Raw genomic sequence first — 115,343 nt, forward strand, 5'->3', positions numbered from 1 at the left:
CACGCTGGCCGACACGGTCGGTTTTGTACGCCACCTGCCCCACCACCTGGTGGAGGCGTTCCGCTCCACCATGGAGGAGGTCGGCGAGTCCGACCTGATCCTGCACGTGGTGGACGGTTCGCACCCGTTCCCGGAGGAGCAGCTGGCCGCCGTGCGCGAGGTGATCAGGGACGTCGGGGCCAACGGCGTACCCGAGATCGTCGTGATCAACAAGGCCGACGCGGCCGACCCGCTCACCCTGCAGCGGCTGCTGCGCGTCGAGAAGCGGTCCCTGGCCGTCTCGGCCCGCACCGGCCAGGGCATCGAGAAGCTGCTCGCTCTCATCGACAACGAGCTGCCGCGTCCGTCGGTCGAGATCGAGGCGCTGGTGCCGTACACGCACGGCAAGCTGGTCGCCCGTGCCCACGACGAGGGTGAGGTGATCTCCGAGGAGCACACCCCGGAGGGCACCCTGCTCAAGGTGCGGGTGCACGAGGAACTGGCGGCGGAACTCGCACCGCACGTTCCGGCGCCGGCGCTCTGAGCCTGATCGGAGCGTGCGACTCGTGTGACGCGAGAAGGCCCGCCCCCTGTCACCTTCCGTTCGAGTGGTCGTCGCGACACCCCACTCCAGGGGGATGCGGTGGACTTCGAGATCCGGGAGATCCGGACCGCTCAGGGGCGGAAGAAGCCACTGCGTGAGCGGGGGACACACTTTCCTGCTCACGCAGCAGGGGCTGAGCAACAACCAGGCGTGTCGGATCGTCGGATCAACGCCCAGACGGCCGCCGGTGGCGTAAACGGCCGCCGCCCGACCGCAAGCCAGAAGGCGGCACCTCCGGTTCGGCCGGCGGTGCCGTCTTCTGGCACGTCCAGGCACCTGCGCGCACAGGCCGCGTCCGGCGCAAGCCCCGCCGCCAGGCCCAGCGGCGTCAGCACGCTCCGCCACCGATAGTCATGATCAGCGAGGGTCCTGCCGAGGCAGCTGACCGAGCAGTGCTCGGCCACTGAGAGGGCGACCTGATCATCGGCAAGGACGGGGCCGGGGTCTCCGCGATCGACACGCTCGTCGAACGCGCCATCGGCTACGTGATGCTTCTGCACCTGCCCAACGGCCGGGCAGCGAACTGGTCCGCGCGCCCTGGTCGAGACGGCTGGACTGCGAAGCTCCAGCCGAGCCTCTGTCCAGGCTTCTTGCGGCGTGAGGCGAGCGGAGAAAACCCGCTCGCCGAGCCACTGCCGTCAAGGTTGGATACAGCCCATGGACCTCGATCTGAGCCTCGGAGATGACCTGCACGCGCACCTCCTGTCCGTGACGACGCAGCGCTGCTGGGCGAAGCCACCCATCGGGAGACGGCACGATCCTTCGTCCTTCCAGCGGTCGACGTCGATCCCGTGATCCTTGAGCCTGCGCGCGAGGTCCGCCGGGATCCCGACCTTGCCGCCGCCGTCCGCGGCGGCCCGGGAGGAGGTGGCGTCGGGCTTGTCGCTCGCCGGGTCGGCCGAGCCGCCACAAGCGGTCGCGGTGAGCGTCAGGGCGGCAACGACCCGGCTGCGGCGAGAACGGCGCGCCGTCCGCGCCTCGTTGCGGGCGTACGTGTGGAACACATGGTGCGATGACCCCCGATGGTGCGTGTGCACGTGGCGCGTGTGTCTGTGGTGCGTCTGCGCAGGGTGCCGACGCCGGTTCCTGACGCATGCATGCCATGGGCGTGCGGGCACCCGCCGGCCCCGCGCCGCCCCACTACGCCGCGGAGTTGAGGGCGTACCGGGGGTGGGGCGGTGAAGGTTCCGAGGGGTGCGCCGGGTGCGCCACCTCACCGACGCCGCTGTTCAGCCGGCCGTCACCGACCGGCGAACTTCTTGCTGACCGAGTCGTACACGCCCTTGGCCACATCGCCCAGACGAGGCCCGGCCAGCCAGCCCGACGTCACCGGGCCGATCGAGGTGTTCGACACCAGCGCCGGGTTGCCGTCCGCACTTGTCGCCACCCAGCCACCGCCGGACGATCCACCGGTCATGGTGCAGCCGATGCGGTACATCGTGGGATCCGACGCGGTGACCGACAGCCGTCCGGGCCGGTCCTGGCACCGGTACAGCTTCTGCCCGTCGTAGGGCCGAGCGGCCGGGTAGCCGATCGCCGTGACGCTCTTCACCCGCGGTACCGCGGGCGCCTTGAAGTCGACCGGCAGTGCGGAACCGACGATCTCCTCCAGCGACTTGCCGCCGCTGCCCTTCTCCGGCGTCACATGGATGACCGCGAAGTCGTACGGCGCGCCGTCGCCGCCCGTCGAACCCCCCTGTTCGATCCACTGGTCCGAGGTCTGCGCCCAGTCGCCCCACCAGACACCGTAGGGAGCGACGTCCTCGCGGGTGGCGTTCTCCAGCTCCTCCATCGGCTTGCCGTCGTCGTTGTACGACGGCACGAACGCGATGTTGCGGTACCAGCCGCCCTTCTTGCCCGCGTGCACACAATGGCCCGCAGTCCACACCAGGTTGGACTTGCCCGGGTGCGCCGGGTCCTTCACCACCGTCGCCGAGCAGACGGCCGAGCCCGCGGGGGAGTCGAAGAACACCTTCCCGGCCGTGGCGTCGTTGGCGTGGTATGACGGCGGCACGGCCTGCGCCTCGACCGGCTCCGGCGTCGGGTCGGTCACGCCCCGGTCACCGGAGAGGTCGCCCGCGTCGACACCCTGGTCGGGCTCCTCGGCCTCCCGCATGCGGTCCGGGTTCCAGAGGCCCTCGATGATCGGGTTGATGTATTCGTTGGCCTCGCGCAGCCAGTCGTCCCGGTCCCAGTTCTTCCAGGCGCCGTTCTTCCACTGGTCGATGTCGATCCCGTGCTCGCGGAGCCGGTCCCTGAGGTCGGCCGGGATCCTGAACTTGCCGTCGTCGGAGGCCGTGGCGGACGCGGAGGCCTCACCGTCCGCAGTGGCGTCGCCGGAATCGCAGGCCGTGGCGGTGAGCGCGAGCACCGAGGCGAGGGCCACGGCGGCCAGTACGGGGGAGTTCCTGCGGCGCGCCCTCCCCTTTCGACCGATGGCGGACCGCGGCCGTGTGGATCGCATGATCTGACTCCCCCTGATGTGGAACGAACGTGGACGAACCGGTGCGTGGGCCCCGACTCCCGCTGACACTCGGGACGTTCGGGCCGGCTCACGGTGTCCGGGAACGGCACCACACACTATGCGGTGGCTGTGGGGGCGCTCCGACGGATCCGCAACAGTTCCGTTACGGAAAGGATCTTGAGGCAACCCGTAACCCGGTGAGTGATCCGCGGTTGGTAGCGGTGGGGAGCCTGCTGTCTGTGCGCGGTCTCCTGTGCCCGTGCCCAGTGGAAGGTCAGGGAAGTCGTGGCGGAATCCACCCAGGGGAGTTGTGCGTCAGAGGAGGCCGTTGTGGGGCGTACGCAGGTGACACACCCGGGTGGGGCCGGTGACGCCGTGGCCGCCGCGCTCCCCGCGGCACGTGCGACGTACGAGGGAGTCCCGCGCCGCCAGGCCGCACGCGAATCCGCCGCCCGGACCTACGCCCGTGCCCTGCCGATCGTGCCGGTCCGGGCCCGAGGGCTGACCATCGAGGGCGCGGACGGCCGCCGCTATCTGGACTGCCTCTCCGGTGCCGGCACACTCGCCCTCGGACACAACCACCCGGTCGTTCTGGAGGCCATCCGCAAGGTCCTCGACTCCGGCGCACCCCTGAGCGCTGTCGATGTGGCGACACCCGTCAAAGACGCCTTCCTCGCCGAACTGTTCCGCACCCTGCCGCCGGGACTCGCCGACCGGGCGCGCGTACAGTTCTGCGGACCGGCCGACAGCGAAGCCGTCGAGACCGCCTTGGCGTTGGTCCGCGCGGCGACCGGGCGAAGCGGTCTCCTGGCCTTCACGGGCGCCGGTCGGGGAAGGACCATCGGGGCTATCGAGGCCGCGTCCGTGCACCCCCGTGACGCGTGGGCCACCGGCCTGCCCTATCCGCAGGACTACCGATGCCCCTTCGGTATCGGAGGAGAGCACGGTGCCGAGCTCGCCGCCCGTTGGACCGAATCCCTCCTCGGCGCCCCCGGGACCGCTGTGCCGTTGCCCGGCGGGATGATCGTCGAGCCCGTCGAGTACGAGGGCGGAGTGATCCCCGCACCGGACTCCTGGCTGCGGCGCATGCGACAGATCACCGCCGACCGGTCCCTCCCTCTGATCGCCGACGAGATCCAGACGGGGGTGGGCCGGACCGGCGCCTTCTGGGCGGTGGAGCACAGCGGCGTGACCCCCGACGTGATGGTCCTCTCCAAAGCCATCGGCGGCAGCCTGCCGCTGTCCGTCGTCGTCTACCGCGACGACCTCCACACCGGGGAACCGGGCACTCCTGTGGACGCCTACCAGGGCAATCAACTCGCCATGGCCGCCGGCACGGCGACCCTCGCCCATGTCCGCCAGAACGCCCTCGCCGGACGGGCGGCGACCCTGGGGGCGCGCATGCTGGGACAACTCCAGGACCTCGTGACCGAGTTCCCGTGCGTGGGGGACGTGCGGGGGAGGGGCCTGATGATCGGGCTTGAGCTGGTGGATCCGGAGCGGCAGCCCGAGGGGCCGTGCGCGGACGCGGGCGCAGAGGCAGGCGCGGGGGCGTCGGTGATGCCGGGCAGCGGGCCCCTGGCCCTTCCCGCGGCTCCCGGATTCGCCACCGCGGTCCAGCAGGAGTGCCTGCGGCGCGGCCTCATCGTGGGACTCGGGGGCCGTCACGCGAGCGTCGTGCAACTGCTGCCTCCCCTGACCATCACCGATGAACAAGCGGCCGCTGTAGTGGACCGTCTGGCCGACGCGGTCCGTGCGGTCGCCCGCTGTCGCGGGGATGGCACGGCAGCCGCACCGTGAACACGGTGAGCCTCTCCGGCGTGACAACCCAGGACCGCCGGGACCTCCCCCGCCAACGCTCCTCTACGCCCAGACCAGGCCGCCCGCCCACCGGCGTCGGCTGCCTGTGAGGCACCCGGGTGCCTGGGCGTCACAAGCCCGCACCTCACCTCCTTCGCACCCCCGGCCGCCGGGTGAGGCCCCTCGGCTCGCATCTCCCAACCGCTTCATCCGACCCCCACGAGGACCTGCCTTGAACGCCACCCCCGACCCCGACGACCACGCGCCGACGCCGGGACAAGGCTCCCCCGGCACCCGGACCCCGGGGTCGCCACCGCACCCGGGTCTCCCTCGTCAGCGGCCGGTTGCGCGACCGGCCGGGGGGCTGCGTACAGGCCAGGGCAACGACCCTCTGGAACACGCCGATCCGCACACCGTCGCCCAGGCCGCCGGCGTGGAGAACCTGCTCCGCTGCTGGACGCGTGAGACCGACCAGCCCGCCCCGGTAGACGGCGTCCTCCACATCCCCCTTCCCGCCAGCGGCACCGCCCTCCTCGCCCCGGTCCGCTACTGGTCTCCGACGGGCTGGCACCGCTTCGGCCCTGCCCGTCTCGCGGGTGCTCCCGCGCACGCCTCACCGGCCGACGCCGTCACGATCGCTGCGCTGCTCGCCAGGGAGACCTCCGCAGGCGGCTCCCCCACCAGCCGCACCCCCGGCCCCGGCCCCGGACGCACGGACACTCCCAGCTCGCCCGACGCCGACGGCTGTCACGGCGCGGAACTCGTAGCGGATGTCGCCGACTCGCTTCGACGTGTCGCCCGCTTCGTCACCGACCGTCGGGAATGCTCGGCCGACAGCCTCGACCTCTTCCTCTCCGCGGAACAGGCACTCGCCCTCGGGCACCCCCTGCACCCCGCCCCGAAGAGCCGCGAGGGCCTCTCCGACGCTGAAGCACTGCGGTACTCGCCCGAGTCACGCGGGTCCTTCCCGCTGCACTGGATGGCTGTCGCACCCTCCGTCCTCGCCACCGACTCCTCCTGGACCGAACGCGGCCGCCCTGTCGACGCACCCCGGCTCACCGCCCGCCTGGCCGGGACCGGACCGGCACTGCCGGACGGGTATGCCCTGTTGCCCCTGCACCCCTGGCAGGCCCACGAGATCCGGCACCGCCCGGAGGCCGCTGCCCTGCTCGACAGCGGACTGCTCCATGACCTCGGGGCCCATGGCGCTCCCTGGCACCCCACCTCCTCCGTACGCACCGTCTACCGCGCCCATGCCCCGGCGATGCTCAAGCTCTCGCTGGGCCTGCGCATCACCAACTCCCGCCGAGAGAACCTCCGTAAGGAGCTCCACCGCGGCGTCGAGGTCCACCGCCTGCTCCGCGGCGGCCTCGCCCGGCAGTGGCGGACCGCGCACCCGGACTTCGACATCGTCAGGGACCCGGCGTGGCTCGCCGTCGACACCGAGGGCGGCGACCCGGTGCCCGGACTGGACGTGGTGATCCGCCACAACCCGTTCAGCCCTTCGGACGATGTCTCCTGCGTCGCCGGACTCGTCTCGCCGCACCCACGCTCCCCGGCGCCGCTGCAGGGCGCACCGGGGCGCCCAGCTCGGCACGGTTCGACCCCGCGGTCCCGGCTGGCCGAAGTGGTCACGTCTCTCTCCCGCCGCACCGGCCGACCCCGCGGCGCCGTCGCCGCCGAGTGGTTCCTGCGGTACCTCGAGCACGTCGTGCGCCCCGTCCTGTGGCTGGACGGCGAGGCCGGCATCGCCCTGGAAGCGCACCAGCAGAACACCCTGCTCCTGCTGGACGAGGACGGCTGGCCCACAGGCGGCCGTTACCGAGACAACCAGGGGTACTACTTCCGCGAGTCCCGGCGTGCGGACCTCGGTGCCCGGCTGCCCGGCATCGGGGAGCGGAGCGATACGTTCGTCGGCGACGAGGTCACCGACGAGCGACTCGTGTACTACCTGGCGGTCAACAACGTGCTCGGCCTGATCGGAGCGTTCGGCTCCCAGGGGCTGGCCGATGAGCGGCTGCTGCTCGCCGCCTTCCGGCGCTTCCTCCAGAACGTGGCCTCCGGTCCGGCCCGGTTGCGCACCTCGCTGCCCGGGCGGCTGCTCGACTCACCCGTCCTGCGCTGCAAGGCCAACCTGCTGACCCGGCTGCACGGCCTCGACGAACTCGTCGGCCCGGTCGACACCCAGTCCGTCTATGTCACCATCGCCAACCCCCTGCACTGCTGATTCCTCTGATCGTCCCCTGCGCCCACGACTGACCTCCTTCATCCCTGAGGACATGCCCCCTCTGTTCCGAGAGGAGCGTTCGGTGCCTCCTGCCGACCCGATCACCGAGAGCGGATTCGCCGTCCCTCGCACGGCCGACGTAACCCCCGGCGCCGGTGCCGAGTCATATGCTGCCTCCGACGCCAGGCCGAGCGCCGCATACGAGGCTGAGTCAGGTGCCTGGACCGGTGCCGCTGCGGAGTCCGGCGCATACGCCCGAATCGGCACAGGAACGTGCCCAGGTGGCCTCGCCGCTGCCGACGGCGTCGGTCGCGTCGACTCCCGCGGCGGAACCCACGCGGATCCCAGTGAGCCCGAGGCGGATGGGCACGGCGAGGACACCGTGGATCTGAGGCTCGCCGACGAGCTCATCGCTCTCGCCGTGAAAGACCCGCTCGACGGCCACACGGCTCCGAGGCGGGACCAAGGCACGACGCAGCGGGTTCCTCGGTCGGAGTCTGGTGGCGCGGTCGGCGCCGGGGGCCTCGGTCGGAGCCCGGCCGTTCCGTCGGTGCCCGCAGTCTCCACCGCCGCGACCCGTGACCCGTGCCGACCCTCCTTCGTCCCGCGGCACGAGGATCTCCTCGACCATGTCGCCGACTGGGGCCCGGTCGACACACCAGCGGGCGTGTTCCACCTCGTCCCCGCACGCCTCGAACGGGACCTCCCGCTCATCAGCCGCTGGATGAACGACCCCGCCACCGCAGCGTTCTGGGAGCTGTCCGGACCGCGGTCCGTGACCGAGGGCCATCTGTGCGCCCAGCTCGCCGGTGACGGGCGCAGCGTGCCGTGCATCGGTGTGCTGGACGGAGCCCCGATGAGCTATTGGGAGATCTACCGGGCGGATCTGGACCCGCTGGCCCATCACTACCCCGCCCGGCCTCACGACACGGGAGTCCACCTCCTGGTCGGCCCGATCGCCGACCGCGGACGCGGTCTCGGTGGTCTGCTGCTGCGGACCGTGGCCGATCTCGTTCTCGCGCGGCGGCCCTCCTGCGCACGCGTCATCGCCGAACCCGACATTCGCAACACCCCCTCCATCGCCGCCTTCCTGACCGCCGGCTTCCGGTTCTCCGCCGAGATCGACCTGCCTGCCAAGCGGGTCGGTCTCATGGTGCGAGACCGGTCTCTTCGGCATGTGTCATAGCGCTCTGTGATTGCGCCGCTACTGATCGAACGCGGCCCGTGCCTCCGCAGTTCCCACCCGCGACCCCAATGTTCCGGCAGCTCCGTCTCGGCCTCGCTCAGGCAGCAGCAGCCCGGCCCCACCCCCCGAGGAGCCCAGCTCTTGATCCCGTCCCCCGCCCCCGCCTTGCTCGCCCGTTTGTCAGTGCAAGGTCGTAGGGTGGTCGGGCTATGACGAAGCCCTCACTCCCCGAACTCCTGCACGCTGCCGTCACTGCCGTCGGCGGTACGGAGCGCCCCGGTCAGGTGGCCATGGCCGAAGCCGTCGAGGAGGCGATCGACGACGGCTCCCACCTGCTGGTCCAGGCCGGTACTGGTACCGGCAAGTCGCTGGGTTACCTGGTGCCCGCGCTCGCGCACGGGGAGCGCGTGGTCGTCGCGACCGCCACCCTGGCCCTGCAGCGCCAGCTGGTGGAGCGTGACCTGCCGAGAACGGTCGAGTCGCTGCACCCGCTGCTGCGCCGCCGCCCCGAGTTCGCGATGCTGAAGGGCCGGTCGAACTACCTCTGTCTGCACCGGCTGCACGAGGGTGTCCCGCAGGACGAGGAAGAGGGTCTGTTCGACCAGTTCGAGGCCGCCGCACCCACCAGCAAGCTGGGTCAGGACCTGCTGCGGGTGCGCGACTGGGCCGACGAGACCGAGACCGGCGACCGTGACGACCTCACGCCCGGAATCTCGGACCGTGCCTGGGCCCAGGTGTCGGTGTCGTCGAGGGAATGTCTGGGCGCATCGAAGTGCGCGTACGGCGCGGAGTGTTTCGCCGAGATGGCCCGCGAGCGGGCGAAGCTCGCCGAGGTCGTGGTCACCAACCACGCGTTGCTCGCGATCGATGCCATCGAGGGCGCCCCGGTTCTCCCGCAGCACGAGGTGCTGATCGTCGACGAGGCGCACGAATTGGTCTCCCGGGTCACCGGAGTCGCCACGGGCGAACTCACCCCCGGCCAGGTCAACCGCGCGGTGCGCCGAGCCGCGAAACTCGTCAACGAGAAGGCCGCGGACCAGCTCCAGACCGCCGCCGAGGGTTTCGAGCGATTGATGGAGCTGGCGCTGCCGGGCCGCCTCGAAGAGATCCCGGATGATCTCGGGTACGCCCTCATGGCGCTGCGTGACGCGTGCCGTACCGTCATCTCCGCGATCGGAACGACCCGCGACAAGTCCGTTCAGGACGAGGACGCCGTCCGCAAGCAGGCCCTCGCCTCCGTGGAGAACGTGCACGACGTGGCGGAGCGGATCACGAACGGCTCCGAGTGGGACGTGGTCTGGTACGAGCGCCACGACCGCTTCGGTGCCTCCCTGCGCGTCGCCCCCATGTCCGTCTCCGGGCTGTTGCGGGAGAAGCTCTTCGCGGACCGTTCCGTGGTCCTGACGTCCGCGACACTGAAGCTGGGTGGCGACTTCAACGGAGTGGGCGCCTCCCTGGGGCTTGCCCCCGAGGGCACCGAGGGTGACGACGTACCGAAGTGGAAGGGCATCGACGTCGGCTCCCCCTTCGATTACCGCAAGCAGGGCATTCTCTATGTCGCCAAGCATCTGGCCCGCCCGGCGCGGGACGGCGACCGCGCCGACATGCTGGACGAGCTCACAGAACTGATCCAGGCGGCGGGCGGCCGCACCCTCGGCCTGTTCTCGTCGATGCGGGGCGCCCAACTGGCCGCCGAGGAGCTGCGTTCCCGGATCCCCGAGTTCCCGATCCTCCTCCAGGGCGAGGAGACGCTGGGCGAGCTCATCAAGAACTTCTCCGCCGATCCGAAGACCTGTCTCTTCGGCACCCTGTCGCTCTGGCAGGGCGTGGATGTCCCGGGGCCCAGCTGCCAGCTGGTCGTCATGGACAAGATCCCGTTCCCGCGCCCGGACGACCCGCTGATGAGCGCCAGGCAGAAGGCCGTCGAGGATGCGGGCGGCAATGGCTTCATGGCGGTCGCCGCCACGCACGCCGCGCTCCTCATGGCCCAGGGCGCCGGCCGCCTCGTGAGGGCGTCGGGTGACCGCGGTGTGGTCGCCGTACTGGACCAGCGTCTCGCGACGGCCCGGTACGGCAGCTATCTGAAGGCATCACTGCCCGACTTCTGGTTCACCACGGACCGCAACCAGGTGCGCAAGTCGCTGGCGGCGATCGACGCGGTCGCCAGGCAGGCGGACGACGTCTGAGGCGCGCGGCTGCCAGGCAGGCGGAAGGCGGATGAAGGTGCGGGGGAGGCTTGCGGAGCAGGAGCCAGACGCCGCCTTGCCTGCGCCGCCCTTTCGGTTGACGCGTCCGGCACTCGCCTCCAGACAGCGCAGGGCCCCGGAACCGGCGCAGGGGTTCCGGGGCCCGGTCTGAGGGCGGCCTCGCGGGCCGCCGGACGCGGCGCGCGCTGTCAGACGCGCCGCAGGACGGCCACCACCTTGCCGAGGATGGTCGCGTCGTCGCCGGGGATGGGCTCATAGGCCGCGTTGTGCGGCAGGAGCCAGACGTGCCCGTCCTCGCGCTTGAAGCGCTTGACGGTGGCTTCGCCGTCGAGCATCGCGGCCACGATGTCGCCGTTCTCGGCGACCGGCTGGCGGCGCACCGTGACCCAGTCGCCGTCGCAGATGGCGGCCTCGATCATCGAGTCACCGACGACCTTCAGGACGAACAGCTCGCCGTCGCCCACGAGCTGGCGGGGGAGGGGGAAGACGTCCTCGACGGACTCCTCGGCGAGGATCGGGCCGCCGGCGGCGATCCGGCCGACCAGCGGCACGTACGACGCGGCCGGCTTGCCCGCGGTGTCCGTGGGCTGCACCGACGCCGCCTGGTCGGACCCGCGCACCTCGTAGGCGCGAGGGCGGTGCGGGTCACGGCGCAGGAAGCCCTTGCGCTCCAAGGCCATCAGCTGATGTGCGACGGAGGAGGTGCTGGAGAGGCCGACGGCCTGACCGATCTCCCGCATCGACGGCGGGTAGCCGCGTCGCTGCACGGAGTCCCTGATGACCTCGATCACGCGGCGCTGGCGATCGGTGAGTCCCGAGCTGTCCGCCCGGATGCCGGGAGGTCGGCCCGGCAGGGCGCGCTTGTGCCCCTCAGGGTTCGTGGCTTCGTTCATCGCATGCACCGGCTCCAGTCGGCCCTGGGAGCGGTCCTGGGCAGTAATGGCGGCACTGTCTGCGGTGGTGGTCACGTCGGCCCCTCTCGATGGTCTCCCTGCTGGACAACGGTAGTTGCTTTCGAAAGGTTGCGCCAAACACACGTTCGAGTGAAAAATCGCGAATCATCGGACGCGATCGTGTGTCCGGGTGTATTGGCGGCCGCGCCACCTGGCGGGCAAAAGGGCCCATTGCTGTACTCTTCACCGCCGGGGTGATCGCTCGTGGACTGGTGCCCCAGTCTGCCATCCGCCATTCCCCCGGCCTGGGATCAGCCCCCATCTGTGCGGGAGTCCCACGTCCCCTCCTCGCGGCGACCACGGTATCTCCGCATGTGCCGCGGCGATACGGCCGTGCCGAAACGGACACGGCGGTATCCGGCTGGGGAGCCGCTCGCGGCGGTGTCTGTGCGGGTGTGCGGGTCCCGTGCGGCGCGGCCTGCCGTGTGCCACCTGTCCCTCCGTGCGCGACACGCGCTAACGGGCCTGGATGTATGAGCCAATCCCCACATCTAGTGGTTGGATTGCATCAGCAGCCCAGAAGTTGTGGTCCCCCGGGTCTTGAGGCCCATGGTCATCGCCTATGCTGGGGGCTGCTTCGTGGGGCGCAAGAGGTCCGGCGAGGCTATTGAGTCCGCTGTGAGGAGGGTTGGGAGTTCATGCACTGCCCCTTCTGCAGGCACCCCGACAGCCGTGTCGTCGACAGCCGTACGACCGACGACGGCACGTCGATCCGCAGGCGCCGCCAGTGCCCCGACTGCTCCCGTCGTTTCACGACCGTGGAGACGTGCTCGCTCATGGTGGTGAAGCGGTCCGGCGTCACCGAGCCCTTCAGCCGTACGAAGATCATCAATGGGGTGCGCAAGGCGTGCCAGGGACGGCCCGTCACCGAGGACGCGCTGGCTCAGCTCGGCCAGCGGGTCGAGGAGGCGGTGCGGGCCACCGGAAGCGCCGAGCTGACCACCCACGACGTGGGGCTGGCCATACTCGGCCCGTTGCAGGAGCTCGATCTCGTCGCCTACCTGCGGTTCGCCTCGGTCTATCGGGCCTTCGACTCGCTCGACGACTTCGAGGCGGCCATCGAGGAGCTCAGGGCCCAGACGGGGCAATCCGACGCGGATGGCGGAGGCCGTGAGGACGCGGCTGCGCGGAGCCGGGAAGACGAACGCGGGCGCGCAGGGGCGGACCACGTCCCCGAGCCTGCGGGCGCCGCCGACTGACAGGCGGGCCGGATCCGGAAGGCAGCTCCGGGGCCGGCCGGACGGCGGCGATGTGAAGACCCGTTGCGGGCGACGTGAGTGGGTGCCCGCAACACCAGACAGAACACCGTGCCACGGGAACAACGGGGCACTTCAGGGCGTTTTCGCCCGTATCAGGGAGGCGGCATGACAGAGACGGCGAGCGGTCCGGCACGGAGTTCCCGCGCCAAGAGCGCCAAGGCGAGCAAGGGCCTGCGTATCGAGCGCATCCACACCACGCCTGGGGTTCACCCCTATGACGAGGTGGCCTGGGAGCGCCGTGACGTCGTCATGACCAACTGGCGCGACGGCTCGGTCAATTTCGAGCAGCGTGGCGTCGAGTTCCCCGACTTCTGGTCGGTGAACGCGGTCAACATCGTCACCAGCAAGTACTTCCGCGGTGCCGTCGGCACCCCGCAGCGCGAGGTGAGCCTCAAGCAGCTCATCGACCGCATCGTGAAGACGTACCGGAAGGCCGGTGAGGACTACAAGTACTTCGCCTCGCCCGCCGACGCCGAGATCTTCGAGCACGAGCTCGCGTACGCCCTCCTGCACCAGATCTTCAGCTTCAACAGCCCCGTCTGGTTCAACGTCGGCACGCCCCAGCCGCAGCAGGTCTCCGCCTGCTTCATCCTGTCCGTCGACGACTCCATGGAGTCGATCCTCGACTGGTACAAGGAAGAGGGCATGATCTTCAAGGGCGGCTCCGGCGCAGGCCTGAACCTCTCCCGGATCCGCTCCTCCAAGGAACTGCTCTCCTCCGGCGGCAACGCCTCCGGCCCGGTCTCCTTCATGCGCGGTGCCGACGCCTCCGCAGGAACGATCAAGTCCGGTGGCGCCACCCGCCGCGCCGCCAAGATGGTCATCCTCGACGTCGACCACCCCGACATCGAGGACTTCATCGAGACCAAGGTGAAGGAAGAGGAGAAGATCCGCGCCCTGCGTGACGCGGGCTTCGACATGGACCTGGGCGGCGACGACATCACGTCCGTCCAGTACCAGAACGCCAACAACTCGGTCCGTGTGAACGACACGTTCATGAAGGCCGTCGAGCAGGGTGGCACGTTCGGCCTGACGTCCCGCATGACCGGTGAGGTCATCGAAGAGGTCGACGCCAAGTCGCTGTTCCGCAAGATGGCCGAGGCCGCCTGGGCGTGTGCCGATCCCGGCATCCAGTACGACGACACCATCAACCACTGGCACACCTGCCCGGAGTCCGGCCGTATCAACGGCTCGAACCCCTGCAGCGAGTACATGCACCTGGACAACACGTCCTGCAACCTCGCCTCGCTGAACCTGATGAAGTTCCTGAAGGACGATGGCAAGGGCAACCAGTCCTTCGAGGTCGAGCGCTTCGCCAAGGTCGTCGAGCTCGTCATCACCGCGATGGACATCTCCATCTGCTTCGCGGACTTCCCGACCCAGAAGATCGGCGAGAACACGCGCGCGTTCCGCCAGCTCGGCATCGGTTACGCCAACCTCGGCGCCCTGCTGATGGCGACCGGCCATGCGTACGACTCCGACGGCGGCCGTGCGCTCGCCGGCGCCATCACCTCCCTGATGACCGGCACGTCGTACCGGCGCTCCGCCGAACTCGCCGCGGTCGTCGGCCCGTACGACGGCTACGCCCGCAATGCGCAGCCCCACCTGCGGGTCATGAGGCAGCACTCCGACGCCAACACCGAGGCGGTCCGCATGGACGACCTCGACACGCCGATCTGGGCCGCCGCCACGGAGGCCTGGCAGGACGTGCTGCGCCTCGGCGAGAAGAACGGTTTCCGTAACTCGCAGGCGTCTGTCATCGCCCCGACCGGAACCATCGGTCTGGCGATGTCCTGCGACACCACCGGCCTGGAGCCCGACCTCGCCCTGGTCAAGTTCAAGAAGCTGGTCGGCGGCGGCTCGATGCAGATCGTCAACGGCACCGTCCCGCAGGCCCTGCGCCGCCTGGGCTACCAGGAGGAGCAGATCGAGGCGATCGTCGCCCACATCGCCGAGCACGGCAATGTCATCGACGCCCCCGGCCTCAAGCACGAGCACTACGAGGTGTTCGACTGCGCCATGGGCGAGCGTTCCATCTCCGCGATGGGCCACGTCCGCATGATGGCCGCGATCCAGCCGTGGATTTCGGGCGCCCTGTCCAAGACGGTCAACCTGCCGGAGTCGGCGACCGTCGAGGACGTCGAGGAGGTCTACTTCGAGGCCTGGAAGATGGGCGTCAAGGCGCTCGCCATCTACCGCGACAACTGCAAGGTCGGCCAGCCCCTCTCCGCGAAGACCAAGGAGAAGGAGAAGGCCGAGGTCACGGAGAAGGCCGAGGCCACCATCCGTGAGACGGTCGAGAAGGTCGTCGAGTACCGCCCCGTCCGCAAGCGCCTCCCGAAGGGACGTCCCGGCATCACCACGTCCTTCACCGTCGGCGGCGCCGAGGGCTACATGACCGCCAACTCCTACCCGGACGACGGTCTCGGCGAGGTCTTCCTGAAGATGTCCAAGCAGGGCTCGACCCTCGCGGGCATGATGGACGCCTTCTCCATCGCGGTCTCCGTCGGCCTCCAGTACGGCGTGCCGCTGGAGACGTACGTCTCGAAGTTCACCAACATGCGCTTCGAGCCGGCCGGTATGACGGACGACCCGGACGTGCGGATGGCGCAGTCGATCGTCGACTACATCTTCCGCCGCCTGGCGCTGGACTTTCTGCCCTTCGAGACGCGCTCCGCGCTCGGCATCCACTCCGCCGAGGAGCGTCAGCGTCACCTCGAGACCGGTTCCTACGAGCCGTCCGAGGACGAGGTCGACGTCGAGGGCCTGGCGCAGTCGGCGCCGCGCGCCCAGGAACTGAAGGCCGTCGCCACCCCGAAGGCCGAAGTCGAGGCCGCCAAGCCGGCCCCGCAGCAGGCCCACACCAGCGCCGAGCTGGTCGAGATGCAGCTCGGCATTCAGGCCGACGCCCCGCTGTGCTTCTCCTGCGGTACGAAGATGCAGCGCGCCGGTTCCTGCTACATCTGCGAGGGTTGCGGCTCGACCAGCGGTTGCAGCTGACCCCGAGCGCCTGAGCCGATGACGGAGGGGCACCGCCCGCGGGCGGTGCCCCTCTCGTCGTACCTGCCTCGCCGGTGGCTGGTCAGGGGTGCTGTGCGGCGCCCATCATCCTGGTGAAGTCCACGGGGTCGCCCTCGAAACCGCGAAGGCCGGGGCGCATGACCCAGGGGCCGGATCCGTCTCGCACGAACTCCGCGACCACCGCGGCCGTGGCCCCGAGGACACCGCCGAAGTCGTCCTCCGCCAGCACGGTGTACCCCTCACGGATACGCAGCCCGGGATTGCGCACGCTGACGAAGGTGCGCTCCGCCGGGCCCTGCTGTATGACGACACCGACCACCACGCGCGCGTACCGGAGGTCGAGCCGGTCGAGTTCCAGGGTCATGACTTCGTCGTAGCCGAAGCCCTGGCCGTCCTTGCTGTCCCGGTTGAGCGTGATCGTGCCGTCGGGGGAGCGACTGTCGAAGTGCACCACGTACGCGGGGTCGCCGTGCGGACCGTCCGCCGCATAGGTCGCCGCGATGAGGTCCAGGTCGGTGGACGGCTGCCCCGCCGGGCTGGGATCCCACCGCACCGCGATCTCGACCTTGCGAAGACCCTTGTTGAGCCCGTCCACCCAAGTCCCCTTCCCCGTACCGAGCCGTCCGTCGGCCTCAACTGCCGGGCCGTCATGACTGTTTGTCCATCCTGCCACGCGCAGGGGTGCGCGCGTGGGGGAGCGGTCCAGGCGAGAGTGACCGACGCCACGCTCCAGGGCCTTACCATGGCGCGGTGCTGGTCAAGTGGATTCGCTGCACCGTGGTGGACCGCCGCGGTTTCGAGCGGGGGCAGCGAAAGTGGGCGGGGCTTCTGGGGGAGCCGGGGTTTCGCGGGCAGGGGGGTGGCTGGAGCCGGAGGCGGCCGGAGGTGGCGCACGTCTTCGCCTTCTGGGAGAGCCGCGCCTTCTACGACTCCTTCATGGCGCGGTCTCACGACCGGCTCGCGTCGGCCCAGGCGGGCACGTTCAAGGATGCGCAGGTAAGACTCTTCGACTACCGCTTCGACGTGAAGACCGGCTTCGAGCCGCGCTTCACGGACGCCGACCTGCTGCGCGTGGCGCTGTGCCGCATCCACGAGGAGCGGGCAGAGCACTTCGTGCTGATGCAGGAGAAGATCTGGAACCCGGCGATGGCCGGTTCGCCCGGTATGGTGCGCGGACTGTTCGGCGAGGCACCCGGGAACGAGTTCCTGGTGCTGTCGATGTGGCGGTCGGCCGCCGAACACGGAAAGTACCGCACCGAACGCGTGGAACGGCTCGCCCTGAGAGCCCAGACGGAGGCGGACGTGGCGGCGATCACCGGGGACGTGGTGGACATGGAACCGAGCTGGACGGTCTGATTCCGCGCGGTGGCAGCGTGCCCACCGGACGCCCTGGATCCGGAGGGCATAACTCCGGGTGGCTGCGGGGAGAGTGGTTTCGATCGGACGGACGTGCGACGCGTGTGACCTGTGGTGCAGGAATCGTGTGACCTACGCCGTATGGGCGCGGTGGGAGTCCTCGACAGGGCCTCGCCCGATCTAGGGTCTTGGCATGGCACGACCACGGCGCATCGTCCTTGTCCGGCACGGCGAGTCAACGGGCAATGTTGATGACTCCGTCTACGAGCGGGAACCCGACCACGCCCTGGCGCTGACCGAGCGCGGCCGGCGGCAGGCGGAGGCGACCGGCGAGCACCTGCGCGAGCTGTTCGGCGACGAGCGGGTCAGCGTGTACGTATCCCCGTACCGCCGCACGCACGAGACCCTGCGCGCGTTCCACCTCGACCCCGGACTCATACGGGTGCGCGAGGAGCCCAGACTGCGCGAGCAGGACTGGGGCAACTGGCAGGACCGGGACGAGGTCCGCCTCCAGAAGGCCTACCGGGACGCCTACGGCCACTTCTTCTACCGCTTCGTCCAGGGCGAGTCCGGTGCAGACGTCTACGACCGGGTCGGCGGCTTCCTGGAAAGCCTGTTCCGCAGCTTCGAGGACCCCGACCACCCACCGAACGTCCTCATCGTCACCCACGGACTGGCCATGCGGCTGTTCTGCATGCGGTGGTTCCACTGGACGGTCGCGGAGTTCGAGTCGCTGTCGAACCCGGGGAACGGCGAGGTGCGGATGCTCGTTCTGGGGGACGACGGCAAGTACACGCTTGACCGGCCTTTCGACCGCTGGCGAGATCCCGAGCCGTACGGGATCACCGGATAGAGTGGCAGGGCGATGACCGCTGACTCCTCCCCCGACGTGCGCCTGGAGCGCGCCCTGGTCTCCCTGCGCGGACTGTCCGTCGGGGACGCCCTGGGCGCCCAGTACTTCGTGCCGGTGAACTATCCGCTGCTGAAGCGCCGCGAGGTGCCCTCCGGGCCGTGGCAGTGGACGGACGACACGGAGATGGCCGGCTCGGTCGTCGCCGTCCTGGCCGTCCACCACCGCATCGACCAGGACGCCCTGGCCCACTCCTTCGCCGAGCACCACGACTTCGACCGGGGGTACGGCCCCGCGGTCAATCGCATGCTGCGGCTCGTCCGGGAGGGCAGCGACTGGCGGGAACTCGCCGCCGCGCTCTTCAACGGCCAGGGCTCCTGGGGCAACGGCGCGGCGATGCGGATCGCCCCGCTGGGCGCCTGGTACGCGGACGACCCCGAGCAGGCCACGCACCAGGCGGAGATCTCGGCCTACACCACCCACCAGCACCGCGAGGCCGTCGTCGGGGCCATGGCCGTCGCCGCGGCCGCCGCGTTCGCCGCCGCGCCCGAGGGACCGCCCGGGGCCGAATCCCTCTTCGACGGGGTCATCGACCTGGTGCCGAAGAGTGCCGTGGGTGCGGGGTTGCGCCGTGCCCGTGACATGCTCGACTACGGCGACCCGGGCACGGTCGCGGCGGTACTGGGGTGCGGACGGCGTACGACCGCCCACGACACCGTGCCCTTCGCCCTGTGGTCGGCAGCCAGAAGCCTCGGCGACTACGAGCAGGCGTTCTGGACGACCGCCCAGGTCGGCGGGGACGTCGACACCACCTGCGCCATCGTCGGCGGCGTGATCGCGTCGGGGAAGGCTGGGGCACCGCCCGCCGAGTGGATCGAGCGGACGGAACCCCTCCCGGACTGGGTGCCCGCCTCCGTCTGACGGCCGGCACGTGCGCCCCGCTGGAAACTCTCCGTACACCTCGGGAACTCTCCGTGACCGGCCGCTCGTTGTCCCGACATCCGCTGTGCGAGCCGCCAGGCCCCGCAGAGGCCGGAGGCCCGTGTCGGTGTGCTGAGGGGAGTGGTCATGGAGGTTCTGCCGGCTGTTCTTGTCCGCTGGTGGGGCGCTGTCGCACCGTGCGGGGGCCGCATGCGGACGGCCGGAGCGGTGCCCGAGTCGTCCGTCTCCGGTGCGCGCCCCGTCCGGCGTCCGTCCGCCGCGAACCGGCCCGGCGACCCTGGACGGGCCGCTGGGGCCGCTGCCACACCCGCCGCCGAGCCGGTTCGCGGTGCTCTTGTGTCAGCCGAGCCCCGGTCCGGCCGAGCCGGAGAGTGCTTCCAGATCGCTCTTGCGGACTCGGATCACCCACCAGGCCGTGGCCAGGGCGAGCACGGCCATCGCGGCAGCCGGGATGAACGCCGTCGAGATGCCCTGGGCCAGCACCTCGTGCCCCCAGGGCGCGGGCAGTTGCTGCGTCTTGGCGAACTCCGCCTTCTGCGCTGCGGACCCCTCGGCCATGAACCGCGGAAGCTGCTTCTCCGCCTCGTCCTTGGTCGCCGTGCCGAAGACGGTCGTCAGGATGGACAGACCCAGCGCTCCACCCACCTGCTGTGTCGTATTGAGCAACCCGGACGCCGCGCCCGCCTCGTGCGGGGCGACCCCCGAGACGGCGGTGAGGGTCAGCGTCACGAAGTTCAGCCCCATGCCGAAGCCGAACACCAGCATCGGGCCGAGGATCCCTCCGACGTACGAACTGTCGGAGCTGATGAGCGCCTGCCAGGCCAGCCCGATCATCGCGAGCGCGGAGCCCACGAGCATGAAGGGCTTGGGGCCCAGCACCGGCAGGAACCGCTGCGACAGGCCCGCGCCGAGTGCGATCACGACCGTGACCGGAAGGAAGGCGAGTCCCGCTTCGATCGGGCTGTAGCCGAGCACGTTCTGCACGAACAGGACGATGTAGAAGAACATGCCGAACATCGCCGCGGCCAGGCTCAGCATGATCACATACGTGCCCGAGCGATTGCGGTCGGTGAACATCCGCAGCGGGGTGATCGGCTCCTTGGCCCGGGACTCGATGAGCCCGAACGCCAGCAGCAGCACCACCGCGGCGACGAAGGACCCGATGGTGAGGCTGTCCCGCCACCCCTCGTCCGCCGCGCGGATGAAGCCGTAGACCAGGGACGCCATGCCCGCGGTCGAGGTCACCGCACCCGCGATGTCGAAGCGGCCGGTGTGCCGTTCGGACTCGCTGATGTACAGCGGAGTGAGCACGGCTATCAGTACGCCGATCGGCACGTTCACGAAGAGCACCCAGCGCCAGTCGAGCCACTCCGTGAGCATGCCGCCCGCGAGCAGGCCGATGGCACCACCGCCCGCGGAGACCGCGGCGAAGACGCCGAAGGCCCGGTTGCGTTCCGGGCCTTCGGGGAACGTGGTGGTGATGAGCGCCAGCGAGGTGGGCGAGGCGATCGCACCTCCCACGCCCTGCAGAACCCGGGCGGCCAGCAACTGCCATGGCTCCTGGGCGAGCCCGCCGAGCAGCGAGGCGAAGGTGAACAGCAGGATGCCGGTCATGAAGACCCGGCGCCGTCCGAGGATGTCACCGGCGCGGCCGCCGAGGAGCAGCAGGCCGCCGAAGGTGAGTGTGTAGGAGCTGACGACCCAGGTGAGGTCGGTGGTGCTGAACGCGAGCGCGTCTTGAATGTGTGGGAGCGCGATGTTCACAATCGTCGCGTCGAGCACCACCATGAGCTGACAGGCCGCGATGACGGTGAGCGCGATGCCGGGGCGTCCCTCCCGGCGTGCCGCGCCTGGCTTCCGATCTTGGAGCAATGGAGAGGTTGTCACGATGAGTCCCCCACGAGTGTGTTAGTGAACGCTGGCGTTCACTGCCGCGTCAACGGTAGTGAGTCCGCGACAGGGAACGCAAGCGTTCACTTACGGCGCCGTCGTTCGGCACGTCCCCCTGTGTGGCCGTCCGGCGCGCCCCATCCCCGCAATGCCCGCTTGCTCTGCTCGTTGGAGAGTCAGATGGTTACCCCCAGCTGGGCGGATGCTCCCGCTCAGACGGCCGCCCGCCGCCGTGGCGCGGTACTCGAACGCGCGATCCTCGAGGCCGCGCTCGAGCAACTCAGTACGGTCGGCTGGAGCGGCCTGACGATGGAGGGTGTCGCCGCCGGTGCCCAGACCGGCAAGGCGGCGGTCTACCGGCGCTGGCCGTCCAAGGAGGATCTGGTCGCTGACGCCCTGCGTGCCGGGCTGCCGCGGTTCGACGCGGTCCCGGACGAAGGAGGAGTGCGGGAGGACCTGTTGGCGCTGTGTCTGCGGGCGCGTGACGCCATGTTCTCGCGCCCGGGTTTGGCGCTGCGCTCGGTGATTCACGAATGCGACACGGCGCAGGCCGAACGCTTCCACGGTGTGATCTTCGAGGGAGTCGTGGAGCCCACCATGAAGATGCTCCGGGAGGTCGTCGAGCGCGGGATCAAGCGAGGCGAGGTGCGTCCCGAGGCTGCGAACGGCTATGTCTTCGACGCCGTACCGGCGATGATGATGTACCGCTCCAAGATGTGCGGCTGTGAATGGGAGGATCATGAAGTTGAGGAAATGATCGACCAGTTGATGGTTCCGCTGTTGCGGGCCGACGGCGCCTGACGCTCGGGCCGGGGGTGTCGGGCAATGCGTCGGGCGGGCGCTCGGCGGGGGCCTGCGAGGGTCGCGACGCCGCCGGGGCGGACCGGGGTGTCGCGGGCGGTTCCGGGCGGCGTAATCTAGGGACGCCATGCCGTACGAACCGCCTACTCACACCGTCGAGCGCTCCCTTCGAGCCACGACCGGAGCGAAGATCGTTGCAGGTGTCGACGAGGTGGGGCGTGGCGCTTGGGCCGGCCCCGTCACCGTCTGCGCGGCGATCACCGGACTGCGCCGGCCACCCGAGGGGCTCACGGACTCGAAGCTGCTCACCGTCAAGCGACGCACCGCCCTCGCCGAGGAACTGCGGACCTGGGTGACGTCGTTCGCCTTGGGGCATGCCTCCCCGGAGGAGATAGACGCTCTGGGGATGACGGCCGCGCTGCGGCTTGCGGCGGGGCGGGCGCTGGACGCCCTCCCGGTCCGTCCCGACGCGGTGATCCTCGACGGCAAGCACGACTACCTCGGTGCCCCCTGGCGGGTCCGTACGGTGATCAAGGGTGATCAGTCCTGCGTGGCGGTGGCCGCGGCCTCGGTGATCGCCAAGGTGCAGCGCGACAAAATGATGGCCGAACTGGGTATCGACCATGCAGACTTCGGTTTTGCGGACAACGCCGGGTATCCATCCCCCGTGCACAAGGCCGCACTGGCGGAGCGGGGCCCCACCCCCTACCACCGGTTGTCGTGGGCGTATCTTGATGCGCTGCCCCAGTGGCGGCACCTCAAGAAGGTCCGCAGCTGGGTGGACGGAAGCGTTCCGGAAATCGAGGGTCAGCTCGGCTTCGATTTCTGACGGTTTCGTTCGCACGCATGCGCCACCCGCTATCGCGGGCCGTACTAACGTTTGATAAATATCAACTCATGCCTCTCATTCCCGAGGAGCCTCAGATTCACGAGAGCGCCCAGGGTCCCCGCGCTACTCCGGCCAGTGGCCGCACCGCGCCGACCCCCCGTCCTGTACCCGGTCCCCGCCCCGCGGCTTCGTCGCGTCCCGGTCGTCCCGGCCCTCTCCGGCCGGCGCCGCCGGTGCAACGTACGCCGCGCGAGGTGGCCACCAAGCCCGCTCCGTCGGGTCCCGCACCCGGTGCCGCCGCTCCGGTCACCCCGCAGATCCAGCTGATCCCGGCCTCCATGGAAGGCGCGCTCGACGCCGCCGAGGAGGCCGTGGACCTGCTGCTGGACTCCGGTCGTGCACCCGGCGACATCCTGGTGATCACGACCGGGGAGCAGCACCCGTGGGCCACCCACGAGCTGTCCTTCGGTGAAACCTCCTACTGGGCCCAGCACGACGCCGGTGACGACGTCTTCTACACGGACGCCGGAATCGCGGCCCGCGCCGCGTCACGACCGGTGGTCGTGGTGGCCGTCAACGGCGGCCCCGAGGCCGCAGCAGTGAGCGCGCTGTCCCTGGCCCACTCCCGGGCAGGCGCCCTGCTGATCGTCTGCGGCGACCCGCAGCGGATCAACTCGGTGCTCGGCGCGGGCGTCTGAGCCGTGCCGTAGCACCCGGCAGGGTGCCAGGGCGCTCACTTCAGGAGCCGCTGGCGCGGTTTCGTACGGCGGGTGCGTCACGCTGCCCGGAGGACGCGAAGCCCAGGTTGCGCGAAGGCTTCCCCGGCTTCGCCGACACTTCCGTGGCGATGGCGGACTGCCGTGCCTGCGGCCCGGCCGCGGCCGGGCGGGGTGCTCTTCCCGGGCTGTCCGCCCGGGAGCCTGGTGGGCCGGGGCGGGGTCCGGGGCCTGTGCGGAACGGGTGTGTCCGGGACTCAGCGCGCCGCCGCTTCGGCGGAACGGGTGTGCCCGGGACTCAGCTCAGCGTGCCGCCGCTGCGCGGCGCAGCACCTCGGAGGCGCCGCCGGTGCGGGGTATGGGTGGCGGCGTCTCCGACGTGGCGAACGGCTCAGGTGCCGAGGCCGAGTGAGGGCGGCGTCCGCCGCGTCCCTCCCCGAGGACCTGCCAGCCGTCACGGGTCAGCGTGATGTACGCCCCGCAGCGCAGCCCGTGCAGGGTACACGCGTCGCGCAGCCCCCACATCCACGCGCCGTCCTCCTCCGTCCAACGCGCGTCGCCCTCACGGCAGTAGAGCAGTACCGCGGTGCGGACCGGCGTGCGGCGGCGCAGATCGTGCGGTATGACCCGGCGTAGCTGTGCGAGCAGCGCATTGCGGAACATCCAGCCGTCGGCCGGGGCCGAACGGCGCATGAACGAGGCGCTCGCGCACAGCCGCTCGTCCGGGTCGAGCACGGCCACGACAGCAGTCGCCGGCTGCGGGTGGTGCCGGGCGTGCAGTCCACTGACGATCTCGCGGGGGTTGCGCAGGAGTGGGATCCCGGCGGCGGCCCATTCCGCGGGTTCGAGCAAGCGGTTGGCGGAAGCGGCGGATGTCGACGCCGCTACCGAGGCCGGAGCGAATCCGAAGGTCACGGTCCTCCCTTCGGCTACGCGCCCACACTGCGGGCGGGGTCGGGTTCCTGGGAGCGCGCACCGCAGCGAAGCCCTGCCAAAGCGGCGGACGAGCCGTGCGGGAGCGGACTTCAATTCTTCCTGTCGAACTTGAATGCGGCAACGAGCAATTGAGGCAGCCGACCGTTATCAGATGATGCGCGGCTAATATCCCCACCGTCTGTGTCGCCGGACCACCCATGGGGCGTTCGAGCACGACACGTTCGTACGTCATGAGGGCCCGCGGCGTCCAGAGGTGTGCGCCGGTGCAGTCACCCGATGCCGGATGAGCCGTCAGCCCTGCACGGCCAGTACCAGCGGCAACACCCCCTGCGCACCGGAGCGTCGGAGCATGCGGGCCGCGACCGCCAGGGTCCAGCCGGTCTCCGTGTAGTCGTCCAGCAGGAGGACCGGACCCTGTGTTTCGACGAGGGCGGACGCGAGGGCCGGCGGCACCGTCAGGGCGCCGTCGAGCGCCTTCAGCCGCTGGGCGCTGTTGCTCCGGGCCCCCGGGTGGGCGTCGCCGGTGTATTCGACGGCGCCCAGCAGCGGCAGCCGGCCGATCTCCGCGACGCGCGCCGCCAGGGAGTTGATCAGCCGCGGTCGCGTGCGTGAGGCGACCGTGACGACACCGACCGGACGCGGCTGGGCCTCCGGCGCTCCCGGAGCCCACCCGCCGGGGCCTTTCGCCCAGTCGGCCAGCACCTCCACCACGGCCTTCGCCACGTCGTCGGGCACGGGCCCGTCGGGGGCCTGGGGCGACAGCATGGGCCGCAGCCGATTGCCCCAGCCGATGTCCGAAAGACGCCCCAACGCCCGTCCGGGCGCGGCCTGTTCACCGGCCGGGATGCGCCCCTTGAGGTCCACTCCGATCGCCGGCAGGCCGGTGGGCCACATCCGCCGGGGCTCCACCTCGGCACCCGCCCGGCCCAGGTCCACGCGCGCGGCGTCGAGCGCCTCCTCGGACGTGTCGGCGGCGAAACGCGGACCGGCGCAGTTGTCGCAGCGACCGCACGGCTTGGCGGCCTCATCGTCCAGCTGGCGCTGCAGGAACTCCATACGGCAGTCGGTCGTCGACGCGTACGCGCGCATGGCCTGCTGCTCGGCCTCACGCTGACGTGCCACCCACGCGTACCGCTCGGCGTCGTACGACCACGGCTGTCCGGTCGCGATCCAGCCGCCCTTGACCCGCTTCACCGCCCCGTCCACGTCGAGAACCTTGAGCATGGTCTCGAGACGGGAGCGGCGCAGCTCCACCAGAGGTTCCAGAGCAGGCAGCGACAGCGGCTTCTCCGCGTGCGCGAGGACGTCGAGCGTGCGGCGCACCAGGTCTTCGGACGGGAAGGCGAGCGACGCGAAGTACTTCCAGATCGCCTCGTCCTCCTTGCCCGGGAGCAGGAGCACCTCGGCGTGTTCCACACCGCGCCCCGCGCGGCCCACCTGCTGGTAGTAGGCGATGGGGGAGGAGGGCGACCCCAGGTGCACCACGAAGCCCAGGTCGGGCTTGTCGAAGCCCATGCCGAGGGCGGAGGTGGCCACCAGTGCCTTCACCTTGTTGGCGAGCAGGTCCTCCTCGGCCTGCTGGCGATCGGCGTTCTCCGTCTTGCCCGTGTACGACGCGACCGTGTGCCCGCGCTGCCGGAGGAAAGCGGTGACCTCCTCGGCGGCGGCCACGGTGAGGGTGTAGATGATTCCGGACCCCGGCAGGTCGTCGAGGTGCTCGGCGAGCCAGGCCATCCGGTGGGCGGCGTCCGGCAGCCGCAGGACGCTCAGGCTCAGGCTGTCCCGGTCCAGCGGGCCCCGCAGCACAAGCGCGTCCGAGCCGCCGCCGGTGCCGAGCTGTTCCGCGACGTCGGCCGTCACGCGAGCGTTGGCCGTGGCGGTGGTCGCGAGCACCGGCACACCGGGCGGGAGCTCGGCGAGCATCGTCCGCAGACGGCGGTAGTCCGGCCGGAAGTCGTGGCCCCAGTCGGAGATGCAGTGCGCTTCGTCCACCACCAGGAGCCCGGTGGCGGCCGCGAGGCGGGGAAGCACCTGGTCCCGGAAGTCCGGGTTGTTGAGCCGTTCGGGACTCACCAGCAGGACGTCCACCTCGCCCGCGGCGATCTCGTGCTGGACGGTGTCCCACTCCTCGGTGTTGGAGGAGTTGATGGTCCGGGCCCGGATGCCGGCCCGGCCCGCCGCCTCGACCTGGTTCCGCATGAGCGCGAGCAGCGGGGACACGATCACGGTCGGACCGCTGCCCCGCGCCCGCAGCAGCGAGGTCGCCACGAAGTACACCGCGGACTTTCCCCAGCCCGTGCGCTGGACCACGAGGGCGCGTCGTCTGTCGGCGACCAGCGCCTCGATCGCCCGCCACTGGTCCTCGCGCAGGCGGGCCTCCCCCGAGAGATCCCCGACGAGACGGGTGAGGACCGCGTCAGCAGCCGCCCGCAGTTCCGCGTTGCTCGTGTGCTCCATGCGTCCCATACAACAGGACGGCACCGACATCCGGAGCGGCGTACCGAGAGCCGGGGATACACCGGCCTGGGTGACGTGTCCCTGATCGAACTTATCCACAGGGTCAAGCGGAGGTTTGGGTTCCGCGAGATCGTCCTCGTATGACGAACCACAGCGAAACGACCGGATCCCCTGACAACGGTGACATCACCGGGCCTGAGGCGCGAAGCGGGTGCCAGCCCGGTGCGCAGGAGAACACGGGAAGCGACGCGGCCGGGCCGCACACCCCCGGGCCCGCCTACGACAGTCACGGCGGCGAGCACCAGGTCACCCTGCGCACCCCGGCCGAACTCGCCGACGCCCTGCCGTATCTCCTCGGGTACCGCCCCGAGGACAGCATCGTCCTGGTCGCTCTGCACGACAGGGACGGACGAGGGCGGTTCGGAGGCCGGGCCCGGCTGGGTATCCCCGCGAACGCGGACGACTGGCAGTCCGCAGCACGGCAACTGTCCCACGGCCTCGTGAGGGGCAGCGAGCGCCGCGGGGCCCGCCCGGAGTCGATGGTCGCCTTCCTGTGCCAGGAACCGGAGAAGGGCGAGACCGGCCGCCAGGTGATGGAGCGCCTGAGGCCGTTGGCCCAGAGGCTGCGTGTCGAGTGTGGCTCCCTGGACGTGGTGGTGGTCGAGGCCCTGTGCATCTCGGAGGGCCGCTATTGGTCGTACTGCTGCGACAACGCGGCATGCTGCTCTCCCGAGGGAGCACTCATGGGTCTGCCCGGCACCTCCGTGCTGGCCGCAGCGGCCACCTACGCCGGTATCCAGGTACGCGGCACGCTGCGTGAGCTCCGGGCCAGGTTGCTTCCCTGGGAGAGCGCCGCGGCCCTGGAGCAGGAGGCCGCCCTGGACACCGCCAGCATGTCGCTGGTCCCGAAGATCCTCGACGACGTGGGCCGCGCCGCCGTGGCCGACGAAACGCTGGACCTGGCCGGCAGGATTCTGGACCGCTTCGCCGACGCACAGTCTGTCTCCGGAACGCTCCTGGCGGACCTGCGTGACGACGAACTGCTCGGACATGACGAGGCCGCCCGGCTGATCCTCGGTCTCCAGGACCGCGCGACCCGCGACCGCGCGGCCGAGTGGATGGAGGGCGACGAAGCCGCACGCGCCCTTCGCCTCTGGCGGACGCTTGCCCGCCGCTGCGTCGGGTCCTACGGCGAACACGCCGCGGCGCCGCTCACTCTGGCCGGCTGGGTCGCCTGGTCCACCGGCGATGAGCTGGAGGCCCGGGAAGCCCTCGCCATGGCCCTGGGCGCCGATCCCGACTACCTCTTCGCCCGTCTCCTGCACCAGGCCTGCAACGAGGGTCTCGACCCGGAGTCCATCCGCAGTTGTCTGCGGGCGGAGCGCAAGGGCCGTGGGCACGCGGTGGCCGAGCTCTCGAATGCCCCGGCGGACGCTGACGTCCCCGCCGGGTGCGGCACTGCCGCGGCGCCGGACCTCGGGCCTCCGGCCGACCAGCGCCCAGGGGCAGCGATGACGACCGAGTCCGAGCCGAGGGACAAGCCCGCACGGGCAGCGGGCCCGACCGGGCTCGACCCCAGCCCGACCGGGTTCGATCCGTGCGACGGACTCCCGCCGGGTGCGGTGACGACTGCGTCCGAGCCGAGCGGCGAGCGCGCATCGGCAACCGTGCCGTCACGGCGTCGCCGCTGCTTCCGTTCCACCGGCGCGAGCGGCACGGCGGGCGCGAGCGGTACGACGGGCACGGCGGGCACGAGCGGCACGGCGGGCACGGCTGGCGCGAGCGGCACGGCGGGCACGGCTGGCGCGACCGGCATCGCCAACACCCGCGGCACCAGCGGCGTCGCGATCCGCCGCACCGGCGCAAAGGACCGTGACCTGGCCGCACGGACTTCCCGTCGGCGCACACCGGCGGATCTCAGGCATCCTGCCGGTGACGCGGAAACCGGTGCGCGCCCGGGCCGTCCGGCTCCGGCGAATGCGGCCCGGCCAAACAGCGTCCGCCCGGGCGGCACACGAGCGCGTGTGCCGAAGAAGGCGGCCGTGTCCCGCGAGGGCACGGACCAGGAGGGCACGCGGCCCGGACACGGCACGGGCGGCGAGGAATGAGCCTCCGGCGGGCGGCGTCGAGGCGCAGGGGGCCCGGTCGGGCGTGACTCGGAGGGCGCTCACGCCGTTCACCTGAGTGGTGGAACGGCTGGACAGGCTGCGACGCCGCCCCGCCCTGCCCCGTCGGAGGCCTCCGGCACAGGCACCGGCACCGGCGCCCGAACACGAAGAGGCGCACAGAGCGCAGAGGGAGCCTTCCCATGCACCAGCCGACTCCGCCCTCCGCCGCCGACCGCCGCCCCCAGGGCGGGTCTGCGCCGCCCCAAGGATCGAGTCTCGGCCCGCCCGGCACCGGAGCCCGACCGACGGGCGAGGCCGCCCCTCCGCGACCAGCGGCACGGGGTGACGGTTCCGGGCCCGGATTCCCAGCCAGCACCCCGAACCCGTCCATGCCCCCCGGCCCCGACTCGGGCCCGGCGTCGCCATCGGGCCCGGGACGATCATCTCCCCGATGGGTGGGACAGAGCCGTCGCCCCGGTGCGGGTCCCGGGTACGGCCCGACCTCAGCACCCTTCGCTCAGGGGCGGGCTCCGTCCCCGACGGGGCGTACGACTGCGCCCCCTCCCCGTGGCGCCACGGCCTCCGGGCTGCGGTGGTCCGCCGGCCTGCCACCCGCCCACACCGTGATGATCGGTGTCGCCCTCCCCGGCCTTGCCATCTCCACCGAGGAAGGCCAGATGACCGGCCGTGGACTGGAGGGCTTCTACCGTGCCGGCCGGCGCGTGCTCTCGCGGTGCGAGATCCGCGTGGCCGGACGAGAGCCCCTCGCGGTGCAGGCCCGGATGGCCTCCGCCGACCGCGCCAGGTTCGTGGGCACGCTGCGTACGTCCCCGCAGGCCGGCCCGGATCCGGACGTGATCGTGGAGCGCAACCGCTTCGCGGACGGCACGGAGCGGATCACCCTGCACAGCGCGGTTCCCCGCCCGCTCCGGCTGCCGGTGGAGATCGTCCTGGGCACTGACCTGGCCGACCTCGGGGCGATCGCCTCCGGCAACGCTGGGCCCGAACTGCAGGCCAGTGTCCACGGCTCCGGACTGCGCTGGTCCTGCGCGACCGGCAACGCGTCCGTCACGGCAGAACCGCCTCCCCTGGACGCCCTGGCCGCGGCCGGGCTGCTGCGATGGGAGCTGGACCTGCCGCCCGGCGGAAACAGCACCGTGGAGCTGAGAGTGCGGCCGGACGGCGCGGGGCCTCTGCGAGCCGTGGGCCGGACGGCGACCAGCCCCCTCGCCGCGGCCTGCGCGGAGGGCGACGACCCCAGAGTCCCGGCCCTCCTGCGGACGAGCATCGAGGACCTCCAGGCACTTCTCCTGCGTGACTCCGCGAATCCTGCCGACACCCACCTCGCGGCCGGGGCACCCTGGCGCTGCGGTCTCGCCCCTGCCGACGCGCTCGTCGCCGCCCGCATGGTGCTGCCGCTGGGCACCGGCCTCGCCGCTGGAACGCTGCGGATCCTCGCCCGGACCCAACTCACCGGCCCCGGGGCACAGGCCGGAATGATCCCCGGTCCCAGAAGGGACGCCGGGCCGCACCTTCCGCCGCAGTGCACCGGTACGGAGGCCACCCTGCTCTTCCCCGCCCTGCTCGCCGAGGCCCGCCGTTGGGGCCTGCCCGAGCAGGAGACGGACGCGCTGCTGCCCGCCGCCGAGCGCTGTCTGGCCTGGCTGCGGAACGCCGTGGGCGACGGCACCTACCTGCGCGACCCCAGCCCGGGCGGACTCGTCCGCTGCGAGACACAGGCTCACGCCCACCGCGCCGCCCTGCTCGGCGCCGACCTGCTGGACGCTTGCGGCCGGACAGGGGGAGCGGCACTCCGACAGTGGGCGCAGACCCTACGGACCGCGTTCCGCGAGGATTTCTGGCTCGAGGACCGGGGAGGCGGCCGACCCGCGGCAGCCCGAGCCCAGGACGGCAGTCCGGTGCCTCACCTGGGTGCGGCCGCCGTGCACCTCCTCGACACGGGCCTGCTGGGCGGGGGTGAATCAGCTCCGGGTTTGCTCGACAAGGTCCGCACCGAGAACCTCGCCCGGCTGCTCGGCAGCCCGGTCATGGACTCGGGGTGGGGTTTGCGCGGACTGGGCGCGAAGGAGCCGGGCTTCAATCCGTTCGGCCACCGGGCGGGAGCCGTCCGGATCCAGGAGACAGCGCTCGCCGTGGCGGGACTGGCCGTCGCCGGCTACGAGAAGGAGGCCTGCTCGCTGCTGCGCGGCGTACTAGCGGCCGCCGAGAGCTTCACCCACCGGCTGCCCGAGATGTACGCGGGGGAGCAGCGCGCTGAGGGGAGCGCTCCACTGCCGCATCCGGCGGCCTGCCGCCCCGCGGCGACAGCGGCGGCGGGTGGAGTCCTGCTGCTGACCACCCTCGTCGGCATCCGCCCCGACGCCCCGGCAGGGACGGTCACGCTGCGCCCCGTGCGCGGAGCACCCCTCGGCGAGGTCGGCTTCACCGGACTGCGCGTGGCGGGCGCCCCGTTCTCCGTGCGGGTCAGCCGCCTGGGGCTCGCCATGGTCGAGGAGGCGGCCGACGGACTGCAACTGGGCGTATGACCTTTGACGACGTGCCGCTTCAGGACCAAGGGAAGGACAGCGGAGCTCATACGCGACCGAAGTGGATCAGTAAGCGATGTGAGCGGTGAAGGGAGTGTTTATCGTCAGGCAGACGACTATGATCGCCGCATGCCCTACGACCCGTCAGCGTTTCCGCCCTTCGCCGTCACCGTGGACCTGGTCGTGCTGACCGTGCGCCGCCACGCCCTGTGCGCGCTGGCGGTACGCAGGGGCGAACCGCCCTTCCAGGGACGCTGGGCGCTGCCCGGCGGCTTCGTGCGGGCCGACGAGGACCTGGCTCAGGCCGCGGCACGCGAGCTGGCCGAGGAGACCGGACTGCGCGTCCATGACCCGTCCGCCCCGGCCCAGGACAACGGCGCACACCTGGAGCAGTTGGCCACCTACGGCGACCCCGAGCGGGACCCCAGGATGCGGGTCGTCAGCGTCGCCCATCTCGCCCTCGCCCCCGACCTGCCGGCACCCAGGGCCGGCGGAGACGCCAGCAACGCGCGCTGGGCTCCGGTCGAGGAGTTGTTGCGGCAGGGTGGTTACGGGCGTGACGCCGAGCCGGTCGCGCCGCTCGCCTTCGACCACGCGCAGATTCTCGCGGACGGGGTCGAGCGCGCCCGCTCCAAGATCGAGTACTCGTCGCTGGCCACCGCCTTCTGCCCGCCCGAGTTCACGGTGGGGGAACTGCGCCGGGTCTATGAGGCGGTGTGGGGCGTCGCACTGGACCCGCGCAACTTCCACCGCAAGGTGACGGGTACACCCGGCTTCCTCGTTCCCACAGGCGGGACGACCACGCGCCAGGGCGGACGCCCGGCCCAGCTCTTCCGCGCGGGAGGGGCGACGCTGCTCAACCCTCCGATGCTGCGCCCCGAGGTCTGACCGGCGGCCCGGGTGCGGGCCTGGCCGGGCCCGGAACTCGAGCCGGTCACCGTCCGGCACCGGCGCCCGGGGCCCGACCCGGTCACAGCCACCGGCACCGGGCCAGGAATCCCGACCCGGTCACAGCCCGGCACCGGGCCAGCAATCCCGACCCGGTCACAGCCCGGCAAGAGGTGACCGTCCCGCCCCGGGGAGACCTCCGGGTACCCGGAATATCGGGCATATCGCGCTATCTTCCTGTGGGTGATCCAGGCCTTCGGACTGACCAGCAATCCCCGTAAAAAGCTACCGCCCGCAGCCGACGACGTCTCCTTCGAGGCGCGGGCGGGTCGCATCACCGCGCTGCTCGGAGCACCGGGCGCCGGCAAGACGACGGTCCTCAGACTCATGCTCGAGCTCCAACAGGGTCGCGGCATCACCCACTTCCGGGGCCGCCCGCTGCACCGCATCGCCCATCCCTCGCGCGAGGTCGGTGTGCTGCTGGGCGATGTGCCCGGACACCCCGCCCGCACGGTCCGCGGTCATCTGCGCATGCTGTGCGCCGCCGCGGGGGTTCCGGCCCGGCGCGCCGACGAAGTCCTCGAGGCGGTCGGGCTCGTGAGCCTGCGCGACGAGCGCCTCGGCGCCCTCTCCCTGGGCATGGACCGTCGCCTCGGACTGGCCTGCGTCCTCCTGGCCGACCCGCACACCCTCGTCCTCGACGACCCGGCCGACGGGCTCTGCGTGCGCGAGAGCGCGTGGCTGCACGGCATGCTGCGCGCCCACGCCGCTCAGGGTGGCACGGTCCTGTTCACCACGGCCGACCCCAAGGGGGCCGCGCGGACCGCCGACCGCGTCGTCACCCTGGAACAGGGCAGACTCGTGGCCGACCAGGAGGTCGCGGAGTTCTCACGCACCCGCCTGCGCCCCCGTGTCGCCGTACGCAGCCCGCACGCGGCCCGTCTGGCCGCTCTCCTGGCCAAACAGGCGCGCACCGCGCAGCGCTCCGTCGAAGTCGTCCACGAGGGCGGCAATCGCCTGTCCGTGTACGGCGGTACCTGCGCGGACATCGGCGAGGTCGCCTTCCGCCACGGCATCGTGGTCCACCAACTCGCCGATGAGATCGGGGACATGGGTCCCGGTGCGGGCCTCGATCGGGCGAGCGTGCCGGGTGACCGAACTCTTGCCGAGCCGGGGCACGCAACTGACACGCGACGGACGGTCTTCGCGCTCCGGCCCGGAGAAGAGGTGCTGTCTCCCGACCCGTCGAGGCCGGCCGAAACGGACCCCGCGGCAGCGGACACGACCGAACCGCGCCCCACGCTTGAACCGCGGTCCCTCGCAGACCTGCCGGAGCCGGGCATGGACGGGACGCCGCCCTCCTCGGGACCGCCGCCGGCCGCCGCCGAGCTCTTGGACGCCTCCCCGGGCAACCGCATGACCAAGGTTCCCCCGGCGGATACGGCACCCTCCCCGCCGCGGGCACCTCACGTCACCGGCGCCCGCACGCCTCGCGCACTCGACGCACTGCCCCCGCTGCCGCCCCCCATCTCCGTCCGCCCCGCCCCCAGCCCCCTTCGCCCCCTCCGGTACGAGATCCGCCGTGCCGCCGGGATCGGCACCGGGTTCCTGACCGGGGCCGTCGTGCTCGTCGTGTCCGCGGTGACCGCCGTGGTGCTCGCGCGCATCGGACACACCCCGCAGCCGCGCCTCCTGGCCGCGTGGCCGCGCGAGCTGCCCCTGCCGCCCGCGGCGCTGGGTGCGGGACTGCTCGGCGCGCTGGCCTTCGGCGACGAGTTCCGCCACCCCGCCCTGGCCGCGGATCGCGGCACCGTGCCCCGCCGGCTGGGGCTGCTGGCCGCCAAACTGCTCGTCTCCTCGGCCACCGCGCTGATGCTGGCCGCCCTCACCGTCGGCTGCGACGCCGAAGTGCTCTATCTCGTCTACGGACGGGAGCTCGCCCAGGTCCCCGCGGACTGGTTGCCGCTGAGTGCGAGTTGGATCGGGCTCGTGGTCGGCTGCGCCTGGGCCGGCGTACTGGCCGCGGGTGTCTTCCGGTCCACCACCGCCGGGCTCGCCGCCGTGGCGGCCGTTCCCCTCCTCGTCGTGCCCGTCGTGCACAGGCTCGTGGAGGGACCGTCCGTGCGAACCGCGGCCGGACTCCCCGTGCGGCTGCGCGAGGCCTTCCTGCCGCGATGGCCCTTCGGGGGAGAGCGCTACCTGGACGCCGCTCTGACGGTGATCTCCCAACCCGTCGGCGGTGCGCTGACGTTGTCGCTGACCGCGCTGCTCTGCGCGTATCTCCTCACCACGTTGCGCGGCAGGTTCCGGTGACGACTGTCCGTAACCCTTAGTCCGGCCATGCGCACAACTCCCCGCAGACCGCCCATTTCTTTCCGATAAGGCGTCAATTGCGACGGGGTGAGCGATCACCCTTTCGTGTGCTTTTCACCAAAGACCTCAAGGGAGTTGGAGACGACGCCGACAAAGGATGCGTGAGTACCCTTGCGCACACCATGATGACCGCCGCCCGCTCCGCTGACTCCGGCCTCTCGAGCCCGGGCGAACTCGACCGCTACCCGTACGCCGAGGCGCCCGCCGTCGACCGCGTCGGGATCCCTGCCTGGGAGGGCGCGGACCCCGAGCTGGGCCGTGTGGGCCGACGTGCCGCGGGCAGCCGCGGGCGCGGGCTGCACGGCCAACTCGTCCAGCAGCTGGGTCAGATGATCGTCTCCGGCGACCTGGGCGCCGACCGCCCGCTGGTGCCGGAGGAGATCGGCCAGCGTTTCGAGGTCTCCCGCACCGTCGTCCGCGAGTCGCTCCGCGTCCTGGAGGCCAAGGGGTTGGTGAGCGCCCGCCCGAACGTCGGCACGCGTGTGCGCCCCGTCAGTGACTGGAACCTCCTCGACCCGGACATCATCGAGTGGCGGGCCTTCGGACCGCAGCGCGACGACCAGCGGCGCGAGCTGAGCGAGCTGCGGTGGACGATCGAGCCGCTCGCCGCCCGCCTCGCCGCCGGGCACGGGCGCGAGGATGTCCAGCAGCGTCTGGCGGACATGGTGGAGATCATGGGACACGCCATGGCCCAGGGCGATGCGCTCACCTTCTCCCGCGCCGATTCCGAGTTCCACTCGCTCCTCATCCAGGTCGCGGGCAACCGCATGCTGGAGCATCTCTCCGGGATCGTGTCCGCGGCCCTTCAGGTCTCGGGCAACCCGGTCACGGGCTGTGACCGGCCGAACGAGGCCTCGCTGGCGCATCACGGCCGCATCTGTGACGCCCTCGCCACCGGCGACGGAGGGGCGGCCGAAGCGGCCATGCGTCAACTTCTCATGGTCCATCCCGAGGTGGAACGGGTCGTGCCCGCGCCGCGCGAGCACTGAGACCCGTTCCGCGGGCGGCGCGGCCGGGTGTGCCACCCCCCTCCTGTGGCAGTGCCTGATCGGTGATCCGCCTCCCGTCGGACCCCGTGGGATCCTCGTGATCCTGCGGGGTCCGACGGCGCGAGGGGCCCAGGGCCCGGCGAGACGGCCGGATCGCTACCACATGTGACCCCATCTGTACGCGCATGACCTTTTTTGTCCGCTTACGGGGTGTGACTCGGGCCACGCGGATTGGGCGTAACGCTCGCGCGAAGAACGCGATGACCTAAGAGGTGACAGCCGCGGAGGGAATACGGACGCCGTTCACGGCGCTGTGCATCTTCCCGGCCCCCGCCCGCGCCGTCGGCCCATCCCCAAGCCGGCGGTCGGCTCCGGTCCTCTGTGGACGGGGCCGGAAGCCGTTTTCCAACGTTCCGAGAGGTTGTTCGTGTCGGCCAGCACATCCCGTACGCTCCCGCCGGAGATCGCCGAGTCCGTCTCTGTCATGGCGCTCATTGAGCGGGGAAAGGCTGAGGGGCAGATCGCCGGCGATGACGTGCGTCGGGCCTTCGAAGCTGACCAGATTCCGGCCACTCAGTGGAAGAACGTACTGCGCAGCCTCAACCAGATCCTCGAGGAAGAGGGTGTGACGCTGATGGTCAGTGCCGCAGAGCCCAAGCGCACCCGAAAGAGCGTCGCAGCGAAGAGTCCCGCCAAGCGCACCGCCACCAAGACGGTCGCGGCCAAGGCGGTGACCACCCGGAAGGCCACCGCCACCGCCACGCCGGCGGCACCCGCCTCCGAGCCCGCCGTCGAGGAGGAGCCCGCCAAGAAGGCGGCTGCCAAGAAGACGACCGCCAAGAAGGCGACCGCGAAGAAGACCGTCGCCAAGAAGGCGGCGGCCAAGAAGACCAGCGCCAAGAAGGACGACGCCGAGATCCTCGAGGAGGAGGTGCTCGAGGAGGCGGCCCCCGGCAAGGCCGGTGAGGAGCCCGAGGCCCCCGCCGAGAACGCCGGCTTCGTGCTCTCCGACGAGGACGAGGACGACGCGCCCGCCCAGCAGGTCGCCGCCGCCGGTGCCACCGCCGACCCGGTCAAGGACTACCTCAAGCAGATCGGCAAGGTCCCCCTGCTCAACGCCGAGCAGGAGGTCGAGCTCGCCAAGCGCATCGAGGCGGGTCTGTTCGCCGAGGACAAGCTGTCCAACGCCGACAAGCTGGCTCCGAAGCTCAAGCGCGAGCTGGAGATCATCGCCGAGGACGGCCGCCGCGCCAAGAACCACCTGCTGGAGGCCAACCTCCGTCTGGTGGTCTCCCTGGCCAAGCGCTACACCGGACGCGGCATGCTCTTCCTGGACCTCATCCAGGAGGGCAACCTCGGTCTGATCCGCGCGGTCGAGAAGTTCGACTACACCAAGGGCTACAAGTTCTCCACGTACGCCACCTGGTGGATCCGTCAGGCGATCACCCGTGCCATGGCCGACCAGGCCCGCACCATCCGTATCCCGGTGCACATGGTCGAGGTCATCAACAAGCTCGCGCGCGTGCAGCGCCAGATGCTCCAGGACCTGGGCCGCGAGCCCACCCCGGAGGAGCTGGCCAAGGAGCTCGACATGACCCCGGAGAAGGTCATCGAGGTCCAGAAGTACGGCCGCGAGCCCATCTCGCTGCACACCCCGCTCGGCGAGGACGGCGACAGCGAGTTCGGTGACCTCATCGAGGACTCCGAGGCGGTCGTCCCGGCCGACGCGGTCAGCTTCACACTCCTGCAGGAGCAGCTGCACTCCGTCCTGGACACCCTCTCCGAGCGCGAGGCGGGCGTCGTCTCGATGCGCTTCGGTCTCACCGACGGTCAGCCGAAGACCCTCGACGAGATCGGCAAGGTCTACGGCGTCACGCGTGAGCGGATCCGCCAGATCGAGTCCAAGACCATGTCGAAGCTGCGCCACCCGTCCCGTTCGCAGGTGCTGCGCGACTACCTCGACTGAGCGCGGTCCCACGACACGCAAGGCCCGGTTCCCCGAGGGGGGCCGGGCCTTCGTGATGCCGTCCAGCAGCGGGTGCGGGGTCCTGCGGGATGGATCACTCTGGGTGTCCCACGAACATCACGGAGTGAGGAGTGCGTATGCGTCGCCGACCGGCACGAGCTCTGGTCCTGCCGCTGGCCCTGGCAGCCGCGGTGCCCGCCCTGTCGATGGGCTCCAGTGCCCCTGTGGCTGCCGACAGCGTGGTCATAGGGGGTTTCCCCGTCGAGGCGTCCCAGAGCCCGTGGACGGTGGCCCTGTCCAGTCGTGACCGGTTCGGGGGTATGCGCGCCGGGCAGTTCTGCGGCGGCGCGGTGGTCGGGCCCACCACGGTGCTCACTGCGGCCCACTGTCTGGACGAGGGCGTGCTCGGCGGGCCGCCGGAGCGAGTGCGGGACCTCCGGGTCATAGCGGGGCGCACGGATCTGCAGACGGGCACCGGAGGCCGGGAGATCGCCGTGCGCAGCACCTGGGTGAATCCCGCCTATGACGGAGTCACCAACGCCGGGGACTTCGCGGTACTCACCCTGACGGAACCGCTTCCCGGTGACTCGGTCATCCCCATGGCGGCCGATGGCGACCCCGCCTATGCGGCGGGTGGGGCCGCGACGGTGTACGGGTGGGGCGACACCTCGGGCGCCGGCGACTATTCGAGCGGTCTGCGGGCGGCACGTGTACGCGTACTCCCCGACGCTCTGTGTCAGGAGGCGTATCCGGGCGGTGCCGCCGGCACCTACGACGCCACCGGCATGTTGTGCGCCGGGGAGGTCGAGGGGGGCCGGGACGCCTGCCAGGGAGACAGCGGCGGGCCGCTGGTCGCCCAGGGGCGGTTGATCGGGCTCGTGTCCTGGGGGGTCGGCTGTGGCCGGGCCGGCAGCCCTGGGGTGTACACGCGAGTGTCCGACATCATGCGGAGGCTTGGCTGGACACGGGCTTCGGAAGGTAGGTGAAGCGTCCGGCGAAGCCCGGTGCAGGCTTGGGGATGAGGACGGGCGGTTGCCTCTGGTGACCAGAGGCAACCGCCCGTTCACCGGCCTGTGCCGGGCTGGCTCGTCGTCGGACGCGAGGTGTCAGCGCTCTTCTTCGGCAGTCGCGGGAGCGGACGTGAGCCGCTCCGTCTCGTCCTGTATCTCAGCGGCGATCTTCTTGAGTTCCGGCTCGAACTTGCGACCGTGGTGGGCGCAGAAGAGCAGTTCGCCGCCGCTGACCAGGACGACGCGCAGGTACGCCTGGGCGCCGCAGCGGTCGCAGCGATCAGCGGCCGTCAGCGGGCTCGCGGGGGTCAGAACAGTAGTCACGTCGCCTCTTCTCTAGCTCGACGAGCTGTCGTACCAGGGTCAACATCCAACCAGCCCCAAAACGTTCCCGCTCGTGGCTTTTCCTCGAAAGATTCTTTGCGAGGCGGCTGTCTGCTGCCGGTTGGCGGCGAATGTGCCGTATTGCGTGTCTATGTGTCTTACGGGGCTTCGCGTCGTATCGGTGGTCGGTCCTCCCGGCTGGGTTGCCGGTTGTTCATGAGGACGTGCCCGGAGCCTAAATGGTTCATGCCTGGAAGGGAACGTGATGTGTACTTCACTCCATCGAGGGATCGAACGTACATGCGAGTGTGGACTAGTGTGAGTTTCCGACGAGGGTGGCGTTACAACGGCTCTACCAGGCCTCGGTACCCTCTCACCGGTGACTGAAGCCGCGCCCTTACCCATGAGGGCCCCATCTGAAATTCAGCGAGGAGCGAACCGCGTGACCGCCGAGACGTCCGTGCCGTCCACAGCTCTGCTGGCAGGAGCAGACCGGGACGGTTCCAACTACACCGCGCGGCACCTGCTCGTCCTCGAGGGGCTCGAGGCCGTACGCAAGCGCCCGGGTATGTACATCGGGTCGACCGACAGCCGTGGCTTGGTGCACTGCGTCTGGGAGATCATCGACAACTCCGTCGACGAGGCCCTGGGCGGGTACTGCGACCACATCGAGGTGATCCTCCACGACGACGGCTCGGTCGAGGTCCGGGACAACGGCCGGGGCATCCCGATCGACGTCGAGCCCAAGACCGGTCTCTCCGGTGTCGAGGTCGTGATGACCAAGCTGCACGCCGGCGGCAAGTTCGGCGGTGGCTCCTATGCCGCCTCCGGCGGTCTGCACGGCGTCGGCGCCTCCGTGGTGAACGCCCTGTCCGCCCGGCTCGACGTCGAGGTGGACCGGAACGGGCACACCCACGCCATCAGCTTCCGGCGCGGTGTCCCCGGCGCCTTCGCCGGTAACGGCCCGGAGGCCAAGTTCGAGGCCAAGAGCGGCCTGCGCAAGGCCAAGAAGATCCCGAAGAACCGCACCGGCACCCGCGTGCGGTACTGGGCCGATCGCCAGATCTTCCTCAAGGACGCCAAGCTCAACCTGGACACGCTGCACCAGCGCGCCCGCCAGACCGCGTTTCTGGTGCCCGGCCTGACCATCGTCGTGCGCGACGAGTACGGGCTCGGCGAGGGCGGCAGCAAGGGCGAGGAATCCTTCCGCTTCGACGGCGGGATCAGCGAGTTCTGCGAGTACCTGGCGAACGACAAGCCGGTCTGCGATGTCCTCCGCTTCTCCGGGCAGGGCACCTTCAAGGAGACCGTCCCCGTCCTGGACGACCACGGGCAGATGACGCCCACCGAGGTCACCCGCGAGCTCGGCGTCGACGTCGCGCTGCGCTGGGGAACGGGCTACGACACGACGCTCCGGTCGTTCGTCAACATCATCGCCACGCCCAAGGGCGGCACCCATGTCGCGGGCTTCGAGCAGGCCGTCGCCAAGACGATGAACGAGGTGCTGCGCACCAAGAAGATGCTGCGCGTCGCCGAGGACGACATCGTCAAGGACGACGCCCTGGAGGGCCTGACCGCGGTGGTCACCGTGCGTCTCGCCGAGCCGCAGTTCGAGGGCCAGACCAAGGAGGTCCTCGGGACCTCGGCGGCCCGCCGCATCGTGAACAACGTGGTCACGAAGGAACTCAAGGCGTTCCTGACGTCCACGAAGCGGGACGCCGCCCAGCAGGCCCGCGTCGTCATGGAGAAGGCCGTCGCCGCGGCCCGTACGCGCATCGCCGCCCGGCAGCACAAGGACGCGCAGCGCCGCAAGACGGCCCTGGAGTCGTCCTCGCTGCCCGCCAAGCTCGCCGACTGCCGCAGCGACGACGTCGACCGCAGCGAGCTGTTCATCGTCGAGGGCGACTCCGCGCTCGGCACGGCCAAGCTCGCCCGGAACTCCGAGTTCCAGGCGCTGCTGCCGATCCGCGGCAAGATCCTCAACGTGCAGAAGTCGTCCGTGACGGACATGCTGAAGAACGTCGAGTGCGGCGCGATCATCCAGGTCATAGGAGCCGGCTCGGGCCGGACCTTCGACATCGACACCGCCCGCTACGGCAAGATCATCATGATGACCGACGCCGACGTCGACGGCTCGCACATCCGCACCCTGCTGCTGACGCTGTTCCACCGCTACATGCGGCCCATGGTCGAGGCGGGCCGGGTCTTCGCTGCGGTGCCTCCGCTGCACCGCATCGAGATCGTCCAGCCGAAGAAGGGCCAGGACAAGTACGTCTACACCTACTCGGACCGGGAACTGCGCGACACGCTCATGGAGTTGCAGAGCAAGGGCATCCGCTACAAGGACTCGATCCAGCGCTACAAGGGTCTCGGTGAGATGGACGCCGACCAGCTGGCCGAGACGACGATGGACCCGCGCCACCGCACCCTGCGCCGGATCAACCTGTCCGACCTGGAGGCGGCCGAGCAGGTCTTCGACCTGCTGATGGGCAACGACGTGGCGCCGCGCAAGGAGTTCATCTCCAACTCGGCGGCGACGCTCGATCGGTCGCGGATCGACGCGTAGCCGTCCGCACCAGCGGCTGCTCGGGCGCCGCCCGGTGCGGTGACAGCAGCCGGGCCGGGGACGCGTGTGTCCCGGCTTGTGATCGGGGACGGCCGGGGCGTGTGCGCCCCGGCCGTCACCCGTCACGGTCCGGTGTGCCTCCGGCGCCGTGGGAGACCTGCGACGGCACTTTCTCCCGGGCGTTGTCCCGGAGACCCGCATCGACAACGCCTTGACCAAGGCGGGGCCACGGACCGTGCACGGGTGGTGCGTTACGCCCACGCGGCGGGACGTGTGCGGCCACCAGCGGGTCAGTCACCTGATGGGGTGAAGAGCGAGGGGAAGAAGAGTCGGGAGTCTTCCCGTTCTGTCCATCCTTGGGCATGCAGCCAAGCAAGGGCCGTCCCCGCGGCGGCGGGGCCGGTCAGGACAGTTGGGCCGACCCTCTCGACGGTCATGACCCGATCCAGGCCGAGGAGGCCGGACAGCCGAGGTACGAGGATCCCTGGTACGACGCCCTCGCCTCCGGCTGGGGTGAGTCGGCCGACGCCGGGGTGCCCGCCGTGGCGGTGGTTCCGTCGACGCGGGCGGAGGGCGACACGGGGGCCGCGGCAGCCGATGTGTATCTGGAAGTGCAGCGCAGCGCGGCTTTCCAGGAGGTGAGGAGGCGATACCGGAGGTTCGTGGTGCCGGCGTTCACGGCCTTCTTCGCCTGGTACGTGGGCTTCGTCGTGGCTGCCACGACGGCGCCGGAGCTGATGGCGCGGCCCGTGGCGGGAGCGGTCAACGTCGCGATGGTCGCGGGGCTCGGGCAGTTCCTGTCCACGTTCCTGCTCACCTGGGCATACGCACGGCACGCGCGGCTGCGCAGGGACCGTGCGGCGCTCGAACTGCGCTGGGACACACAGGAGCTGACGCGTGGCGTGAACGGGGGTGGGTCATGACGGGGGAACACCAGACGCTGGCACTGCTCCTCTTCAGCGTGTTCGTCGCGGTCACGCTGGGAATCACGACGTGGGTCAGCCGCAACCGGCGTGGCTCGGCGGAGGAGTTCTACGCGGGTGGGCGGCTCTTCTCGCCCATGGAGAATGGTTTTGCCCTCGCGGGCGACTACATGTCGGCCGCGTCCTTCCTCGGGGTCACCGGGCTCATCGCGTTGTTCGGCTACGACGGGTTGCTGTATGTCGTCGGATTCCTCGTGGCGTGGCTGGTGGTGCTGTTCCTAGTCGCCGAACTGGTCCGCAACTGCGGACGGTTCACGCTCGCCGATGTCGTGGCGGCGCGGATGAGGGAACGGCCGGTGCGGATCGCGGCGGGGACGTCCTCGGTCACCGTGTCCGTTCTGTATCTGGTGGCGCAGATGGTCGGCGCGGGCAGTCTGGTGGCACTGCTGCTCGGAGGCACGAGCGACGCGGCGCGCGCCTGGACGGTCATCGGGGTCGGCGCGCTCATGGTGATCTACGTGTCGTTGGGAGGGATGCGGGCGACCACCTGGATTCAGATCGTCAAGGCGGTCCTGCTGCTCGGCGGCACCGCCGTGCTGACGGTGCTCGTCCTGCTGCGCTTCCACGGCGACGTGGACCGGCTGCTGCTCACGGCGGCCGAGCGCAGCGGGCACGGGGCGGCGTTCCTGGCGCCCGGGCTGAAGTACGGCGGGGACTGGACCGCCCGTTTCGACTTCATCAGTCTGGGGCTGGCTCTGGTACTGGGTACGGCCGGGCTGCCGCACATCCTGTCCCGCTTCTACACGGTGCCCACCGCGCGGGCCGCCCGCAGATCGGTGGTGTGGGCCGTCGGGCTCATCGGCGGCTTCTACCTGATGACGATCGTGCTCGGGTTCGGTGCGGCCGCCATCCTGGGGCCGGACGCGATACGGGGGTCGAACGCGGCGGGGAACACGGCGGTTCCGCTGCTGGCGCTCGATCTGGGCGGCGGCGCGGGATCCACCGGGGGGACGGTGCTCTTCGCGATCGTCGCCGCGGTCGCCTTCGCCACGATTCTCGCGGTGGTCGCCGGCATCACGCTCGCGTCCTCGGCGTCCGTGGCCCACGACCTGTACGCGTCCCTGCGGCGGCGGGGCGGGAAGCCGCGCAGTGAGGTGGCCGTGGCCCGCGTGGCGGCCGTCGGGGTCGGTGCGGTGGCGATCGCGCTGGGCCTGCTGGCGCGGGATCTCAACGTGGCGTTCCTGGTGGGCCTCGCCTTCGCCGTCGCCGCGTCGGCGAACCTGCCGGTGCTGCTGTACTCCCTGTTCTGGCGCGGTTTCACCACCCGGGGCGCCGTGTGGGCCGTCTACGGCGGTCTGGTCCCGGCCGTGGTCCTCGTGGTGGTGTCCCCCGTGGTCTCGGGCAGCCCCGACGCGCTTTTCCCGGGCATCGACCTCCAGTGCTTCCCCCTGCAGAACCCGGGCCTGGTTTCCATCCCGCTCGGCTTCCTCGCGGGCTGGCTGGGCACCGTCACCTCGACGGAGGCCCCGGACGAGGCCAAGCACGCGGAGACCGAGGTGCGGTCGCTGACCGGGGCGGGAGCGGCGTAGGGCCGGTGCCGTCGGTCCACGCGAGCGGGATGGCCACCGTCTCCGAGGGCGCGCGGAGACCGGCGGACGGACGTCCTACCCGCGGGTCGCCCAGACGTAGCGGTGTTCCGGGCGGCCCGCGTCGCCGTACTTGAGGGTCAGTCTGGCCCGCCCCGTGCGTTCCAGGAGCTTCAGATAGCGCTGTGCGGTCTGACGGCTCACCCCGGTCCGCTCGGCGATCTCCAGGGCGGACAGCGGCCCGTCCGCGCTCATCAGGGACTGGCGGACCAGCTCAGCGGTGGTGGGGGAGTGGCCTTTGGGCAAGTCGGGTTCCGAAGACGCCGACAGGGCCCCGAAGATGCGGTCCACTTCGGCCTGCTCGGCCTCCCCGCCGCCGTCGAGGGTGCGGCGCAGCTCCGCGTAGGCTTCCAGCTTGGCGCGCAGGCCGGCGAAGGCGAACGGCTTGACCAGGTACTGCAGCGCGCCCTGCCGCATCGCCGCCTGCACGGTGGACACATCCCGGGCCGCCGTCACCATGATCACGTCGGCCTGGTGGCCGCGCCGGCGCATCTCCTGGACGACCGCCAGCCCTGTGGCGTCCGGCAGATAGTGGTCCAGGAGCACCAGGTCCAGCCGCGGCGACGTCTCCATCAGGCTCAGCGCTTCCGCGGCGCTGTGGGCCTCCCCGGCCACATGGAAGCCCGGCACCTTCTCGACGTAGGCGGCGTTGACCCGCGCCACCCTTGCGTCGTCGTCCACGACCAGGACCTCGATCATCACGACTCCTCCTCGGCGTTCTGCGGAGCTGACGGCACGGTCAGCGCGGCCGGTCCCGGGCCCGGCTCGGTCAGCGCCTCGGGCAGGACGACGGTGAACTCCGCGCCCCCGCCGTGCACGTCCCCGACGGTCGCGCTGCCACCCTGCCGTTCGGCCAGCCTGCGCACCAGGGAGAGTCCGATACCCCGCTCCCGATGGGCCGGAGGCTCCTTCGTGGACCATCCCGTGGTGAAGATCAACTCCCGGTGCTCCGGTGGGATCCCCGGCCCCGTGTCACGCACCCTGAGGATCGCCGTACGGCCCTCGGCACGCAGTTCGACCTCCACGCGCGCGTGCGGCCTGCCGGCGACGGCGTCGAGGGCGTTGTCCACCAGATTCCCCACCACGGTGACGAGCCCCTGCGGGTCGACCAGCCGGTCGGGCAGCCGGGTCCGGTCCGACACCCACAGCGCGACGCCCCGCTCGGCCGCGACGGTCGCCTTGCCGACGAGCAGGGCGGCGAGCAGCGGGTCCTCGATCCGCTCGGTGACCTGTTCCGCGGTGGCCCGGTGGTCACCGACCACCTCGCCGACGAACTCGACGGCGTCGTCGTACATCTCCAGTTCGAGCAGGCCCAGAAGCGTGTGCATGCGGTTGGCGTGCTCGTGGTCCTGGGCGCGCAGGGCGTCGATCAGGCCGCGGGTGGAGTCCAGTTCACGGCCCAGCTGCTCCAGCTCGGTGCGGTCGCGCAGGGTGGCCACCGCACCGCCGTCGTCGGTGGGCATGCGGTTGGCGACCAGCACCCGCTGACCACGCACGGTGAGCAGATCCGTGCCGGTGACGCGTCCGGCCAGCACATCGGCCGTACGGCCCGCGCCGAGCGCCTCGTCGGGGGAGCGGCCCACCACCGTTTCGCCGAGTCCCAGCAGCCGCTGCGCCTCGTCGTTCACGAGGCGGATGCGGCCGGTGCGGTCCAGGGCGACGACACCTTCGCGGATGCCGTGCAGCATCGCCTCGCGTTCCGACAGCAGCGCCGCGATGTCCGAGAAGGCCAGGTCCCGCGTCTGGCGCTGGACCCGACGGGAGATGAGCCACGCGGCCAGCGCGCCCACCGCCAGGGCGCCGCCGGCGTAGGCGAACAGCCCCGGGATCGCGTGGATCAACCGGGCCCGGACGTTGTCGTAGGCGATGCCGACCGAGACCGCGCCGACCACGGTGCCGTCGCTGTCGCGCAGCGGCACCTTGCCCCGGGCGGAGCGCCCCAGGGTGCCGCTGTCGATCTCCATGACCTCCTTGCCGGCCAGGACCCGGCCGGGGTCGGTCGAGACGATGCCGCCGATCTGCCTGGGGTCCGTGTGCGACCAACGCACGCCCCGCCAGTCCATCACCACGACGTACTCGGCCTTGGTGGCCTTCCTGATCCGCTCCGCCTCCTTCTGCACCGGGCCGTTCGGCAACGGCGGAGTGTCCCGGACCTCTTCGGCCAGCCCGGGCTGCTGCGCCGTCGTCTGCGCGATCGCGAGCGCGCGGCGCATCGCCTGGTCGTCCAGCTGCTTGCTGAGGGGCGCGAGGAACAGCCCGGTCGCGAGGACCGCGACTCCCGCGGCGATCGCCACCTGCATCAGCAGCACCTGCGAGAACACCCGCCGGGGCAGGCCGAGGCGCAGGCGGCGTACAGGGGGAGTGCGGCTCATACCCCAGACGGTACGTGCGGCCGACCGGCTGCCGTAGACGGGTGTGGCGTGGATCTCCGAATCAATGTCCGCGCAGGCGTGATCAATGTCTACACAGGCGTGATCAATACGCGGGGAGGTGTGATCAATGTCCGGAACGGCGGCGACGACACCGGGCGAGGCGTCCGTGCCGGACGGTGCGCCGCCCGAAGAGGCAGCCGGGCGGTCAGCCGGCCAGCGCCGTCGTCATCCTCACCTCGCGCACCGCCACCACGTCCATCCGGGCGGGTGAGCCCAGGACGGACGCCCCGCAGCTCTCCGGGCGGGGCGGGAGCGCCGCGCCCTGGGCCACGTCGACCTGCCAGCGGTGACCGTCGGCATGAGCGACGGTCACCTCCCAGCCGGATCCCGTGCCGGCGGTCCGGATGACGCTCAGTGCCTCGGCGGTGTACTCGCCGATAGCGGTGCGCACGGCCAGTTCGGCCGCCTGACCGGGCCGTTCCCAGGCCGAACTGCCCCGGCAGCCCTCCACGACGATCCGCCCCTCCCGCGCGCCGTGCAGGACCTCCTTGAGGGAGTGCGCCTCGGCCCGGCCGTAGGCGTATCCGTACGGCAGCACGAGCACCGTCGGGGAGAAGCGGTGACCACCCAGATGGGTGACCTCCCAGACGCCCTCGACTCCGGACGTCGCCAGTTCGGCCGCGAGGGGCCGGCCGAGGAGGGCGCAACAGCGGTCGCGCTTGCCGTTGGTGCAGACGAGGGCGAGCGGGGCGCCGTCGTGGGCCCGGCCGCCGAGCCGCGCGTCGAAGACGCGGTGGTCGCCCCGGCCGAGTGCGGCGAAGTCGAGATCGAGCAGGTCGGCGGGGTCCGAGGTCGAGGCGCTGCGCAGCCACACGTTGCCCGGGACCACGTGGGCGGCGTACACCCGGCGGGTGGCGGGCATGCGGCGGTCCGCGTGGCGCCCGGGGCGGCGGATGAGCGCGATCCGGACGCCCGTGTCCTTCGCGGCCGCCTCCAGGGCACGCCCCAGAGCGGGGTCCAGGTGGCTCGAAGTGAGCGCCTTGGCACCCCACGGACCGGACTGTTCCAGCAACAGCCAGGTCCTCGCGGTGGCGGCGGTTCCCGAAACGGGCTCGACGGTGTCCCGGGAGACGCTTGAGCACGTACTCACAGAGGTGAGCCTAACCTGACTTCGGCCACAGCGACTTCCGGCCCCGCCCTGCTCTACTCCGGCAGTGGCTGTGGCGGCTTCGGACCTGCGTAGAGACCGCTCGGACGCATCCGCAGCGGGCGTTCGCCGTACTCCTCCAGCGCGTGGGCGATCCAGCCCGCCGCCCGGGCCACGGCGAAGATCGTCTCGCCCGCGGCCGGGTCCATGCCGCAGGACGCGGTGAGGACGGCGAGCGCCAGGTCCACGTTGGCGTGCAGGGGCGCGTGGCGAGCCGCGGTCTCGACGATGTCGCGCGCCGCGAGAAGGGCGGGTTCCGCGCGCGGGATCTGCTCCAGGAGGGCGAACAGGGCACGCGCGCGTGGGTCCTCGCCTGGGTAGAGCCGGTGGCCGAGGCCCGGGATGCGACGGCCGGCGCGCAGTTCGCCCGCGATCACGGGTGCGGGGTCGCCCTGGTCGAGGACGTCGTGCAGCAGCCGGTGGGCGAGCCCGCTGGCCGCGCCGTGCAGCGGGCCCTCGGTCACGCCGAGCCCGGCGGAGACCGCCGCGTAGGGGTGGGCACGGGCCGACGCGGCGACGCGCACCGCGAGCGTCGAAGCGGCCAGGTCGTGATCGACCAGGAGGGCGAGGGCGGTGTCCAGGGCGCGCAGGGACGCATCGTCCGGGTCCTGCTGCACCGACAGCCTGGTCCACAGGCGGTGGGCCAGGGGGCCCTCGTCGCGGCGGTGGTGTCCCGCCGGAGGGAGAGCGGCCACGAGCGTGGGGATGAGGGTGCGCGCGGTGCCGAGCACGGCGTCCTCGGACAGGTCGAACCGCAGCGGGTCGGCGGTCGCGGCGGCGATCGTCGCGACCCGCAACTGGTCGGTGGGGGCGGCGTGCTCGGGCAGTGCGTCGACGGCACGGCGGGCGACGGTGACGGAGGCGGCGGGCGCGGTGAAGGTGCTGCCCGGCCGCATCCGGCCGGTCCACAGCCATTCGGCCACTTCCTCGTAGGTGTGCCGGGTGGCCAGGTCGACCGCGTCGACGCCGCGGAAGTAGTAGCGGTCGCTCTCGATGAGCGTGATGCGGGTGCGTACGGAGAGGTCGCCGCCGGAGCCGGAACCGCCCGCGCTCTCCCGGCGGTTGCGCCGGGCGAGCGCCTCGACCTCCCCGGCGTCGAAGGTGCTGCCCCGGCCGCCGCTCACCCGTCGGCTGCTGAGCTGGCCGCGGCTCACGTACGCGTAGACGGTCTCCGGCTTCACGCCGAGCAGCTCGGCGGCCTCCTTGGTGCTCAGTCGCCGTTCCGCGTCCCTGGGGGCGGGTGCTTGATCGCGCATGGGGGTCACCGTATCCGTCTGTGGTCCATTGACTGATGCATTGATTCAATCAATATTGACATGTGTCTAGTCAATCATGGACAGTCAAATCAAGCCGAAGGAGGAAGTCATGTCCGACAGCAGGTCAGCGACCACTCGTGTCGAAGTACCTCGGGGACTCGCCGGTGTGGTGGTCACCGACACCCGGATCGGTGATGTCCGTGGTCTGGAGGGCTTCTACCACTATCGGCAGTACTCGGCCGTCGACCTCGCCCGGACCCGCAGCTTCGAGGACGTCTGGCACCTGCTCGTGCACGGCGAACTACCGGACGCCGCACAGGGTGCGGCCTTCACGGCAGAGACCGCCGCGCTGCGGCGGTTGCCGGACGAGGTGCGGGCGGCGCTGCCGGCCATAGCGGCGGCCGGCGGGCATTCCGGCCCGCTCGCGGGGATGCGCACGGCACTGTCGCTGCTGGGCGCGGCGAAGGGGTTCCGTCCCGTGTACGACATCGGCCCCGGCCGACGGCGGCAGGACACGATCGAGGCGGCCGCGGCCGTGCCCACGCTCCTCACCGCGCTGCACCGGCTGGGCGAAGGGCTCGAACCGGTGGAGCCGCGCGAGGATCTGTCCTATGCGGCGAACTACCTGTACATGCTGACGGGTTCGGTACCGGCTGATCGGCGCGCACGGGCGATGGAGCATTACCTCATCTCAACCATTGATCACGGATTCAATGCGTCAACCTTCACGGCCCGGGTCATCGCCTCGACGGGCGCGGACGTGGCGGCGTGCCTCGCCGGCGCCGTGGCGGCGCTGTCGGGGCCGTTGCACGGGGGCGCGCCCAGCCGTGCGCTGGACACCCTCGACGCCATCGGCACCCCGGACCGCATCGACTCCTGGGTGCGTCAGCGGGTGCTGTCCGGTGAGCGCATCATGGGCTTCGGGCACGCGATCTACCGCACGGAGGACCCGCGGTCCCGGATGCTGCGTGAGGTCGCGCAAGGATTCGGCGGACCGCGGGTGGATTTCGCCGTCGAGGTGGAGCGGCACATCGAGGCGATCCTCGCGGAGCTGAAGCCCGGCCGGGAGCTGCACACCAACGTCGAGTACTACGCGGGCGTGGTCATGGAACTCTGCGGCCTGCCCCGCGAGATGTTCACCCCGACCTTCGCCGCCGCCCGGGCGGTGGGCTGGAGCGCCAACATCCTGGAGCAGGCGGAGGACACGAAGATCATCAGGCCCGTGGCGCGGTACGTGGGCCCGGAGGCGCCGGCGCCGGTACCCGTCTGAGCGGCGGCGACGGCGTCGGCAGTTACGGCAGCGAAGCCGACGACGGCAGTGACGGCGATCGGCAGGCGGCGAAGCCGGCGACGGCGTCGCGGGAGCCTGACAAGGCCCGACACCGAAAGGTGCCGGGCCTCAGGTGCCGGGCCGGTGGGGGTCGGCGGGATCAGGCGTCGGGAATGTCTGTCTTCGCGTCGATGAGGGTCCTGCGGGAGACCACGACGATGCGCTCGTAGTCCGCTCTGGACGCGTCGGCGGGGAGCTTCCCGTCCAGTTCTTCGGTGAGGTCCGTGCCGATCACAGCGAACCTGCCGTCGGACAGCTCGAAGATATCGGGGCAGTTGGCACCAGTCGCACTGCCCCGGGCGCTGGGAGGGGTGCCGATCCGACGGATGATGTGGCTCACTGTTCTTGCGTTCCTTCTGATCTCGAGGCGTGTGCGCACTGCGCCTGCGGTGCGATGCGGCCCTGTGGGGCCGCGGCCTCGACAACCGGGCGGCGTGGAGCGGCGGTTCGGCGGTGGTCGACCCGGTTCGCGGGGTGCGCAGTAGTCAACCTTGTTGGCACCTGGGGAAACGCGCCGGTTTACGGGTTCGTTACCGCCCAGCCGTGTGATGCGTTCCGGAGAGTGATCCGCGCGGTGCCGTGCTTAGGGCCGGAGCGTGGAGCTACTCGCCCGGCGGCTCCCCGACCACCCACCACTCGTCGAGGTCCGTCTCCTCGAGCTGGACGAGGAGGTCGTCGACCATGCGTCCGAGCCCGGCCTCGTCGGAGGTGTCGACGAGCGTCGCCCGGTGCGGGCGGGTGGCGTACCAGTACTCCCGGAAGAGGGGGTTCTGCAGCATGCTGCGGGCGAAGCCGAAGAACTCCTCTCTGGTCATGTTGCCCATGCGGTAGTAGCACAGGGCGTTGGTGTAGAGGGCGTTGGCGAAGAGGAACTGGCGCTGCTTGGCGGGGGAGACGGTGCCGTCGTAGGCATCGAGCACCTCGGCCAGCTCGGGGTCGTCCATCGCCTTGCTGAGCAACTCCCAGTGCAGACGCTGCTGGTGTGCGAAGTTGGTCCGGCGCTGCGCCCGCGCGGCCTGTTCCAGGTGCTCGATCCGGGCACGCAAAGCATGGAACGCGGTCCATTGCAGGGCCAGGGCGACGGCGGCACCCGCCGCCAGGCCCATTCCTGCCGAGGCGGTGGCCCTCAGCCCTCGAAACCCAAACTTCTGTGTGGCCATGTCAACCCCCGGTTCAGGCGGCCGTCCGCCGGTCGTCGGGATGCGGGTCGACGGGAGGGGACCGGCGAGCGGTGGGCGGCGCTTGCCGTCTCCCAGAGTGCCGAGCGGCTCTGATCGGCAGGGAGGCGGAGAGGAGGCGCACGGAGGGAAGCGAGGGTCGCACAAACCGGCGCCATGCCCAACGTCTGCCCCGCGAGTGGTGCTAACAATCGTTCACTCAGGTCTGGATCTCACGGCTCGTATCCTGGGTCCGCATCCCCATTTCCCCTGTGTGCCGGGAACGCGAGCCGGTGCACGCGTCGGCGCGAGAGAGGTCGCACGGTGAGCCAGCCGAGTCCGAAACCGCAGCAGATCCCGGTGGTCGTCCTGGCCGGATTCCTCGGCTCGGGAAAGACCACCCTGCTCAACCACCTCCTGCACCGCAGCGGCGGCAGCAGGATCGGCGCCCTCGTCAACGACTTCGGAGCGATCGAGATCGACGCGATGGCGGTGGCGGGGGCGCTCGGCGACTCGACGGTCTCCCTCGGCAACGGCTGCCTGTGCTGCGCCGTCGACGCGAGCGAACTGGACCAGTACCTGGAGCGGCTCGCCCAGCCCTCCCTCGGCATCGACGTCATCGTCATCGAGGCCAGCGGCCTCGCCGAGCCGCAGGAACTCGTACGGATGCTGCTCGCCAGCGAGCATCCCGGGGTCGTGTACGGCGGGCTCGTCGAGGTCGTCGACGCCGCCGAGTTCGACGACACCCGGGCCAGGCACCCCGAGATCGACCGTCATCTCGCCCTGGCCGACCTCGTCGTGGTCAACAAGCTCGACCGGGCGGCGGACGGCGAACGCGTCCTCGGGCTGGTCCGGTCCCTCGTCGACCGCGCCGCCGTCGTCCCGGCCTCCTACGGCCGGATCGACCCCGAGTTCCTCTTCGACTGCCGGCCCGGCGAGGAACGCATCGGGCAGCTGTCCTTCGACGACCTGCACGAAGACGACCCTTGCGAGGACGACCCCTGCGAGGACGCCCTTTGCGAAGACGCCCCCCGTGCAGGCGGCCGCGTTGAATGCGGTGGAGCCGAATGCGGCCGAGCCGACAGCCGCGCCGAAGGCCACCCCGGCGACCATCCGCACCATCACGCCGGTCACCTGCACGCCGCCTACGACAGCCTGTCGTTCGTCTCCCCGGACCCCCTCGACCCGCGTCGCCTGATGGCCTTCCTGGACAGTCGGCCCGAAGGGCTGTACCGGATCAAGGGCTACGTCGACTTCGGGCCGTACGACGTCCGCAACCGCTACGCCGTCCATGCCGTCGGGCGGTTCCTGCGCTTCTACCCGGAGCCCTGGCCGGCCGGCGGCGAACGCCTCACGCAGCTGGTCCTCATCGGCTCCGGGATCGACGCCCCCGCCCTCGGCAAGGAGCTGGAGGCGTGCAGGAGCGAGGCCCCACACGCCGACGAGCACGGCATGTGGGGCGTCCTGCGGTACGTCCGCGGGCCCGAGGAGGATCTCGCCGATCCGGCCTAGACCGGCCCGGCCACCACCGACACCGTCTTCGCCAGGGACACCCCCGAGCCGTCGCGGCGCGGGTCGATCTCCGGGAGCGCGGCCGGGGTGCCGTTCTTCTGCGCGGCGAGGGCCGGGACGGGGCCCGCCCAGGCCAGGGACAGGCAGTCCTCGCCCTTCAGGAACCGCTGGCAGCGGACGCCTCCGGTGGCGCGGCCCTTGCGCGGGTACTGGTCGAACGGTGTCAGCTTGGCCGTGGTCTGGACGGAGTCGTCCAATGTGCCCCGGGAGCCCGCGACGGTGAAGACGACGGCGTCCACGGCCGGGTCCACCGCCGTGAAGGAGATGACCTTCGCGCCCTCGGCGAGCTTGACGCCCGCCACACCGCCTGCCGGGCGGCCCTGCGGTCGGACCTGGGACGCCTGGAAGCGCAGCAACTGCGCGTCGTCGGTGATGAAGACCAGGTCCTCCTCGCCGGTACGCAGCTCGACGGCGCCGACGATCCGGTCGCCCTCCTTGAGGGTGATCACCTCGAGCTCTTCCTTGCTGGCCGGATAGTCCGGCACCACGCGCTTGACGACACCCTGCGCCGTGCCGAGCGCCAGGCCCGGCGACGACTCGTCGAGCGTGGTCAGGCAGACCACCGTCTCGTCGTCCTCCAGGGAGACGAACTCCGCCAGCGGCGCGCCCCCCGCGAGGTTCGGCGCGGCCGGGGTCTCGGGGAGCTGGGGCAGGTCGACCACGTTCAGCCGGAGCAGCCGGCCCGCCGAGGTGACCACACCCACCTCACCGCGGGCGGTGGCCGGCACCGCCGAGACGATCACGTCGTGCTTCACGCGCTTGGCGCCGGCGTCCTCCGCGAACGGCTCGCCGTTCGCCGTGCGGGCCAGCAGACCCGTGGAGGACAGCAGCACCCGGCACGGGTCGTCGGCCACCTGGAGCGGCACGGCCGCGACGTGGGCACCGCCCGACTCCAGCAGCAGCGTGCGCCGGTCGGTGCCGAACTTCTTGGCCACCGTGGCCAGTTCGGAGGAGACCAGCTTGCGCAGCTCCGTGTCCGAGTCGAGGATCCGGGTGAGCTCCTCGATCTCCGCGCTGAGGCGGTCCTTCTCCGACTCCAGCTCGATACGGTCGTACTTGGTCAGACGGCGCAGCGGCGTGTCGAGGATGTACTGCGTCTGCACCTCGCTCAGCGAGAACTGCTCCATGAGGCGCTGCTTGGCCTGCGCGGAGTTCTCGCTGGAGCGGATGAGGCGGATGACCTCGTCGATGTCGAGCAGGGCCGTCAGCAGACCCTCGACCAGGTGCAGCCGGTCGCGCTTCTTGCCGCGACGGAACTCCGAGCGCCGCCGTACGACGTTGAAGCGGTGGTCGAGGTAGACCTCCAGGAGCTCCTTCAGCCCCAGCGTGAGCGGCTGGCCGTCGACCAGGGCCACGTTGTTGATGCCGAAGGACTCCTCCATCGGCGTCAGCTTGTAGAGCTGCTCCAGGACCGCCTCCGGCACGAAGCCGTTCTTGATCTCGATGACCAGGCGCAGGCCGTGCTCGCGGTCGGTGAGGTCCTTGACGTCGGCGATGCCCTGGAGCTTCTTCGAACCGACCAGGTCCTTGATCTTGGCGATGACCTTCTCGGGGCCGACCGTGAAGGGCAGCTCCGTGACGACGAGGCCCTTGCGGCGGGCCGTCACCGGCTCCACCGACACCGTCGCCCGGATCTTGAACGTGCCGCGGCCGGACTCGTAGGCGTCCCGGATGCCGGACAGGCCGACGATGCGGCCGCCGGTGGGCAGGTCGGGGCCCGGCACATGCTTCATCAGGGCGTCGAGATCAGCACCCGGATACCTGATCAGGTGGCGGGCGGCGGCGATGACCTCGCGCAGGTTGTGCGGTGCCATGTTCGTGGCCATGCCGACCGCGATGCCCGAGGCGCCGTTGACCAGCAGGTTCGGGAAGGCGGCGGGCAGGGCCACCGGTTCCCGCTCCTGGCCGTCGTAGTTGGGGTTGAAGTCGACGGTGTCCTCGTCGATCGACTCCGTCATCAGGCTCGTCGCCTCGGCCATCCGGCACTCGGTGTACCGCATGGCGGCCGGCGGGTCGTCGTTGCCCAGCGAGCCGAAGTTGCCGTGGCCGTCGACCAGGGGGACCCGCATCGAGAAGGGCTGGGCCATGCGCACGAGGGCGTCGTAGATCGACGCGTCGCCGTGCGGATGCAGCTTGCCCATCACCTCGCCGACGACACGAGCGCACTTGACGTATCCGCGCTCGGGACGCAGACCCATCTCGCTCATCTGGTAGACGATGCGGCGGTGCACCGGCTTGAGGCCGTCGCGTGCGTCCGGCAGGGCGCGGGAGTAGATCACCGAGTACGCGTACTCGAGGAAGGAGCCCTGCATCTCGTCGACGACGTCGATGTCGAGGATCCGCTCCTCGTACGAGTCGTCGGGCGGCGGGGTCTTCGTGCTGCGGCGGGCCATCGCTGCCGGCTCCTCCTGTTACTGGTCGCTCGCCTGTGGGGCGTTCATGTCGGTGTCGCGACGTCGACCGTACTCAGCCCTTCGGGCCTGTGCGCGCTCGCCCTCTCGTCACCGGCCGCCCCTGCGGCTCGCTCATGCTGCTGCGATCCGGATCTGACGCCGACCATTGTGGACCGCCGCACTGACAACTGGGACCAGGGCCCGTCCAGGACGCCTCTCGGGCCGTCGGGCTCCAGGTCGCCGCCGGGAACTTCACCAGGGCTTCGCGCGCTTGCATACAGTGGCAGGACCGGCAGGAATCCGCGGTCTGAACAACCGCTCAGCGAGCGAAGGGACGTACATGCCCATGGGTCACACGGCCACAGCCCAGGCAGGCTCCGGAGGCCTGACAGCGACCGAGCACCGCCTGGCCAACGGCCTGCGCGTGGTGCTCTCCGAGGATCACCTGACCCCGGTCGCGGCGGTGTGCCTCTGGTACGACGTCGGCTCACGCCACGAAGTCAAGGGGCGTACCGGCCTGGCTCACCTTTTCGAGCACTTGATGTTCCAGGGATCCGTCCAGGTCAAGGGCAACGGCCACTTCGAGCTCGTCCAGGGCGCGGGCGGCTCGCTCAACGGCACGACCAGCTTCGAGCGGACCAACTACTTCGAGACCATGCCCGCCCACCAGCTGGAACTCGCCCTCTGGCTGGAGGCCGACCGCATGGGCTCCCTGCTGGCCGCGCTCGACGACGAGTCGATGGAGAACCAGCGGGACGTCGTCAAGAACGAGCGCCGCCAGCGCTACGACAACGTCCCCTACGGCACGGCCTTCGAGAAGCTGACCGCCCTCGCCTACCCGCAGGGCCACCCCTACCACCACACACCGATCGGCTCGATGGCCGACCTGGACGCGGCGACCCTGGAGGACGCGCGCGCGTTCTTCCGCACCTACTACGCGCCGAACAACGCCGTGCTCTCGGTGGTCGGAGACATCGACCCGGAGCAGACCCTCGCCTGGGTGGAGAAGTACTTCGGCTCCATCCCCGGTCACGACGGCAAGCCCGCCCCGCGCGACGGCTCGCTGCCGGAGACCATCGGCGAGCAGCTGCGCGAGGTCGTCGAGGAGGAGGTCCCGGCGCGTGCGCTGATGGCCGCCTACCGGCTGCCGCACGACGGCACACGCGCGTGCGACGCGGCCGACCTCGCCCTCACCGTCCTCGGCGGCGGTGAGTCCTCCCGCCTCTACAACCGCCTGGTGCGGCGCGACCGTACGGCCGTGGCGGCCGGCTTCGGCCTGCTGCGGCTCGCCGGGGCGCCCTCCCTGGGGTGGCTGGACGTGAAGACGTCCGGTGACGTGGAGGTTCCGGTCATCGAGACCGCCATCGACGAGGAGCTCGCCCGGTTCGCCGAGGAGGGCCCCACCGCCGAGGAGATGGAGCGGGCCCAGGCCCAGTTGGAGCGCGAATGGCTGGACCGGCTCGGCACGGTCGCGGGCCGCGCCGACGAACTGTGCCGGTATGCCGTGCTGTTCGGCGACCCGCAGCTCGCCCTGACCGCCGTCCATCGCGTGCTGGAGATCACGGCGGAGGAGGTCCAGGAGGTCGCCAAGGCCCGCCTGCGCCCCGACAACCGCGCGGTGCTCGTCTACGAGCCCGTCGCCGACGAGACCGACGACGCCGAGGACACCGCAGCCGCGGCCACCGACGAGAACGAGGAGGCGGCCAAGTGACCGAGTTCGCCACGATGGACTTCCACCCCCGGCCGCAGGCGGGCGAGGCCCGGCCCTGGGCCTTCCCGGCACCCGAGCGGGGCACGCTCGACAACGGCTTGACGGTGCTGCGCTGCCACCGCCCCGGCCAGCAGGTCGTCGCCGTGGAGGTGCTGCTGGACGCCCCCCTGGACGCCGAGCCGGCCGGCCTCGACGGCGTGGCCACGATCATGGCCCGGGCCTTCTCCGAGGGCACCGACAAGCACTCCGCGGAGGAGTTCGCCGCCGAGCTGGAGCGTGCCGGCGCCACCCTCGACGCGCACGCCGACCACCCCGGCGTCCGGCTCAGCCTGGAGGTGCCGGCCTCCCGGCTCGCCAAGGGGCTGGGCCTGATCGCCGACGCCCTCCGGGCGCCCGCGTTCGCCGACAGCGAGGTGGAGCGGCTGGTCCGCAACCGCCTCGACGAGATCCCGCACGAGCTGGCCAACCCCTCCCGTCGCGCCGCCAAGGAGCTCTCCAAGGAGCTGTTCCCGGCGGGCTCGCGCATGTCGCGGCCCCGGCAGGGCACCGAGGAGACGGTCGCCACGATCGACTCCGCGGCCGTACGCGGCTTCTACGAGAAGCACGTCCGCCCCGCCACGGCCACCGCGGTGGTGGTCGGCGACCTCACCGGCATCGACCTCGACGCCCTGCTCGGCGACACCCTGGGCGCGTGGACGGGCTCCTCGGCCGAGCCGCGCCCGGTGCCGCCGGTGACCGCGGACGACACCGGCCGGGTCGTCATCGTGGACCGCCCGGGCGCCGTCCAGACGCAGCTGCTGATCGGCCGGATCGGCCCGGACCGGCACGACCGCGTGTGGCCCGCCCAGGTGCTCGGCACCTACTGCCTCGGTGGCACCCTCACCTCCCGCCTGGACCGCGTCCTGCGCGAGGAGAAGGGCTACACCTACGGCGTGCGTGCGTTCGGCCAGGTCCTCAGGTCCGCCCCGGACGGCACGGGTGCCGCGATGCTCGCCATCAGCGGTTCCGTCGACACGCCCAACACCGGGCCCGCTCTGGAGGATCTCTGGACGGTGCTGCGCACCCTGGCCGCCGAAGGTCTGACCGACGCCGAGCGGGACGTCGCCGTGCAGAACCTGGTCGGCGTGGCGCCGCTGAAGTACGAGACGGCGGCGGCGGTCGCGAGCACGCTGGCCGACCAGGTCGAGCAGCACCTGCCCGACGACTACCAGGCCACCCTGTACCGGCAGCTCGCCGCCACGGGCACCGTGGAAGCCACGGCGGCGGCCGTGAGCGCGTTCCCGGTGGACCGTCTGGTGACGGTCCTCGTCGGCGACGCGGCGCAGATCAAGGCGCCGGTGGAGGCCCTCGGCATCGGCGAAGTCACCGTCGTCGCCGCCGAGTAGCGGCACGCGCGCACAGGGGCCCTGGTCGCCTTCCCAGGCGCCAGGGCTCCTTTATGCCCGAATTGATACGGAGGTTGCCTGTCTGCCCTGTGGGATGCGCTACAAAAGCCGGGATCCGTTTGGGAATTGAAACTGGCGCCGCTTAGCGTCATCCGGGCTGTTCGTCAGGCAGTGCGCCGCACCCGCGGCACCGGACAGTCATCGCCGAGTCCCCGTACGGCGCGAGCCAGGGGAGCCGGGGACCCATCGCAGTCCCTGGGGTGAATCGGGCGCCCGCGCGAACCGCGAGGGAGTCCGTAGGAGACCTTCCTGCTCCGAACCCGTCAGCTAACCCGGTAGGCGAGAGGGAAGGAAAGGACCAGCCACTACATGGCGTTCACTCGCGCCACCGGGAAGCACCGTCGTCCCAGCAGGATCCAGCGCGGCACCGCCCGCGCGGCGGGCGTCGCGGCCCTCGCCACCACCGGCGTGATCGGCACCGTGGCGGCCCCCGCGGCCTTCGCCGCCGAGCCCGCCGCCGAACAGACGGGCCTCACCCCGGTCGTCACCATGGGCGACACCGTGGCCCAGCAGATCGACGCCCAGGCCCTCGCGCAGCAGCAGGCCGCCGACGAGGCCGCCGCCAAGCAGAAGGCCGAGGAGGCCGCGCGCAAGCGCGCCGCCGAGGCCGCCGAGAAGGCCAAGGCAGCGGCCGAGAAGGCCCGTGAGGCCAAGGAGCGCGCCGCCCGCGAGGCCGAGCGCAAGCGCCTCGACGCCTATGTGGCCCCGATCTCCAGCTCGTACGTCTCCACCGGCTACAAGGCCAGCAGCGGCCTGTGGTCCTCCGGCAGCCACACCGGCATCGACTTCCACGCCGCCACCGGCACCTCCGTCCACGCGGTCGGCGCGGGCACCGTCGTCGAGGCAGGCTGGGGCGGCTCCTACGGCAACCAGATCGTGATCAAGATGAACGACGGGACGTACACCCAGTACGGCCACCTGTCCTCCGTCGGCGTCTCGGTGGGTCAGCAGGTCACCCCCGGCCAGCAGATCGGCCTGTCCGGCGCGACCGGCAACGTCACCGGCCCGCACCTGCACTTCGAGGCCCGTACGAGCCCCGAGTACGGCTCGGACATCGACCCGGTCGCCTACCTCCGCTCGCACGGCGTGAACGTCTGACCGACGCCTCTTCACTCCGCCCGAAGCCCCGGCTCCCGCGAGCCGGGGCTTTCGGCGTTTACGGCGGCGGGCTGTCCAAAAAATATCCATGGATTCCCGTCTGCCGTCGGAAATTCCGGCTCATTGCAATAGAGTCACGGAACACGCGCCGCTCGCCGGCGTTTCACGGGGATTAAGCGGAGGTCGGATATGCGTATTCCCGCGCACTCGGTGTGCACGGCCATCCGGGACGACATCGTCGCGGGTGTCCACGCGCGCGGCAGCCGGCTCACCGAGGAACTCCTCGCGCGCCGCTACGGCGTCTCGCGGGTCCCCGTCCGCGAGGCACTGCGCACCCTGGAGGCCGAGGGCTTCGTGGTTACCCGGCGGCACGCGGGCGCGTGCGTGGCCGAACCCACCGAGCAGGAGGCGGCCGACCTGCTGGAGATGCGCATGCTGCTGGAACCGCTCGGCGCCGCCCGGGCCGCCCAGCGCCGCACCGAGGCGCATCTGAAGGTCCTGCGCGGTCTGGTCCGGCTGGGCCAGGAGCGGGCCCGCCGCGGCGCCAGCGACGATCTGCGCTCCCTGGGCGGCTGGTTCCACGAGACGCTCGCCCAGGCCTCCGGCAGTCCCGCGCTGACCTCGGTGCTCACCCAGCTCCGCCACAAGATCGCCTGGATGTACGCGGTGGAGGCGCCGCTCAGCCCCGTGGAGTCCTGGACCGAGCACGGTGCGATCGTGGACGCGGTGGCGCGTGGGGACGCCGAGCGCGCGCGGGCGGTCACGGCGCTGCACACCGAGCGCGCGACGGGCGCGCACCGCCTGCGCCTCGCCTCCGGCGGCGAGCGCGCCGAGCGTGTGAGGAACTCGCAACATCCCGTAAACACACCGAGCCTGCGGCATTAACACGGCAGCCGTATACAAAGAGAGCGGTTAATTCGCGGGGGCCTATTCACGCTGCCCTGCTGCGCGCAATTCCCGTCCGGGGGGAACGGGAATGGTGAAAGGCTCGCCCGGTGAATTCGGACGAGCCCTTCGCTGTGCGCCCGATCGGGCGCCCGGGAAAATCAGACGGTCTCGGGAAGCTCCTCGAGACCCTCGGAGACCAGCTTGGCCAGCCGGTCCAGGGCGGCGTCCGCGCCCTCGGCGTCGGAGGCGAGGACGATCTCCTCGCCACCCTGGGCGCCGAGGCCCAGGACGGCCAGCATCGAGGCCGCGTTGACGGGCTTGCCGTCTGCCTTGGCGATCGTCACCGGGACGCCTGCGGCCGTGGCGGCTCGGACGAAGATGGAGGCGGGACGGGCGTGGAGACCCTCGGCCCAGCCGACGTTGACGCGGCGCTCAGCCATGTGTTGCTGCCCTTCGCTTTTCAGGGTTGTCTAGACCAGTTTCCCATACCGTGAAGCTGCGCCGGGAGCGGTCCTCCAGGACCGCCCCGGGGTGCCGTCGGATCGCGGCCTCGACCCGACTGACGCCCTCCACAGACTGCCTCGCGCCGCTGTCGGACGCTAGCCGTACTCTGGGGCCCATGCAGACCTCGCCGGACCGGCACGAGTATCCCGCCCACTGGGAAGCCGACGTGGTGCTGCGCGACGGGGGTACCGCGCGCATCCGGCCCATCACCGTCGATGACGCCGATCGCCTGGTCAGCTTCTACGAGCAGGTCTCCGACGAGTCGAAGTACTACCGCTTCTTCGCGCCGTACCCTCGCCTGTCCGCCAAGGACGTCCACCGCTTCACGCACCACGACTTTGTGGACCGGGTGGGACTCGCGGCCACGGTCGGCGGCGAGTTCATCGCCACCGTACGCTACGACCGCATCGGCGCTGACGGAATGCCCGCGTCCGCACCCGCCGACGAGGCCGAGGTCGCCTTCCTGGTGCAGGACGCACACCAGGGCCGCGGTGTCGCCTCCGCCCTGCTCGAACACATCGGCGCCGTCGCCCGCGAGCGCGGCATCCGCCGCTTCGCCGCCGAGGTGCTGCCCGCCAACAACAAGATGATCAAGGTGTTCACGGACGCCGGTTACACCCAGAAGCGCAGCTTCGAGGACGGCGTCGTCCGTCTGGAGTTCGACCTCGAACCCACCGACCGCTCCCTCGCCGTGCAGTACGCGCGCGAGCACCGCGCCGAGGCACGCTCCGTGCAGCGGCTGCTCGCCCCCGGCTCGGTCGCCGTCATCGGTGCCGGGCGCACGCCGGGCGGCGTGGGCCGCAGCGTCCTGGGCAACATCCGCGACGCCGGGTACGGCGGACGCCTCTACGCGGTGAACAAGGCCCTCCCCGAGGACCAGAAGGAGCTCGACGGGGTGCCGGCCCACCGCTCGGTACGGGACATCGACGGCCCCGTCGACCTCGCCGTCGTCGCCGTACCGGCCGGGCACGTCCCCGAGGTCGTCACCGAGTGCGGCGAACACGGCGTACAGGGGCTCGTCGTGGTCTCCGCCGGCTACGCCGAGAGCGGCCCCGAGGGGCGCGAACGCCAGCGCGCACTCGTACGGCAGGCGCGTACGTACGGCATGCGGATCATCGGCCCGAACGCCTTCGGCATCATCAACACCTCACCCCGGATACGGCTCAACGCCTCTCTGGCCCCCGAGGTGCCGCGCCCCGGCCGGATCGGCCTGTTCGCCCAGTCCGGCGCCATCGGCATCGCCCTGCTGTCCCGGCTGCACCGGCGCGGCGGCGGCGTCACGGGCGTGACCGGCGTCTCCACCTTCGTCTCCTCCGGCAACCGCGCCGACGTCTCCGGCAACGATGTCCTGCAGTACTGGTACGAGGACCCCGACACCGACGTGGTCCTCATGTACCTGGAGTCCATCGGCAACCCCCGCAAGTTCGCCCGCCTCGCCCGCCGGACCGCCGCCGCCAAGCCCCTGGTCGTCGTCCAGGGCGCGCGGCATGGCGCCGCCCCCCAGGGACACGCCGTACGCGCGACCCGGCTGCCGCACGCGACCGTCTCGGAGCTGCTGCGGCAGGCCGGCGTGATCCGGGTCGACACCATCACCGAGCTGGTGGACGCGGGCCTGCTGCTGGCCCGCCAGCCCCTGCCCGCCGGGCCCCGGGTGGCGATCCTCGGCAACTCCGAGTCGCTCGGCCTGCTCACGTACGACGCGTGCCTGGCCGAGGGCCTGCGACCGCACCCCCCGCAGGACCTCACCACCGCGGCCTCCGCGGCGGACTTCCACGCGGCCCTGTCCCGGGCGCTGGCCGACGACCGGTGTGACGCGGCCGTCGTCACCGCCATACCGGCGGTGGGGGAGGGCTCGGTCGGCGACGCGGCCCTCGCGCAGGCCCTGCGCTCGGCGGCGGCCGCAGCTCCGGCCAAACCGGTCCTGGTGGTCCACGTGGAGCTCGGAGGCTTGGCGGAGGCCTTGTCGGCGGCGGCGAGCACGGCACCCCAGACCGCGGCGGACCGCGACGGCGCCCCGCGCCCGTTGTCTCAGGCCGAGGAGGATCCCGACGGCGCCTTGCGCCCGGCGCCCCAGGCCGGTGCGGACCGCGACGACGCCCCGCGCCCGGCGCCCCAGGCCGGTGCGGACCGCGACGACGCCCCGCGCCCGGCACCCCAGGTCGCGGCGGACCCCGACGACGCCCCGCGCCCGGCACCCACCCATCAGCAGACTCCCGCCCCGGAGGTCCAAGGAACCGCCGAAGCCCCCGAAGGCGCCCACCTCATCCCCGCCTACCCCGCCGCCGAGCGTGCCGTCCGGGCTCTCGGCCAGGCCGTCACCTACGCGCAGTGGCGGCGCGACGCCGCCGACCCCGGCAGGGTGCCCGAGTACGACGACATCGACGAGAAGGGCGCCGCCGCCCTGATCGGCGGCCTGCTCGCGCGCGGGCAGGGGCTCACGCTCGGCACGGACGAGACCTGTGACCTGCTCGGCCACTACGGCGTCCAGGTCCACCGCGCCCTGCCCGCCCCGACCCCCGACGACGCCGCCGAAGCCGCCCGCGCCCTGGGCTACCCCGTCGCCCTCAAGGCCACCGCCCCGCACCTCAGGCACCGCGCCGACCTGGGCGGCGTCCGCCTCGACCTCGCGGACGAGGACCAACTGCGCCGCTCGTACGCCGAGCTGACCGAGCTGTTCGGTGCACCGGAGGAGCTGCGGCCGGTGGTGCAGCGGATGGCGCCGCGCGGCGTGGACGTCGTCGTACGGGCCGTGATCGACCCCGCGGCCGGGGCCGTGCTCTCCTTCGGGCTCGCCGGGGCCGCCTCGCAGCTGCTCGGGGACACCGGGCACCGGCTGATCCCGGTCACCGACCGGGAGGCGGCCTCGCTGGTGCGCTCGATCCGCACGGCCCCCCTGCTGTTCGGCTGGCGCGGCTCCGCACCGGCCGACACCCGCGCCCTGGAGGAACTGCTGCTGCGGGTGTCCCGGCTGGTCGACGACCACCCCGAGGTCGTCGCGGTCACCCTGGAGCCGGTCGTTGTCGCCGCGCACGGCCTGAGCGTCCTGGGAGCCTCCGTCCGCCTCGCGCCCCCGCCCGTCCGCGACGACCTCGGCCCGCGCACCCTCCCCGCGTACTGACAGGGGCGAGCTGTCCCTCGCAGTCAGTGGTCCCCCGTAGGATGGGCGTCATGGCCAAGACCAGTACGACGACCCAGGGGCTGCGGGCGGCGATCGAGCGCAGCGGCTACTACCCGGCCCTCGTGGCCGAGGCGGTGGAGGCCGCCGTGGGCGGTGAGCCCATGCGGTCGTACCTGGTCCACCAGGAGACGACGTTCGACCAGAACGAGGTGCGCCGGCACGTCACGGTGCTCGTCCTCACCGACAACCGCTTCATCGTCAGCCACACCGACGAGCAGGCCGCCGACAGCACCTCCCCGACGCCGTACGCCACGACGTCGACGGAGTCGGTGAAGATCGGCCGCATCTCGTCGATCGTGGTCAGCCGTGTGGTCGCCAACCCCGAGTCGTACAAGCCGGGCACCCTGCCCCGTGAGGTCGTCCTCACCATCGGCTGGGGTGCCGTCTCCCGCATCGACCTGGAACCGGCCGCCTGCGGCGATCCCAACTGTGAGGCGGACCACGGCTACACCGGCAACTCGACGGCGGACGACCTCAGTCTGCGCGTCAGCGAGGCCGGGGACGGACCGGAGACCGTACGCGAGGCGCTCGCCTTCGCACAGGCCCTCTCCGAGGCGACCGCGGACACGACCCGCTGATGGCACAGCCCAAGACGGTCTGGGACGACCACCCCGAACCGCTCACCGTCGCCTCCGCACCGGTGCCCGCGTACGGCAGTGGATCGCTCGCCGACCTCCTGCCCACCCTCGCGGCCGGTCTGGGCGTACCCGACATGAGCGCCACGATCACCGAGCTGACCCCCGCCGACCGGAACTGCGTGTTCCTCATCGACGGCCTCGGCTGGGAGCAGCTGAGGGCGCATCCCGACGACGCCCCCTTCATGACGTCCCTGCTCGCCACCTCCCGCGGCGGCACCGGGCGTCCGCTCACGGCCGGCTATCCGGCGACCACGGCGACCTCTCTCGCCTCCGTCGGCACCGGTCTGCCGCCCGGCGCGCACGGACTGCCCGGCTACACCGTCCGCAACCCCGACACCGGCGAGCTGATGAACCAGCTTCGCTGGCAGCCGTGGACCCCGCCGGGCGCTTGGCAGCCGTACCCCACGGTCTTCCAGCTGGCGCACGCGGCCGGGGTGCACGCGGCGCAGGTGTCCTCCCCGACCTTCGAGAACACCCCGCTGACCAAGGTCGCGCTCAGTGGAGGAACGTTCCTCGGGCGCCTGTCCGGCGAGGACCGCATGGACCTGGCGGCCAAGCAACTGGCCGCGGGCGACCGCTCCCTGGTGTACACGTACTTCGCCGAGGTCGACGGCGCCGGCCACCGCTTCGGCGTCGACTCCGACGCCTGGCGCGGCCAGCTGATGTACGCCGACCGCCTGGTCCAGCGCCTGGCCGAGCAACTGCCGCCGGGCAGCGCCCTCTACGTCACCGCCGACCACGGCATGATCGACGTGCCCTTCGACGAGCAGCACCGCATCGACTTCGACGAGGACTGGGAGCTGAGCGCCGGAGTCGCCCTGCTCGGCGGTGAGGGCCGTGCCCGGCACGTCTACGCGGTGCCCGGCGCCGCGAACGACGTGCTGACCTGCTGGCGCGAGGTGCTCGGCGAGCAGTTCTGGGTGGCCTCCCGTGACGAGGCCATCGCGGCGGGCTGGTTCGGCCCGCGGATCGACGAACGGGTGTACGGCCGGATCGGTGACGTGGTCGCCGCGGCCCGGGACGACGTCCTGCTCATCGCCTCCCAGCGGGAGCCGAAGGAGTCGGCGATGGTCGGCAACCACGGCTCGATGACCCCCGCCGAGCAGCTGGTACCCCTGCTCGAAGTACGCTCCTGAAACTGCCCCGACCCGCCACGCCGAAAGGTGCTCATCTCCCCATGCCCGAGCTGGTGTTCTTCTGCGGAACGATGGACTGCGGGAAGTCGACGCTGGCTCTCCAGATCGAGCACAACCGCTCGGCGCGCGGGCTGCAGGGCATGATCTTCTCGCGTGACGACCGCGCCGGCGAGGGCAAGCTGTCCTCGCGCCTGGGCCTGGTCACCGACGCGGTGGAGGTCGGGGACGGGCAGGACCTCTACGCCTACCTCGTCGACCACCTCTCGCAGGGCGGCCGCGCCGACTACGTGATCGCCGACGAGGCGCAGTTCCTCGCCCCGGAGCAGATCGACCAGCTCGCGCGCGTGGTCGACGACCTGAGCCTCGACGTCTACGCCTTCGGCATCACGACCGACTTCCGCTCCAAGCTGTTCCCCGGTTCGCAGCGGCTGGTGGAACTGGCCGACCGGGTCGAGGTGCTCCAGGTCGAGGCGCTGTGCTGGTGCGGAGCCCGCGCCACGCACAACGCCCGCACGGTAGGCGGGGTGATGGTGGTCGAGGGGGCTCAAGTGGTCGTCGGCGACGTCACCCACTCCGCCGACGAGGTCGGTTACGAGGTCCTGTGCCGCCGTCATCACCGCCGCCGGATGACCGCTGCGACGGCCCACGCCGCTGCCCTGTCGCCGGACGTGCTGCCGGTGACGTCCGCCTGAACCGCGGCTCGACGGGCCGTCAGCCGGGCCGCTGGAGCAGCGCGAACCGCGCCCCTTCCGGATCCGCCACCCTCGCCACCCGTCCCCGGGCGGTGTCGTGCACCGGTTTGAGGACGTGCCCGCCGAGGTGGACGAGATGGTCCAGCGCGTCGTCGACGTCGGCGACCTGGAAGTACGTGACCCAGTGCGGTCCCTGGTCGCGGGGCAGGGCGCGCCCCAGGCCGTGGATGCCGGCGACGGGGCCGCCGCCCAAGTGCAGGGTGACGTAGTCGAAGTCGGCGGAGACCACCGGCTCCTCCTCGTAGCCGAACACCGTGCGGTAGAACTTGGCGACGCTCGCCGACTCGAGGGTCAGCAACTCGTTCCAGGCGGGTGTGCCGGGAACGCCCGAGACGGTGGTGCCGAGGTGGGCGGCGGCCTGCCAGATGCCGAAGACCGCCCCCGAGGGGTCGGAGCCGATCGCCATGCGGCCGGCGTCGGCGGCGTCCAGCGGACCCACGCCGATCGTGCCGCCGCGGCTGCGGACCGTCTCGGCCGTCAGATCCACGTCCTGTGAGGCGAAGTAGGGCGTCCACGCGATGGGAAGATGGCGGTCCGGCGGCAGTCGGCCGATACCGGCCACCTCGCGTCCGTCGAGCAGCGCGCGCACGTACGGGCCGAGTTGCTGGGGGCCCGGCTGGAACTCCCAGCCGAACAGCGCTCCGTAGAACTCCGCGGTCGCGGCCGGGTTGTGCACCATCAGGCTCACCCAGCAGGGCATGCCGGGCGCGTGCCGAGCGGGTGTGTCACCGTTCGGTCCGGCGGACCCCCGTGCGTCGGTCATCGTCACTCTCTTCTCGGCCTGGCGGTGGCCGTGCTCTCCGCAGCCCTGGTGGGGGCAGCCCTGGTGGGGGCAGCCCTGTGGGGCGTCCCTTGTCCGGGAGGATGCCCGATGTGCGGGCCCTGTCCCTGGCGGCGCGCTTGTCGGCGTATGTCGTTCAGCTGTACAGCAAGTGCTTGTTCCCGTACGCCGTGTGATCGCCTCGCTCCGGCCGAGCAGAGTAGCCGGACACGGACGACTCGGCCACCCCGTGCGCGAGGATGGGACCATGAACGCGATCATCTCCGCATCCGACCTCGCGAGGGACCTCGCGGGCGTCCACCCGCCGGTCCTGCTCGACGTCCGCTGGCAGCTCACCGCGGCCAGAGCGGCCGGCGAGCCGCCGTTCGACGGCCGGGCCGCGTACGAGGCGGGGCACCTTCCCGGAGCCGTCTTCGTCGACCTGGACCGGGAGTTGGCCTCCGCGCCGGGGGAGGGCGGTCGGCACCCGCTGCCGGACCTCGCGCACTTCGGTGCCGCGATGCGCCGGTCGGGCGTGTCGTCCCGGACGCCGGTGGTGGTCTACGACGGCGGCCAGGGGTGGGCGGCGGCCCGGGCGTGGTGGCTGCTGTGCTGGACGGGTCACCCGGACGTGCGAGTCCTCGACGGCGGGTTGCCGTCCTGGGAGGGGCCGTTGGAGACGTCCGTGCCGGCTCCGGCGGAGGGTGACTTCGTGCCCGAGCCGGGTGCGTCCGGTCTCCTCGACGCCGACGCCGCCGCGGAATTGGCGCGGTCCGGGGTGCTGCTGGACGCGCGGGCGGGGGAGCGCTACCGGGGTGAGGTGGAGCCGATCGACCCGGTGGCCGGGCACATCCCGGGGGCGGTGTCGGCGCCCACCACGGAGAACGTGGGGGCCGACGGGCGCTTCCTGCCCGCCGGGGAACTGCGCGCGCGGTTCGAGGAACTCGGCGTGACCGAGGGGGCGAGGGTCGGCGTGTACTGCGGGTCGGGCGTCTCGGCCGCCCACGAGGTCCTGGCGCTGGCGGCCGCGGGCATTCCGGCCGAGTTGTACGTGGGGTCGTGGTCGGAGTGGTCCTCGGACCCGGACCGGCCGGTCGCCGTCGGGCCGGACCCCCGGTGACGTGACACGAGGAGAGGGCCGCGCCCGACAGGCGCGGCCCTCGTCCCTCGTCAGCCGTGCGGCTACTCCTGCTTCTTGCGCCGCGTGCCGAACACGATCTCGTCCCAGCTCGGGACGGCCGCTCTGCGGCCCGGGCGCACGCCGTCCGCCTCGGCCTGGCGGTCGGTGGCGCCGATGAGCCGGTCGCGGTGGCTGCCCACGGACCGCGGCATGAGCACGTCCGCATAGGCGGAACCGGCCGAGGCGGCGGGAGCGGGAGGCTCCTCCTCCTCGACCTCGGCGACGACGGGCTCCTCCTCCGGTTCCGCCGGGGGGAGTTCCGGAACCACCAGGTCGCCGCGGAAGCTCGGCACCGCCTCCAGCAGACTGGTCAGCGAGTCGCGCTCACCCGTGGTCTCCTCGACCGGTTCGGACGCCTGCGCGGGCAGGCCGGGCCGCTCGCGCTCGGGGCGGTCCAGCGGTCTGTCGCGCGGCAGCCGGGCGATGCGCGGGACGAACGGGAAGCTGGGCTCGGGCGCGGCCAGATCGTCGGACTCGCCGATCAGGGAACGCGCCTCGTCGTCGACGGCCTGGACGAGCCGCCGGGGCGGGTCGTACGTCCAGCTCGCCGAGTGCGGCTCGCCCGCGACGCAGTAGACCAGCAGGACCTCCCACGTGCCGTCGTCGCGACGCCACGAGTCCCACTGGACGGTGTCCTTGTCGGCGCCGCGCAGCAGCAGCCGCTCCTGCACGGCCTCGCCCAGCGGCGGACCGGAGTTCTCGCCGGGGCGGCGGACGGGGGTCTTGCGAGCCCGCTCGGCCATGAAGGCGCGCTCGGCGAGCACGGGGCCCTCGAAGCGGCGCACCCGGTCGACGGGGATGCCGGCCATCTGCGCGACCTCTTCCGCGGTCGCGCCCGCACGTATACGTGCCTGGATGTCGCGGGGGCGGAGGTGGCTCTCGACCTCGATCTCGATCTGGCCGAGGCGGGGACGGTCGCCGCGCACGGCGGCGCGCAGGCGTTCGTCGATCGGAAGCGTGTACTCCGTGGAATCGGCAGCCTTCAGCACCAGCCGTGTGCCGTCATTCGAGACGGCCACGACACGCAGTTCGGGCATGGGGACCTCCCGGGTGGTGCCTGCCGACGTCACGTGCGTCGCTGCTTCCGCTAGTCGAGTGTGGCCTGCCCGGGTGCAGCCTGCCACAACCTTGCCGAGTTGCCCGGCGTGTCGGGCGCGGGCCCTGGATCGCCGTTATGGCACGGTTACCTGTTCGCAACGCTAAGTGACGAACGCTGTCACCCTGTGCAACTAGCCCCCTTCCGGCGGTCCTCAAGGCCCTGTACACCCTCACGGGAGACCGGACCCCGGGCTCGCTACAGTACTCCATTTGGGCCACGTGCGTGGATTGGCGCGCCGTCCAACTTCTCGCAAGAGGGGGTACCTGGCCGCCTCTTGCCCCCATTCCGTGATCTTGAACGTGGAGAACTTCACCTGATCACCAGAATCGGAACCGGGGTTTCGGCCACAGGTCACCTTCTTGTGCAGGTGGCCGACCGGGTACCGCAAAGGAGCCTTCGCCCCAGGTGAGTTCACCGGCGCCACCGTCCACACTGCACGGGCCGCAGGGAGGAAGCGGCCGGTGCGCGCGGCGGCGTCGTCCTCGGATCCGACGATGGCCGGAATTACCACCTGCCGGCCGGCCTTCGGGCCACACCCCCAGCGCCGCCGCGCGGCCCGCCCCCCAAACGCCGAGCGCCGGCGCCGGCGGGAGCGGAGACACCGGGAACACCACCCCGACGCGTCACCTACGCCCCCAGAACCCTCCGCACGTAGTCGTTCTGGAACCGCCGGTCGGGATCGAGGCGATCCCGCAGCGCCGTGAACTCGCCGAAGCGCGGATACACCCGGGAGAAGTACTCGGCGTCCCGGGTGTGGATCTTGCCCCAGTGCGGACGGCCCTCGTGGGCGGTGAAGATGCGCTCGGCCGCGGTGAAGTACCGCTGGTAGGGCGTGCCCTGGAACATGTGGACGGCGATGTACGCGCTGTCCCGGCCGGAGGCGGTGGACAGCGTGATGTCGTCGGCGGGGGCGGTGCGCACCTCGACGGGGAAGCTCACCCGGAGGCCGGATCGGTCGACCATCGCCTTCAGCTCACGCAGCGTCTCGACCACCGCCGCACGCGGAACGGCATACTCCATCTCCACGAAGCGCACGCGGCGCGGAGACGTGAAGACCTTGTAAGGGAGGTCCGTGTAAGTCCGCGCGGACAGGGCCTTGCTGGAGACCTGGGCGATCGCGGGGATCGTGGCGGGCACCGCGCGGCCGACCCAGTTGGCCACCTGGAAGACGCCGTTGGAGAGGAACTCGTCCTCGAACCAGCTCCGGAGCTGCGGCACCGGCTTCTCCGGACCGGCGCTGCGGTTGTTGCGCTTGGTGTTGGTGTTGCCCGTGTGCGGGAACCAGTAGAACTCGAAGTGCTCGTTCTCGGCCCAGAGTTCCTCGAAGTCCGCAAGGACCTTGTCGAACGGCATCGGCTCCTCACGGGCCGTGAGCAGGAACACCGGCTCGACGGCGAAGGTGATCGCGGTGACGATGCCCAGGGCACCGAGGCCGATGCGGGCGGCGGCGAAGACCTCCGGGTTCTCCTTGTCGGAGCAGCTGAGGACCGAGCCGTCGGCGGTGACCAGTTCCAGGCCGGTGATCTGGGCGGCGATCGAGCCGGAGTCCCGGCCCGTGCCGTGCGTGCCGGTGCTGGTGGCCCCGGAGACCGTCTGCTCCATGATGTCGCCCATGTTCGTGAGCGACAGACCCTCGCGCGCCAAGGCCAGGTTGAGCCTCTTGAGCGGGGTGCCGGCCTCCACCGTGACCGTCATGTTCTCGCGATCGATGCCGCGGATGCCGGTCAGCAGATGAGGACGGATCAACACCCCGTCCGTCGCGGCTATGGACGTGAAGGAGTGCCCGGCGCCGACGGCCTTCACCTTCAGGCCGTCCTCGGCGGCCCGCCGTACGGCGGCGGTCAGCTCGTCGACCGAGGCAGGGGCGACTTCGCGCGCGGGGCGCGCGGAGACGTTGCGGCCCCAGTTACGCCACGTGCCGTTCTTTCCGTTCGCTGTGCTGCTCAACGGAGCCTCCCCGACCCGGTGCCGGTCGCTTGAGCCGGCGGAACCCGAGGAAACCCACCGCGACCGCGACGGCCCCGGCCACCGCCGGAACCCCGTACCCGGCACGCGCCCCGGCCGCGTCGATCACCCAGCCGGCCGCGGAGGAGCCGAGTGCGACCCCCACCGCTAGCCCGGTGCTCACCCAGGTCATTCCTTCGGTGAGCTGCGCGCGTGGTACGTGCTCTTCGATGAGGGACATGGTCGTGATCATCGTGGGAGCGATGGACAGACCCGCAACGAACAGCGCCACGGCCAGAGACGGCAAGTTTCCGACCAGTAGGAGGGGGATCATACTCACGGCCATGGCGCATACGCCCAGCAGCCACCGTCGTTCCGGTGCTCCGGCGAAGTGCAACAGCCCGTAGACCATGCCTGCCACACACGAGCCCGCCGCGTACACGGCGAGGACGATGCTCGCCGCCGCCTTGCGGCCCTCCTCGTCGGCGAAGGCCACCGTGACCACGTCGACCGCCCCGAAGATCGCCCCGGTGGCGACGAAGGTGGCCACCAGGACCTGCAGGCCCGGCGCGCGCATCGCGCTGCCGCCGCCCTTGTGCTCGCGCGGGTGGGGCTCGGGCTCGGTGGCGCGCTGCGCGGTCAGCCAGAACACGCCGACGGCCAGGAAGCAGGCGGCGAGCAGCGGGCCGGCCTCCGGGAACCAGGCCGTGGACAGGCCGATGGAGATGATGGGCCCGAAGATGAAGCACACCTCGTCCACCACGGACTCGAAGGAGTACGCGGTGTGCAGCTGTGGGGTGCCCCGGTACAGCGCTGCCCAGCGGGCTCGGATCATGGCGCCGACGCTCGGCACACAGCCGATGCCGGCACAGGCGGCGAACAGCACCCAGTCCGGCCACCCGTAGTGCGCGGCGACCAGCAGGACGGCCGCCGCCACGAGCGATATCAGCGTGGCCGGGCGCAGCACCCGCCGCTGCCCGTACCGGTCCACCAGACGCGAGACCTGCGGCCCGGCCACCGCGGCGGCCAGTGCGATGGTCGCCGACAGGCCACCGGCCAGCCCGTACCGCCCGGTGAGCTGCGAGACCATCGTGACCACGCCGATGCCCATCATCGACAGCGGCATCCGGCCGAGGAAGCCCGCAGCGGAGAAACCCTTGGAGCCTGGGGCTGCGAACAGGGCGCGGTAGGGGCTGGGCACGGGTTCTCCGAAAGGCTCAGTAAGCTGCGAACGCAGTCGACACAGCTTACGGCCCGGAACGCCCCGACGCACCCGTCCGGCCCGGCCCCGGACCGCCCATGCGCCGCATGGCGCGCGGGTGTCCCCCCGCCGTTTCCCGGCTGTCAGTGCAGGGTGGCAGGATCGACTCATGCCAGACGCGCGCGATGTCAGCCCCTACGACGCCCTTCTCCTGCTCTCGTTCGGCGGCCCGGAGGGCCCGGACGACGTCGTCCCGTTCCTGGAGAACGTGACGCGTGGGCGCGGCATCCCCAAGGAACGCCTCAAAGAAGTCGGGCAGCACTACTTCCTGTTCGGCGGGGTCAGCCCGATCAACGACCAGAACCGTGCCCTGCTCGACGCCCTGCGCAAAGACTTCGCCGACCACGGCCTGGACCTGCCGGTCTACTGGGGCAACCGCAACTGGGCGCCGTACCTGACGGACACGCTGCGCGAGATGGTCCGCGACGGCCGCCGCCGCATCCTCGTCCTCGCCACCAGCGCCTACGCCTCGTACTCGGGCTGCCGCCAGTACCGCGAGAACCTCGCCGACTCGCTCGCGGCCCTGGAGGCGGAAGGCCTGGAGCTGCCCAGGGTCGACAAGCTCCGGCACTACTTCAACCACCCGGGCTTCCTGGAGCCCATGATCGACGGGGTGCTCCGGTCCCTCGCCGAGCTTCCCGAGGACGTCCGGGACGGGGCGCACCTCGCCTTCTCGACGCACTCGATCCCGACGGCCTCCGCCGACACCTCCGGCCCCGTCGAGGAACACGGCGACGGCGGCGCGTACGTGAAGCAGCACCTGGAGGTGGCGCGGCTGATCGCCGACGCCGTCCGCGAGCGCACCGGCGTCGACCACCCCTGGCAGCTCGTCTACCAGTCCCGCTCCGGCGCCCCGCACATCCCGTGGCTGGAACCGGACATCTGCGACCACCTCGACGAGCGGCACGCGGCCGGTGTCCCGGCCGTCGTCATCGCCCCCATCGGCTTCGTCTCCGACCACATGGAGGTCCTCTACGACCTCGACACGGAGGCCAAGGCCAGGGCCGAGGAGCTCGGGCTGCCGATGCGGCGCTCGGCCACCGTCGGCGCGGCCCCGAGGTTCGCCGCAGCGATCCGCGAGCTCGCCGTGGAGCGCGCCGCCGCCGAGCGCGGACAGGCCGCGACGCCGTGCGCCCTGGGCGCCCTCGGGGCGAGCCACAACCTCTGTCCGGTCGGCTGCTGCCCGGCCCGCGCCCCTAGGCCCGCCGCCGCGGGCGCCGACAGCACCTACGCGTGAGGAGTCCTGTGACCGACCCCCTGCACACGGACCTGCTCGACCTGGCCCAGGAGGCCGCCCGCCGCGCCGGCGCGCTGCTGCGGGACGGACGTCCGGCCGACCTCGCGGTCGCCGCCACCAAGTCCAGCCCCATCGACGTCGTCACCGAGATGGACATCGCGGCGGAGAAGCTGATCACGGGCCTGATCGCCGACCGCCGCCCGGACGACGGCGTCCTCGGCGAGGAGGGCGCCGCCACGGAGGGCACGAGCGGTGTCCGCTGGGTGATCGACCCGCTCGACGGCACGGTGAACTACCTGTACGGGCTGCCCACCTGGGCCGTCTCCATCGCCGCCGAGCAGGACGGCGAGACCGTGGTCGGAGTCGTCACGGCACCGATGCGCGGCGAGACCTTCCACGCCGTGCGCGGCCGGGGCGCCTGGGCCACCGGCGCCTGGGACGGCGAGCGCCGGCTGGCCTGCCGCCCCGCACCGCCCCTGGACCAGGCGCTGGTCTCGACGGGCTTCAACTACGTCGCCGACGTCCGCGCCCACCAGGCCGACGTGGCCCGGCGGCTGATCCCGCTGCTGCGCGACATCCGGCGCGGCGGTTCGGCCGCGGTCGACCTGTGCGACGTGGCCGCCGGACGCCTCGACGGCTACTACGAGCGCGGTCTGCACCCCTGGGACCTCGCGGCGGGGGACCTGATCGCCCGGGAGGCGGGCGCGCTGACCGGTGGACGCCCCGGAGAGCGCCCGTCAGGCGATCTGGCGGTTGCGGGTACTCCCGGCGTCTTCGAGCCACTCCAGCGCCTCCTGGAGGACTTCGGCGCCTGGCACGACTGAGGAGACCGGCGCTCCCGGACGACGGCCGACGGCGGGCTGAACCCGAGGTGAACACGCCCTCACGACAACGCAGCGGGCCCCGGCGCTGGATTCGCCGGGGCCCGCTCCGTACGGCCTGTCAGACGCTCGTGGCGCCGACCTGCACACCGTGCTCGGCGGCGAGACGGCGCAGGTCGTCGAGCTCGCCCTGCTCCACTTCGACGAGGAACTCGTCGCCCTCGTCGCGAGCCCGGGACAGATCGGTTTCGGTCGCCCTTATGCGCTGCAGAAGTCCTGCGGTGAAAGCGTCCATGCTGCGCCCCCTCGTCCTGGGTCGTGGGTCGATGGCACGGGGGTGTGCCGTTCGGAAGGGACGATCACGCCGCATGTGGATGCCCAGCGCCGCTCGGCCGGGCGGCGACGGTGCCGGACACCCACGCCCGCCCTGCGCAAAAGCGGATTGATGCGCACCGCATGGTGGTGCGGCGCCAGCAGAGCGTGATCGTGGGATGTAAAGCCGTCCTCCCCAAGCTCCCTTCCGAGGAAACCTAACCGGTCGAGAAAATCTCGTATTCCCCACGGGATCACCGCCCTCTCACCCGCCTTACCTCCGACTTATGACCGAAAAGGGCAGGATGGAGAGCAACACACCACGACACCGTCGAAGACCCCTGCCCGCGTGCGCCCGCCGAGGGCTGCGCGGGTGGACATGAGGAAGGACCAGGAACGTGCGCGTACTCGTCGTCGAGGACGAGCAACTGCTCGCCGATGCGGTGGCCACCGGACTGCGCCGGGAGGCCATGGCCGTCGACGTCGTGTACGACGGCGCGGCCGCCCTGGAGCGCATCGGCGTCAACGACTACGACGTGGTCGTCCTCGACCGGGACCTCCCGCTCGTGCACGGCGACGACGTCTGCCGCAAGATCGTCGAGCTCGGCATGCCCATGCGCGTGCTGATGCTCACGGCCTCCGGGGACGTCAGCGACCGGGTTGAGGGACTGGAGATCGGCGCCGACGACTATCTGCCCAAGCCGTTCGCGTTCAGTGAGCTCATCGCACGCGTGCGTGCCCTCGGCCGGCGCACCAGCGTGCCCCTGCCGCCGGTCCTGGAGCGCGCCGGGATCAAGCTCGACCCCAACCGCCGCGAGGTCTTCCGGGACGGCAAGGAGGTCCAGCTCGCGCCCAAGGAGTTCGCCGTCCTGGAGGTGCTGATGCGCAGCGAGGGCGCCGTCGTCTCGGCGGAGCAGCTGCTGGAGAAGGCCTGGGACGAGAACACCGACCCGTTCACGAACGTCGTGCGCGTGACGGTCATGACCCTGCGCCGCAAGCTGGGCGAGCCGCCCGTCATCGTCACCGTCCCCGGCTCCGGCTACCGGATCTGATACCCCGTGGCGACGACTCCCGCGCCCCCGCAGGCGCCCCCGAAGCCGACCTGGGACCCCAGGAGGCCCGTGCCGCCCTTTCCCTGGCTGCGTCCGACCATCCGCATAAGGCTGACGCTGCTCTACGGCGGCATGTTCCTGATCGCCGGCATCCTGCTGCTGTCGATCATCTACCTGCTGGCGGCACAGGCCCTCAACACCGGGAACGAGCCACTTTTCAAGATCGTCGGTGGTACGGAGATCAAGGTGGCCAGCGATAATTGTCCTGCGGTCAACTCCGACAATCCGACGCTCTCCGAGTTCAATGCTGCGATCAGCGAGTGCATCGACCACCAGCGTCAGGCCGCCCTGGACAACCTGCTCAGCCGCTCGCTCCTGGCCCTGCTGGGGCTCGCGGTCATCGCCTTCGCCTTCGGCTACGCGATGGCCGGCCGCGTCCTCTCCCCGCTGGGCCGGATCACCCGCACCGCTCGCGCGGTCGCCGGGTCCGACCTCTCCCGCCGGATCGAGCTGGACGGCCCGGACGACGAGCTGAAGGAGCTGGCGGACACCTTCGACGACATGCTGGAGCGGCTCCAGCGTGCCTTCACCGCCCAGCAGCGCTTCGTCGGCAACGCCTCGCACGAGCTGAGAACGCCCCTGGCGATCAACCGCACACTCCTCGAGGTGCACCTGTCCGACCCGAACGCGCCCGTGGAACTGCAGCAGCTCGGCAAGACGCTGCTGGCCACCAACGAGCGCAGCGAGCAGCTCGTGGAGGGCCTGCTGCTGCTCGCCCGCAGCGACAACCAGGTCGTCGAGCGGGGGCCCGTGGACCTCGCCGAGGTCGCCTCCCGGGCCATCGATCAGGTGCACGGCGAGGCCGAGAGCAAGGGCGTCGTCATCCGGGGCGAGCTGCAGCCCGCGGTCGTGCAGGGCAACGGCGTGCTGCTGGAGCGGATCGCGCTCAACCTCGTGCAGAACGCCGTGCGCTACAACGTGGCGGAGGACGGCTGGGTCGAGGTCACCACCGAGGTCCAGCACGGCCAGGCGCTCCTGGTCGTCTCCAACACGGGCCCGGTGGTGCCGGCGTACGAGATCGACAACCTCTTCGAGCCGTTCCGGCGGCTGCGCACGGAGCGGACGGGCAGCGACAAGGGGGTCGGCCTCGGACTGTCGATCGTCCGGTCCGTGGCCCGGGCGCACGGCGGGCACATCTACGCCCAGCCGCGTGAGGGAGGTGGGCTCGTGATGCGGGTCACGCTGCCCATCTGAGATCATGTCGCCGATCAACTCGGCGAGACTCGGGGATGTTCGCTTTGCGCGGAATTTTCAAAACCGTGCCGAGCGTGTCCCGTGTGTGATCGATCACAGGGACTTCTTTCCGGTCATTTACGTTCCGTGATCATGCACCCTGTCGGAAAGCCGGGAAAATCCCGGTTTTCGGGGGTCTTGATCACGGGAAGTACACGGTGAGACGCCTTTGGCGTGCGGCATTCGGACCGTGTACGGTCCCCATCGCCATCCAAGCCGATCACTCGTCAGGAGTCCGGTTGGGTGTCGATTGAGTAACAGACCTTGATGTGAGGCAAAATCTCCGCCTCAGGTCGGGCACAAGTCCGGCCTCTCACGCGTTACGTGCGCTGGAGACACCGCAGACACCCAGAGGGGGAGAGCGACCATGGCAACCGATTACGACACTCCACGCAAGACCGACGACGACGTCGACTCGGACAGCCTCGAAGAGCTGAAGGCTCGGAGGAACGACAAGTCGGCTTCCGCCGTGGACGTCGACGAGTTCGAGGCCGCCGAAGGCCTCGAACTGCCCGGAGCCGACCTCTCGAACGAGGAGCTGGCCGTCCGGGTGCTCCCGAAGCAGCAGGACGAGTTCACCTGCATGAGCTGCTTCCTGGTGCACCACCGCAGCCAGCTGGCCCGGGAGAAGAACGGTCAGCCGATCTGCCGCGACTGCGACTGAGGGCGGGTCGGCCGTGGCTGGCTCGACCCCTCCCTGGAAGCGCCGCTTCCCCAAGTGGAAAGCGGACGAAGGGCCGATCGACGGCCCGCATCACGGCGCGCGTGACGACGAGCGAGGCTCAACCGGCTCGGGGACGGCCTCGCTCGAACCCGCAGCGGACCGGGGTGACCTCCCGGCATCCGTGGACGTCCCCGCACCCGTCGCGAGACGGCGGGCGGGGGCGATCCGGGAGCGGGCCAGGGAAGGCGCCCGCAAGGGCGGCGACCGGGCCCGGGCCGGGCTCGCCCACCTCGCCGACCGGATCATCGAACTGGCTCCGCGCGTCCCCGTACGGGACCTGGCGACGCTGCGCAGGCAGTTCCCGGACCTCGGGCCCGAGGAACTGGCGGACAAGCTCGTGGGCGGCGCCGCGAACGCGACGGCGACGGTCGGCGCGGGTATCGGCGCGGCCGCGATGCTGCCCATCCCCCCGGCGATGCCGACGGAACTGGCCGCCGAGGTCACCGGCGTCGCCGCGATCGAGCTGAAGATGATCGCCGAACTCCACGAGGTGTACGGCCTACGGCCGCCCGGCAATCTCAAACAGCGCAGCACCGCGTACCTCGGCTCGTGGTCGGGGGAGCGCGGGATCGACGCGACCAAGCCGTCGACGTTCAGCACGGCGCTGAACAGCCGCATGAAGCGCGAACTGCGACAGCGGATCATGAAACGCCTGGTCCGCAACATGCCGAACCTGATGCCGTTCCTGGTGGGCGCCGCCGTCGGCGCGGTCATGAACCGAGGCGAGACGAGAAAGCTCGCCGCCCGGATCCGCCAGGACCTGCGCAAGATCCAGGTGCCCTGGGACGCCCTGGAGGCGCTCCCCGCCCTGGACCGTCCGGCGGACGCCCTGGAGATGGGCGAGATCACGCACGACCCCCTGGGCCGCCACGAGGACGACCGGCGCGACGGCCGAGACGACGGCAAGCAGGGCGACGGGCGCTGAATCCGGCCCGTCAACAGCGGCTGGGTGATGGTCCGCGTGGGTGTGCTACGCGGCCTTCGCCGCCGTCAGAGCCTGCGCCAGGCGCTCCGGCGCGCGCGTGGACAGGTACAGGTAGGGCGTCGGGTCCTGCGGGTCCGTGACCTCCACGCGCAGGGCCGTGGGGATGTACGCGCGCAGCAGCAGGAAGGCGCGCGGGTCGGCCTTGTACGTCCGCCAGGCGCGGGCCCCCTCCGCGTCCAGCACCTCCGCCTCGCCCAGGGCCGCCACCGGGATCTTCGCCTCGCCCGCGATCAGGGAGTCGCCCACCACACGGATGCGGACCGAGCCGTAGGAGCTCGCGGCGACGGCCGCGACCGCGGTGCCCCCGGCCAGGCCGCCGAGCATCGGCAGCGTGCCGAACGGGAGCAGGATCAGGGCCATGGAGACGCCCACGAGGAACGAGATCAGCCACCAGGTCCGCGGGGCGGTGAGGCGTTCTTCGTAGGGGGCGGCGGAGAGCTGCATGGGGCCAAGCTTGACACGGTGTCGGGAAGGGGCCGACGCGCGGGTAAGGTCTCCCGCTGTGAGTGGTACTTCCGCAGCTCTTCAGCCTCCGGCCGACGCCGCGCGACCGGTGCGGCACCCGGACGCGCCCGCGCCCGGTGAGCTCCTCGGCGCGCACTACGGCGCGTGTTTCGGCTGTGGCGGCGACCAGCCGCACGGGCTGCACCTGGAGGCGCGGGCCGGTGAGGGTGTGTCGCTGACCGCCGAGTTCACCGTGCAGCCCGCCCACCAGGGCGCCCCGGGCCTCGCACACGGGGGCGTGCTCGCCTCCGCCCTGGACGAGACCCTCGGCTCGCTGAACTGGCTGCTGCGCACGATCGCCGTGACCGGGCGGCTGGAGACCGACTTCGTGCGGCCCGTGCCCGTCGGGACCACGCTGCACCTGGAGGCGGAGGTGACGGCCGTCGCCGGGCGGAAGATCTACTCCACCGCCACCGGCCGCGTCGGCGGCCCCGACGGACCCGTCGCCGTGCGCGCCGACGCGCTCTTCATCGAGGTGAAGGTCGACCACTTCGTCGACCACGGCCGGCAGGAAGAGATCCAGGCGGCCATGAACGATCCGGACCAGGTCCGGCGCGCCCGTGCCTTCGAGGTGAACCCGTGATCCCGGAAAGCTCTCAGGGCCCAGTCGGCCCCACCGGTCCCGCTGGCCCCACCAGTCCCGCTGGCCCCACCGGCCCCGTGAGCCGTTCGCCGCTGGACGTGCTGATCCGGCGCATCGATCCGGACGTACCGCTTCCGTCTTATGCGCGGCCCGGGGACGCCGGGGCCGAACTGCGCACGACCGAGGCGTGCCGACTGGAGCCGGGGGAGCGGGCGGTACTGCCCACGGGGGTGTCTGTGGCGTTGCCCGAGGGGTACGCGGCCTTCGTGCACCCGCGATCCGGTCTGGCCGCTCGCTGCGGCGTCGCCCTGGTGAATGCCCCGGGGACGGTTGATGCCGGGTACCGTGGGGAGATCAAGGTGATCGTGGTGAATCTCGACCCGCGCGAGGCCGTGCGGTTCGAGCGCTTCGACCGGATTGCCCAACTGGTGGTCCAGCAGGTCGAGAGGGTCCGCTTCCAGGAGGTGGCGGAACTGCCCGGCTCCGCGCGGGCCGAGGGGGGCTTCGGGTCCACCGGAGGCCATGCCGCGGTGGACGGGACGAGCGGCACAAGCGGTCAGGCCGCCCTGGGCGGTCAGGCGGGTGGGAATCGATACGCTTCGGTCGTATCCGACCGGGAAGGACAGTGACGTGTTCGGACGTCGCAAGAAGAGGGATGCCGCCGAGGACGCGGCCGGCGAGGCCGAGCAGGTCGTCGACGGTGTCGACACCGACGCGGACGAAGAGCGCGAGCGCCTGAGGCTCGAACCGGCGCCGCGCCCCGACGGACCCTGGGACAGCTCCGAGGTCCGTGACCCGAGCGAAGGCCGGGTCGACCTAGGCGGTCTGTTCGTGCCGGGCGTCGAGGGCATGGAGCTCAGGGTCGAGGTCGCGGGCGACGCGATCGTGGCGGCCACGGTCGTGCTGCGCGACAGCGCCATCCAGCTCCAGGGCTTCGCCGCCCCCAAGCGCGAGGGCATCTGGGGTGAGGTGCGCGAGGAGATCGGCACCGGCATCACCCAGCAGGGCGGCATCGTCGACGAGGTCGAGGGGCCGCTGGGCTGGGAGCTGCGCGCTCAGGTGCCCGTACAGCTGCCGGACGGCACCGGCGGCTTCCAGGTGGTGCGGTTCGTCGGCGTGGACGGTCCCCGCTGGTTCCTGCGCGGGGTCATCTCGGGCCAGGGCGCGGTGCAGCCGCAGGCCGCCGGGCTGCTCGAGCAGATCTTCCGGGACACCGTCGTGGTGCGCGGTGAGGGCCCGATGGCGCCCCGCGACCCGATCGTCCTGAAGCTGCCGAACGACGCCCAGATGGTTCCCGAGGGCGTCCAGCAGGAGGAGGAGGGCTCCCGTTTCGCGGGCGGAATGGGCCAGCTCCAGCGCGGGCCGGAGATCACCGAGGTCCGCTGACCCCACAGAGACACCAGGGCCGTACCCCACCGGGGCGCGGCCCTTTCTCGTGCGCGGAACCTCGACGGCGCCTTGGTCTGTACCTATTGTCTCCGTTCAGCGCGTCGATGCCGCTCCCCGTGCTCCCAGCGCACCCGCCGCCTTCGTCCACCCGGAGTGAGCGTCTCCAAAGGCCGGTTGGACTTCACCCGGTCCAAGGCCAACGCCGGGGCACAGCCCTGGAAGAGCGCCTTCGACCAGATGATGGGGAGCGAGTACGCCGACGGGGCTCGGCTTCCACGCCAAGTACCGGCTCGGCGCCGGTGCGGAGAGCTGGCTGCGCGGCGGTTCGCTGCAACCGGGGCTCGGACCGGTGTCCCAGGTCGGCCACAACGCCCTGGCCATCCGTCCCGGGCACGCCATGACCAACACCGGGACGCTCCTGCGGGGCCGCCCCGCCGGCAGCAACAACCTCTTCGTCGCCTGGAAGACCCTCACCCACGGCGACAACCCCGCGTGCCCCCCTGACCGACCGGGCGCCGGTCTGGAACCCCGGCGCCCGGTCCACCCGAGCCGGGGCCGGGACGCCCGGTGCCCCGGCGAGGCCGAGGACACGAACCGGCCGGTGACATGCTCGTCGGTCACCCGTGATTCCACCGCCGAGCCGGCCGCGAAGAAGGCCGACCGAGCCGGCGGGGACGTACGGCCGACTCTCCCCCGAGTCCCATCCGCCGGAGGCGCCCGTGCGCGAAAGCGGCCGCCTGCCGTCGTGCGGCACCGACAAGGACCTCTCGCCACCGGCGCGCCGCATCACCACGTGGACGGGGCACCGCTTCGGGAAACAGGCTCTTCGCTCTTCGTCACCACGCCCCGGTACGCTTCAGACATGAGCGCTGTTCCTCGTTCCGAAAAGCCCGCGGGCCGGTTCCGGCGCATGCTCGACCGGCTCTCCTCGTCACAGGGGGACCTGGAGTCCGAGGAGCTGCGCGAGGACGCGGAAACGGCCGGCTGCACCCGGATCGGGGACTGCCAGGACCGCCAGATAGTCACGGTTACTGGTACCTTGCGCACGGTCACCCTTCGGCCGCGCGCCGGAGTCCCGGCCCTGGAGGCCGAGCTGTTCGACGGCTCCGCCCCGCTGGACGTGGTGTGGCTCGGCAGGCGCTCCATCGTGGGGATAGAGCCGGGGCGCAGGCTGATCGCATCGGGCCGGATCTCGATGAGCCGGGGCCGCCGGGTGCTGTTCAATCCCAAGTACGAACTGAGACCCCTCGGACGGGAGTAGCCGGTGACGTCGCTCGACAAGCCGACCGAAGAGACATCTGCGGACGACGCCCGGGCGGTGACCGAGGCCGCCCTGTTCGAGGCGTTCGGCGGCGTGCGGGGCATGGTGGAGACGGTGGTTCCAGGCCTCCTCTTCGTCACCGTCTACACGATCAACAAGGACCTGCACCTGTCGGCGATCGCCGCGCTGGCCGTGTCACTGGTGCTGGTCGTGGTCCGGCTGTTGATGAAGGACACCGTCAAGCACGCCTTCAGCGGTGTCTTCGGCGTGGCCTTCGGTGTCGTCTTCGCGATGATGACCGGCAACGCCAAGGACTTCTACCTGCCCGGCATGCTCTACACGCTCGGTCTGGGCCTCGCCTACATCATCACCACCCTGTGCGGGGTGCCGCTGATCGGGCTGATCCTCGGCCCGGTCTTCAAGGAGAACCTCTCCTGGCGCACGCGCAACCCCGGCCGCAAGAAGGCCTACGCGAAGGCCAGCTACGCCTGGGGCGCGATCCTGCTCGCCAAGTGCGCGATCCTCTTCCCGCTGTACTGGTGGGCCGACACCACCCAGCTGGGCTGGGTCCTGGTCGCCCTGAAGATCCCGCCGTTCCTGCTCGCGGTGTACCTCACGTGGGTGTTCCTGGCGAAGGCGCCCGCGCCCATCGACGTGTTCGCGGAGATGGAGGCCGAGGAGAAGGCGGCCGAGGAGCGGGAGCGGCAGGCCGCCGCGGGGCCCGCCGAGCAGTGACCCTCCGCATGTTCCGCCCGTTCCTCGCGAGAGCGTGCTCAGCCCGCCGTGTTCCGGCGGACCGACAGCAGGTCCTCCAGCTGCTCCTCGCGCGCCTGGGCGGCCACGAAGAGGAGTTCGTCACCGGCCTCCAGGGAGTCCTCCCCGGAGGGCGTCAGCACACGGTTGCCGCGGATGATCGTCACCAGGGACGTGTCCTGCGGCCACTCGACGTCGCCGACCTGCGTGCCGGCCAGGGCCGACTCCTCGGGCAGGGTCAGCTCGACCAGGTTGGCGTCGCCGTGGCTGAAGCGCAGCAGACGGACCAGGTCGCCGACGCTCACCGCCTCCTCGACCAGGGCGGACATCAGACGCGGGGTGGAGACGGCGACGTCCACGCCCCAGGACTCGTTGAACAGCCACTCGTTCTTGGGGTTGTTCACCCGGGCGACGACGCGCGGGACGCCGTACTCCGTCTTGGCGAGGAGCGAGACGACCAGGTTCACCTTGTCGTCGCCGGTCGCGGCGATCACGACGTTGCAGCGCTGGAGGGCCGCCTCGTCCAGGGACGTGATCTCGCAGGCGTCGGCGAGCAGCCACTCGGCCTGCGGGACGCGCTCGACCGAGATGGCGGTCGGCGCCTTGTCGATCAGCAGGACCTCGTGGCCGTTCTCCAGCAGTTCGCCCGCGATCGAGCGGCCGACGGCGCCGGCTCCGGCAATGGCGACCCTCATCAGTGACCGCCCTCCTCTTCGGGACCCTTGGCGAACGCCGCCTCGACCTTGTCGACCTCGTCGGTGCGCATCATCACGTGCACCAGGTCGCCCTCCTGCAGCACCGTCTGCGAGGTGGGCAGGACCGCCTCGCCCAGCCGGGTCAGGAACGCGACGCGCACGCCGGTCTCCTCCTGCATCCTGCTGATCTTGTGGCCGACCCAGGCGGCGGAGGTGTGCACCTCGGCGAGCTGGACGCCGCCGGTGGGATCGCGCCACAGCGGCTCGGCGCCCGAGGGGAGCAGACGGCGCAGCATCTGGTCGGCCGTCCAGCGGACGGTCGCGACGGTGGGGATGCCCAGGCGCTGGTACACCTCGGCGCGGCGGGGGTCGTAGATGCGGGCGGCGACGTTCTCGATGCCGAACATCTCACGGGCCACGCGTGCGGCGATGATGTTGGAGTTGTCACCGCTGGAGACGGCGGCGAAGGCGCCGGCCTCCTCGATGCCCGCCTCGCGCAGGGTGTCCTGGTCGAAGCCGACGCCGGTGACCCGGCGACCGCCGAACCCCGAGCCCAGTCGGCGGAAGGCGGTGGGGTCCTGGTCGACCACGGCGACCGTGTGCCCCTGTTGCTCCAGGTTCTGGGCCAGCGCGGAACCGACCCTTCCGCACCCCATGATGACAATATGCATCGCGTCACACCGCGCTTCCTGCAGGCCCTCTGGCCCTCATGAACGTCGTACTCATGTCTCTCTCTCGGCTCGCCTGGCATCACATCGCGGCCTGCGTGCGGGCCGCCGGGCAACATCATGCCGGGGGAATCACGTCATGATGCCCTCCGGGGGCGGTGCCGCGTTCGACTGCCGACTCCAACGTATCCGCAAAGTCGAGAGGGTTGCCGAGGTCCCTGCCGGGCCCCGGCCCGGGGGAGGAACCTGCCATGCGTACCGAGATCGACGTCCTCGTGCTGGGCGGCGCGGGTGTGGACACCATCGTGCACGTGCCCCAACTGCCCGTGCCGTTCGCGGACAGCCACATGATCCGGCCCGGGATCGTGACCCGGGCGGGCCAGAGCGGGGATTTCGTGGCCCTCGGGACGAACGCGCTGGGCCTGCGCACCCACCACCTCGACCTGCTCGGCGACGACCCCGAGGGCGACCTCGTCCGCGCCCTGCACCGGGAGCACGGCATCGGACTCACCGCCGTCCCGCAGCCGCTCGGCACCAAACGCGCGGTCAACCTCGTCGGCCCCGACGGCAGACGGTCCTCCCTCTACGACGCCACCCGGGCCGCCGACACCGACCGGCTGCCCGAGGCCACGGTGCGCGCACTCGCGGGCGTCAGCCGGCACGCCCACGTCGTCATCACCCAGCCGTGCGCCCACACGCTGCCCGCCCTGCGCGCGGCGGGCCTCACGATCTCCACCGACCTGCACGACTGGGACGGCTCCAACCCCTACCACGAGCCCTTCGCCCACCAGGCCGACCTGGTCTTCCTGTCCACCACGGCCCTCGCCGACCCGGAACGGACCATGCGGCGGATCACCGAGCGGGGCAGGGCCCGGATCGTCGTCGCCACCGCCGGGGCGGACGGGGCGTACCTGCTGGCCGACGGCGAGCTCAGCCACGTGCCCGCCGCCGTGCCCCCGGCCCCGGTCGTCGACTCCAACGGCGCGGGCGACGCCTTCGCCGCCGCGTTCCTCTACGCCTGGCTGAACGGCACCCCACCCCTGCGCAGCGCCCTGCACGGCACCGTGGCCGGTGCCTACGCCTGCACGGTCCCGTCGACCCGGGCCGCCGGCATCGGGCGGGCGGAACTGAGCGCGCGAGTGGCGGGTCTGGAGCGGTCCGAGCCTGCTCCTAGGGCGTGTCCGGCGACACGTCCTTGCGGCGGCTGATGCTGAGAACGCTCGCCATCGTCAGGATTCCGAGGGCGACGAGGGTGGCCGCGGCGCCGATCAGCTGGGCGGGCGTGTGCATGGGACCTCCAGGGGCGGCAACTGCAGGGAAGCGGACGAGGCTTAGTCATATAGGCATGGGAAGCGGGTGACCTGCGCAATCCGCAGCCGCACAGGCCTGTGAATTCACCCGGAGAGCAGACGGAACGCCGATGAGGGGTGGCGGGTGGGCGACCCCGCAAACGAAGGCCTACGATCCTCTGTTGTGTCCAAACTGACCGACGTGCCCAAACGGATCCTGATCGGGCGCGCACTGCGCAGCGACCGGCTGGGCGAAACGCTCCTGCCGAAGCGCATCGCACTCCCCGTCTTCGCCTCCGACCCGCTGTCCTCCGTGGCGTACGCGCCCGGCGAGGTGCTGCTGGTCCTGTCGATCGCGGGCGTGACGGCGTACCACTTCAGCCCGTGGATCGCCGTCGCGGTCGTCGTGCTGATGTTCACCGTCGTGGCCTCGTACCGGCAGAACGTGCGCGCCTACCCCAGCGGCGGCGGCGACTACGAGGTGGCGAACACCAACCTCGGTCCCAAGGCCGGTCTGACGGTGGCGAGCGCGCTGCTCGTCGACTACGTCCTCACCGTCGCCGTCTCGATCTCCTCCGGCATCGAGAACCTCGGCTCCGCGATCCCCTTCGTGGTGGAGCACAAGGTGTTCTGCGCGATCGGCGTGATCGTGCTGCTGACCCTGATGAACCTGCGCGGGGTGAAGGAGTCGGGCTCGCTGTTCGCCATCCCGACCTACATCTTCGTCGCGGGCGTCTTCACCATGATCGCCTGGGGCGCCTTCCGCGGCCTGGTCCTGGACGACACCATGCGGGCACCCACGGCGGACTACGCCATCAAGCCCGAGCACGGAGGCCTGGCCGGCTTCGCCCTGGTCTTCCTGCTGCTGCGCGCCTTCTCCTCCGGCTGCGCCGCCCTCACCGGTGTCGAGGCGATCTCCAACGGTGTCCCGGCCTTCCGCAAGCCCAAGTCGAAGAACGCCGCGAACACCCTCGCCCTGATGGGCCTGCTGGCCGTCACCATGTTCTGCGGCATCATCGCGCTGGCCGCCGCGACCGACGTCCGCATGGCCGAGAACCCGGCCAAGGACCTCGTCCACAACGGTGTGCCGCTGGGCCCCGACTACGTCCAGAACCCGGTGATCTCCCAGGTCGCCGAGGCCGTCTTCGGCAAGGGCAGCTTCCTGTTCATCCTCCTGGCCGCCGCCACCGCGCTGGTGCTGTTCCTCGCCGCCAACACCGCCTACAACGGCTTCCCGCTGCTCGGCTCGATCCTCGCCCAGGACCGCTACCTGCCGCGCCAGCTCCACACCCGCGGCGACCGCCTGGCCTTCTCCAACGGCATCGTGCTCCTCGCCGGCGCCGCCGGACTGCTGGTCGGCATCTACGGCGCCGACTCCACCCGCCTGATCCAGCTCTACATCGTCGGCGTGTTCGTGTCCTTCACGCTCAGCCAGACCGGCATGGTCCGGCACTGGAACCGCCACCTGGCCGCCGAGAAGGACCAGGCCAAGCGCCGCCACATGATCCGCTCCCGCGCCATCAACGCCTTCGGCGCCTTCTTCACCGGCCTGGTCCTGGTCGTCGTCCTCGTCACCAAGTTCACCCACGGCGCCTGGGTCGCCCTGCTCGGCATGGTGATCTTCTACGCGACGATGACGGCCATCCGCAAGCACTACGACCGGGTCGCCGCCGAGATCGCCGCCCCCGAGGGCCCGAGCGACGACAGCGTACGGCCCTCCCGGGTCCACTCGGTCGTGCTGATCTCCAAGATCCACCGTCCGGCGCTGCGCGCCCTGGCCTACGCCAAGCTGATGCGCTCGGACACCCTGGAGGCGCTGAGCGTCAACGTCGACCCGGCGGAGACCAAGGCACTGCGCGAGGAGTGGGAGCGGCGCGGCATCGACGTACCGCTGAAGATCCTCGACTCGCCCTACCGCGAGATCACGCGGCCGATCATCGAGTACGTCAAGAGCCTGCGCAAGGAATCGCCGCGCGACGCGGTGTCCGTGATCATCCCCGAGTACGTCGTCGGTCACTGGTACGAGCACCTGCTGCACAACCAGAGCGCCCTGCGGCTGAAGGGCCGGCTGCTGTTCACACCCGGGATCATGGTGACCTCGGTGCCGTACCAGCTGCAGTCCTCCGAGGCGGCCAAGCGGCGGGCCCGCAAGCAGCAGGACTGGAACGCGCCGGGGTCGGTGCGGCGCGGTCCCGCGCAGGTGCGGTCCAAGGAGTCCACGGACCACAAGGCGTGAGACGACGACTCGTGTGACGAGACGACCCGTGTGCCGGGGTCTGCCCGCACGAGGGGGAGGGTTGGTGTGACGGGGACGGCTTGTGTGAAACGGCCGGGCGGCGGCCACGTAGACTGGTGGGCTGTTGTCCGGCCGTTCCCGTTCGGCCCTTTCCCCTCACGCGTTATGGAGTCACCCCGCCATGCAGGCAGAACCGAGGAAGTCGCTGGTGGGGGAGGAGTACGAGGTCGAGGTAGGCCCCGTCGCCCACGGCGGTCACTGCATCGCCCGTACGTCCGAGGGGCAGGTGCTGTTCGTACGGCACGCGCTGCCCGGTGAGCGGGTCGTGGCCCGGGTGACGGAGGGCGAACAGGGCGCACGGTTCCTGCGCGCGGACGCCGTGACGGTGCTCGACGCCTCCAAGGACCGGATCGACGAGCCCTGCCCGTTCGCCGGCCCCGGCCGCTGCGGCGGCTGCGACTGGCAGCACGCCAAGCCGGGCGCGCAGCGCCGCCTGAAGGCCGACGTCATCGCCGAACAGCTCCAGCACCTCGCCGGGCTCACCCCGGAAGAGGCCGGCTGGGACGGCACCGTGCTGCCCGCCGAGGGCGACAAGGTGCCCGCGGGCCAGGTCCCCGCGTGGCGCACCCGCGTCCAGTACGCCGTCACCGCCGACGGCCGGGCCGGCCTGCGCCGGCACCGCTCGCACGAGGTGGAGCCGATCGACCACTGCATGATCGCCGCGGAGGGCGTCAGCGAGCTGGGCATCGAGAAGCGGGTCTGGACGGGCATGGACTCCGTCGAGGCGATCGCGGCGACGGGCTCCCAGGACCGCCAGGTGATCCTCACGCCCAAGCCGGGCGCACGTCTGCCGCTGGTCGAACTCGACCGTCCGGTCTCCGTCCTGCGCGTGGACGAACGCTCCGGCGGTGTCCACCGCGTCCACGGCCGGCCCTTCGTCCGCGAACGCGCGGACGGCCGCACCCACCGCGTCGGCAACGGCGGTTTCTGGCAGGTCCACCCGAAGGCCGCGGACACCCTGGTGACCGCGGTCATGCAGGGCCTGCTGCCCCGCAAGGGCGACATGGCCCTCGACCTGTACTGCGGCGTCGGCCTCTTCGCCGGCGCCCTCGCCGACCGCGTCGGCGACCAGGGCGCGGTCCTCGGCATCGAGTCCGGCAAGCGGGCGGTGGAGGACGCGCGGCACAACCTCGCCGAGTTCGACCGTGTCCGCATCGAACAGGGCAAGGTCGAGAGCGTGTTGCCGCGCACGGGCATCGAGGAGGTCGACCTGATCGTCCTCGACCCGCCGCGGGCGGGGGCGGGCCGCAAGACGGTGCAGCACCTGGCCTCGCTGGGCGCGCGACGGATCGCGTACGTGGCGTGCGACCCGGCGGCGCTGGCGCGGGACCTGGGGTACTTCCGGGACGGGGGGTATCGGGTGCGGACGCTTCGGGCGTTCGATCTTTTCCCGATGACCTCGCATGTGGAGTGCGTGGCGATCCTGGAGCCTGCAAGCAAGGCGTCCTGATCTGCGCTCTTGTTGCCCGGGTGGGTTGCTCGACCTGTTGCCCCCCCCGTGCAGCGGTTCGAGCGGACGGATCGACCTTGGTTACTTCGCTGACCTGCGAGTTCGTGAGCGCGGTGCTTGCATGGGCGATGCCTCCAGAGGGTCGTTCGGAGATTCCTGACGCTCGGATGACGACCGAGGGCTGAGTTTCTGCCGCACCTCCGCAGCGGCGGTGCGAGCGGTCTGCCGGGACCGACCGCACCGCTTTGATACCGGCGTCGGCCGGGTTCTGCTGGCCGATCATCTGGTTGAGCCACGCCTGCTCGTAGTAGTCGAACAGCGCTACCGTCCTGTCCCAGCGCGGGACGTACTCGTCCGAGCGGCCGCTGACGTGTCCGGAGATCGACCGGTTCTACGGCGAGCGCGTCCATCTCCGCTACGACGCGCCGTCCACCGGAGACCGTTACGCCCAGGCGGCGGCTCGGTGCCGTGACCGGCTGACGGCTCAGGGAATCGATCTGGCTGCCTACAACACCAGGGAGAACGCCGCCGACGCGGCGGATCTGCGCAAGCTCCTGGGAATTCCGGGAGTGGAACGTCCTGTCGCATTCCTACGGCACGCAACTGGCGCTGACCTACATGCGGATGTTCCCCGAAGGCATCAGGAGAACGCCGAGGGGAACCCGCGGCACCGCGAGGGCCTGGCCATTGACGTGCCGGGGCTGGCGTTCGTCGGACTGGAGTGGCAGCGCAGCCTGTCATCGAACTCGCTGCGCGGGGTCGGCCAGGACGCGGCGCGGATCGCCCGGCGCCTGACCGTCCACCTCGCGCGTCGGTGACGGGCCTCCCCGCACTGCTTCGACGTGTGTCAACATAGATGCATGTCGAATGCGAACGTGCTGCCGCTGCTCGAAGCCGACGGCCAGGGGGTGGCGCCGTGCTGTCCGCCGCTGACCGAGCGTCCGATGACCGCCGCAGAGGCCGAGACGGCCGCGCGGATGTTCAAGGCGCTTGGCGACCCGGTCCGCCTGCGGCTGTTCTCCGCCGTGGCCTCGCACGAGGGCGGGGAGGCGTGCGTGTGCGACATCTCCGATGTCGGTGTCTCCCAGCCGACCGTCTCCCATCACCTGAAGAAGCTGAAGGAGGCCGGGCTGCTGACCTCCGAGCGGCGCGGCACCTGGGTGTACTACCGGGTCGAGCCGTCGGTGCTCGCGGCGATGGGCAAGCTGCTGACGCTGCCTGCCGCGGCCTGACGACCGGAAAGACAGAGGGAGAGGCGGTGAGCGGACGCGTCCGCGGACGTGATCGAGCGCCGCAGTCCCGCCATCACCTGACTGTCACAAGAGCTGTGCGATCGCGCCGGCGGCGTCACGGGCCGGTCGGCCGACGCCGATGAGGGTGGCCGAGGCCGGCCCTGTCCAGTCGCCGTAGCCCAGCAGGTGCAGCCGCGGCTCGCCGAGTGCGCGCGTGCCTTCGGTGGGGATGTGCCCGCGCGGGCCGCGCAGGTTCAGCGGGGCGAGATGGGCGAGAGCCGGGCGGAAGCCGATGCACCAGATGACCGCGTCCACGTCGGCCCCGCTGCCGTCGTCCCACCGTACGCCGCCGGCGGTGAGCCGGGTGAACATCGGCTTCGCTGCGACGGAGGGCGTCCCTTATCTCGCTGAGCTTCGCGGGCGTTGCCGGGGGCCGCTCCCGTGCTTGTTCAGCGAGTCGGAGCGCGTCGTCGATTTCGCTGAGCTTCCCGGAGGACAGGACGGCCGCCCGCTCTGTCAGGTCGTCCCGGGACACGGTGGTCAGCCACGTGCACGGGGTGAAGCCCGGACGCGGGAACGCGAGTCGCAGCACGCCTTCGAGCGGCAGCCCTTCACCGGCGCCGACCGTCACTTCGATGCCGAGACCGCTGATGTCGAAGCCCGCCGGAGCGACGACCTGCATCACCTGGAACCCGGACGCGTCGTCTCCTGACAGCAGTACGACCAGCCTCCGCTCGTCGAACCGGACCCACCAGACTTCGCCACGTTGCACAAGCCCTCCCATACACAGGACGGCAGGCAGACGCTGCGCGGCCTGACGCGGTGTGGAGACGGGTGCGGCCACGGTTGATCATAGGTGTGTGAAGACAAACGATCACGCGGTGGCCGCAGGTCACAGCGTAGACCCTGCCTGCTGGCAGGAGGCGTTCGAGGGCCTGATGAGCCGTGTGACGGGACGCTACACGCGGGTCGAATCCCGAAGGGAGGGAGGTGCTTGTATCGGCGACGCCTGCAGGGTCTCGTTCGGAGATTCTTGACGCTCGGATCGTGGCCCGCGAGGTCTACCGGGCCCTGACCAGCACACCGACCGAACGCATTACTCAAACCGACCGGAAATGAGGCTCGTGACGTTCATCAGACCTCAGAAATCGTGCACTACGACTCAGTAGCGGGATTGTCGACCGAGGCGGCACACAGGTGGCGGCCGTCAACCGAAACGGCCATGAAATCGTTCTTCGGTGTGCCTGCATGGAAATGAGGGCCTGCCGGACCGTGGGTGTGCTCGGCGACGACACGCGAGCCACTGTCTGTTTCGAATTGCCGGAAACTGCCCCCACCTGCCGGGGCGCACGAGCGCGGGTGTGCGCTGATGTACGGAATGGTCGTGGTGATGTAATGCCGTTGTGCCGTGTCGGGCCGGGTCCCTCAGCCATGGCGGGGCCGCCCGCTGTGGTGGCTGCGGCCCCGCTCGGGTGGGTGGGTCAGGACGGGTCGCCGTACTGGAGGCCGCGTCCGTTGGTACCGACGTAGACGCGGCCGTAGGTGTCGGGGTCGCCGGTGATGACGCCGACGCCGCCGATGGCGCCCCACTGGTGGGCCTTGTCGTTGACGCGGAGCCAGGTGGCGCCCTTGTCGGTGGAGCGGAAGACTCCGGTGACGTCCTTGACGGTGCCGATCAGGTACAGGGCCTGGTAGTTGGTGCCCGGCTTGGCCTTGCCGAAGCCGACGGCGGAGGCGGACTGCACCGACCTGAGCGTGGTGAAGGTCCGGCCGCCGTCGGTGGAGTGCAGCAGCCCCTTGGTGCTGCCGGCGATCCACAGGTCTCCGGCGATGCCGGGGACGGCCTTGAGCCGGCCGTCGGGCAGGTTGCCGGCGCGGGCGGTGAAGGTCGCGCCGCCGTCGGTGCTGGCGTAGAGCGTGCCACGCGACAGCGCGTAGAAGGTCTTGGCCGACGAGCGGTCGGCGACGACCGCCGTGTCGGCGCCCAGGCCGCCGGCCTTCGACCAGCTTGCCCCCTTGTCGGTCGAGCGGTACGGAACCTGACCGGCCTGGGTCCAGACGATGGTGGAGCCGTCCGCCGCGAGCGCGACATGCCCTTCCTGGGCACCGGCCACCGGCTCTGCCTTGAAGCCGTTCCAGCTGAGACCGCCGTCGGTGGAGTACGCGCCGTCCTGCGCGCCGCCACGGCCGACGCGGACCATCGTCGAGGGCTTGGACTGGGCGAAGTCGATGTCGGTGCTGTTGGTCATCATCGGGTTCTTCAGCCGCCCGGAGGGCACCTTGGTCAGGGAGTCGTGCCGGAAGCCTCCCTGGTCGCCCATGGCGGTGATGACGGTGGCGCCACCGGGAGGGGCGACAGCGTCCATCAGCGCGGTCTCCTCCAGCCCTCGGGCGCCCATGCTCCAGTGGCTGGTGCCGCCGCTGTCGGACGCGTTGGCGTCCTTGCTGCGCAGGATGCCGTTGCCGGTGCCGTACAGCACGTGCCCGGAGTCGAAGGGATCGATGGCCAGGGCGGTCATCCAGTGCCCGGTGTGGGTGCCGACGTATGGAGCGGCGGCGGCGTTGCGCACGGACTTGTCGGCCAGGGACTTCCAGGTCGTGCCGCCGTCGGTGCTGCGGTAGATCTCGTCCTCGGGCCACCAGCGGCCGAGGGTGGTGACCATCACCGTGGAGGGCTTGCGCGGGTCGACGGCCAGCCCGGAGAACCCGTAGTCGCCCTGGGACGGGGAGACGTTCTTCCACGCCCCGCGGTCCGGCGTGTACTTCCACACCGAGCCCGCCGTCACGCCGTTGGGTCCGAGGTTGTCGGTGTACGTCAGGTACAGCGAGCCGTCACCGGAGAGCACGCCGTGCTGCGGCAGTTGCCCGGTGGGCTGCCCGGAGACGGCCTGCCAGGTGTGGCCGCCGTCGGTGGAGCGGTAGAGGGAGGTGGACTTGTCGGCGACGCCGACGTAGATCGTCTTGCTGCCGGCCGGGCCGTACGTCACGAAGGAGATGCCGGCGCCACTGCTCGCCCCGTCCTTGACGGGGAACGAGGAGACCTGCCGCCATGTCCCGCCGTGGTCGTCACTGCGCCACAGGCCGTTCTTGCGGGTGCCCAGCAGCAGGGTGCCGTTGTCGGCGGGGTTGATCGCGAGCCGTTCGCCCGCACCGCGGCCGTCCTCGTTGGCGCCCAGCTTGAAGGGCAGATCGGTGCGCTTGAAGGTGCGGCCCCGGTCGGTGGAGCGCAGGATCGCGCCGTTGCCCGCCCACTCGTTGGTGTAGGTGCCCGCCCCGAGGTAGAGCCGCTCGGGGTCGACGGGGTCGGTGGCCACCGAGTCGATGCCCAGCAGGTTCCAGTCCTTCTCGCCGATCCAGTCGGTCAGCGGGATCCACTGCTCGGCCCCGGTGTCCCAGCGGTAGGCGCCGCCCATGTCGGTGCGCGCGTACAGCAGGCCCTTCTCCTTCTGGTTGAACACCAGCCCGGTGACGTAACCGCCGCCCACCACCTGGGCGTTCTTCCACACGTACGGTCCGGTCGCCGCAGTGGTCTGCCCGCTGCGGGCCCCGGCCGCCTGGGTCTCGCCCACCTTCACCAGCTTCCACTGCTGGTTGGTGGTGCCCCGGCTCGGATACTGGATGAGCGCCGCGCCCTGGGCCGTGGAGCCCCCGGAGACGTCCAGGACCTGGCCGCTCCTGCGGGAGGTGAAGGTGACGGCGTCGGAACCGCTCACCTCGTCGATCCGCCACTCCTGGGAGGTGGCGGAGCTGTCGGTCTGCTGCTCAGCGGGGGCCGCCTGAGCAGTCGAATTGCCTGCTATACCCAGCACTTTGCCGCTGTTGCGGTTGACCAGCTCGTAGTAGCCGTCCCCGGTGGGCTTCAGCCTCCACTGCTGGTTGGCGGTGTTCTGGGCGGTGTATTGCTGGATGCGGGTGCCGTCGGCGGTGGAGAAGCTGCTGACGTCCAGCACCTTGCCGCTGCGCACGGAAACCAGCCGGTAGTAGGCGTCGCCGTCGACCGTCGCGGCCTGCGAGTCCTCCTGCGCGTACAGGAGATACGGCACGAGAACGGCGGGCACGCCGAGCAGCAGACCGGTGGCGGTCCAGCCGCGGCGGTGACGTCCGCGGCGCCTGCCGTTCTTGGGGTTGTTCATGGGGAGGCGTTCTCCTTGCATACCTGTTCAACATCGGAAAGCAGGATCCCGGCCTCGGAACTGGCCGGATCCGCTTTCTTGTCGTCGCAGGTTCCCCACAGGTTGCCGCGAGCCGGGAACTTCTTCCAGATCACCTCGTGCCGCCCAGGCGCTGATCAGCGCCTGGGCGACGCTGTTCCTGTCGGTGCGGGTCAGTTCGTCACGCGGAAGGTGGCGTCACCGCGTCCTGTCGCGGTGGTGATCGGGTCGAGGCGGAGTTGGTAGGCGTAGTGGCGGATATAGCGGTCGGGGTGGTTGTACGACTGGAAGGACGACCAGGTCGCGTCGGCGAGCCCCGCGACCTGCCGGAAGGTGGCGTCCGCGGCGAACTGGGCGGTGCCGTCGTTGCGGACCAGCTGGAAGTCGTATCCGGAGTGCCGCAGGAAGTACCCGCGGTAGTTCACTGATTCGAAGGAGACGGTGCCGGAGCCCGTCAGGCCGGGCCGCAGCCGGAACTGGGCGTCCGGGCCGGTGATGTTCTGGTCGATGCGTACGTCGAAGTCGGCGTGCCGCACGTACCGGTCCTGGAAGTTGTACGACTGGAGGCGCTGGGCAGGGGTGTCGCTCCAGCGTGCGAGCACGCGGGACTCCTCGGCGGCCGTGAGGTTCAGGATCGAGCCGTGGCGCTTCTTCGTGACGCCCATGGAGTAGGTTCCCGATGCCGGAATCCGGTAGCTGCCGGGGGCGGTGGGGTTGGTCGTCGTGACCGGCATGTACCCGCGTCCGGAGGAGTACTGGTCGAGGTAGAGCGCCCATTCGTCGCGGTCGCGGAACTTCATCCACATCGGGCCCTCGACCTGTGAGCCGGTCAGGCCGATGCCGGAGAGGTCGCCGAGGCTGGTCCAGGTTCCGAGGATCGAGTTGCTGCCTTCGATGGTGATCTGCCCGTCGCCGGAGGCCCGCACATAGCGGTAGTCGCCGACGCCGGTCGGCATCTCGGCGATCTGGGTGTCGATGATCTCCCGCATGCCGGGGCGCTCGATGTAGATCCGCGGGGTGGTGATGGAACGGAAGTCGCCGGTGTGCGCGGAGTAGATGCGGTGCTTCTTCACGCCGTCGACCGGCTTGTTCGTCGCCCAGTACAGGACGTAGTCGCCGGAGGCCGGGTCCCAGATCGCTTCCGGCGCCCAGGCGTTGCGTCCGTCGGGGATCGCGCCGGCGACGTTGAGCAGCCACGGCTCCGACCAGTTGATCAGGTCCGTCGACTCCCACACCACGAGGTTGCGGCTGCCGTTGTACACGGCGGCTTCCCAGTTCTGCCCGCAGCCGATGCACAGGTCGGTGGCGATGATCCAGTACTTGTCACCGTTCGGGGATCTCACCAGTGCGGGGTCGCGCACCCCCTTCGTGCCGACGGTGGAGCGAAGGGTGATTCCGCCGCCGTTGAGATCAGTCCAGTTCAGGCCGTCCGTGCTGTGCGAGAAGTAGATTTGCTGACCGTTCGACCCCTCCCCGATGAAGTGCGTCATCAGGTAGCCCGGGTCGGCTGCGGCCGCCCGGTCCGGTGTGATCAAGGCTTGGCCTGTGAAGAGCAGGCACGCGGCGAGCAATATCGCCGACAGCCGGGCGCGGAGCGCGGACATGTATGTCTCCTGTCGAACTGCAAGGGCCACCACCGAAAGGCGCGGAAGGGGCCGGCTGATTCCGGGTGACGCATGTCCCCCGTGTGCGGGGTGCTTCGTCGTGGTGACGGCACGCTTGTCACCCGAGTGGGGCGGTCGGGGTGCGGGGGCCGACCGAGCGGTTGTCGATGCGGGCGGGGTGTCGGTCTCCACCGCTGGGGAGGTGGAGCCTCCGTATCCGACTCCCTGTCCACCGAGGTGAGTTGCCGGACGGCCAAGCCGGCCCTGGGCTCCACCACGCTGCCCGGCGACGGGGCCGTTTACCGACCGTCACCAACACCGGCGATGGCTACTGCGAGATCAAGGGTGTGGGCAGCGGCAAGCTGCTGGAGGTCGCGGCAGACCGTGGAGATGCCCGCTTCCTCCACAGTCCGCCGTTCACGCTCGAGGTTCGGGTCCCGGTGCGGGAGGAGCAGTCCCCGCAGCTTGGTCAGCCGTCGTGGGACTGCCCTCTTCCGGCCGGACGTCTGCCTGTTACGGGAGCGTGGTCCACTTCTGGTTGTTCTGGCCGTTGCAGGTCCACAGGATGACCGGGGTCCCGTTGCCGGTCTGGGCCCCGTTGACGTCGAGACACAGCCCGGCGCGGACGTTGCGGATCGACCCGTCGGAACCGACGGTCCACTTCTGGTTGTTCTGGCCGTTGCAGGGCCAGATGATGACCGGCGTGCCGTTGGTGGTGCCCTGGTTGGAGGCGTCCAGGCACTTGTCGCCGTAGACGCGGATCTCGCCGCCTTCCCAGGCGGTCCACAGCTGGTTGGCGGCCGTGTGGCAGTCCCAGATCAGCGTCTTGGTCCCGGCCGCCGTGGTGGCACGGTCCACGTCCAGGCAGCGGCCGGAACCGGTACCGCGCAGGCGTGCGGTGGTGGAGGCCAGGGGGCTGCCGCCGGTCACCTTGAACACGGCGACACCGTGCGCGGGGACGCTGACCGAGATCTGCCCGGAGGTGGTCGACGTGCCGCCGGTCCACAGGTCGGTGAGGCTGAACGAACTGCCGGACAGGCCGACTTGTGCGGCCGTGGTGGTGACGGTCGCGGTGCTGCCGCCTCGGTTGAACAGGCCGACCGCGACGGAGCCGTCGGACAGGGGCTTGGCGAACACCTCGGTGTCGCCGTCGTCGCGGACTCGGCGTCCGCCCGCGCCCAGCGGGTCCTGGTTGACCGCGAGCAGGCGCGGGTTGCGCAGGATGGCGCTCACGTCGGCGGACATGGTGCGGACGTCGTTGCCGGCCATGAGCGGGGCACTCATGAGTGCCCACAGGGCGAAGTGGGAGCGTGACTCGGTCAGGGACAGGCCGGGGCGGCCGACGACCAGCATGTCGGGGTCGTTCCAGTGCCCGGGGCCCGACTGCGCGGCGAGCGGGGCGGTGACGTCGAGGACGTTGCCGACGCCCATCGGGTAGCTGTTGGTGTTGTTGTTCTGCCAGATGTCGAGCAGGTCCTCGGTCGTCCGCCACAGGTCGGCGACCTCGCCCCAGTTGTACTTGTCGCCGGTGGGGGCGTGGAAGCTGTTGGGGTTGATGCTGTAGACGATCGGGCGGCCGGTGGCGCGCAGGGCGTCTCGCATGAGGGTGAACTGTGTGATCTGCTCGCTGAGGGTGCCGCTGCCGGAGCACCAGTCGTACTTGAGGTAGTCCACGCCCCAGGAGGCGAACGTGTTGGCGTCCTGGACCTCGTGGCCCTTGCTGCCCGTGGAGCCGGGGTAGGTGCCCACGCCCTGGGCGCACGTTTTCTCGTTGGGGGCCTGGTAGATGCCGAACTTCAGGCCCTTGCCGTGAATGTAGTCCCCGAGCGCCTTCATCCCGCTGGGGAACTTGGTCGGGTTGGCCCGCAGGTTGCCCGCCGCGTCGCGCTGCGGGTCGAACCAGCAGTCGTCGACCACCACATACCGGTATCCGGCGTCCCGCATCCCCGAGGACACCATCGCGTCGGCGGCCTGGCGGACCTGCGCCTCGGTGATCCCGCACCCGAAGCTGTTCCAGCTGTTCCACCCCAGCGGAGGGGTGAGCGCCGGGCTGCCCGGTGCGGCCCCGGCGGTCGTGCCGACGGAGGCGGTGACGGTGGCGGTGAGCGTCAGTGCGGTGGCTGTGAGGAGACGCAGCAGTCGTCTGTGCAGGGGAACCATGGGAGGTCCTTCCCGGGAGGCAAAGCGGAAGCCGCTTTGCCTCCCCCAAGGGGCAAGGTCACGAGCTTGTGATCACGTGCGCGCGGGTCAGCGCTGCAGGGTGAGCAGTCCCGGCCGGTACGGCAGTTTCAGGTAGTCCGTGCCGTCCGAGCGGGGGTCCCTGCCCTGGTAGAGGAACTGCAGGTTGCAGGGGTCGATGGTCATGGTCTGGTCGGGGTTGGTGCGGACCAGGTCGCCGTGGCTGATGTCGTTGGTCCAGGTGGCACCGCTGTTGGCCTTGCCGGCGAAGGGGCTGCTCTCGCTGCCGGCCTGGAGGGTCCACGGACCGTTCAGGCTGGAGGCGGTGAAGGAGCGGAAGTAGCGGCCTCCCGAGCCCTTGGCCTCAACGATCATGAGGTACTGGTTCTGGCCCTGGACCTTGTAGACCTCCGGCGCCTCGAACAGCTTGTCCTCCGTGTCGCTCATGACCGTCGTGTACGACGAGCCGAAGCTGCTCGGGAAGTTCCCGATCGGCATGGTCGACTTGAAGATGCTGCCCTTGTCGTTGGCGAAGAACAGGTACATGTTCTGGTCGTCGGCGATCACGGTCGGGTCGATCGGGCCGCCGACGGGGACGCTGCCGGTGAACAGCTCCTGCGGCGCGGACCAGCCGTTGGGGTTGGTGGGGTCGCTGGACGTGCGGTAGGTGAAGGGCCAGGCCGTGCCCCACCCATTCGAGACCAGCACCCATATCTTCTTGGGCGCGAAGTAGAAGAGTTTGGGCGCCACCGCGGACCCGCTGATCCCGGTCTGGCCGGCCGAGGCCATGTCCGACCAGTTCGTGAAGGGCCGGAACGTCATCGCGCCCCACGACGAACCGTTAGATGTGGTCGCGTAGACCAGGTGCTGGCCGTTGTACGTCACGGTGGTGAAGTCCTTGAGCGCCGCCCAGCCGTTCGACGGCTGCGCCAGCGGACCGGTCGACGTCCACCGGTATGCCGACGGAAGGGAACACGAGTTGGGCGTCCCGGACAGACCGGTCCACTTCTGGTTGCTGCCGCCGTTGCAGTTCCAGAGCTGCACCGCCGTGCCGTTGGCCGTACCGCCGCCGCTGACGTCCAGACACAGCCCGGACTCCACGGCGACGATCGTGCCGTCGGCGTTCACCCGCCACTGCTGGTTCGTACCGCCGTTGCAGGACCAGATCACCGGCCGGGTACCGGCTGTGGTCGCGTGGCCCGGTACGTCCAGGCACTTGTTGCCGTACACGGTCAGCTGGTTGCCGTCCGTCAGCGTCCACCGCTGGTTGGTCCCGCCGTGGCAGTCCCAGATCTGCAGGTTCGTGCCGTCGGTCTGGGCGGCACCAGGTACATCGAGGCACCGGTTGGAACCGACACCGCGCACGGCGCCGGTGGTGGCCGCCTGAGCCGGATTGGCGACGAGCGTCGCCGCCGAAGCGACCAGGGCCGCGAGCACCACGGACAGAGGTCCGCGGCTGAAACGTAGTCTGCGCAAGGCGTGCCTCATTCATTGAGTGAGTGCTTCCGGCTCGGCCCCGTCAGAGGCTGTCCGGACTGTCGATGTGCTGCGTCGCCCTCGTTTGTTCTCGATATCGAACGAGGGTCGAAGGGTCGAGCGTGGTGGAGGATGGAGACCGACCGGGATGTGATGCCTCGGAGCCCTAGTTCCTCACGATGCGCCACCGGTTGTCGGCAGTGCCGTCGTCCGGGTCCTGGACCGCGAACGCACCCACGGCGGTGGAGTCGTTCGCGATGGCGAGCAACTTGCCGCTGTGCTCGTTGCGGATCTTGTACGTCCCGTCTCCCTGGTCGAGCAGCGTCCATCTGTGGTCGGCGGTGCCGTTGTCCGCCCACTGCAGGACGGTCGCGCCGTCTGCCTTCGACATGTCCAGGACGCCGAGCACCTTGCCGCTGTGGGCGTTACGGAAGCGGACCGCGTTTCCGTCGGTGATCATTTCCCAGTCGTGGTCGGCGGTGCCCGAGTCGTTCCACTGCAGAGCGCGGCCACCGTCGGCCGTGGACATGTTCTGGATGCCCAGTACGAGACCGCTGCCCACGTTGGCGAGGCGGACGGTGCCGCTGGTGTTCCAGTAGACGGTGTAGTTGTGGCCGTGCGCGTCGTGGAACGGGCCCAGGCTGACGGGGGAGCCGTTGGCGGTCGCGGTGAAGGCGAGCGAACTGCTGCTGGTCCGTTTGATCGAGGACGTGTTCAGCGACGGCAGGGAGTTGAGCGCGGAGTCACCGTAGTTGCCGGACAGGACCACCGGGCCGTAGGTGATCGCCGCGACCTTCGCGTTGTCGTTGGCCGCTCGCATGACGACCCGCATGGGCAGACGGACGGTGACCGTGTCGCCGGAGGTCCAGGAGCGGGTCAGGGTGGCGTAGCTGCCGGGCGTGGTGGTGATGTCCTGCCGCGTGCCGTTGACGCTGATCGTGGCTCCGGCGGTCCAGCCCGGGATGCGGATCCGCATCGCCCAGGTGCCGCTGACGTTGCCGGTGACCTGCAGGGTCGTGGTGTCGCTCACGGGGTACGTCGTGGTCTGGGTGACCGTGATTCCACGCTGCGACCAGTTGAGCACCGAGGGCACGAACAGGTTCACGATCAGGGTGTCGTCACTGCGGAAGTAGATGGAGTCCATCAGCCTGGTGTGCATCTCCAGGCCTGTGCCCTGGCAGCACCAGAAGGTGCCGTAGTCGGTGCTCCAGGTGCCGCCGCCCCACGCCGGGCCCACACCGCGGCGGCCGCCCGGATTGAGGGGGGTGAAGTAGGTGACGTGGCCGTGGTCGTCGGCCGGGTTCTGCTGGCCGATCATCTGGTTGAGCCACGCCTGCTCGTAGTAGTCGAACAGCGCTACCCGGTCCGGGGCCAGCGCGAACAGCTCCCGGGTGAGACTGAGCATGTTGAAGGTGTTGCAGCTTTCGCACGTGTCCTTGTCCAGGTAGCCGGCGATGGCGTTCGGAGCGCGGAAGTGCTCCGCCTGGCTGTTGCCGCCGATGGCGTAGGTGTGCGCGTTGACGGTGAAGTTCCAGGCGTTGGTGGCGATGTCCCGGTAGCGGGTCGTGCCGGTGGCCTTGTACTCCCGGGCGGCCCCGACCCACTTGGGTACCTGGGTGTTGGCGTGGAGTCCGTTGAGCCGGTCCTGGTTGGACGCCAGGGGGTCGAACACCGCGGCGTGGTCGAACCGCCGGGCGACGGTGAGCCACCGCGCGTCACCTGTCTGCTGGTAGAGGTCGGTCAGCACGGCGTTCATGCCGCCGAACTCGGTTTGCAGCATGGCCTGCATCTGCTGGCCGCTCAGCCGGCCGGTGCGCCAGTCCACCCATCCCGCCAGAGCGAGCAGCACGTCCCGGGCCTGCGTGCTGCCGATGTGGCGCCACACGTCCAGCAGGCCGGCGAGGGTCTTGTGGATGGTGTAGTACGGCACATTGCCGTTGCTCAGGGTCCGCTGCTCGAGGGCGGTGAAGTCGGATTCGGGATAGCCGGAGAGGTACCCGGCGTTGAAACCGGCGGCACTGTTGTTGGCCTGGCACTTGGCCAACTCCGCGACCATGTGGGTTGCCTTGTCCCGGCAGGTGGTGTCCCCGGTCACGGCGTACAACTGCGCCCAGGCCGTGAGGAAGTGCCCTTGGACGTGGGTGCGGAAGGGGAACGTCGGCGCTTCCCAACCGCCGGTGGCGGCCGCCCCGTTGGTGGACAGCCGGTGGTTGGCGCGGAAGTTGTACAGCAGCCGGTCGACATCGACGAAACGCAGGTAGTTCCGCGTACGGTTCTGGTTGTCCAGCCAGCGGCTCGCGGTGAGCCGGACCTGGCCGAGTGCGAAGGGGTGCGCCAAGACCCCTATGTCGGCCATCGCGGGAGGAACGGCCGCCTGCGCGGGAGCTGCGCCCATGAAGGATCCCGTGGCAGATGCGGCGACCGTGGCCCCGGCTACTTGCAGCAGGCGCCGTCTGCTGACGAAGGAAGACATCTTGCACCTTTCGATGACGAGAGAGCGATTGCTTGGTCGTTGACACCCGGCGAGACTTCCGCCTCCACCCCTCTTGGTCCGGGCCGGTGACGGGATGGAAGGTCCGTCGCTGGTTGGAAACGCCGACGTCCTGGTACTGGATCAGCGCGACACCGTCGGCCGTACTGCCTCCCTTGACGTCGAGCACCTTGCCGCTGTTGCGGTTGACCGGGACGAACTCGCCCCCGGGTCCGCGGGTGCAGCCGCCGCCCTGCTCGAGGGCAGCAGGCCCGGCAGCATGAGCGTTCCGGCGGCGAGCCGACGGTGCCGTCGGCTGGTGATGTCCAAGAACCCGTCCCTGCTCAGAAGTCATTGCGTGGACGGGCGGCTTTCCACGCGAAGCACCGCCTGGATCTCGAGGGGGTCGACGCCCGGTGTCCAGGCGGTGAGGTAGGGGAAGGGCCGGCGACTGGAAAGCGCGCGGTTCGGGGCATGGGGGGTGGGTTCCTTCCGGAGGCGGGACCGCTCTCGCACCGCGAATGACCGATATTCCGAACGTTGCTCGAATTGCCGGACCGAGTCGGCGCCGAACGTAAAGGGTTTCCCGTGCGGAAGTCAACGTGTGTGACAGAGCGGCTTCTTCGGTATCCGGGCGGCGCGAAATGCACCGGACGATACTCGTCGGAAACGTTGACGGAATCGCGGGCCAAACTTATCTTGACCTTCCGCACGCTGCTCGATATGTCGAACAATCACCTCCCTTTCACGGCAATCGGCCCAGCGGACTGGCCGAGCCCGGAAGGAAGAGGTGAACAGACCCCTGACAGGTCATCTCATTTGGCCTGATCGATAGTCTGTCGATGTGGGGATCGTTGAGCGGCTGGTGCCGGATGAGTTGTGGGAGTTGTTCCAGCGGGTGGTGCCGGAGGCGCCGACCCGTCCGCAGGGTGGTGGCCGGCGTCGGCACGGGGACCGGGAAGTGCTGGCCGCGATCGTGTTCGTCGCGACGTCTGATTGTACGTGGCAGCAGTTGCCATCCGCTTCGTTCGGGCCGTCGGGAGCCACAGCCCACCGGCGGTTCACGGAGTGGTCGAAGACCCGGGTGTGGGCCAAGCTCCACCGCTTGGTCCTCGACGAACTCGGTTCCCGCGGCGATCTGGACTGGTCCCGCTGCGCGATCGACTCGGTGAACATGCGGGCCCTGCAAAGGGGGAGCTGACGGGCCCGAATCCCGTGGATCGGGGCAAGTACGGCTCGAAGATCCACTTGACCACTGAGCGGACCGGTCCGCCCCTGTCCGTCGGCTTCTCGGGTGCCGACGTCCATGACGGCCAGGCCCTGATCCCCCTGGTTCAAGGGATCCCCCCGGTCCGCTCCCGGCGCGGCCGACGACGGCGCGGGCCCGGCAAGCTCCACGGCGACAAGGGCTACGACGACATCCACCTGCGGCGATGGTGACGCGACCGACGCATCACACCGCGGATCGCCCGCAAGGGCACGGACTCCGGCCAGCGGCTGGGCCGGTACCGCTGGGCCTTCGAACGCACCATGGCCTGGCTCGCCGGATGTCGACGCCTCCACCGACGCTACGAACGCAAGGCCGGCCACTTCCTGGCCTTCACCAGCATCGCCTGCACCCTCATCTGCTACCGCAGACCCACCAGCACGGACGATATTCAGGAGGCGTCGGTGTAGGCGAGGTGGACTCCGCAGCCGGTGCAGCGGAAGAGCATGGCGGTTGCCCCCTCTCCCAGGCCGGTCAGGAAGTGTTCGAGTCGGCTTTCGTCGTGCCGGCCGTCAAGGCGCATGTCGGTCCGCAACCGGTCGAGTGCTTCGGGATGCGCCGCCAGCTCGGCGTATCCGACTTCCCCCACGAAGGCGGCCGCGTCCTGGCAGTGAACGAGCCAGTGTGGATCCTGCCAGGCGTGGAAGCCAGGAGTGCGGCGGGTGACCTCATGCAAGACGTCCTCACTGACACCGTCGAGCCCGTAGGAGTGGGTGAAGTCGCCAGCGAAGCGTTCAGCCGCACTGCCGTCTGAGATGCACCAGTTGATCTGGTCCAGAGCCGGTGTCTGGGGCCGCCAGCACGAGGCCGTGCCGCACCGGCTCGACGACGCCGGCCTGATCGACGTCACCCGCGTCGTGCTCGACACCGCCCACGTCCGGGCTGAAAAGGGGGCGAACACACAGGTCCGAGCCCCGTGGACCGGGGCAGGCCGGGTTCCGAGACGCACATCCTGTCGGACGCGAACGGCCTGCCCCTCGTTGTCGGCGTCTCGGCCGGCAACACCCACGACAGCGAAGGACTGAAGCCGATGGCGGAGGGTCACCAAACGAGACACGAGCCCCACCACGGCAGGTACTTCAAGCCCCAGCGCCTGCACGCGCGCTCCCTGGGAGGACGTCACGGACCACCTCCTGCGGTGACCGCTCCGGCTTCTCGGTGACGACCCGGGCGTAGTCGACGTCTTCGACCGGCCGTACGTGGTCGGGGCGCGCACCCACACTCGGTGCCCCGCCGCCTCCACACCGCTGCCCTACTGGTGAAGAGGCAGTACTTTGATGCTGCGCTGTTCCCTGGTCGTCGGCCGGGGAGCGACGCGACTTCCCTCCGGCCGCTCGCTCAAGAGATCAGGAAGTCGGCCGGGCGGAGGAGTAGTCCGGCGTGTGCCGGGCGGAGGCTGGGCGAGCTGCACGGGCGCGAGAGGGTGAGTCTGGGCAGAGTCGGGTGCAACAGCTATTCTGTAGGGAACGCGTCAAGCTTGGGCGTGGTGTGCCGGGAAGTCTGGTCGGCGTTTTCAGAGGCTGTGTGCCCGCTCGTCGATGTTTCCCGGAGGATTTCGCCGCCGTGACACTTTCCGCCAGAAGGCATACCGGCATCGTCTCGGTAGTTGCAGGAGCACTGATGTGCCTTGCCGGAGCCGTGCTCTACGTGATGCCCGGTCCTGGCTTCCCCGTTCTCGTGCTCGGCCTGGCTGCCATCGTCATCGGGCTCTTCCTGCTCGCCGCGCTCCGCCGCGAGTGACGGCCGTCTGCACTCTCTCCGACAGGAGCCCTGGTACTGATGCTCTGGCAGTGGATCGGCCTTGCCGTCTTCTCCCTCACTCTGCTGCCCGCCGGCGTCGCGCTGTTGACCGGCCGCGTACCACGGCGGCTGCGTCCTCGCCTGGACCCGATGCGCCCGCGCGGCCTGGCGCTTCTCGCCTTCTACGCCGCTGCTCCGCTCAATGCCGTTCCCCGCCTGGCCGGCGCCTCGCCCGTGCTCACTCTGACCGCGACGGGCCTTGCGATGATGGTGACACTCGCGGGATGCATCGTGGTCATGGTCGCCACCCAGAGGACCAGGGCCACCCGGTGATCGGCCGTACACGCTTGGTGCGGCATGCCTGGCCCCTGACCGCCTGGTGGTTGCTGCTGGCTCTGGCTCTGTGGCTCCTTGGCCAGGCCGCCGGCCAGAGCTCTTCCCTCACGGGATGCGCCGCTTCATCAGCGTTCCTGATCGGCATCGGGGAGATCGGTGACTGGCTGCGTCGGCGCCCGGCAGCTCACCGTAGGCGGACAGGGTCCGCTACCAAACGCTCCCGGTCAAAGCACGTCCAGGGGTGATCCGATGCTCTCCCGTTGGTGGTACGTCTTGATCAGCGCCGCATGTCTGATGGGTTTCCTCGTCGCCGCAGTCCTCGGGGGCTGGGCCGATGAGCACAACATCGGCTGGCTGTCTTCCGGCTGCGTCGCCATCGGAGGCGTCTTGCTGGGCATCGGACTGGTCATGGCCGGGCGGGCCCTCCTGCCCGGCCGGCTACGGCGGGCGATGTTCCGGGTGCCTCCGCCCGAGGGTCGGCACCGACGAACAGGTCCACCGCGCTGAATTCCGCATGTGTATCGCGTTCTCTCGGTGTCGGTACGACGGCAGCTCTGCCGGAGCAGCCGTGGGAGACCGTCTGGCCAGCCGCCGTCGGCATCCTTCTGATGGACGAAGGGCGCTGTGGCCACACCTGATTCGGCCGGGACGAGACGGGTTCCCGCCACGCACGCGGGCCGGTGGGAGAGGGAGCCGTTCGGACCAGGTGCAGGCATTCACGACATCCGTGGGGAGCCATCGACCAACCCGGCACAGTGAGAAGGCGCCTCCTCGTTCGCGTGACGGGGCAACAGGTCACTCCAGCCGCCCCTCGCCCCGCCGCCACGCGGATGCGGCACGAGCGGATGGCCTCTGTCGACGTGGCCACCGCATAGGTGCCCCTGCGCTGCGCCGAGGCGTCCACAGCCTGTCTCCGACCGTCACCGCGGCGTCCGATCGCCGTGCCGGGCACGCCGTCCCAGGGCCGGGAAGCCCCGTCAGCTCGGAGCGGGCCCGTTGTCGAGTGCGTCGGCCGTGGGGTCGCCGGGCCGGGGGACGGGGACGGCTGCCCGCGTCTTCTCGTGGCGGAACGCGTGGGCGATGGCGCGCGCCTCGACGCCCGCCTGGCGAAGGACACCTGTGAGGGGATTGGTGAATCCGGCGAAGTACAGGCGCGGGGCCGCCGGATGGTTCTGTCCACCCACGGCGAGGGGTCGCCCGGCCTCGTCGAGTACGCCCGGGGGCCCGACCAGGTCGTGCAGGCCGGGCCGGTAGCCGGTGGCGGCGATGACCGTGTCGGGTCGCAGACGCGTGCCGTCGGCCAGTACCACCTCGGGACCCTCGAACGCCTGGACGGCCGCGACCGGCTCGACCCGACCGGACCGTACGGCGTCCACGAAGCCGTGGTCGAGCACGGGGTTGACCCCTTCGCGGGCATTGCGGGTGTACAGGCCGGTGCGGGGCCGTGGCAGTCCCCTTGAGGTCAGGTCGGGCACCGCCAGACGCTGCGTGAGCAGGGAGGTGCGGTCGCGCCACGCGAGCGGGAGGACGCCCGTCAGCCGGCCGGCCGCATGCCATCGGGCGCTGGAGCGGGGCAGGGATGTTGGGTGGGGTGCGAACCGCGATCCGTACCCGCCCGGCTCCGGCCCCGGCCAGGACACTCGCGATCTCGGTACCGCTGTTACCGGCGTCGACCACCAGGACGTCCTGCCCACGGTAGGGGGCCGGAGAGCGGTAGTGGGCCGAGTGCAGCAGGGTGCCGGTGAACGTCCAACTCCCGGGCCAGCGGGGAAGGTTCGGGATGTGGCAGCGGCCGGTGGCCACCACGACCGCATCCGTGGGCACCGCGCTGTCGGGGGTGCGGACCAGCCACCGGGCGCCCGAAGCGGGATCGGACCGCTCGATGCGCCGCACCGGGGTGTGAACCCGGATGTCGAGTCGGTGATGGTCGGCGTACACAGGTGCGTCGGTCGTAGGACTGGTCATCGGGGATCAACAACACTCCGGCAACCTGCTCAGGGTGCTCGACGGCGAGCCAGTCGTCACCCGTGAGGGGATCGTCGGCCGGTCCGAACGCCTGGGACGAGTGAACCGTCTGACACCCCAACACCACGCGCTCCTTGTCGACCGCGCAGGCGTCCACTGCGGGGTCGGAATATTCGTCGGCGCCGTCGAAGCGGAAGTGGAAGTGGACCCGGTCACCTTCGGAGGGCGCCTGCGGGTGGGGCTCGAGGCGCCAGTCAACGACTGCGGCGGTGACGCCGCGAGGCCGCCCATCCGTGTCCACGACCCGCACCCTGACACCGGCCTCACCGCGCTCCGCCGTCGTGTCGGTGCAGCCCCAGGACGAGCAGCCGGACAGGGCGAGAATCACCAGAGCCAGCGGGGCAACGGCGCATACCCGTGCAGGTAACACTGAGATGACCTCCGGTCGGGGTGGGGCGGGGCAGTGTATCCGGGGCCTGGCAGCCGCAGGCGATGGCGACGAGCGCCTGCACACAGTCACCGTGCCCGGGCCCACGTAGAATCCGACCATCAGGCCCCGTCCCGCTTCGATGCCCAACGACTGCGTAGCGGAGGCCACTTGAGCAGCGCCCTTCTCGTGATGGACGTCCAGCGCGCCGTCGTGGACATCGCCGACGACGGCTCCGGATACCTCTCGCGCCTGCGCAGGGCCATCGACGGGGCCCGGGCGGCGGGCATCCCGGTGATCTACGTGGTCATCGCGCTGCGTCCCGGCTTCCCGGAGGTCGGGACGCGTAACAGGGCTCTCACCGCCGTCGCACAGGCCGGCCTCTACGTCGAGGGCGCCCCGGGCACCGAGATCCACCCCGAGGTCGCGCCCCGGCCGGGTGATGTGGTGGTCACCAAGAGGCGGGCGAGCGCGTTCTCGGGCAGCGATCTCGACGTGGTGCTGCGGGCGCGCGGTATCGACAGCCTCGTGCTCACCGGCATCGCCACCAGCGCCGTGGTGCTGTCCACCCTGTGCCAGGCGAACGATCTGGACTTCGGGCTCACCGTCCTCGCCGACGCCTGCCTGGACACCGACCCGGAGGTGCACCGGGTCCTCATCGAGCGGTTGTTCCCGCAGTGGGCGGATGTCGTCACCGTCGAGGAGTGGGTCGAGTCCGTGTCCGGCCCGGCCACATGACAGGGCATACGCCTCCGCCCGGCGGAGACGGCCCGTTCATGACTCCCGTGTGCCGGGCGCCCGCTGTTCGCCCGAGCCTCGGACGATCAAGCGGGTGGGGACGGTGACGGTCCGTGCCCGGGACCGGTCACCGTCCAGGCGGGCGAGGGCGGTCGCCGCCGCGGTTCTGCCGATTTCCCCGGGGTCCTGGGCCACGACGGTCAGCGCCGGTTCGAGGGCTTCGGCGAGCGAGACGTCGTCGAAGGCGACGAAGGCGACGTCCTTGCGCTTGCTGCGGGCGAGTTCGGCCACTATGCCCAGCGCCATGATGTTGTTGCCCGCGTACAGGGCCGTGGGGGGATCGGCCAGGTCGAGCAGTTTCGCGGTCACCGCCTCGGCGCCCTGCTGGTCGTGCGCGCTGACGACGAGTGAGCGGTCGTACGGAATCTCGGCTTCCTGCAGCGCCGCGCGGTAGCCGGCCAGGCGCTCGCGGCGGGTGTAGAGCTTGGTGGGCAGGTCGCCGATGAAGCCGATACGCCGGTGTCCATGGGCGATCAGGTGGGCGACGCCCTCGCGGGAGCCGTCCCGGTTGGAGCTGACGACGCTGTCCGTGGCCAGGCCCGCGCCGGGGCGGTCGATGAAGACGACGGGCAGTCCCGCGGTGCGGTGGGCTTTGAGAGGGGAGTGGTCGGCGCCGACGGACGGTACGACCATGAGGATGCTGACGCGGCGGGCGAGGAACTTGTCGGTCAACGAGCGCTCGCGGTCGGGATCGTCCGCGGAGGAGCCCACGAGCAGGGTCAGGCCCCGGTCGCGGACCGTGTCCTCGATACTCCTGGCCACGGCCCCGAAGAAGGGGTTGGCCAGGTCGGGGACGACCAGTCCGATCGTGGTGTCGGGCCCTCCCACCCGGATGTTGCGGGCCATGAGGTTCGGCTGGAAGCCGAGCTTGGCAACGGCGGCGAGAACCTGTTCCCTGGTCTGTTCCGAGGCGTATCCGTCCTCATTGAGAACCCGGGAGACGGTCTTGGCGCTGACGCCCACTTCTCGGGCGACGTCTGCCATGGTCGGGCGGCGGTTCGCTGCCATGGAGGAAACAGTCTCCTGTGCTCGTCGGTCCCGGCCGCGGCCTCGGCCGGTACCTGTGAGTGCTTCAGTTGGCCTGGACTCCCGCGGCCTTCGCCGCCGCGGAATCCGCTACGACAGTATCCCCGGCCGCGTCGACGGTGAGCGCGCCGGTCATGATGGCCACGACCTCCGCCATGGAGTAGTCGGCCGGCTTGATCACGGCGGCGCGCCGGCCCAGCCGGTGGATGTGGATCCGGTCGGCGATCTCGAAGACATGGGGCATGTTGTGGCTGATCAGAACCACCGGCATGCCCTTGTCGCGGACCCGGCGGATGAGGTCGAGGACCTGTCCGGACTCCTTGACGCCGAGGGCGGCGGTGGGCTCGTCCATGACGACGACACTGCGGGCCCAGGCGACGGAACGGGCGACCGCGACGGCCTGCCGCTGCCCGCCGGAGAGCGTCTCGACCGACTGGGTCAGCGAGCGCAGGCCGATCTTCAGGTCGGCCATGTGCTCGGCGGCCTCCTTACGCATGCGCTTCTTGTCCAGCATGCGGAAGACACTGCCGAGGACGCCGGGGCGGCGCAGTTCACGCCCGAGGAACATGTTCGAGGCGATGTCCATGGACGCGGCCACGGCCAGGTCCTGGTAGACCGTCTCGATGCCGTGGGCGCGGGCACTCTGCGGGCCGGAGAACTGGATCGGCTCGCCGTTGAGGCGGATCTCGCCCTCGTCCGGGACGACCGCACCGGTGAGTGCCTTGATGAGGCTGGTCTTGCCCGCTCCGTTGTCTCCGATGACGGCGAGGACCTCACCGGGCATCAGGTCGAAGTCGGCGCCGTCGATGGCGGTGACATGGCCGTAGCGCTTGACCAGACCGCGGGCCTGAAGGACGGGCGTGGGGGAGGTCATCGGGCCTTCTTCCGGGAGATCTGGTCGACGGTCACCGCGAGGATCACCAGGACGCCGGTGATCAGGGTCTGATAGATGGAGGCGACGCCCATCAGCTGAAGTCCGTTGCGGAAGACACCGACGATGAGGACGCCGATGAAGGTGCCCAGCACCGCACCGCGTCCGCCGAAGAGGCTGGTGCCGCCGAGGACCACGGCGGTGATGCTGTCGAGGTTGTCGGTCTGCCCCGCCTGGGGGTCGCCGACTCCGGTGCGGGAGATGAGCAGCAGGGCGGCGATGCCGTAGAGCAGGCCGGCCGTGGTGTAGACGCCGATGGTCAGGCGGGAGGTGCGGATGCCGTTCAGCCGCGCCGCTTCCGGGCTGTTGCCCAGGGCGTAGACGTGCCGGCCCCAGCCGGTGCTGCTCAAGGCGTAGGCGAGGAGGAGGAACAGGGCGATGGTGACCAGGGAGCCGTAGGTGATGTCGGTGTTGCCGAGCGGGAAGGTCTGCCCGAGGGCCGTCAGCGGGCCGGGCAGGTTGGTGACCGTCTGCTCCTCGGAGTAGATGTGGGTCAGCGCGAACGCCACGTTGAGCATGCCGAGGGTGACGATGAACGGCGGCAACGGGATCTTCTGCACCAACAGCCCGTTCAGCAGCCCGAATCCGCCGCAGACGCCGATGCCCACGGCGATGGCGACGAGCGGGGGCAGCGAGCCCTCGGCGGCCATCTTGGCGATCATGATGCTGCCGAACGCCATCACCGCGCCGCACGACAGGTCGATGCCCGCCGTGAGGATGATCAGGGTCTGGCCGATGGCGAGGGTGCCGACGACCATGACCTGCTGCACGATCAGCGAGAAGTTGCCGCCCGTGAGGAACTGCTCGGTCGACAAGGAGAAGAAGGCGCAGGCCAGGAGGAGGGCGGCCAGGGGGCCGGTGGTGGGTGCCGTGAGCAGTCGGCGGGCCGTGGTCGGCGCTTTGAGCCCGGCGTACGGCGAGGACGTGCTCGGAGGCGTGGACGTGGCGGTCATGCGAAGTCCTTGTCGGAAGACGGAGTCCTTGTCCGTCCCCGTCCGCCCTCGGCGAAGGAGCCGGAGGAAGCGCAGAAGCCGGAGGACAAGGGAACGAGGGGGCGGCCGTCCCCGCGGTCGGGAGGAGAGGCCGGCCGCCCCGAGGGCGGGGAGGCGCCGTCGTACGGTCGTCGGGGCGGCTCAGCCCCAGCAGTTCTCCAGGCCGTAGCCGGTGTCCTTGGACGTGACGCCGTCCTGCGCCTTGTCGGTGATCAGCGTGACGCCGGTGTCGGTGTAACCGGACGCCTTCTTGCCGTCCTTGGCGAACGCCACGACGGCCTTGACGCCCTCGGCGGCCATCTTCAGCGGGTACTGCTGCGAGGTCGCGGCGATCTTGCCGTCCTTGACCGCCTGGGTGCCGGTGCAGCCGCCGTCGACGGAGACGATCAGGACGTCCTTCTCCCGGCCCTTGGCCTTGAGCGCGGTGTACGCGCCCAGGGCGGCCGGTTCGTTGATCGTGTAGACGACGTTGATGCCGGGTTCCTTCTGCAGGCAGTTCTCCATGGCGGTCTGGCCCTTGGACTGGTCGCCGCCGGTGTCCTGGGCGCAGGCGACGTCCTTGTCGGTGGCACCGAAGCCCTTGAGGAAGCCGTCGTGCCGCTGGACGCCGACGGAGACACCCGGCGCCAGGTCGAGGGCGGCGATCTTGGCGGACTTGCCCTTCATGGCGGCCTTGGCGTACTGGCCGATCAGCTCGCCCGCCTTGAGGTTGTCGGTGGCGAAGAGGGCGTCGACCGCGCTCTGCGGGTCGGTCGGGGTGTCCAGGGCGATGACCAGAACACCCTTGGCCTTGGCCTTCTCGATCGCGGGCACGATCGCCTTCGAGTCGCTCGGAGTGATCAGGATGCCCTTCACTCCGGCGGCGACCATGTTCTCCAGGGCGGTGACCTGACCGGCGTTGTCCCCGTCGAACTTGCCTGCGGCGGTGGACAGTTCGGCGCCGTGCTCCTTGGCGGCCTTCTCCGCGCCCTCCTTCATCTTCACGAAGAACGGGTTGGTGTCGGTCTTGGTGATCAGACCGACCTTGACACTGCCCGAGCCCGATGAGCCGGCGGAGCCGGAACCGGAGCCTGACCCGCAGGCCGTCAGGGTGAGGGCCGCGACACCCGCGACGGCGGCCGTTCTGAGGAGGGAGGAGGACAGACGAGTGGTGCGAGGCATTTTCGACTCCTGAGGTGTGGCGAGCGGCGGAGGGCTGGCGACGGAGCTGGCCGCTCGGGGTGTCATCGTTGACTTATGTCATCGTTGACACCGCATGGCGAGGATGATGGACTCCCTCTCCCGGAAACGTCAATGCCCTGCGTTCGTCACAAATCGGCAACGCCTCGCGACCTTCCCGCGGTGATGGCGGCCGACGCCGCGGCCGTCCCCGCCGTCCCCACCCGCCCGCCGCGGCCGTCCCCGCCGTCCCCACCCGCCCGCCGCGCCACCACCCGCCCGGTGTGCCCGTACGTCCGTCAGAGAAGAGCAGCCCATGAGCCCGCGCCAGATCACCGTCCTGGGGGAGTGCGTCGCGGACGCGTTCGCCGAACCCGCAAGCGCCTCCGGCGAACTCACCCTGCGGGTGCTGCCCGGCGGGGGACCCGCGAATACGGCCGTGTCACTGGCCCGGCTCGGCACCCCGGCCCGCTTCCTCGCGCGGCTGTCGGACGACGTCTTCGGCCGCCTGTTCCGTACCCACCTGGAGACGTCCGGGGTGGACCTGTCGAGCGCCGTCCGGGCCGCGGAACCCAGCACCCTGGCCGTGGCGGAGCTGGACGCCCAGGGACGGGCCGCGTTCTCCTTCCACGCGCAGAACACGGCGGACTGGCAGTGGACGGCGCAGGAACTGTCACGGGTGGACCTCTCCGCGACCGCCTGCGTGCACACCGGTTCCCTGGCCCTGGTGCGGGAGCCCGGAGCGGCGGTGGTCGAGGACTTCCTGGCGGCGGCCGCCCCGCACGCGACCATCAGCATCGACCCAAACGTCCGGCCGCTGCTCGTCCGTCCCGATGTCTACCGCGCCCGGCTGGCGCACTGGTGCGGCCTCGCCGACGTACTGCGGCTGAGCGAGGACGACCTGGAACTGCTGCTGCCGGGCACGCCGCCCGAGGAGGCGTGCGACATCTGGCACGCGGCCGGTGCGAGACTCGTGGTGATCACGCGGGGCGGCGACGGCGCCCTGGCCTCGCTAGCCGGCGAACGGGTGGAGGTGCCTGCCGTGGAGACGACCGTCGCCGACACGGTCGGGGCGGGGGACTCCTTCACGGCAGGGCTGCTGCACCACCTCGGCGTCCGCGGCCTCCTCGGCGGCCGCCTGGCGGAGACTCGTCTCGACGACATCGCGGAAGCGTGCCGATTCGCCACCCGGGTCGCGGCCCTGACCTGCTCGGTCGCCGGACCCAACCCCCCGTGGCAGAGCCAGTTGGAGCAGTTCGCCGCGGCCGACCGTGTATGAGGGACGGTCGACCGCCCAACACGGCATCCCGGCCGAACCGTTGACGCGTCGGCCGGATTGCGTCCATCATCGGGCCACTCGATGTCATCGATGACACAAGTCAACGATGACACCCCTTTCCGCGCGGTGGACGACAGCGCCCGGAGGGTGTCACTCTCTGGCCGGTTCCGCCCGGGCGCCGGACTCCGCCGTGCGGACGGCCGCAGCACAGGAGACGCGATGAGCTCAGGACGTGCATCCCGGCAGGCCCGTGCACGGATGATCGCCGCTGTGGCGACCGTCTGCGCCCTGTCCGCAGCCGTAC

Annotated in this window: 88 protein-coding genes, 9 pseudogenes and 1 riboswitch (2 of these 98 cut by a window edge); of the genes and pseudogenes, 57 read left to right on the forward strand and 40 right to left on the reverse strand. The window is 70.8% G+C overall.

Going from position 1 to position 115,343, the window contains the following annotated elements; translation table 11 throughout:
• Together hflX and ABTX62_RS09730 are read left to right on the forward strand one after the other, a co-directional pair.
• A protein-coding gene (hflX, locus tag ABTX62_RS09725) for a GTPase HflX (RefSeq protein ID WP_352115649.1) crosses the window boundary here: on the forward strand, positions 1-523 show its 3' portion. It extends 971 nt beyond the left edge of the window; only the last 523 of its 1,494 coding nucleotides appear in the window; its start codon lies off the left edge, out of view; it ends in the stop codon at positions 521-523.
• Between the two features lie 341 nt (positions 524-864).
• Positions 865-1,104, forward strand: a pseudogene (locus ABTX62_RS09730) (IS30 family transposase); the annotation flags it as partial.
• 719 nt (positions 1,105-1,823) lie between these two features.
• Here the strand turns inward: ABTX62_RS09730 and ABTX62_RS09740 are convergent.
• Positions 1,824-3,047 carry a trypsin-like serine peptidase gene (locus ABTX62_RS09740; protein WP_352115650.1) on the reverse strand — a complete coding sequence of 408 codons (1,224 nt, stop codon included), beginning with the start codon at positions 3,045-3,047 and terminating at the stop codon, positions 1,824-1,826.
• A gap of 330 nt (positions 3,048-3,377) precedes the next feature.
• Between ABTX62_RS09740 and ABTX62_RS09745 the strand changes: the two genes are divergently transcribed.
• From ABTX62_RS09745 to ABTX62_RS09760, 4 genes are all read left to right on the forward strand, one after another.
• A complete protein-coding gene (locus ABTX62_RS09745; RefSeq protein WP_502997929.1) occupies positions 3,378-4,847 on the forward strand; it encodes an aminotransferase class III-fold pyridoxal phosphate-dependent enzyme in 1,470 nt (489 codons plus the stop codon).
• Positions 4,848-5,079: 232 nt separating this feature from the next.
• Positions 5,080-7,074: an IucA/IucC family protein gene (locus ABTX62_RS09750; RefSeq protein ID WP_502997930.1), complete on the forward strand. Its 1,995-nt coding sequence runs from the start codon at positions 5,080-5,082 to the stop codon at positions 7,072-7,074.
• Positions 7,075-7,333: 259 nt separating this feature from the next.
• A complete protein-coding gene (locus tag ABTX62_RS09755) occupies positions 7,334-8,260 on the forward strand; it encodes a GNAT family N-acetyltransferase (RefSeq protein WP_502997933.1) in 927 nt (308 codons plus the stop codon).
• A 209-nt stretch (positions 8,261-8,469) separates the two neighbouring features.
• Positions 8,470-10,446, forward strand: a complete 1,977-nt coding sequence (locus tag ABTX62_RS09760; RefSeq protein WP_352115652.1) for an ATP-dependent DNA helicase — start codon at positions 8,470-8,472, stop codon at positions 10,444-10,446.
• A gap of 209 nt (positions 10,447-10,655) precedes the next feature.
• Here the strand turns inward: ABTX62_RS09760 and lexA are convergent, their stop codons facing one another.
• On the reverse strand, positions 10,656-11,435 hold the full coding sequence (gene lexA / locus ABTX62_RS09765) for a transcriptional repressor LexA (RefSeq protein ID WP_352115653.1): 780 nt from the start codon (positions 11,433-11,435) through the stop codon (positions 10,656-10,658).
• A gap of 623 nt (positions 11,436-12,058) precedes the next feature.
• Between lexA and nrdR the strand changes: the two genes are divergently transcribed.
• Together nrdR and ABTX62_RS09775 are read left to right on the forward strand one after the other, a co-directional pair.
• The gene (gene nrdR, locus ABTX62_RS09770; RefSeq protein WP_352115654.1) at positions 12,059-12,619 is read left to right on the forward strand and encodes a transcriptional regulator NrdR; all 561 of its coding nucleotides are present in this window, start codon (positions 12,059-12,061) and stop codon (positions 12,617-12,619) included.
• A 165-nt stretch (positions 12,620-12,784) separates the two neighbouring features.
• Entirely contained in the window at positions 12,785-15,679 is a 2,895-nt protein-coding gene (locus ABTX62_RS09775) for a vitamin B12-dependent ribonucleotide reductase (RefSeq protein WP_352115655.1), read from the forward strand.
• A gap of 82 nt (positions 15,680-15,761) precedes the next feature.
• Here the strand turns inward: ABTX62_RS09775 and ABTX62_RS09780 are convergent, their stop codons facing one another.
• Entirely contained in the window at positions 15,762-16,295 is a 534-nt protein-coding gene (locus ABTX62_RS09780; RefSeq protein ID WP_352115656.1) for a TerD family protein, read from the reverse strand.
• A 155-nt stretch (positions 16,296-16,450) separates the two neighbouring features.
• Here ABTX62_RS09780 and ABTX62_RS09785 point away from each other — a divergent pair, with 155 nt between their 5' ends.
• The 3 genes from ABTX62_RS09785 to ABTX62_RS09795 all read left to right on the forward strand — a co-directional run bounded on the left by ABTX62_RS09785 (position 16,451) and on the right by ABTX62_RS09795 (position 18,827).
• Positions 16,451-17,056: a YdbC family protein gene (locus ABTX62_RS09785; RefSeq protein ID WP_352115657.1), complete on the forward strand. Its 606-nt coding sequence runs from the start codon at positions 16,451-16,453 to the stop codon at positions 17,054-17,056.
• A 193-nt stretch (positions 17,057-17,249) separates the two neighbouring features.
• Positions 17,250-17,909, forward strand: coding sequence for a histidine phosphatase family protein (locus tag ABTX62_RS09790; RefSeq protein WP_352115658.1), 660 nt, complete (start codon positions 17,250-17,252; stop codon positions 17,907-17,909).
• 12 nt (positions 17,910-17,921) lie between these two features.
• Positions 17,922-18,827, forward strand: a complete 906-nt coding sequence (locus tag ABTX62_RS09795) for an ADP-ribosylglycohydrolase family protein (protein ID WP_352115659.1) — start codon at positions 17,922-17,924, stop codon at positions 18,825-18,827.
• 360 nt (positions 18,828-19,187) lie between these two features.
• Here the strand turns inward: ABTX62_RS09795 and ABTX62_RS09800 are convergent, their stop codons facing one another.
• Positions 19,188-20,735, reverse strand: coding sequence for an MFS transporter (locus ABTX62_RS09800; protein WP_352115660.1), 1,548 nt, complete (start codon positions 20,733-20,735; stop codon positions 19,188-19,190).
• Positions 20,736-20,918: 183 nt separating this feature from the next.
• On the opposite strand from ABTX62_RS09800, the gene ABTX62_RS09805 reads away from it, so the two are divergent.
• The 3 genes from ABTX62_RS09805 (at position 20,919) to ABTX62_RS09815 (ending at position 23,066) form a co-directional block, all read left to right on the forward strand.
• A complete protein-coding gene (locus tag ABTX62_RS09805) occupies positions 20,919-21,539 on the forward strand; it encodes a TetR/AcrR family transcriptional regulator (RefSeq protein ID WP_352115661.1) in 621 nt (206 codons plus the stop codon).
• Positions 21,540-21,666: 127 nt separating this feature from the next.
• Positions 21,667-22,368 carry a ribonuclease HII gene (gene rnhB, locus ABTX62_RS09810; RefSeq protein ID WP_352115662.1) on the forward strand — a complete coding sequence of 234 codons (702 nt, stop codon included), beginning with the start codon at positions 21,667-21,669 and terminating at the stop codon, positions 22,366-22,368.
• A 68-nt stretch (positions 22,369-22,436) separates the two neighbouring features.
• A complete protein-coding gene (locus ABTX62_RS09815; protein WP_352115663.1) occupies positions 22,437-23,066 on the forward strand; it encodes a hypothetical protein in 630 nt (209 codons plus the stop codon).
• A 321-nt stretch (positions 23,067-23,387) separates the two neighbouring features.
• Here the strand turns inward: ABTX62_RS09815 and ABTX62_RS09820 are convergent, their stop codons facing one another.
• Together ABTX62_RS09820 and ABTX62_RS09825 are read right to left on the reverse strand one after the other, a co-directional pair.
• Positions 23,388-23,999, reverse strand: coding sequence for a hypothetical protein (locus ABTX62_RS09820; RefSeq protein WP_352115664.1), 612 nt, complete (start codon positions 23,997-23,999; stop codon positions 23,388-23,390).
• 312 nt (positions 24,000-24,311) lie between these two features.
• Positions 24,312-26,477, reverse strand: a complete 2,166-nt coding sequence (locus tag ABTX62_RS09825) for a RecQ family ATP-dependent DNA helicase (RefSeq protein ID WP_352115665.1) — start codon at positions 26,475-26,477, stop codon at positions 24,312-24,314.
• 140 nt (positions 26,478-26,617) lie between these two features.
• Here ABTX62_RS09825 and ABTX62_RS09830 point away from each other — a divergent pair, with 140 nt between their 5' ends.
• From ABTX62_RS09830 to ABTX62_RS09860, 7 genes are all read left to right on the forward strand, one after another.
• Positions 26,618-28,585 (forward strand): DUF4192 domain-containing protein, encoded by a 1,968-nt coding sequence (locus ABTX62_RS09830; RefSeq protein WP_352115666.1) that lies wholly within the window; start codon positions 26,618-26,620, stop codon positions 28,583-28,585.
• 677 nt (positions 28,586-29,262) lie between these two features.
• On the forward strand, positions 29,263-31,131 hold the full coding sequence (locus tag ABTX62_RS09835) for a glycogen debranching N-terminal domain-containing protein (protein WP_502997931.1): 1,869 nt from the start codon (positions 29,263-29,265) through the stop codon (positions 31,129-31,131).
• Between the two features lie 129 nt (positions 31,132-31,260).
• Entirely contained in the window at positions 31,261-32,019 is a 759-nt protein-coding gene (locus ABTX62_RS09840; RefSeq protein WP_283972825.1) for an NUDIX hydrolase, read from the forward strand.
• Between the two features lie 243 nt (positions 32,020-32,262).
• Positions 32,263-34,332 (forward strand): ABC transporter ATP-binding protein, encoded by a 2,070-nt coding sequence (locus ABTX62_RS09845; protein WP_352115668.1) that lies wholly within the window; start codon positions 32,263-32,265, stop codon positions 34,330-34,332.
• A 161-nt stretch (positions 34,333-34,493) separates the two neighbouring features.
• Positions 34,494-35,381 (forward strand): FadR/GntR family transcriptional regulator, encoded by an 888-nt coding sequence (locus ABTX62_RS09850; RefSeq protein ID WP_352115669.1) that lies wholly within the window; start codon positions 34,494-34,496, stop codon positions 35,379-35,381.
• A 427-nt stretch (positions 35,382-35,808) separates the two neighbouring features.
• Positions 35,809-37,347 carry an RNA polymerase sigma factor gene (locus tag ABTX62_RS09855; RefSeq protein ID WP_352115670.1) on the forward strand — a complete coding sequence of 513 codons (1,539 nt, stop codon included), beginning with the start codon at positions 35,809-35,811 and terminating at the stop codon, positions 37,345-37,347.
• 137 nt (positions 37,348-37,484) lie between these two features.
• The gene (locus tag ABTX62_RS09860) at positions 37,485-38,333 is read left to right on the forward strand and encodes a S1 family serine peptidase (RefSeq protein WP_352115671.1); all 849 of its coding nucleotides are present in this window, start codon (positions 37,485-37,487) and stop codon (positions 38,331-38,333) included.
• Between the two features lie 120 nt (positions 38,334-38,453).
• On the opposite strand, the gene ABTX62_RS09865 is transcribed toward ABTX62_RS09860, so the two are convergent.
• Entirely contained in the window at positions 38,454-38,681 is a 228-nt protein-coding gene (locus ABTX62_RS09865) for a DUF7455 domain-containing protein (RefSeq protein ID WP_352115672.1), read from the reverse strand.
• Between the two features lie 442 nt (positions 38,682-39,123).
• Between ABTX62_RS09865 and ABTX62_RS09870 the strand changes: the two genes are divergently transcribed.
• The 3 genes from ABTX62_RS09870 to ABTX62_RS09880 all read left to right on the forward strand — a co-directional run bounded on the left by ABTX62_RS09870 (position 39,124) and on the right by ABTX62_RS09880 (position 43,759).
• Positions 39,124-41,247 carry a DNA gyrase/topoisomerase IV subunit B gene (locus ABTX62_RS09870; protein WP_352115673.1) on the forward strand — a complete coding sequence of 708 codons (2,124 nt, stop codon included), beginning with the start codon at positions 39,124-39,126 and terminating at the stop codon, positions 41,245-41,247.
• 362 nt (positions 41,248-41,609) lie between these two features.
• Positions 41,610-42,170, forward strand: coding sequence for a DUF485 domain-containing protein (locus tag ABTX62_RS09875; RefSeq protein WP_352115674.1), 561 nt, complete (start codon positions 41,610-41,612; stop codon positions 42,168-42,170).
• Entirely contained in the window at positions 42,167-43,759 is a 1,593-nt protein-coding gene (locus ABTX62_RS09880; RefSeq protein WP_352115675.1) for a monocarboxylic acid transporter, read from the forward strand. The genes ABTX62_RS09875 and ABTX62_RS09880 overlap by 4 nt, the downstream gene beginning before the upstream one ends.
• A 75-nt stretch (positions 43,760-43,834) precedes the next feature.
• On the opposite strand, the gene ABTX62_RS09885 is transcribed toward ABTX62_RS09880, so the two are convergent.
• The 4 genes from ABTX62_RS09885 to ABTX62_RS09900 form a co-directional block, all read right to left on the reverse strand.
• On the reverse strand, positions 43,835-44,515 hold the full coding sequence (locus ABTX62_RS09885; RefSeq protein ID WP_352115676.1) for a response regulator: 681 nt from the start codon (positions 44,513-44,515) through the stop codon (positions 43,835-43,837).
• Positions 44,515-46,188 carry a sensor histidine kinase gene (locus ABTX62_RS09890; RefSeq protein ID WP_352115677.1) on the reverse strand — a complete coding sequence of 558 codons (1,674 nt, stop codon included), beginning with the start codon at positions 46,186-46,188 and terminating at the stop codon, positions 44,515-44,517. The genes ABTX62_RS09885 and ABTX62_RS09890 overlap by 1 nt, the downstream gene beginning before the upstream one ends.
• 205 nt (positions 46,189-46,393) lie before the next feature.
• Positions 46,394-47,338 (reverse strand): ferredoxin family protein, encoded by a 945-nt coding sequence (locus ABTX62_RS09895; protein WP_352115678.1) that lies wholly within the window; start codon positions 47,336-47,338, stop codon positions 46,394-46,396.
• 53 nt (positions 47,339-47,391) lie between these two features.
• Positions 47,392-48,651 (reverse strand): citrate synthase, encoded by a 1,260-nt coding sequence (locus tag ABTX62_RS09900; protein ID WP_352115679.1) that lies wholly within the window; start codon positions 48,649-48,651, stop codon positions 47,392-47,394.
• 109 nt (positions 48,652-48,760) lie between these two features.
• Here ABTX62_RS09900 and ABTX62_RS09905 point away from each other — a divergent pair, with 109 nt between their 5' ends.
• Positions 48,761-49,921 carry a citrate synthase/methylcitrate synthase gene (locus tag ABTX62_RS09905; protein WP_352115680.1) on the forward strand — a complete coding sequence of 387 codons (1,161 nt, stop codon included), beginning with the start codon at positions 48,761-48,763 and terminating at the stop codon, positions 49,919-49,921.
• Positions 49,922-50,081: 160 nt separating this feature from the next.
• Here the strand turns inward: ABTX62_RS09905 and ABTX62_RS09910 are convergent, their stop codons facing one another.
• Together ABTX62_RS09910 and ABTX62_RS09915 are read right to left on the reverse strand one after the other, a co-directional pair.
• A complete protein-coding gene (locus tag ABTX62_RS09910) occupies positions 50,082-50,321 on the reverse strand; it encodes a hypothetical protein (protein WP_352115681.1) in 240 nt (79 codons plus the stop codon).
• Positions 50,322-50,583: 262 nt separating this feature from the next.
• Positions 50,584-51,141 (reverse strand): DUF6082 family protein, encoded by a 558-nt coding sequence (locus ABTX62_RS09915; protein ID WP_352115682.1) that lies wholly within the window; start codon positions 51,139-51,141, stop codon positions 50,584-50,586.
• Positions 51,142-51,462: 321 nt separating this feature from the next.
• Here ABTX62_RS09915 and ABTX62_RS09920 point away from each other — a divergent pair, with 321 nt between their 5' ends.
• The gene (locus ABTX62_RS09920) at positions 51,463-52,650 is read left to right on the forward strand and encodes a CobW family GTP-binding protein (protein ID WP_352115683.1); all 1,188 of its coding nucleotides are present in this window, start codon (positions 51,463-51,465) and stop codon (positions 52,648-52,650) included.
• On the opposite strand, the gene ABTX62_RS09925 is transcribed toward ABTX62_RS09920, so the two are convergent.
• A complete protein-coding gene (locus ABTX62_RS09925; RefSeq protein WP_352115684.1) occupies positions 52,647-55,103 on the reverse strand; it encodes a DNA gyrase/topoisomerase IV subunit A in 2,457 nt (818 codons plus the stop codon). The two genes, ABTX62_RS09920 and ABTX62_RS09925, sit on opposite strands and share 4 nt — an antisense overlap.
• 340 nt (positions 55,104-55,443) lie before the next feature.
• On the opposite strand from ABTX62_RS09925, the gene ABTX62_RS09930 reads away from it, so the two are divergent.
• From ABTX62_RS09930 to ABTX62_RS09945, 4 genes are all read left to right on the forward strand, one after another.
• Complete coding sequence (locus tag ABTX62_RS09930; RefSeq protein ID WP_352115685.1) at positions 55,444-56,814, forward strand: M16 family metallopeptidase; 1,371 nt, start codon at positions 55,444-55,446, stop codon at positions 56,812-56,814.
• Positions 56,811-58,199, forward strand: a complete 1,389-nt coding sequence (locus tag ABTX62_RS09935; RefSeq protein WP_352115686.1) for a M16 family metallopeptidase — start codon at positions 56,811-56,813, stop codon at positions 58,197-58,199. The genes ABTX62_RS09930 and ABTX62_RS09935 overlap by 4 nt, the downstream gene beginning before the upstream one ends.
• Before the next feature lie 192 nt (positions 58,200-58,391).
• Positions 58,392-58,556: riboswitch (cyclic di-AMP (ydaO/yuaA leader) on the forward strand.
• A gap of 12 nt (positions 58,557-58,568) precedes the next feature.
• Positions 58,569-59,357, forward strand: coding sequence for a M23 family metallopeptidase (locus ABTX62_RS09940; protein WP_352115687.1), 789 nt, complete (start codon positions 58,569-58,571; stop codon positions 59,355-59,357).
• Between the two features lie 189 nt (positions 59,358-59,546).
• Positions 59,547-60,242 carry a GntR family transcriptional regulator gene (locus ABTX62_RS09945; RefSeq protein WP_352115688.1) on the forward strand — a complete coding sequence of 232 codons (696 nt, stop codon included), beginning with the start codon at positions 59,547-59,549 and terminating at the stop codon, positions 60,240-60,242.
• Positions 60,243-60,403: 161 nt separating this feature from the next.
• On the opposite strand, the gene ABTX62_RS09950 is transcribed toward ABTX62_RS09945, so the two are convergent.
• Complete coding sequence (locus ABTX62_RS09950; protein ID WP_033308341.1) at positions 60,404-60,685, reverse strand: HPr family phosphocarrier protein; 282 nt, start codon at positions 60,683-60,685, stop codon at positions 60,404-60,406.
• A gap of 179 nt (positions 60,686-60,864) precedes the next feature.
• Between ABTX62_RS09950 and ABTX62_RS09955 the strand changes: the two genes are divergently transcribed.
• Genes ABTX62_RS09955 through ABTX62_RS09970 form a run of 4 tightly spaced genes read left to right on the forward strand, consistent with a single transcriptional unit; the run spans position 60,865 to position 66,393 of the window.
• Positions 60,865-63,867: a bifunctional acetate--CoA ligase family protein/GNAT family N-acetyltransferase gene (locus ABTX62_RS09955; RefSeq protein WP_352115689.1), complete on the forward strand. Its 3,003-nt coding sequence runs from the start codon at positions 60,865-60,867 to the stop codon at positions 63,865-63,867.
• Positions 63,868-63,917: 50 nt separating this feature from the next.
• A complete protein-coding gene (locus tag ABTX62_RS09960) occupies positions 63,918-64,505 on the forward strand; it encodes a DUF5998 family protein (RefSeq protein WP_181361612.1) in 588 nt (195 codons plus the stop codon).
• Positions 64,505-65,701, forward strand: coding sequence for an alkaline phosphatase family protein (locus ABTX62_RS09965; RefSeq protein ID WP_352115690.1), 1,197 nt, complete (start codon positions 64,505-64,507; stop codon positions 65,699-65,701). Before ABTX62_RS09960 ends, ABTX62_RS09965 begins: the two co-directional genes overlap by 1 nt.
• A 41-nt stretch (positions 65,702-65,742) precedes the next feature.
• Positions 65,743-66,393: a thymidine kinase gene (locus tag ABTX62_RS09970; protein ID WP_283972849.1), complete on the forward strand. Its 651-nt coding sequence runs from the start codon at positions 65,743-65,745 to the stop codon at positions 66,391-66,393.
• 19 nt (positions 66,394-66,412) lie between these two features.
• Here ABTX62_RS09970 and ABTX62_RS09975 read toward each other — a convergent pair whose 3' ends face one another.
• Positions 66,413-67,216: a VOC family protein gene (locus tag ABTX62_RS09975; RefSeq protein ID WP_352115691.1), complete on the reverse strand. Its 804-nt coding sequence runs from the start codon at positions 67,214-67,216 to the stop codon at positions 66,413-66,415.
• 265 nt (positions 67,217-67,481) lie between these two features.
• On the opposite strand from ABTX62_RS09975, the gene ABTX62_RS09980 reads away from it, so the two are divergent.
• Positions 67,482-68,333 (forward strand): sulfurtransferase, encoded by an 852-nt coding sequence (locus ABTX62_RS09980; RefSeq protein ID WP_352115692.1) that lies wholly within the window; start codon positions 67,482-67,484, stop codon positions 68,331-68,333.
• A 62-nt stretch (positions 68,334-68,395) separates the two neighbouring features.
• On the opposite strand, the gene sepH is transcribed toward ABTX62_RS09980, so the two are convergent.
• From sepH to ABTX62_RS09995, 3 genes are all read right to left on the reverse strand, one after another.
• Positions 68,396-69,430: a septation protein SepH gene (sepH, locus tag ABTX62_RS09985; RefSeq protein ID WP_283972852.1), complete on the reverse strand. Its 1,035-nt coding sequence runs from the start codon at positions 69,428-69,430 to the stop codon at positions 68,396-68,398.
• A gap of 689 nt (positions 69,431-70,119) precedes the next feature.
• Entirely contained in the window at positions 70,120-71,439 is a 1,320-nt protein-coding gene (locus tag ABTX62_RS09990; RefSeq protein ID WP_352115693.1) for a D-arabinono-1,4-lactone oxidase, read from the reverse strand.
• Complete coding sequence (locus ABTX62_RS09995) at positions 71,399-72,637, reverse strand: MFS transporter (protein ID WP_352115694.1); 1,239 nt, start codon at positions 72,635-72,637, stop codon at positions 71,399-71,401. The genes ABTX62_RS09990 and ABTX62_RS09995 overlap by 41 nt, the downstream gene beginning before the upstream one ends.
• A 169-nt stretch (positions 72,638-72,806) precedes the next feature.
• Between ABTX62_RS09995 and ABTX62_RS10000 the strand changes: the two genes are divergently transcribed.
• Positions 72,807-73,934: a ferrochelatase gene (locus ABTX62_RS10000; protein ID WP_352115695.1), complete on the forward strand. Its 1,128-nt coding sequence runs from the start codon at positions 72,807-72,809 to the stop codon at positions 73,932-73,934.
• A gap of 8 nt (positions 73,935-73,942) precedes the next feature.
• Complete coding sequence (locus ABTX62_RS10005; protein WP_352115696.1) at positions 73,943-74,758, forward strand: inositol monophosphatase family protein; 816 nt, start codon at positions 73,943-73,945, stop codon at positions 74,756-74,758.
• A gap of 118 nt (positions 74,759-74,876) precedes the next feature.
• Here ABTX62_RS10005 and ABTX62_RS10010 read toward each other — a convergent pair whose 3' ends face one another.
• Positions 74,877-75,050: a hypothetical protein gene (locus ABTX62_RS10010; RefSeq protein WP_283972857.1), complete on the reverse strand. Its 174-nt coding sequence runs from the start codon at positions 75,048-75,050 to the stop codon at positions 74,877-74,879.
• A 415-nt stretch (positions 75,051-75,465) separates the two neighbouring features.
• On the opposite strand from ABTX62_RS10010, the gene ABTX62_RS10015 reads away from it, so the two are divergent.
• From ABTX62_RS10015 to ABTX62_RS10030, 4 genes are all read left to right on the forward strand, one after another.
• Positions 75,466-76,119 carry a response regulator transcription factor gene (locus ABTX62_RS10015; RefSeq protein ID WP_352115697.1) on the forward strand — a complete coding sequence of 218 codons (654 nt, stop codon included), beginning with the start codon at positions 75,466-75,468 and terminating at the stop codon, positions 76,117-76,119.
• A gap of 6 nt (positions 76,120-76,125) precedes the next feature.
• The gene (locus ABTX62_RS10020; RefSeq protein ID WP_352115698.1) at positions 76,126-77,373 is read left to right on the forward strand and encodes a sensor histidine kinase; all 1,248 of its coding nucleotides are present in this window, start codon (positions 76,126-76,128) and stop codon (positions 77,371-77,373) included.
• 406 nt (positions 77,374-77,779) lie between these two features.
• A complete protein-coding gene (locus ABTX62_RS10025) occupies positions 77,780-78,076 on the forward strand; it encodes a DUF4193 domain-containing protein (protein ID WP_003993510.1) in 297 nt (98 codons plus the stop codon).
• Between the two features lie 13 nt (positions 78,077-78,089).
• Complete coding sequence (locus tag ABTX62_RS10030; protein ID WP_352115699.1) at positions 78,090-79,061, forward strand: hypothetical protein; 972 nt, start codon at positions 78,090-78,092, stop codon at positions 79,059-79,061.
• 45 nt (positions 79,062-79,106) lie between these two features.
• Here ABTX62_RS10030 and ABTX62_RS10035 read toward each other — a convergent pair whose 3' ends face one another.
• Positions 79,107-79,565, reverse strand: coding sequence for a DUF3093 domain-containing protein (locus ABTX62_RS10035; RefSeq protein WP_352115700.1), 459 nt, complete (start codon positions 79,563-79,565; stop codon positions 79,107-79,109).
• A 58-nt stretch (positions 79,566-79,623) separates the two neighbouring features.
• Here ABTX62_RS10035 and ABTX62_RS10040 point away from each other — a divergent pair, with 58 nt between their 5' ends.
• The 6 genes and pseudogenes from ABTX62_RS10040 to ABTX62_RS10065 all read left to right on the forward strand — a co-directional run bounded on the left by ABTX62_RS10040 (position 79,624) and on the right by ABTX62_RS10065 (position 83,593).
• Entirely contained in the window at positions 79,624-80,208 is a 585-nt protein-coding gene (locus ABTX62_RS10040) for a PaaI family thioesterase (protein WP_352115701.1), read from the forward strand.
• A gap of 77 nt (positions 80,209-80,285) precedes the next feature.
• Positions 80,286-80,837 (forward strand): dUTP diphosphatase, encoded by a 552-nt coding sequence (gene dut, locus ABTX62_RS10045; protein ID WP_352115702.1) that lies wholly within the window; start codon positions 80,286-80,288, stop codon positions 80,835-80,837.
• 1 nt (position 80,838) lies between these two features.
• Entirely contained in the window at positions 80,839-81,594 is a 756-nt protein-coding gene (locus ABTX62_RS10050; protein ID WP_283972863.1) for a DUF3710 domain-containing protein, read from the forward strand.
• 239 nt (positions 81,595-81,833) lie between these two features.
• A pseudogene (locus tag ABTX62_RS10055) lies at positions 81,834-82,090 on the forward strand (alginate lyase family protein); the annotation flags it as partial.
• A gap of 369 nt (positions 82,091-82,459) precedes the next feature.
• The gene (locus tag ABTX62_RS10060) at positions 82,460-82,858 is read left to right on the forward strand and encodes an OB-fold nucleic acid binding domain-containing protein (protein ID WP_283972864.1); all 399 of its coding nucleotides are present in this window, start codon (positions 82,460-82,462) and stop codon (positions 82,856-82,858) included.
• Positions 82,859-82,861: 3 nt separating this feature from the next.
• Positions 82,862-83,593, forward strand: a complete 732-nt coding sequence (locus ABTX62_RS10065; RefSeq protein WP_352115703.1) for a DUF3159 domain-containing protein — start codon at positions 82,862-82,864, stop codon at positions 83,591-83,593.
• A 38-nt stretch (positions 83,594-83,631) separates the two neighbouring features.
• Here ABTX62_RS10065 and ABTX62_RS10070 read toward each other — a convergent pair whose 3' ends face one another.
• Both ABTX62_RS10070 and ABTX62_RS10075 read right to left on the reverse strand, forming a co-directional pair.
• The gene (locus ABTX62_RS10070) at positions 83,632-84,306 is read right to left on the reverse strand and encodes a potassium channel family protein (RefSeq protein WP_352115704.1); all 675 of its coding nucleotides are present in this window, start codon (positions 84,304-84,306) and stop codon (positions 83,632-83,634) included.
• Positions 84,306-84,977: a potassium channel family protein gene (locus tag ABTX62_RS10075; RefSeq protein ID WP_352115705.1), complete on the reverse strand. Its 672-nt coding sequence runs from the start codon at positions 84,975-84,977 to the stop codon at positions 84,306-84,308. Before ABTX62_RS10075 ends, ABTX62_RS10070 begins: the two co-directional genes overlap by 1 nt.
• A gap of 248 nt (positions 84,978-85,225) precedes the next feature.
• Between ABTX62_RS10075 and ABTX62_RS10080 the strand changes: the two genes are divergently transcribed.
• From ABTX62_RS10080 to ABTX62_RS10095, 4 genes are all read left to right on the forward strand, one after another.
• Positions 85,226-86,182 (forward strand): PfkB family carbohydrate kinase, encoded by a 957-nt coding sequence (locus ABTX62_RS10080; RefSeq protein WP_352115706.1) that lies wholly within the window; start codon positions 85,226-85,228, stop codon positions 86,180-86,182.
• Between the two features lie 265 nt (positions 86,183-86,447).
• Complete coding sequence (locus ABTX62_RS10085; protein ID WP_352115707.1) at positions 86,448-88,499, forward strand: APC family permease; 2,052 nt, start codon at positions 86,448-86,450, stop codon at positions 88,497-88,499.
• Between the two features lie 181 nt (positions 88,500-88,680).
• Positions 88,681-90,009 carry a class I SAM-dependent RNA methyltransferase gene (locus tag ABTX62_RS10090; protein ID WP_352115708.1) on the forward strand — a complete coding sequence of 443 codons (1,329 nt, stop codon included), beginning with the start codon at positions 88,681-88,683 and terminating at the stop codon, positions 90,007-90,009.
• A gap of 860 nt (positions 90,010-90,869) precedes the next feature.
• Positions 90,870-91,241 carry an ArsR/SmtB family transcription factor gene (locus ABTX62_RS10095; protein WP_352115709.1) on the forward strand — a complete coding sequence of 124 codons (372 nt, stop codon included), beginning with the start codon at positions 90,870-90,872 and terminating at the stop codon, positions 91,239-91,241.
• A gap of 84 nt (positions 91,242-91,325) precedes the next feature.
• On the opposite strand, the pseudogene ABTX62_RS10100 reads toward ABTX62_RS10095, so the two are convergent.
• The 9 genes and pseudogenes from ABTX62_RS10100 to ABTX62_RS10145 all read right to left on the reverse strand — a co-directional run.
• A pseudogene (locus ABTX62_RS10100) lies at positions 91,326-91,622 on the reverse strand (pyridine nucleotide-disulfide oxidoreductase); the annotation flags it as partial.
• A 4-nt stretch (positions 91,623-91,626) separates the two neighbouring features.
• Positions 91,627-92,013: pseudogene (locus tag ABTX62_RS10105) on the reverse strand (type II toxin-antitoxin system PemK/MazF family toxin); the annotation flags it as partial.
• Between the two features lie 709 nt (positions 92,014-92,722).
• Positions 92,723-95,374, reverse strand: a complete 2,652-nt coding sequence (locus ABTX62_RS10115) for an RICIN domain-containing protein (RefSeq protein WP_352115710.1) — start codon at positions 95,372-95,374, stop codon at positions 92,723-92,725.
• Positions 95,371-95,508, reverse strand: coding sequence for a hypothetical protein (locus ABTX62_RS10120; RefSeq protein WP_352115711.1), 138 nt, complete (start codon positions 95,506-95,508; stop codon positions 95,371-95,373). Before ABTX62_RS10120 ends, ABTX62_RS10115 begins: the two co-directional genes overlap by 4 nt.
• A 57-nt stretch (positions 95,509-95,565) precedes the next feature.
• A complete protein-coding gene (locus ABTX62_RS10125) occupies positions 95,566-96,996 on the reverse strand; it encodes a glycoside hydrolase family 43 protein (RefSeq protein ID WP_352115712.1) in 1,431 nt (476 codons plus the stop codon).
• 513 nt (positions 96,997-97,509) lie between these two features.
• A complete protein-coding gene (locus tag ABTX62_RS10130) occupies positions 97,510-99,156 on the reverse strand; it encodes a glycoside hydrolase family 27 protein (RefSeq protein ID WP_352115713.1) in 1,647 nt (548 codons plus the stop codon).
• Positions 99,157-99,243: 87 nt separating this feature from the next.
• Positions 99,244-100,662: a non-reducing end alpha-L-arabinofuranosidase family hydrolase gene (locus ABTX62_RS10135; protein ID WP_502997932.1), complete on the reverse strand. Its 1,419-nt coding sequence runs from the start codon at positions 100,660-100,662 to the stop codon at positions 99,244-99,246.
• 154 nt (positions 100,663-100,816) lie between these two features.
• Positions 100,817-103,123 carry a beta-L-arabinofuranosidase domain-containing protein gene (locus tag ABTX62_RS10140; protein ID WP_352115715.1) on the reverse strand — a complete coding sequence of 769 codons (2,307 nt, stop codon included), beginning with the start codon at positions 103,121-103,123 and terminating at the stop codon, positions 100,817-100,819.
• A gap of 118 nt (positions 103,124-103,241) precedes the next feature.
• Positions 103,242-103,475, reverse strand: a pseudogene (locus ABTX62_RS10145) (RICIN domain-containing protein); the annotation flags it as partial.
• A gap of 489 nt (positions 103,476-103,964) precedes the next feature.
• Here ABTX62_RS10145 and ABTX62_RS10150 point away from each other — a divergent pair.
• Positions 103,965-104,797 (forward strand): annotated as a pseudogene (locus tag ABTX62_RS10150) (IS5 family transposase).
• On the opposite strand, the gene ABTX62_RS10155 reads toward ABTX62_RS10150, so the two are convergent.
• Positions 104,779-105,255, reverse strand: coding sequence for a CbrC family protein (locus ABTX62_RS10155; protein ID WP_352115716.1), 477 nt, complete (start codon positions 105,253-105,255; stop codon positions 104,779-104,781). The pseudogene ABTX62_RS10150 and the gene ABTX62_RS10155 sit on opposite strands and share 19 nt — an antisense overlap.
• Between ABTX62_RS10155 and ABTX62_RS10160 the strand changes: the two are divergent.
• Together ABTX62_RS10160 and ABTX62_RS10165 are read left to right on the forward strand one after the other, a co-directional pair.
• A pseudogene (locus tag ABTX62_RS10160) lies at positions 105,152-105,486 on the forward strand (transposase); the annotation flags it as partial. The gene ABTX62_RS10155 and the pseudogene ABTX62_RS10160 sit on opposite strands and share 104 nt — an antisense overlap.
• Positions 105,487-106,166: 680 nt before the next feature.
• Positions 106,167-106,460 carry a hypothetical protein gene (locus tag ABTX62_RS10165; RefSeq protein ID WP_352115717.1) on the forward strand — a complete coding sequence of 98 codons (294 nt, stop codon included), beginning with the start codon at positions 106,167-106,169 and terminating at the stop codon, positions 106,458-106,460.
• Positions 106,461-107,440: 980 nt separating this feature from the next.
• On the opposite strand, the gene ABTX62_RS10170 is transcribed toward ABTX62_RS10165, so the two are convergent.
• The 3 genes and pseudogenes from ABTX62_RS10170 to ABTX62_RS10180 all read right to left on the reverse strand — a co-directional run.
• Positions 107,441-107,938, reverse strand: a complete 498-nt coding sequence (locus tag ABTX62_RS10170) for an NAD(P)/FAD-dependent oxidoreductase (RefSeq protein ID WP_352115718.1) — start codon at positions 107,936-107,938, stop codon at positions 107,441-107,443.
• Positions 107,939-108,113: 175 nt separating this feature from the next.
• Positions 108,114-108,428, reverse strand: a pseudogene (locus ABTX62_RS10175) (NAD(P)-binding domain-containing protein); the annotation flags it as partial.
• Positions 108,400-108,858: pseudogene (locus ABTX62_RS10180) on the reverse strand (hypothetical protein); the annotation flags it as partial. The pseudogenes ABTX62_RS10175 and ABTX62_RS10180, both read right to left, overlap by 29 nt.
• 168 nt (positions 108,859-109,026) lie before the next feature.
• On the opposite strand from ABTX62_RS10180, the gene ABTX62_RS10185 reads away from it, so the two are divergent.
• A complete protein-coding gene (locus ABTX62_RS10185) occupies positions 109,027-109,593 on the forward strand; it encodes a cysteine hydrolase family protein (RefSeq protein ID WP_352115719.1) in 567 nt (188 codons plus the stop codon).
• A gap of 36 nt (positions 109,594-109,629) precedes the next feature.
• Here the strand turns inward: ABTX62_RS10185 and ABTX62_RS10190 are convergent, their stop codons facing one another.
• From ABTX62_RS10190 to ABTX62_RS10205, 4 genes are all read right to left on the reverse strand, one after another.
• Positions 109,630-110,661: a LacI family DNA-binding transcriptional regulator gene (locus tag ABTX62_RS10190; protein ID WP_352115720.1), complete on the reverse strand. Its 1,032-nt coding sequence runs from the start codon at positions 110,659-110,661 to the stop codon at positions 109,630-109,632.
• 64 nt (positions 110,662-110,725) lie between these two features.
• On the reverse strand, positions 110,726-111,553 hold the full coding sequence (locus tag ABTX62_RS10195) for an ATP-binding cassette domain-containing protein (RefSeq protein WP_352115721.1): 828 nt from the start codon (positions 111,551-111,553) through the stop codon (positions 110,726-110,728).
• Positions 111,550-112,563, reverse strand: coding sequence for an ABC transporter permease (locus tag ABTX62_RS10200; RefSeq protein WP_352115722.1), 1,014 nt, complete (start codon positions 112,561-112,563; stop codon positions 111,550-111,552). The genes ABTX62_RS10195 and ABTX62_RS10200 overlap by 4 nt, the downstream gene beginning before the upstream one ends.
• A gap of 180 nt (positions 112,564-112,743) precedes the next feature.
• Positions 112,744-113,763, reverse strand: coding sequence for a sugar ABC transporter substrate-binding protein (locus tag ABTX62_RS10205; RefSeq protein WP_352115723.1), 1,020 nt, complete (start codon positions 113,761-113,763; stop codon positions 112,744-112,746).
• Between the two features lie 313 nt (positions 113,764-114,076).
• Here ABTX62_RS10205 and ABTX62_RS10210 point away from each other — a divergent pair, with 313 nt between their 5' ends.
• Together ABTX62_RS10210 and ABTX62_RS10215 are read left to right on the forward strand one after the other, a co-directional pair.
• Entirely contained in the window at positions 114,077-115,039 is a 963-nt protein-coding gene (locus tag ABTX62_RS10210) for a carbohydrate kinase family protein (protein WP_352115724.1), read from the forward strand.
• Between the two features lie 219 nt (positions 115,040-115,258).
• Positions 115,259-115,343: the 5' portion of a GH32 C-terminal domain-containing protein gene (locus ABTX62_RS10215; protein WP_352115725.1), read on the forward strand. 2,483 nt of this gene lie beyond the right edge of the window; only the first 85 of its 2,568 coding nucleotides appear in the window; its start codon is at positions 115,259-115,261; its stop codon lies beyond the right edge, outside the window.

Source organism: Streptomyces sp. NPDC096046 (genome assembly GCF_040303285.1).
Taxonomy (GTDB): Bacteria; Actinomycetota; Actinomycetes; order Streptomycetales; family Streptomycetaceae; genus Streptomyces.

Excerpts from the sequence above, each read along its gene's own strand:
- ABTX62_RS09740 (WP_352115650.1), bottom strand. The coding sequence starts at position 3,047 with ATGCGATCCACACGGCCGCGGTCCGCCATCGGTCGAAAGGGGAGGGCG.
- ABTX62_RS09760 (WP_352115652.1), top strand. The coding sequence starts at position 8,470 with ATGACGAAGCCCTCACTCCCCGAACTCCTGCACGCTGCCGTCACTGCC.
- nrdR (WP_352115654.1), top strand. The coding sequence starts at position 12,059 with ATGCACTGCCCCTTCTGCAGGCACCCCGACAGCCGTGTCGTCGACAGC.
- ABTX62_RS09775 (WP_352115655.1), top strand. The coding sequence starts at position 12,785 with ATGACAGAGACGGCGAGCGGTCCGGCACGGAGTTCCCGCGCCAAGAGC.
- ABTX62_RS09790 (WP_352115658.1), top strand. The coding sequence starts at position 17,250 with ATGGCACGACCACGGCGCATCGTCCTTGTCCGGCACGGCGAGTCAACG.
- ABTX62_RS09795 (WP_352115659.1), top strand. The coding sequence starts at position 17,922 with ATGACCGCTGACTCCTCCCCCGACGTGCGCCTGGAGCGCGCCCTGGTC.
- ABTX62_RS09805 (WP_352115661.1), top strand. The coding sequence starts at position 20,919 with ATGGTTACCCCCAGCTGGGCGGATGCTCCCGCTCAGACGGCCGCCCGC.
- rnhB (WP_352115662.1), top strand. The coding sequence starts at position 21,667 with ATGCCGTACGAACCGCCTACTCACACCGTCGAGCGCTCCCTTCGAGCC.
- ABTX62_RS09815 (WP_352115663.1), top strand. The coding sequence starts at position 22,437 with ATGCCTCTCATTCCCGAGGAGCCTCAGATTCACGAGAGCGCCCAGGGT.
- ABTX62_RS09825 (WP_352115665.1), bottom strand. The coding sequence starts at position 26,477 with ATGGAGCACACGAGCAACGCGGAACTGCGGGCGGCTGCTGACGCGGTC.
- ABTX62_RS09830 (WP_352115666.1), top strand. The coding sequence starts at position 26,618 with ATGACGAACCACAGCGAAACGACCGGATCCCCTGACAACGGTGACATC.
- ABTX62_RS09835 (WP_502997931.1), top strand. The coding sequence starts at position 29,263 with ATGACCGGCCGTGGACTGGAGGGCTTCTACCGTGCCGGCCGGCGCGTG.
- ABTX62_RS09840 (WP_283972825.1), top strand. The coding sequence starts at position 31,261 with ATGCCCTACGACCCGTCAGCGTTTCCGCCCTTCGCCGTCACCGTGGAC.
- ABTX62_RS09860 (WP_352115671.1), top strand. The coding sequence starts at position 37,485 with ATGCGTCGCCGACCGGCACGAGCTCTGGTCCTGCCGCTGGCCCTGGCA.
- ABTX62_RS09875 (WP_352115674.1), top strand. The coding sequence starts at position 41,610 with ATGCAGCCAAGCAAGGGCCGTCCCCGCGGCGGCGGGGCCGGTCAGGAC.
- ABTX62_RS09880 (WP_352115675.1), top strand. The coding sequence starts at position 42,167 with ATGACGGGGGAACACCAGACGCTGGCACTGCTCCTCTTCAGCGTGTTC.
- ABTX62_RS09885 (WP_352115676.1), bottom strand. The coding sequence starts at position 44,515 with ATGATCGAGGTCCTGGTCGTGGACGACGACGCAAGGGTGGCGCGGGTC.
- ABTX62_RS09890 (WP_352115677.1), bottom strand. The coding sequence starts at position 46,188 with ATGAGCCGCACTCCCCCTGTACGCCGCCTGCGCCTCGGCCTGCCCCGG.
- ABTX62_RS09900 (WP_352115679.1), bottom strand. The coding sequence starts at position 48,651 with ATGCGCGATCAAGCACCCGCCCCCAGGGACGCGGAACGGCGACTGAGC.
- ABTX62_RS09905 (WP_352115680.1), top strand. The coding sequence starts at position 48,761 with ATGTCCGACAGCAGGTCAGCGACCACTCGTGTCGAAGTACCTCGGGGA.
- ABTX62_RS09915 (WP_352115682.1), bottom strand. The coding sequence starts at position 51,141 with ATGGCCACACAGAAGTTTGGGTTTCGAGGGCTGAGGGCCACCGCCTCG.
- ABTX62_RS09925 (WP_352115684.1), bottom strand. The coding sequence starts at position 55,103 with ATGGCCCGCCGCAGCACGAAGACCCCGCCGCCCGACGACTCGTACGAG.
- ABTX62_RS09930 (WP_352115685.1), top strand. The coding sequence starts at position 55,444 with ATGCCCATGGGTCACACGGCCACAGCCCAGGCAGGCTCCGGAGGCCTG.
- ABTX62_RS09940 (WP_352115687.1), top strand. The coding sequence starts at position 58,569 with ATGGCGTTCACTCGCGCCACCGGGAAGCACCGTCGTCCCAGCAGGATC.
- ABTX62_RS09945 (WP_352115688.1), top strand. The coding sequence starts at position 59,547 with ATGCGTATTCCCGCGCACTCGGTGTGCACGGCCATCCGGGACGACATC.
- ABTX62_RS09950 (WP_033308341.1), bottom strand. The coding sequence starts at position 60,685 with ATGGCTGAGCGCCGCGTCAACGTCGGCTGGGCCGAGGGTCTCCACGCC.
- ABTX62_RS09955 (WP_352115689.1), top strand. The coding sequence starts at position 60,865 with ATGCAGACCTCGCCGGACCGGCACGAGTATCCCGCCCACTGGGAAGCC.
- ABTX62_RS09960 (WP_181361612.1), top strand. The coding sequence starts at position 63,918 with ATGGCCAAGACCAGTACGACGACCCAGGGGCTGCGGGCGGCGATCGAG.
- ABTX62_RS09965 (WP_352115690.1), top strand. The coding sequence starts at position 64,505 with ATGGCACAGCCCAAGACGGTCTGGGACGACCACCCCGAACCGCTCACC.
- ABTX62_RS09970 (WP_283972849.1), top strand. The coding sequence starts at position 65,743 with ATGCCCGAGCTGGTGTTCTTCTGCGGAACGATGGACTGCGGGAAGTCG.
- ABTX62_RS09975 (WP_352115691.1), bottom strand. The coding sequence starts at position 67,216 with ATGACCGACGCACGGGGGTCCGCCGGACCGAACGGTGACACACCCGCT.
- ABTX62_RS09980 (WP_352115692.1), top strand. The coding sequence starts at position 67,482 with ATGAACGCGATCATCTCCGCATCCGACCTCGCGAGGGACCTCGCGGGC.
- sepH (WP_283972852.1), bottom strand. The coding sequence starts at position 69,430 with ATGCCCGAACTGCGTGTCGTGGCCGTCTCGAATGACGGCACACGGCTG.
- ABTX62_RS10000 (WP_352115695.1), top strand. The coding sequence starts at position 72,807 with ATGCCAGACGCGCGCGATGTCAGCCCCTACGACGCCCTTCTCCTGCTC.
- ABTX62_RS10010 (WP_283972857.1), bottom strand. The coding sequence starts at position 75,050 with ATGGACGCTTTCACCGCAGGACTTCTGCAGCGCATAAGGGCGACCGAA.
- ABTX62_RS10025 (WP_003993510.1), top strand. The coding sequence starts at position 77,780 with ATGGCAACCGATTACGACACTCCACGCAAGACCGACGACGACGTCGAC.
- ABTX62_RS10035 (WP_352115700.1), bottom strand. The coding sequence starts at position 79,565 with ATGCAGCTCTCCGCCGCCCCCTACGAAGAACGCCTCACCGCCCCGCGG.
- ABTX62_RS10060 (WP_283972864.1), top strand. The coding sequence starts at position 82,460 with ATGAGCGCTGTTCCTCGTTCCGAAAAGCCCGCGGGCCGGTTCCGGCGC.
- ABTX62_RS10070 (WP_352115704.1), bottom strand. The coding sequence starts at position 84,306 with ATGAGGGTCGCCATTGCCGGAGCCGGCGCCGTCGGCCGCTCGATCGCG.
- ABTX62_RS10075 (WP_352115705.1), bottom strand. The coding sequence starts at position 84,977 with ATGCATATTGTCATCATGGGGTGCGGAAGGGTCGGTTCCGCGCTGGCC.
- ABTX62_RS10080 (WP_352115706.1), top strand. The coding sequence starts at position 85,226 with ATGCGTACCGAGATCGACGTCCTCGTGCTGGGCGGCGCGGGTGTGGAC.
- ABTX62_RS10090 (WP_352115708.1), top strand. The coding sequence starts at position 88,681 with ATGCAGGCAGAACCGAGGAAGTCGCTGGTGGGGGAGGAGTACGAGGTC.
- ABTX62_RS10095 (WP_352115709.1), top strand. The coding sequence starts at position 90,870 with ATGTCGAATGCGAACGTGCTGCCGCTGCTCGAAGCCGACGGCCAGGGG.
- ABTX62_RS10115 (WP_352115710.1), bottom strand. The coding sequence starts at position 95,374 with ATGAACAACCCCAAGAACGGCAGGCGCCGCGGACGTCACCGCCGCGGC.
- ABTX62_RS10125 (WP_352115712.1), bottom strand. The coding sequence starts at position 96,996 with ATGTCCGCGCTCCGCGCCCGGCTGTCGGCGATATTGCTCGCCGCGTGC.
- ABTX62_RS10130 (WP_352115713.1), bottom strand. The coding sequence starts at position 99,156 with ATGGTTCCCCTGCACAGACGACTGCTGCGTCTCCTCACAGCCACCGCA.
- ABTX62_RS10135 (WP_502997932.1), bottom strand. The coding sequence starts at position 100,662 with ATGAGGCACGCCTTGCGCAGACTACGTTTCAGCCGCGGACCTCTGTCC.
- ABTX62_RS10140 (WP_352115715.1), bottom strand. The coding sequence starts at position 103,123 with ATGTCTTCCTTCGTCAGCAGACGGCGCCTGCTGCAAGTAGCCGGGGCC.
- ABTX62_RS10165 (WP_352115717.1), top strand. The coding sequence starts at position 106,167 with ATGCTCTGGCAGTGGATCGGCCTTGCCGTCTTCTCCCTCACTCTGCTG.
- ABTX62_RS10190 (WP_352115720.1), bottom strand. The coding sequence starts at position 110,661 with ATGGCAGCGAACCGCCGCCCGACCATGGCAGACGTCGCCCGAGAAGTG.
- ABTX62_RS10195 (WP_352115721.1), bottom strand. The coding sequence starts at position 111,553 with ATGACCTCCCCCACGCCCGTCCTTCAGGCCCGCGGTCTGGTCAAGCGC.
- ABTX62_RS10200 (WP_352115722.1), bottom strand. The coding sequence starts at position 112,563 with ATGACCGCCACGTCCACGCCTCCGAGCACGTCCTCGCCGTACGCCGGG.
- ABTX62_RS10205 (WP_352115723.1), bottom strand. The coding sequence starts at position 113,763 with ATGCCTCGCACCACTCGTCTGTCCTCCTCCCTCCTCAGAACGGCCGCC.
- ABTX62_RS10210 (WP_352115724.1), top strand. The coding sequence starts at position 114,077 with ATGAGCCCGCGCCAGATCACCGTCCTGGGGGAGTGCGTCGCGGACGCG.